We start from the raw sequence: 85,546 nt of genomic DNA on the forward strand, positions 1-85,546 counted from the left end.
AATATAAAATTCCGGCATTATTTACCAGAATGTTGATTTCACCGGCCCAGGCTGAAAACTCCGCCAAAGCTGTTTCCCAGGAAGCATAGTCTGCCACATCCAGAAAGCCTGCTTTGGCATGTTCGCCCAGTTGCTGGGCCAGCTGTTCGGCCTGTACCACATTGATATCATAAATACCGACTTTATAGCCGTGCTGGTAAAATAGCATGGCTGTCGCTGCGCCAATTCCTTGTGCTGCCCCACTAATCAATATACTGTGCATGTGCTTGATCTCCTTATTGTCTTTTTTTCTTGAGCATAACAAGAAACAGGCAGCTTGACGCGACTATTTGGTAAAGAAGAGGTTTTAAAAGTGGAACAATTGCTTAATATCATGCGTGAATTACGTGAAAAATGTCCATGGGATCAGCAGCAGACTCCCGAATCTCTGACCCAATATGCGATTGAAGAAGCTTATGAAGTAGAAGCTGCGGTACGTTCTGGAAATGTTGACGAGATTCGCGATGAACTGGGCGATCTGCTGTTACAGGTGGTGTTCCAGTCGCAAATGTACAGCGAGCAGGGCGCTTTTGATTTTCAGGATGTGGTGCAGGCCATTAGCGACAAGCTTATCCGCCGTCATCCGCATGTATTTCAGGCTGAACAGTTTGTAAAATTGAGCCCGGAAGATGTCTCTCAGCTCTGGCAAGAAATTAAACAGCAAGAAAAGCAGGGCAAGCCACGTTCCCGTTTAGATGAAATCAAGCATGCACCGGCCTTGGTACAGGCAGATGAAATCCAGAAAAATGTCGCAAAAATCGGCTTTGATTTTCCCGATGTCACTGGGGCATATGACAAAGTAGAAGAAGAGCTGGCCGAGTTAAAAGAAGCTTTGGCAAGCCAGAATTCCGATGAAATACAGGAAGAATTTGGTGACTGCTTATTTTCTCTGGTCAATGTTGGCCGTAAACTTGGAATCTCGAGTGAAATGGCATTATTAGGCACGATCCATAAGTTTCGTACTCGATTTGCCTTGATGGAACATCAGGCGGAAAAACAACAACTCAATATAGACCGCTTGTCACTGGCTGAATTGGATCAGCTCTGGGAACAGGCCAAATTAGAATTAAAACAAAGAGCGGCGCATGAACAAACAACAACATCGAACAAGTCCGGCGTGGATTAATCTTCTTCTGGGTTTATGGCTAGGCTATATTGCTATTGGAACTGCACATGCAACTGCGACCGATTATATGGAATGGAAGACCAGACAACAGCAACATGATGCGCGGCTCAAACAACAGAATGCATCGACTAAAGCAGATCACTATCTGGTAAAACCGGCACTTTCGGTACAAGCGACAGGTGATAGAATTAGTTTAAATAGTGCAAATATTGAACAATTGCAACAGTTGCATGGCGTGGGACAAAAGAAAGCCCAAGCCATTGTTGAGTATCGGCAGAAAAATGGGAAATTTAAAAGCATTGAAGATATTCAGCTGGTCAAAGGCATTGGGCCGGCATTATTTGCCAAAAACAAGGCCAGACTCGCGTTGTGAATAGACGGAATTGATGCTGAATACAGAATCAATCTGAGCTGCAGGATTGACATAATCAAATTGCCCTTTAGTCGTGTAAGCGATATGATTAGCGTCATCTTAGAATTTTACGTTCAGACGTAGGAGACAGCGTCTTTTGCAAACTTTGCGCGCGTCAAAATGTGGTTTATCAACCGCTCAATTACCTTCTTATATTCTCGATGTGATTGATGCCTTAAACAAGGCAGGCTATGAAGCTTATATCGTGGGTGGTGGTGTTCGAGATCTGATGTTAGGTTTGAATCCTAAAGATTTCGATGCAGTTACCAATGCAACCCCGGCTCAGGTCAAGGAAGTATTCGGACGACGTTGTCGAATTATCGGACGGCGTTTTGAACTGGCGCATGTCTATTCAGGGCGGGAACTGGTTGAAGTGGCCACTTTCCGGGCACCTCCAAAAAAAGCAGTCACCTCGGCCGCGGGGATGATTCTGCGTGATAATAACTGGGGCAGCATCGAGCAGGATTTTGCCCGTCGCGACTTCTCGATCAATGCAATGTATTACCAGCCGCGTAAAGCGATTGTGCTGGATTTCTGCAATGCTGTAGATGATATTCACAGCAAAACTTTACGTTTGCTCGGTGATCCGGCCTTAAGATTTGAAGAAGATCCGGTGCGGATGTTACGTACTTTACGTTTTGCTGCCAAGCTGAATTTCAGTATTGATGAAGCCATTCTGGATATTTTCACGCCGGAAATGACCCAGCTGCTGCGTGATGTCTCTCCGCATCGACTCTATGATGAATCACAAAAGTTATTCACCATGGGGCATCTGAATCGTGTGTTGCCCATGCTGATTGACTTCGGAATCTGGCATCAGCTGTTCGCCGATATCAAAGCTGAAATCACGCCGTTTATGGAGCGTGCTGCGAAAAATACCGATCAGCGTATTTCGATTGGCAAGACCATCAACCCGGCATTTTTCTACGCGGTACTATTATGGCAGCCATTCCTCGAGCGTTGTGAGTTTTATCTGAATAAAGGCGTGGTCGCAGCAGAAGCACGTGCCCAAGCGGGTCTGGATGTTTTGAAACGTCAGGCAACCCGGACCATTATTCCTCGCTTCGCCGAGACTTTCATTCGTGAAGTCTGGGAAATGCAGACCCGTTTACTGAATCCAAAACCGCAACAAATTGAGGCCTTGTCTAGTCATGCGCGTTTCCGTGCCGGATTTGACTTTTTGCTGTTGCGCGAAAAATCAGGCGATGCAATGGCGCAAGGCATGGGCAGCTGGTGGGATGCTTATCAGCAAATGAGCGGTGACGAGAAAGAGCGGGCGATTAGCCAGTACAACCGTCAACGTGCCAAGAGCCGTCGTAAGGCCACTCAAGAAGAACATCTGGAACAGAAACTGACGGCACAACAGGATCTCGCCGAGATTGAGCCTTTAGTCAATGAACCTGAACCACGTAACCGCCGGGTGCGTAAAGCCAAGTTTGAAGACAAGGCGAAAACCCTGTCACATGTGGCAGCCAGTGCCAGTGGTGAAATTGGCGCAGATCATCCGATTATGAAACGTAAGCGGGTGCAACGTGATTTAAGCCAGGTGGTGTTTGGGCCAACACAATGATCGTGACGTATATTGGCTTGGGCAGTAACCTGGGCGATTCACGCCAGATTTTGGCAGAAGCTGTACAGAAACTGGCGACATTGGGTCAGGTAAAAACCTCGCATCTGTATCAAAGTCCACCGATGGGGCCACAGGATCAGCCAAATTATCTGAATGCTGTGGTGCAGTTGAATACTAATCTGGCAGCTTTAAGCTTGCTGGATTATTTGCAAGCCTTCGAGCAGGAAGCCGGTCGGGTACGTTTGCGTCATTGGGGCGAGCGTACGCTGGATCTGGACTTGCTGATCTACGGAGATGAACAGATACAGAATCAACGCCTGACTGTACCGCATGTCGGCGTGTTAGAGCGTGATTTCGTACTCATTCCGTTGCTGGACATTGATGCTGAAATACAGGTTCATGCTACATCCTTAAAAGACCTGGACATCGTCAAGCAATCGACCTTAACGGTACTCGATGACACAAACTGGGCAAATATTTAATTTTTGAGTTATGGGTATGTTCGCGAGAACTTCAATCATAGAGGAACATCTTCATGGTCAGTCTGAGTGACTTAAGACGCTTCAAAGCAGATGGACGCAAATTTTCATGTCTGACTTGCTATGATGCCAGCATGGCCAAAGCCATGGAAATTGCAGAAGTAGACAGTATTCTGATTGGCGACTCTTTGGGAATGTCAATTCAGGGCCGCGATTCGACTTTACCAGTGACTGTTGCAGATATGGCCTATCATACCGCTGCGGTACGCCGTGGTAACCAGCATGCCTTTATCATGACTGACTTGCCGTTTATGAGTTATGCCACCTTAAATGATGCCTTGCAAAGTTCCAAAACCGTGATGCAGGCCGGTGCGCAAATGGTGAAAATGGAAGGCGGTGCATGGCTGGCAGAAACCGTGCAGGTGCTGACCCGTAACGGTATTCCAGTCTGTGTGCACTTGGGATTAACGCCACAATCGGTACATGTCTTTGGCGGTTATAAGCTGCAAGCCCGTACCCGTGCAGCAGCGGATCAACTGATTGCAGACTGTAAAGCAGTGGTTGAAGCAGGTGCTGCACTGTTATTGCTGGAATGTGTACCGGCACAATTGGGTCAGGAAATCACGGAACTGTTTCCACAAATTCCGGTGATTGGCATTGGTGCAGGCGCAGCCACTGATGGTCAGGTCTTGGTAGTACAAGACATGCTGGGTTTAACCTTTGGCCATACTGCAAAATTTGTCCGTAATTTTATGCAGGAACAATCGGGTGCTACTGCCATTCTGGATGCTTTTAAAGCTTATCATGCTGCAGTTTTAGATGGATCTTTCCCGGCACCCGCACAAACTTTTCAGGTTGAATTGTAAGATGAAAACAGAAACCACCATTCAGGGACTCGCGGCCTCACTTAATCCGGCACGTGCCAACCGCAAGATTATTGGTTTTGTACCCACCATGGGCAATCTGCATCAGGGTCATTTAAATCTGGTACGTGAAGCGCGTAAGCTGTGTGATGTGGTGGTGGTCAGTATCTTTGTCAATCCGATCCAGTTTGGACCCAATGAAGATTTTGATAACTACCCGCGTACGCTGGAGCAGGACCAGCAGCTTTTGGCAGACGTCGGTTGTGATATCGTCTTCGCGCCAACGGTTGAGCAAATGTATGGCAAAAAACCGCGTCTGACCAATATCAGTATCTCTGACATTACTGATGACTTGTGTGGTTTGCAGCGCCCCGGCCATTTTGATGGTGTAGCGGTGGTGGTGACCAAATTGTTTAACATTGTTCAGCCAAACTATGCTTTCTTTGGGCAAAAAGATTATCAGCAGTTGGCAGTGATTCGCCAGTTTGTACAAGACCTGAATATTCCATTAGAAGTGATTGGCGTGCCAATTGCCCGTGCAGAAGATGGTTTAGCCTTAAGTTCTCGAAATGGTTACCTAAGCCAAGAGCATCGTGCAATCGCACCGGTCATTTATCAAAGCTTACAAAAGGCTGAACAGCAGCTCCATGCTGCGATTGAACTGGATACGGTATTGGCCGAGCTTCGCCAGACTTTAACAGATGTCGGGTTTGTCGTAGACTATGTTGAAGCACGAACGCCAGAATTAAAAAAAATTCATACGTTTAATCAAGATGTTGTGTTATTTGTAGCTGCAAAGATAGGTAATACACGTCTGATCGATAACCTGCAGGTCAAATACACTGCCGGATAGGATGAAAGGGTAGCATGTATGAAGCGCATTTTAATTGTCACGGGACAATCTGGTTCAGGTAAATCATCTGCATTGCAGGTGCTTGAGGATCTGGGTTATTACTGTATTGATAATCTGCCTTTGGCATTGCTTCCCGAAATCGTGGCGAAACTGCACAGTGAGAACAATCTGGAACAGTTGGCTTTGGGGGTCGATGTACGCAGTACCCGTGCCGATTTGCAAGAATTTGATCATGTGTTCGAGCAGCTACAACAGCATGGCTCGGTTGATATTATCTATCTGACCACGCAGGATCAGGAACTGATTGCGCGCTTTAGTGCCTCGCGTCGGCCGCATCCTCTAGCTTCGCGCTTTAAGAGTCTGAACGAGTGCATTCAGGAAGAAAAAATCCTGCTAATGCCCATCCAGCTGCGTTCTACCGTGCACATCGATACTACAGATAAAAGCGTGCATGACCTGAAACATACCTTATTGACCAAGTTGGGACAGACCGATAACCTGATCCTAATTTTGCAGTCTTTTGGTTATAAGCATGGCATTCCACTGGATGCCGATTATGTCTTTGATGTCCGGCATTTGCCGAATCCGCATTGGGAACTGGAATTACGCAAATTTTCAGGACTCGATCAACCGGTGCAGGAGTTTTTGCAAAAGAGCGATCAGGTCGAAGATATGTTTAATGATATTTACCATTTTCTGGACAAATGGTTGCCAACCTTTTCTGAAGGGCATCGTCATTATATGACTGTGTCGATTGGCTGTACCGGTGGTCAGCATCGTTCTGTTTACATTGTGGATAGACTAAAAAAAGCCCTTGAGGCAAAATGGTCTATTCAAGTCCTCCATCGAGAAATGAAGCACTGGTCATGATTGATACCACTGTTGACGTAATTAATAAACTGGGTTTACATGCACGCGCATCTGGTAAACTTATAGAAGTGACTACCAAATTTCGTTCCAGTATCCAGATTGGAAAAACGGACAAACTGGTAGATGCAAAAAATATCATGTCCTTGCTGATGCTCGGTGCGGGCAAAGGAACAACTTTACGCTTGGTGATTGAAGGAGCGGATGAGGACAAAGCCTTATCTGAAATTCAGGCACTATTTGCAGCAAAATTTTATGAGGCAGATTAATCGTGGCACGTCGACCGAACAGTTTAACTGAAGAAGATTTTGATTCTTTAGAGGGACGCGCAAGTAAAACCGAACAGAAAAAAGCAGTCCAGCGTATGGCGGCTTTGGGTGCACAGCTGGCTGAGTTGAGTGCTAAACAAATTAAAAACTTGCCTGTTGAAGAGCGTTTGATTGAAGCATTGCTCGATGTACAGGAATTTACCTCACATGAAGCACGTCGCCGTCAATTTTCACGTATTGGTAAATTACTGCGCAATGAAAATGAAACGGTGATTTTATCTTATTTAACACCAAAACAAGGTCTTAAAAAGACAGCCCAATTACAGCGTTGGGTCGATCGAATTGTCAAAGATGGTGACCCGGCCATTAATGAATTTACCAAAACCTATAATGCCACAGAGCGTCATACCTTGCGTCAGCATTATCTTCGCGTACATCGTGATTTAAAGAATCAGGCACCTGAAGCAGAGGTCAATGCATCTAAGTTAAAGTTATTTAACTATGTACAGCAAGTGGCGTTAATTTCAGACAATTAATTCTTTGTTAAAAAAAAGCGGTCTTTTTAGGCTAATGCCAGTCAGTTAAGGAATTGACTGGCATTTTCTTTTTCAAATTCATGATTATATCTGATAGATAGAAAAGTCATCCGCAACTGTTTGAGGCATGAGGTGTATTGCACCGCAAGATGCCTTCCTTGCGAAGCTTCGCTTCTCATTTGGGCGAAACCAAAGTAACAAATTATTTTTAAGTATTTGATTTATAAATTTAAGACTCCGTCGTGAACGACTAAAAAGTTAAAGAGTCTATTTCTAAACTCCTTAACTGATCAGCATTAGTCTTTTTGGGCCGCTTTTTTTGTCTTTACCTTAAGTGCACTGTTTCTTGTGTAAAAAATACCCTGAATTGGATTCATTCGTCCTCAGCATGAAATTTCCATTTTTAATGTAAGCTTGAGTGATAAAAAATCACAAAATTTTCGCAATTAATTTGTTAAAGACTGTAATTTCTTTACAATTCAAAGGCTATCTTTCAGACAGTTTTTTTGAGACTTTAAGTTGAGACTCAAGATCATTGTTAAGTATTTTTTAAAAATAAAAAATGAATTTTGAGCGTTATTAGAGAGTGAAGCCAATCTAATTTATTTTTTTAAACGAAATTAAAATCTATATAGTTGAAAAACCATTAACTTTTATTTAAAAGGGGATAAAAATCGATGCTGAGTATTTTTTGGTCAAGAGTGTGTTAAAGTAAATACAAATAAACATGCTTCATTTTAGCTTAGATATTGAGTTTCAAATACTTAAGCAGACTTTTTTTGAAGATTAAATTTTCAAGTTATTCTTAATTAATTAAATATCAGTGCCTTGCGGTTATGAGTGTATTTGGATAGAAACAGATTAACAAATCCTTTAACCTATAGGTGAGTTTTCAGCGTTCAGTAAATATAGAATCTTTGTTATTGATTGTATAAATTTGGTCGGCAGTGTTTTCTATATTCCATACATATTCAGAGAGGCAGACATGGAACTAAAACTGCTAGAGGTCGGTCAGAATACGGAGCTTTTAAGCTCATGTCGTATATCTCTCATTTTAGGCGTCTATACCTCCAATAATTTACTAGACACCTTCTGTAAGGTTGCCCGTAAAGTCCTAGGCGTTAAAACCAGTATTATTGGATTCCATATGGAGCCGTATATCTGGTACAGCTGTCCGCACGGTTTTCGGGCCTTGCATGCTCGGCAGGAAATTGCCATCCCTACATATCTGCAACAGGCAGATGTCATCGACCAGACTCATCCTGCTTATGCAGAATTGTCGAATTATGTGAAAGAGCTGGGTGTGGCGCATCACCGACTGGTCGCATTTAATTTAAAAGCGAATGCTGGTCAGCCGCTAGGTCAGGTGATTTTTTTTGATGATCAAACTGACAGGTTTGATCAGGATGATATTGAGACCGTTAAGCAATTTGCTGAAAGTTTAGTAATTCGAATCCAACTCAATGAAGAACATACTGAGCTGAAAGAACTATACGAACAGCAATGTGCACAAAACTTTAGTACAACCAAATTTTTCCAGATCATCGCACATGATCTGCGTGCGCCATTTCATGGCCTGCTGGGCTTTTCCGAAGTTCTGGCGCAGGAACGTGATACCTTGGATGAGTCCAGTATTCAGAGTATCGCGGATTATTTATATGATAATGCACAATCGACTTATAACCTGCTGGAAAGCTTGCTGACCTGGGCCATGGCCGAGGGCGGACGCTTTGTATATCATCCGATTAATTATGAACTCAAGCAATCCAGTAAAATTGTCTGCAGTGTATTGCACAGTCTGGCGTTGAATAAAAAAATTGAATTAATCGACAATATTCCCGAAGACATTAAAGTCCATGCGGATATCAATATGATTACTTCAGTGTTGCAGAATCTGGTTTCCAATGCGCTGAAATTCACCCCGGTTAATCAAGGCGGTAAAGTCATTTTAGAGGCAGAAATGGACGGTGAGCAGGTTAAAATCACCATTCAGGATACCGGTCTGGGCATGACTGAAGAGCAGATACAGAATCTGTTCAAGCCGACGTTGATGGTGAGTGTTCGAGGTACTGCTGAAGAGAAAGGTGCTGGTTTAGGTTTGGTATTGTGCAAGCGCTTTATTGATCTGAATCATGGTCAAATCGCGGTGGATTCTAAAGAAGGTCGAGGTACGACCTTTACGGTGCGTTTGCCAATGGTCACCAATGATCATCAGGCACTGGTGCTTGAAGATCTGCATGCTGAGAAATCCTAAAAGTTGACATCCTCACCTCCCTGAAACGGAGGTGATTCCTACTGCTAGACGCTTATGCCCAAGCGCAAGTATGTTCTTCGCTGCATTTTCATCCCTGTTATTGGAACTTCCGCATTCACATTCCCATACTCTTATTCGCAAATCTGCTCTACCTTTCGGACTGCTAGAAGTGATCTCACCACAGCACGAACCTTGCGAAACAATGTTTCTCAGGTTGTGAATCTCTCACTTACTTCTCCAAAAATTGCCCCTGCGTTCTCGCATTTATACTTGAGCATTGTTTTGAATGCTGAAAAACCTGTATCTAAAACAGATTTTGCCATTTTAGTTTTTACAAGTTTACCCGCACTCAGATCGCCAATAACAATCAGTGCATTTTCTCTCACAAGCATGGTGCTTGCCTTATGCAAATGATCTTTACGACAATTAGCAATTTTAGCGTGTAATGCACGTACACGTTTTTTATTCTTGGCTCGTTGAGCAATACCTAATTTCTGTTCATATTTCCGATAGAACTTAGGATTTGAAATTACAGTACCATCAGAACAGGTGGCAACGTCTTTTAAACCTAGATCAATACCAATCGCTTTAGTTGCAGTAGGTTTATTTTGCTTAGATGAATCCACTACAAGGCATACATACCACCGTCCACGACTATCCTCAACGAATGAGCCTGTTCTCACGCTGTATTTACTTAATCCGTAACTATCCCATAACTTGAATTGATGCTTGCCGTACTGAACATATCCATCAGCGTATTTGATTGCTACTTTCTTGAAAGGAATCCAACCAAGTGATCTTCTCGCTGACTTCTTATTGCTCACACGCCATTTCAGCTTTGCTTTCTTGAACTGTTTTCTTCGAGTGATTAATTCTTCTGTAACAGCCTGAATGGTTTGGCTATGTAGATTGCATTCTTTCGATGCGCCTTTGGTGTATTTGGCAACATCATAGGCTGATAGAAATTCACCTTTTCTTTTTAGATGTTTAAACCCTAAATCATTGACATAATTCCAGACAAAGTTCACCTCAGATGCTAATTGGTCTAGCACCTTGCAATGTTTGTCTTTTATGCGTAATTTAAGTGTTTTCATGTGGTTATATTAACAATTTTTTCTCTATACCCTATGTTGGGCAATTCTTAAAACGACATTTTATGTCGTGTCGCTTATATCTCTGCTCTGAAGGACAGAGTTTGACGCTTCATTTGATAAATTTCAAACTAAAACCCTCCCCCTGAGACAAAACTCCTGCTATAACTAGGCAGAACGTTTCGGGGGAAGAGTTGAGTGATGAATGCGGCACAATTGCAAAAAACCTTAAGAGCAAGCCAATATGCTGAACAGGTATTGGCCAATCACCAGAGCCTCCTGGAACAGGATTATGCAATTGACCAGTTTCAGGCTGCACTCAGTCGGGAATATATTGATCAGCTGGTGCAGCACTGTATCCTGAATATTATAGACGAAGCCGCCTGGATGCGCGCCATGCGTATTCTGCGGGCCCGCCTGATGTTTCGCTGGATCTGGCAGGATGCCAATCAACTGACCGATGTCATCACCCTCACCCGAGAACTCTCCGATTTTGCCGATGCCTGTATTTGTGCAGCCAAAGATTTTGCCCGTATGCCGATTGCTGCCAAGTATGGCCAGCCGATTGCTTATAACGGTAAAGTTCAGGATCTTATTGTCATCGCTATGGGCAAACTCGGCGCGCAAGAACTTAATCTTTCCAGTGATATTGACCTGATTTTTGCCTTCGATGAACAGGGTGAAACCGATGGACGCAAATGTATCGATGTGCAGCAGTTTTGCATCCTGTGGGGACAAAAACTGATTCACCTGCTGGATCAGATCACGGCGGATGGTTTTGTGTTTCGGGTCGATATGCGTCTGCGTCCTTGGGGTGATGGTTCAGCCCTGGCCATTAGTCATGTGGCCTTAGAGAAATACTTAAGTCAGCATGGCCGGGAATGGGAGCGCTACGCTTGGATCAAGGCGCGTGTTGTCAATCCAAGTCCGGAAGGTGATGCTCTGCTTGACATGACCCGTCCTTTTGTCTTTCGTAAATACGTGGATTACAGTGCTTTTGAAGCCATGCGCGAAATGAAAACCATGATCGAGCGTGAAGTCCAGCGGCGTAATATTGAAGATGATATCAAGCTCGGTGCTGGCGGTATTCGCGAAGTTGAATTTATCGTGCAGGTCTTTCAGCTGATTTATGGTGGAGCCAAACTTGAATTGCAGGATCGCCAATGTCTGGTCAATCTGAACCATCTCGATGATGCTGAACTCTTGGATGAACAGGCAGTCCAAGATCTGGAAGATGCCTATTTGTTCCTGCGCCGGGTGGAACATGCGATTCAGGCCTTAAACGATCAACAAACCCAATCTTTACCGACTGAGCCTGATTTACGTCAGCGAATGGTGGAAACCTTAGGTTTTGCAGACTGGTCAGATTTTATGACTGTCCTGAACCAGAAGCGAGCCAAAGTCATTTATCAGTTTGAGCATCTGATTAAGGAAAATGAACCGGAAACCCAGGTCGAAAGTTTTGTCCAGCTGGAAAAGAAGCTCAACGATGTTCTGGATGATGCCGCCAAGAATCTGGTTCATGAATTCTGGCATGGTCATGCATTGAAAAAGTTGCCGGCCAAGGCGATTCAACGTTTAAAAACCTTTTGGCCTTATCTGATTGAAGCGATTCTGGAGTCTGCCAAGCCGCAAATGGCGTTGTTGCGTCTCATGCCCTTGGTTGAGTCGGTGATGCGCCGTACTGTCTATCTGGTCATGCTGATTGAAAGTAAAGGCGCACTGCAACGACTGGTCAAAATGGCCACGGTGAGTCCCTGGATTTGTGAAGAACTCTCGCAATATCCGGTATTGCTGGATGAGTTTCTGTCGATGGATTTTGAGTTGCCGAAACGACAGGATCTGGAAGATTCTTTACGCCAGCAATTACTCCGTATTGAGATTGATCAGGTTGAAGATCAGATGCGGGTATTGCGCCTGTTTAAAAAATCCAATGTCTTGGCCGTCGCAGCCAGTGATGTTCTGGCTGAAAGTCCTTTGATGAAAGTTTCTGATGCCTTAACCGATATTGCCGAAGTATCTGTCAATGCAGCTCTGCATTTGGCCTATCAGATGGTGGCCAAAAGGCATGGTTTTCCCCTCGATGCCGAAGGCAAGCGCTGTTCAATCGAGCATACTGCCTTTGCGGTCATTGGTTATGGCAAGGTCGGTGGCATTGAACTGGGTTATGGCTCGGACTTGGATTTAGTGTTTATTCATTTTATGGGAGAACAGGCCGATACGGATGGACTCAAGCCGATTAGTGGTTTTGAGTTTGCCATGCGCGTGGCACAAAAATTCATGTCATTGATGACCACGCAAACCCTGGATGGGCGGGTCTATGAAGTCGATACCCGTTTACGTCCTTCAGGTGAAGCAGGACTCTTGGTCACCAGTCTGAAAGCCTTTGAACAATATCAGCTTAAGAGTGCCTGGTTATGGGAGCATCAAGCCTTGGTGCGCGCGCGTCCAATTGCGGGTGAGCTAAGCCTAAGACAAAAATTTGAAATCTTACGCCGTAATATTTTGATTCAGCCTCGTGATGAAAATTATGTGCGGGCAGAAGTGCTGAAAATGCGTCAGAAAATGAAGGATCATCTGGGCTCCTCCAAAGCGCAGAAAAAAGATGGAATTTTTCATTTAAAACAAGATACAGGTGGTATCGTAGACATCGAATTTATGGCACAGTATGCGGTGTTGGCCTGGAGTGGGACGAATAAAGATCTCGCCCATTTCTCCGACAATGTAAGAATTCTTGAGGATACCGCAAAATCAGGTTGCTTATCCAGCGACGATGCGACTGCTCTGATTCAAGCTTATCTCAGTGAACGCGCCGAGAGCCACCGCTTAGCCCTTGCAAATCAATCCATGCAAGTGTCTGCAAGCGACTGGCACGATACCCGAATGACCGTTTGCAAGTTATGGCAAAGACTAATTGATCCAAGTGCAAGCTTTGTGCTGGATAGTGAATAATTGTGAAAAATTGGAGTTTGTGGCATGAATTTGGCTGATCGTGATGGTTTTATTTGGCAAGATGGACAACTGGTTGACTGGCGTGAGGCGAAAACTCACGTATTAACTCATACTTTGCATTACAGCATGGGTGTGTTTGAAGGCGTCCGAGCTTATGAAACTCCGAATGGAACGGCTATTTTCCGTCTAAAAGAACATACCAAGCGTTTGTTGAATTCTGCAAAAATTTATCAAATGAAAGTTCCATTTGATCATGCAACATTAGAACAAGCGCAAATTGATGTGGTGCGTGAAAATAAACTGGCATCTTGCTATTTACGTCCAATCCTTTTTATTGGTTCTGAAAAACTGGGTATTGCTGCAACTGATAACACGATTCATGCTGTGGTTGCGGCATGGAGCTGGGGTGCTTACTTGGGTGAAGAAGCCATGGCGAAGGGTATTCGCGTGAAAACTTCATCATTTACCCACCATCATCCAAACGTGACCATGTGTAAAGCCAAAGCATCTGGGAACTACACGCTGTCGATTCTGGCGCATCAGGAAGTCGCGCATTCGGGTTATGATGAAGCCATGTTACTTGATCCACAAGGCTATGTATGTCAGGGTTCAGGCGAAAACGTATTCCTGGTGACTGACGGTGTAATTCATACCCCTGATATTGCCGGTGGTGCGCTGGATGGTATTACCCGTCAAACCATTATTACCATTGCCAAAGACCTGGGGTATGACGTGGTTGAACGCCGTATTACCCGTGATGAATTCTATATTGCCGATGAAGCGTTCTTTACCGGTACTGCTGCGGAAGTGACACCAATCCGTGAATATGATGACCGTCAAATTGGTGAAGGTGTCCGTGGCCCAATCACGACGCAAATCCAAAAAGCTTATTTTGATGCAGTTCAGGGTAAAGATCCTAAATATGCACATTGGCTAACTTACGTGAAATAAGTAATAATTTACTGATTGAAAAAACCTCTCATTTGAGAGGTTTTTTTTAAGGGATATACTTATTCTGCCGAACTTATGTCATCATATTCGGTATCCAGAAGATTTTAAGATGAGCTTAGGCATACGCAATGAGTAACATCGTTATTTGTATGAAATGGGGAACCAAATACGGTTCTGAATATGTCAATCGTTTATACAACATGGTTAAACGACATACGACAGTCGATTTCAAAATGGTCTGTCTGACGGATCGTACGGAAGGAATTAATCCTGAAGTACAATGTTTCCCAATTCCACCTTTGGCATTGCCTGAAGGTGCGCCTGAACGTGGCTGGAATAAGCTGTCCACTTTTGAACCGGATTTATATGGTTTAGAAGGCAATGCGCTATTTCTCGATCTTGATGTGGTGATTGTCGATAATATCGATGAGTTCTTTAGCTATCCGGGTGATTTTCTGATTATCCATGACTGGAAACGTCCTTGGCGGATTACCGGCAACAGTTCGGTGTATCGTTTTAAACTGGGTGCATTTCCGGGACTTTTACCGTATTTCCGTGAAAATTTTGATGAAATCCGTCAGAAATTCCGGAATGAGCAAGCCTATTTGTCTTGGTATGTAGACCGTGAAGGTAAACAGACGTATTGGCCAGAAAGCTGGTGCAAGAGCTATAAATATCATTGCCTGCAAAAAATTCCGATGGCTTACTTTAAACCGCCTGTGAAGCCTGAAGGTGCCAAGATTATTGTGTTTCATGGGGAAATTAATCCGCCAGATGCAGTCAATGGTGGTGGTGGGAAATGGTACCGTTATGTGTTGCCATCGCAGTGGATTAAGGATGCTTGGCAGTAAGCGTATTTGGTGAGTATTAAATTGAATATGCAGCAGCCCTTAGATATTGTCATTGCATGGGTCGATGGCAATGATGCTGAGCTTCAGAAAAATCGTCAACGTTACCTCGGTCAAACGAAAGCACAGACTGAAGCGACACGCTATGCCAGTAATAATGAAATTTATTACAACATTGCCTCTATTTTAAAATATGTGCCTTATGTGCGACATATTTATGTAGTGACGGATCAGCAAAAACCCACGTGGTTAGATGAGTTTGAGCAACAAGGGTTAGCTGCTAAAGATCAGATCAAAATCATTGATCATAAAGTTTTATTTGCTGGCTATCAGCAGTATTTACCAACATTTAATTCATTATCTATTGAAATGATGTTGTGGAATATTCCTGATATTTCACCGTATTTCCTTTATTTGAATGATGATTTTTTCTTTAATGCATCATCAGTGGCTGAAGATTTTGTCGAAGATAGTAAAGTCAAAATTTACGGTCATTGGCAATCAAGTAAAAGCTTGAAGATGAAGTTCAAATGGCGAGATTGGTTAAATCGTCAGTTGAAAAAAATGCCTAAAGCCAAATATACAATGGCGCAAATGCTGAGTGCAGATGTGCTTGGGCTTGATCGTTATTTTGAAATTCACCATCGACCGCATGTGATTGTGCAGCAAGAGCTTGCTACGTTTTTTAAAGCGAATCCTGAGCTTCTTATTGAACAAATTTCGCCACGCTTCCGCAGTTTTTATCAATTACTACCTGTAGGTTTAAGTAATCATCTGTGTATCCAAAATCAGCAAGCAACGTTACTGCCTGATGTTCAAATTGCATATTTAAAAAATGCAGATGGTATTGAAGCATTCAAGCAAGCCCTCAAGCAACCTGATATTCCATATGGTTGTGTGCAAAGTTTGGATCAGTTTGTACCTGAGCAAAGACAGCAAGTAATAGCTGCTATGAATGAAAAATTTATGGGTTTCTTACCGCAGTCACTCCTAGACCAAGAGTAAATTATGAAAGTTATTACTTATTTAATTAATCTAGATGGTAGTGATCAACGTCTAGAACAGGCGACGACGCAACTTAATGCAGTAAACTGGCCTTTTGAGCGTTTCTCTGCAGTCGATGGTCGTGGTAAAGCTTTAACTGAATTTGCCAACTATGATGATCAAGGTGCGCAACAGATTTTAGGTCGTAGCCTGATGAACTCGGAACTTGGTTGTTATCTAAGTCATTATGGCTGTGCCGAGAAGTTTTTAACTACCGATGCAAATTATTTGGTTGTGCTTGAAGATGATATGAAGATCAATTCAGATTTCAAGTTAAAACTGGATGGTCTGTTTGCATATCTTGAACAACATAAGGATTTAGACTGGTATTTAGCCAATATTGCGGCCAAAAAGAAAAAATTGGCAAAAGATATTACTCAAATTGAAAATATGAGTGTATGGCATGCATTCTATTTCCCGATCCGTGGTTTGGGTCTTATTTGGTCACGTAAAGGTGCTCAAGCATTTATAGAGGCAGGTAAGAACATGAATATGCCTGTCGATATTTTCTTTCAGACTTGGCTTAGTAAAAATGGTAAAGGTTTAGGGGTATGGCCAGCCTTGGTTCGACCTGCGGGTCTGGATAGTGATATTTTGGGAACAGTCGCTTCTCAGGGTGTATCACGTAAACAAAAAGAAAATCGTGGGTTGTCCCATGGTTTGAAAAAGCAGAAGCGGATGTGGCGTGACCGCTATTATGCGCTTAAGCACTTGATGATGGCTTTAAAGTAAGTACAGCTATATGAAAAATATTGTAATTAGCCTTAAAACAGCAAATGCCCGTCGTGAGCATATTCAAAAAGAATTTGGTAAACAGAATATTGGTTTTGAATTCTTTGATGCATTGACACCGGATTTGGCAAAGCCACTTGCAGAGAAAATGCAATTAAATGTTGAGGATGAATACTTAACAGGTGGAGAGTTAGCTTGTTTTATGAGCCATGTTTCGATCTGGAAAAAAATGGTTGATGAGCAGATTCCATATGTTGCAATATTTGAAGACGATATTTATTTAGGTAAGAAGTCTTGTGACTATTTAAACTGTGATAGTTGGCTAAATCAAGAATGGCTTTTGGTAAAACTTGAGTTATTTAATAAAAGAGTAGTTCTTGAAAATGAAAAAATATTAATTAAACAAGGTGAAGTCTCTAGATCTTTAATTAGATTAAAGAATAAGCATTATGGATGTGCTGGATATATTCTGACACAGAATGGAGCTAGAAGTTTTTTGAAAAAAATAAAAGAACATAAACTTTTAATACCACTTGATCATTTTATATTTGATTTATTAATAAAAGAAATGGATGGAATTTATCAGCTACAACCAGCTTTGTGCATACAAGACTGTATATTTTATGGGTCACATGAAAATATGCCCAGTGATCTTGAATTATTAAGACGTAAAAGAATGAAATTTTTCAAAAAAAATGGTCTCAATAAGCTTAAATTAGAAGTTTTAAGGTTAATTAATCAAATAAAATTAAAGTTCTTTGGTACCAATATTGAGTTTAAGTAGTTAATGATGAATAATTTTGTAATTAGTCTTAAGTCTACGCAAGATCGTAGAAACCATATATTAGAACAATTTGGAAAAGAGGGTATCCCTTTTCAGTTTTTTGATGCCATCACGCCCGATTTAAATCAAGTTATTTCGAAGGAATTAAAAATAAATATTCTACAAGCAGACTTAACACAAGGTGAAATTGCTTGTTTTTTAAGTCACGCTAGTATTTGGAAGATGATGATTGAAAAAAAATTATCTTATGTGGTCATTTTTGAGGATGATATTTATTTAGGAAAAGAAGTACTAGATTTTTTAAGTAGTATTGATGTGTTAGATCTAAATTTTGACATAATTAAGTTGGAAAGTTTTTTTAATAGAATTGAAGTAGATCCAAACTTTAAGTTGAAGTTAGCTAACAGAAATATTTATAAGTTACAGAGTATGAATTTAGGTGCAGCTGGCTATATAATTAGTCTAGAAGCAGCAAAAAAAATATTTTTAGATTTAAATGTCTTGGATAAAATAGTTGCAGTAGACCATTATTTATTTGAAAACTTACTTAATTTTAATTTTTTTAATATATATATGGTTGAGCCGAGTATATGTAAGCAAGATTTTTTATTAAATAATGCCAATCAAAACTTCAAAAGTTCACTAGAGAAAGCTAGAGCAAATCGACTGGGATTTAATCCGAATAAAATAGAAACAATAAAGAAAAAAATATGTTTTTATGAAAAAATATGGAGAGAATTATCAAGGCCATTTAGGAAGTTAAAAAACTCTAGGTCGAAGAACATTCTCTTTAGTAATTTTAAGTAAGATAAAATTTAGAGTATTATGAAAGTATGAGTATTTATGTGCATTCAGAAAATATAATTGTTGATAATTTGGATGTGGAAAAACCAGATTTAAACATAGCCTTTACCTTTGATGAGGCTTATATTCGAGCAAGTGGGGTTTTGTTATTTTCAATTTTAGAAAATAACACTATGAACTTACATGTACATATTTTTACTACAGTTAAAGATTTATCACTATTTGATAAGTTTTTAAATTTTAAATCCAAAATAACAATTTATTCCTTAAATGAGGAATATTTTTTAAGTTTACAAACACCAGGGCATTTTTCTTCAGCAATTTATTATCGAATAGCTATACCTAATATACTTCAGGGAAGATTAAAAAATATTTTATATTTAGATGCTGATATCTTATGTGTTGGAGATATAAGTTTTTTTAAAAATTTAGATATAGGAGATAACTATATTGCTGCTGTTGAAGATACAGGTCATACCAAAATTAAGAGTATGCTGCTGAATGAGAATAAAGGAAGCTATTTTAATTCAGGTGTAATGTATATTAATATTGATAAATGGATTGATAATAAAATATTCGATAAATTTATGTTATTAATAAATGAGCGAGATTATGATTGTCCTGATCAAGATGTATTAAATATCATGTTTTGGGGGGAGGTCTACTTTATTTCAGAAAAGTATAATCATTTTACAGAAATTAAAAGTGATCATGCTATTTTAATTCATTATATAGGAATGATAAAGCCATGGTCTTTAGTCTCCGAGTTAAATCATAAGTATATTGAGTATTATAATCAGTCTCCTTTTATGAATATACCTTTAGATCAACCAAAAAGTTATAAACTTGCAAAAAAATATGCAAAAAAACTATGGAGATATAAAAATTACTTATTATCTGTAAAATGGTGGTTTTTATATATTTTTATGAAATTTAAATGATTTTTTTAGTTTTAAGTAAATACTTCTTAAAAAAAGTTTTTTATTTAAGAAGTATTTTTTTTAATTGTAAAAGGAATTTGAATTTTTAATCTTCCTAAACCTTTTATATCCCCACAAATACTGTTCTGGAGCGACATTAATCATGCGCTCCATTTCTTTATTTAAGGTGTCAACAGAAAGCTGCAAATCTCTAGATAAAATATCATTTGATAATTTAGTCACAATAATATCATAGCCGGATAAATCATTACGTCTGAGACAGCTTAAACCTACGACTGAACATTGTGTTTTGGCTGCCAGTTTGGAAAGTAAGGTAGAAGATAGCGCATTTTGATTGTAGAAAAGTGAGTAGATACCACCACTTTCTTTAGGTACATGATCCGGCAATATTGCAGAAAAACCACCCTGTTTTAAATGCTTAAACAAAGCACGTACACCAGAATCATCTGTAGGGACCAGTGTGGCATTCAGGCGTTGCCGAGCTTCCAGCATAAAGCGGTCAACATCCTGATTCTTGCTGGGCTTATACATAATCACAGGAGAGGTATGTTGATTGACCCAGACATTCAACAGCTCCCAAGTACCAAAATGGGGAACCACCGCCAAGCAGCCATGCGGGTTTTTTAAAGCCTGAATAAATAAATCTGCACCATGCACATCTCGAATTAAAGACAGCGCATAATCTGGTGATGAACCCCAAATCTTGACCGATTCCGCATAGGTCATACACTGACTTTTCAGGCTGCGTTTACTTAAATCAGCGCGTTCAGATTCCGAAAGTTCAGGATAGGCAGAGGCCAGATTAATCTCAGTTACTCGGCGTGCAGAAGAATGGCTGAGATACAAAAGAGATCCAGCCAGTTGCGCAAGATTTTGAATAAATCTTAATGGAAATTTGGAGAAATTTTTCAGTAAGGTGTACATGCTATCCAGAGCGTCAGATTATAGGTCTTTATCTGGATTGCCCTTCAGCACCATATAAATCAAACCGACGAAAATCAGTAAGGCACCTAAAATACTGCTCAGGCAAAAATACACAATACGTTCATTGGTATCGAGGTTGAACAGGTTGTTGGCAAGGATATAACGCATGAACAGCCATTGAACCACTGAAAATACAATAAGCATAATGCTGCGATTACGAACTGCAGGACGCATAGCCATTGCGAATTACCTTAGATTAAAAACTATCGCTATTATGCCACTGTTCCAGAGTCGACTCAATCACACAAAAAAAGCCCCGCGCAAGGCAGGGCTTTTCACTTAAATCTTCAAGAATTATTCTTGAGATTCAGCTTTTGGTTTTTCACGTAAGCGAATACCAAGGTCACGCAGTTGGTTTGATTCAACTGGTGCCGGTGCTTGCGTCAATGGACATTCCGCAGTTTTGGTTTTCGGGAATGCGATCACGTCACGGATTGAAGATGCACCAGTCATCAACATTACCAGACGGTCAAGACCGAATGCCAAGCCACCATGTGGAGGCGCGCCATAACGTAAAGCATTGAGCAAGAAGCTGAATTTCTCTTCCGCTTCTTCTTCATCAATGCCTAAAGCTTCAAAAATCGCTTTTTGCATTTCAAGGTTATGAATACGCAGCGAACCACCACCCACTTCAGTACCGTTCAATACCATATCGTAAGCAACAGAAAGTGCAGCACCTGGATTGTTCTTCACCTCTTCAACGCTTGATTTCGGTAGCGTGAATGGGTGATGCACAGAGGTCCATTTGCCATCGTCAGTTTCTTCGAACATCGGGAAGTCAACGACCCAAAGCGGCGCCCACTCACATGTTGCCAATTTCATGTCATGGCCGACTTTAATACGTAAAGCACCCATCGCATCGTTTACGATTTTGGCTTTGTCCGCACCGAAGAATACGATGTCGCCATTTTCAGCACCCACACGTTTCAACAGATCCAGCACGATTGGCTCGATGAATTTCACGATTGGAGACTGAAGACCTTCGATACCTTTTTCAAGTTCGTTGACTTTGATATAAGCCAAACCTTTTGCACCGTAGATGCCGACAAATTTGGTGTATTCATCAATCTGGCTACGTGGCAATGAACCTGCGCCCGGTACGCGAAGCGCAACGATACGACCTTTCGGGTCTTTAGCAGGACCTGCGAATACTTTGAACTCAACGTCTTGCATCATATCTGCAACGTCAACCAGTTTCAAAGGAATACGCATATCCGGTTTATCAGATGCATAGTCACGCATTGCATCGGCATAAGTCATACGTGGGAATTTGTCGAATTCAACATTTAAAAGTTCTTTGAACATTTTAACCGTCAAGGTTTCCATCAAATCCATAATGTCATCGTCACTCATGAACGATGTTTCAACGTCAATCTGGGTAAATTCTGGCTGACGATCTGCACGCAGGTCTTCGTCACGGAAACATTTTGCGATTTGGTAGTAACGATCGATACCGCCGACCATCAACAACTGTTTGAACAGCTGTGGAGATTGTGGCAGTGCGTAGAAGCTACCGTTTGATACACGGCTTGGTACCAAATAGTCACGCGCACCTTCTGGGGTTGCACGGGTCAAAATAGGCGTTTCAACGTCTAGGAAACCATTGTCTTCGAAGTAGTTACGAATCAGGTTGGTCAATTTAGAACGGAAACGTAGGCGATCTAACATTTCTGGACGACGGATGTCCAAGAAACGGTATTTCAAACGAATTTCTTCAGAAATATTGGTGTTTTCGTCATTCAAAGGGAATGGCGGAGTGTCTGACTGAGCAAGAACTTCAATTTCTTTACCCAAGACTTCGATCTGACCGCTCACCATATTGGCATTTTCTGTGCCTTCATAACGGCGACGTACACGGCCTGTAATTTTTAATACGAATTCTGAACGTACTTTGTCCGCAGTTGCGAATGCTTCAGGGGTATCCGGGTCAATAACCACTTGAACAAGACCGTCACGGTCACGCATATCAAGGAAAATCACACCACCGTGGTCACGGCGACGGTGAACCCAACCGCATAATGTTACAGTCTGGTCAATTTGAGTTTCGGTTAAAGAACCGCAGTAATGAGTTCGCATCATAGCGTTAGAAATCCAACTATATGGGTTAAGGTCAGCGAATACGTAAACAGCGTACCGCTTTGAGTAGAGGTAGGATTATGCCTCTTTGGGCATGTTGTCACAAGAACTTGGGTCAAAAACAATATCATTTTAAAGTGAATGAGATAAAAGCCAGCACTTTGCTTAGCCCATCCGGCGATCGCGATCTAAAAATAAAAACAGCAAACAGCCCAGACTAAAGGTGATCAGAAAACCCTGACTGAATTGATTGATGGAACGGCCGGTAAAATAGTACAGATCGGATTGCCAGACTTCTGTAGAGATATAACGTGCATAATCCCAGACTGAAAATAGGCCAGTGAATATCGAAAACAGCAATAATCCGCAGGCATAAGCTTTGATTTTCAGGTTCACTGCCAGATATTGCTGATGCTTTTTATAGTAATGCACGCTCATCCACAGCATAAACGGTAAGGCCAGAAAAGAAGTGCCGATTTGTAAAATTCGATGCAGCGGATAACTGTGTCCAAAAAGCTGAAATGGTTGTGCTAGAAAATCATGAAAAGCAAAAGTACGAAAGTCTACATGAGTCAAACCATCCCAGATTAAATGCGTGGCAGTACCAATGATCACAGCCAGACAAACTGCCAGAAAAAACTTGAATGCTGAAATGAGAGTGTGAATATTTAGATCATGCTGAATTCCGACAAAGCGGTAAATGGCTGGCCGATATAGAGCATACCAGATTGCACAAAAGCCCAACCCGATCCACAGGTCTGGATGAATCAGCGAGGACCATAAATGCGTAACATTCGAATTGCTGGAACTAAACAGACGATGTAAATCGGGCACCATACAGCCAATCGCCAATGCAGCAATCGGAAGCCAGTTTCCGCTTAAACGTGAAAGAGGTGGCGCAAGTACAGCATGAGACAGGGTAAAGGGCATAAAAGTTTTTTTAAAGATGAAAATAACCAGAAAACACATTTTAATAAAATATGCGAAGGATTATCGTAAAGGATTGCAAAAACAATGAAATGTTATATTATAACATTTATCCAAAATGGTGAATTTGAGCTTCAGTCATGTCCTTCCCTAAGAATCTAATAACACTTTCAATTTTTGCTGTAGCTGCCCCTACAGTTTTTGCAGAACAGACCTCATCTTCCATTCCCGTGCAGACCATGGACACCATTCAGGTGCAAGCTCATCCACTGGTGCAGACTGCAGCGGACTTTGCGGTAGCGGATCATGTTGTAGATCAGAAAGCCTTGTCTGAACGTGCAACCACCATTGGAGATGCATTGGCAGATGAACTGGGCGTATATTCTAACCAGTTTGGTACGGGGGCCAGCCGTCCGGTGATTCGTGGGCAAGATGGGCCACGTGTCAAAGTCTTGCAGCATGCTTCAGAGACAGCCGATGTTTCGACGTTATCTCCAGATCACGCCGTCACCGTCGATCCGATTTTGGCAAAACAGGTCGAAGTGATTCGTGGGCCATCGACGTTACTCTATGCAGCAGGAACAGTGGGTGGTCTGGTCAATGTCACCGATCAGAAAATTCCAACGCAAATGCCTGAAGATGGTCTGGAAGGTACAGTCGGTCTGCGCTATAACACCGGTAGTGATGAGAAACTGGCCAGTGCAGGAATTACGGCTGGAATTGGTGAAAATTTTGCTTTGCGTGTAGAAGGCTCAAAACGTAAAGCCAATGATTATATTGCACCGGATTATTTTCATGAGCATGATGACGAATTAGAAAAAGAACGTCGTGTGGGCAATACTTTTGCTGAAGGGCAAACAGTCAATATTGGCGGATCATGGATTCATGATCGTGGTTTTGTCGGTCTGTCTTATAGCAACCGTCAAGATCAATATGGTTTACCAGGGCATAGTCATGGCGATGAAGAACATGGACATGATGAACATGAAGAAGCAGGTGCTTGGATTGATTTGAAGTCTGAACGCTACGATGTTCGAACAGAGTTATATAACCCAATGGCTGGTTTTGAAAAACTCCGTGCACATGCTAGTTTTACAGATTATAAACATGCTGAATTAGAAGGGGCAGAGGCACTAAGCTACTTTAAAAGTGAAGCTTATGATGCTCGCTTAGAGTTGGTTCATGTTCCTGTCTTGGATTGGGAAGGTGTGATTGGTCTACAGTTAAGTCAGCAAAAAGTTAAAATTTCTGGTACAGGTCATGAGCCTGAAGCTGAAGAAGAGGATCATGGACATGATCACGAGCATGATCTTTTAATGGCAGATAACAAGACTCAAAAATATAGTTTATTTGCCTTAGAGCATAAGCAAATGGGTGATGTGCATATTGAATTGGGTGCACGTGCTGATCATCAAGAAATTAAAATTGATTCGAATCAGAAAAATCATTCAGATACGGCTTTTTCAGGTTCTGCTGCAGCCAATTGGGAATTTGCACCGAACTATAAGCTTTCAATTGTTGGTTCACATCAGCAGCGATTACCGATTGCGCAAGAGCTTTATGCGCAAGGTAAGCACTATGCGAGTGAAACGATTGAACATGGTAATGATCAACTCGATGTCGAAAAGTCAAATAATCTTGAATTAGGTCTGCACTATGCAGGGGATAAACTGGATTACCATGTGCATGTCTATCACAATTGGTTTGATAACTACATTTATGGGGATGTGGTCGGTGAAGATCACGGTTTCTTAGAACTAGATTACACGCAAGACAAAGCCAAGTTTTATGGTGCAGAAGCACAAGCCGGTTATCAGATCAATGATATGTACAAGCTGAGTATCTTTGGCGATTACGTGCGTGGCAAAATTGAAGCTGAGAATGCACCACGTATTCCTGCCGGTCGCTTAGGCAGCAAAGTGGAAGCAGATTTTGCCGATGGCTGGTCAGGTCTGGCTGAATATTATCATGTCTTCAATCAGGACAAGATTGCCAGCTATGAAGAGGAAACCCAAGGCTACAACATGGTCAATGTGGGCTTAAGCTATACCAATACCCTTGCAGATAACAATGCTTATCGGGTGTATTTCAAGGCCAATAACCTGCTCGATGATCAGGTCTATTCCCATACTTCATTCCTGTCGAATATTCCGCAAGTCGGTCGTAACTTTAGCGTCGGTGTGCAGTATGATTTCTAAAGTAGTGATGAAATAACTGACCAAATCAAAGAGATGTCACTGAAATTGACTTGAAAAATCATCTGATAAAACCTAGCCTGAGCATATTGGGTTAGGTTTTTTCTTATGCGTATCTTTCAACGAATTCACAATAAACTGAACTGGTCAAATCGCCGTTATGCGGCATTGATTATCAGTCTACTGGCGGTCAGTTATCTGGCATCTGCTGTTTATCATACTTATAAGCCTTTACCAGAAGGTCTGAATTACACCGGCAAGCTGCGCCATGCCGAAGTCAAGTTTCTGGCCGATCGGACTTATCTGGATGCACAAGGAAAACAGCACTTAGATCATCGTATTTTTAATGAAATGCTGAAGATGATTGAAGAGGCCAAATCACTGATTGTGCTGGATCTGTTTTTATTTAATCAGCAAACCGGTGCCTCGACACAGGAACATCAGGCATTGAGTCAACAGTTGAGCGATGCCTTAATCAGTAAACGTCTGCTGCAACCGCAAGTTGAAATCAAGTTCATTACCGATCCGATCAATTCAGTCTATGGCGGAATTCAGTCCGAGCAGTATCGCAAGTTACGTCAGCATGGTATCGATGTAATTGAAACCAATCTGATCCCTTTGCGGGCGTCCAATCCGAGCTGGTCGGGGTTCTGGTATTTATGTTGCCAGGGCATTGGTAATAATCCGGAAAAAGGCTGGTTGCCGAATCCATTTGGCCCAGAAAAAATTACTCTGCGCAGTTATTTTGATTTATTTAACTTTAAAGCCAATCATCGTAAAACCTTGGTGGTAGACACCGATCAGGGCTGGAAAGCGCTGGTCACCTCCATGAATCCGCATGATGGGAGTTCGCGGCATTCCAATATCGGTTTATTGGTCTGGGGAACCACAGCCGTGGATATTCTGAGAACAGAACAATCGGTCGGCATCATGTCACAGGCCAATATGCCAGCCATTATCGCGGGCGATTTTCAGGCAGAAAATACCCAGCCACAAGTTCAGGTACTGACGGAAAAAGCCATTTATGATGCGACTTTAAATCTGATTCAGACGGCGAAAGAAAATGAACAGATTGATCTGGCCATGTTTTATCTGTCCGAGCGTAAGATTATTAAAAGTCTGATTGCGGCGCATGAACGCGGGGTTAAGGTTCGGGTTTTACTCGATCCCAATAAAGATGCCTTTGGCCGTGAGAAAAACGGGATTCCAAACCGACAGGTGGCTTCGGAACTGCACAAGGCAGGCATTGATGTACGCTGGTGCAATACCCAGGGTGAGCAATGTCATAGCAAAATATTGATGAAGCGTAATGCTCAGCAGGCTGAAATGATTTTAGGCTCGGCCAATTTCACCGCACGCAATCTGAAAAACTATAATCTGGAAACCAATATGCGCGTGCTGGGTCAGCATCAGGCAGAAGTGTTTAAAGATGCCCAACAATATTTTGATGGTGCATGGTCAAATCTGAATGGCCGTGTGATGAGTGTGGACTATAGACAATATGAAGACAATTCATGGTCTAAATATTGGCTGTACCGCTTTATGGAATGGAGCGGCTGGTCGACGTTTTAGCATCTCTAATAATCTCCCTAAATCCCTCTTTTGAAAAGAGGGACTTTACCTCCCTTTTTTAAAGGGAGGGTAGGAGGGATTTTTTAAGGCTCCGGATTCGGTGGAACCAGTTCATCCAGTTCTTTATCGGACAATGCTTCAAGTTCAGCAAGATCCGTTTTAATTTTCCATTGCTCTTCATGGTCGACCGGATTGGGTAAACGCGCTTCTAGCCAGTCACAGACTACATCTGGCGGGAAATTGGCATGATTACATTGAATCACCCAAGACAAGAAATCTTTGGCGACACCATTCATATACGGTGGTGGCGATACTGGCAGGAACTGAGTCGGAAGACGTTCATTTTTAGAAATATAATTCAGGACATGACCTAGTTCCTGTACGGTCTGCCAAGCCAACGGATGATCTACATTGATCTGAAATTTAAACCACCATGCCTGTTTGCCATCTGAACCATAGCTATCAATCCGTTCTTTTTGAACACTCGGCACTTTAGAAAAATATTCATGTAAACGATCGAAATTTAAATCAGACACAGTATTCAACTCGAAACATTAAAAAAGTGATTTTAGCATAAAGCAGTCGCCTGCCGATGGGCCTGCTAGATTGAAAATACGCAGGCACATTACAAAAAATTGCAGGGTCAGTAAGCGTATTCATATTTTCTGCATTTATTTTGTTTAAAATATAAACGAGTGATTGAGAGGAAGCTCAAATGAAAATAGTGTTATTGAGTGCAATATTTGCTGCATTGCTATTGGGGGCTTCTGCACAGACGATGGCCGGAAACGCTTGGGGCGGATATACAGGGGTTGAACGTTCTAAGCCGAATTACCGCGCTGCACCATCACGCTCTTATGATCCACCACGGCACTCTTATCCGCAGCGTCCGATGCCACCTAGACCACATTACCCGCAACGACCGACCCATTGGGGTTATCCGCCTGCTCAAAGTCAAAGTGGTCTCAATATCCAGTATCAGGCACCGACCACGATTTATCAAAATTCCAATAGCTATAGCTGGGTGAATGGCGATCCGAATGTGGCTCGAATTGAAAGTTCAAGATATAGCGTTATCAGTGACTGGCAGCGTCTGGGCTTACCTGCACCACCGCGTGGCAGTTACTGGATTTATGAAAATGGACGTTATGTGCTGGTGCCGAATCGTTAAGTTAAAAATCCCCCTTTATTCAAGGGGGGTTTTTTATATCAAGCCAACTCATCATCTTCCGGACGAGGCGTTTTGCCTTGTGGCACTGGTTTCTCGCTGTGTTTGTCACGAATTACCGATGGATAGGTCCATGACGCATAGCGCACCACTAAAATGGCAAATGCCATAATCAGGATCGAACCGGTAATAATCACCAGATCCATACTGGCTTTATGCGTGTGCTGAATGTCCGCAATGAGCAAGCGGGTCAGTGCGGTAATGGCAATATAAATCAGGAAGCGTACCGGCATATGATTGGTTTTAAAATAGATCCCCACCATGGCACCGAGTTCGAGATAGATGAACAGTAAAAGAATATCGTCAATGGTGGCGAACTGTTTCACGGTCAGAATATCGATGACGGTATGGCCAGCAGACCAGATCACCATACAGCCAATAATAAACAGCGCAATATAATGAAAACTTTCTACAGCAAGATTACCAAAACGGTCGAGGAGGGCTTCAAGTTTTTCAACTTTGGGATGGGGTTTCGGCATAAGATCCTCCTGATTTTTATGTGATATAAACAATACTTATAGAATAACCTGCAAAAATTATGCACAGAATGATTGGATGAAAAATAAAGATTAAATTATTTGAACTTTTGCGCTTTTTTTAGACTAAATTGCTATATTGTATGGGTGGTACATTGAATAAATAGGAGAAAAAAGTGTTAGATAAAATTCAAACAAAAATTGACCAATTAGAAGCCGGAAAAAAATTAATCCTCGGCGTAGGCATTAAGGCTGAAGATATGCAAAAGGTGGTGGAACTCTGCGAGTCTTTAGAGTCAGAGGGGAATATCAAAATTGTGAATAAACATCTGAATCCGAAAAGCAATAATCAACCGGATTCTTTAATGATTCAGAAAGTTTAAGTTTCGAATTGCAATCAAAAACGCCTGCATCAAGCAGGCGTTTTTGATTATGGCTGTTTCAGCTTAAGCTTGAGTCGTGAAGTAATCTTCAGAGAAGTTCATGATCAGGTCAGAACCTGATTTTACTTTGGTGATGCGTAGAGCCAGCTCAGGCAGAATGCGTTGCACAAAATAATTCGCCAAAGCCAGTTTGTTTTGATAGAACTCGCCCTCTTTATTTTTCGCAGCATTGGCAATACGCGCGAACATATACGAGAAGCTGAGCAGACCGACAGCGTGCAGATAGTCGACCGCGGTCGAGTTCGGGAAATCATGACTTTCTCTTGCTGCTTCCAGAATAAACTGAGTCACCGATTCGACTTCAGTCGCTGCATCCAAAGTGGCGTCTTTAATGAAGTTTAGGTCTGCATCCAGACTGTTGGCAAAGTCACGGATTTCAGAGATATATTCAGAGATATATTCACCGCCACATTTAATGGTTTTACGACCGATTAAATCTTGTGACTGTACGCCGTTGGTGCCTTCATAGATCTGAGAAATACGCAGGTCACGGATACATTGTTCCACGCCCCATTCACGGATATAGCCATGACCACCAAACACCATTTGCGCATCTAATGTTGCCTGGAAGGCAGTATCGGTTAAATAGGCTTTTGCGATTGGCGTGAGTAGTGCCACGCGGTCATTGGCTTTTTTCACCGCTTCAGGATCAGTAGAGAACTTGGTAATGTCCAGTTGCTGACCGACATAGACTGCAAAGGCACGAGACGCTTCATTGTTGGCACGTACATTCAGCAGCATACGGCGTACATCACCATGCACCAGAATACTGTCCGCCGGTTTGCTTGGTGATTGAACACCAGCCGCACTGCGACCCTGTAAACGATCGGTCGCGTATTGTGCAGCATTTTGATAAGCAAATTCAGAAGCACCTAAGCCCTGAATTCCCATGGACAGGCGTTCGTAGTTCATCATCACGAACATCGCAGCCAGACCTTCGTTTTCTTTACCCACCAGATAACCTTTAGCGCCATCAAAATTCATGACACAGGTCGCAGAAGCTTTAATGCCCATTTTGTGTTCGATAGAACCTGGCCCTACAGGATTGCGTTCGCCAACAGAACCATCTTCATTGACCAGGAATTTCGGTACGATGAACAGGGAAATACCACGTGAACCCGCAGGTGCATCTGGTGTTTTGGCCAGAACTAAATGAATGATGTTTTCCGCCAGGTCGTGGTCACCACCAGTGATGAAAATCTTGGTGCCGGTGATGCTATAGCTACCATCCTCATTGCGTTCAGCTTTAGTCTTGATAATCCCCAGATCAGTACCGGCATGTGGTTCAGTTAAGCACATGGTGCCCGACCATTCACCCGAATAAATTTTAGGTAAATAGGTTTCTTTTTGCGCTTGTGAAGCATAGCTGTTTAAGGCCATACCTGCACCGACAGACAGCAGCGGATACAGCATGAAAGACGGGTTGGTGGCAAACAGCATTTCATCAGAAAGTACCGTTAGCATTTTCGGCATTTCCTGGCCGCCCCATTCGGTATCTGCGCCCAACCCGATCCAGCCGCCTTCGGCATATTGTTTAAAGGCTTCTTTAAAGCCAGCAGGGGTAGTCACATTGCCATTTTCATATTTTGCGCCTTCTTCATCACCGCTACGGTTGAGTGGCAGGGTCACGTTTTGCGCAAATTTCGCCATTTCTTCCAGAATAGCTTCTGCTGTTGCAGCATCGAGGTGCGCTAAATTTTCATTGGCTTGCCAGAATTGTTCTGCATTAAAGACATCGTTGAGGATGAATTTCATATCGGCAAGTGGCGCGTTATAAATTGGCATGGTGTGTCACCTGTTTATTGTTTGATTAAATAAGTTTTAATCAGTCTAAAACACTCAAAATCTGAATGTTAGACGACTAAAGGTTAATTCTGTAACTCGTTATAAAGAAAAAGGACTGTCTGTTCATTGACCGTCCTTTTTCTGTGATGCGATTAGTCTGATTCTAACTTAGAATGCGAAATGTTCTGCATCCAGGTTCATCAATGGCTCTACACCTGTTGCGATCACGTCAACATGTGAACGAACGCGTGGCAGGATTTTCTTGAAGTAGAAGCGTGCAGTGGTCACTTTGGCATTGTAGAAGTCAACTTCAGTGGTGCCAGCAGCCAGTTGCTCTTGAGCAACCAGTGCCATACGTGCCCATAGGTAAGCCAGGGTGACATAACCAGAGAAGTACAGGTAATCGACCGCAGCTGCACCGACTTCTTCAGGGTTTTGCATCGCACGCATACCAATTTGCATGGTCAGGTCGCCCCATTCCTTGTTCAAGGCAGCCAATGGCTCAACGAATTCTTTCATTGCAGCATTGTCTTTGTGCGCTTCAGCAAATTTGTGGATCATCTTGGTGAAGTCTTTCAACATCGCACCTTGAGTACCCAACACTTTACGACCTAACAAGTCCAGCGCCTGAATTTCAGTGGTACCTTCGTACAAACAGGCAATACGTGTATCACGTACGATTTGCTCCATGCCATGCTCAGAAATGAAGCCATGACCACCGAAGACCTGCACACCGTGTTTCGCAGCTTCAGAACCGGTTTCAGTCAGGAATGCTTTTGCGATTGGGGTAAGTAGAGACAGGATATTGTCTGCAAATTTACGATCGGCTTCTTCTACAGCATGTTCAACCACGTCCGCATATTGCGCCAACAGGTAAACCAGTGCACGACCTGCTTCTGCATATGCTTTTTGGGTTAGCAGCATGTTACGTACAGCTGGATGCACAATGATTGGATCTGCTTCTTTTTCCGGGTTTTTAGGGCCAGACAGTGAACGCATCGCCAGACGGTCTTTTGCGTAGGCAAGTGCACCCTGGAAAGAACCTTCAGACGCTGCCAGACCTTGTACTGCCGTACCGATACGTGCGGTGTTCATGAAGGTGAACATGCAGTTCAGACCACGGTTTTCAGGGCCAATCAGGAAGCCTTTCGCGTTATCGAAGTTGATCACACAGGTTGCGTTACCGTGGATCCCCATTTTATGTTCGATTGAACCACAACGTACGCCATTGCGATCGGCAATAGAGCCATCGGCATTCAGGTTGAACTTCGGTACGATGAATAATGAAATACCTTTGGTGCCTTTCGGTGCGCCCGGTAAACGTGCCAGTACGATATGGATGATGTTTTCAGCCATGTCGTGTTCACCCGCAGAGATGAAGATTTTCTCGCCAGAAATGGCGTAGCTGCCATCTGCTTGAGGCTCGGCTTTGGTACGGATAATACCCAGGTCAGAACCTGCATGCGACTCGGTCAGGCACATGGTACCCGTCCACTCACCTGAAACCAGTTTAGGCAGGTAAGCATCTTTTTGTTCAGCTGAACCGTGGTGTTCTAAAGTACGAACCGCACCGTGAGACAGGCCAGGGTACATGCCCCATGCCCAGTTCGCAGTACCGACCATTTCAGAGATGGTAATCCCTAAAGAGTTCGGTAAGCCTTGACCGCCATACTGTTCTTCAGCAGAAAGTGAAGGGAAGCCCAGCTCGATGTATTTTTGATACGCTTCTTTAAAGCCTGTTGGTGTAGTCACCACGCCGTCATTCCAGGTACAACCTTCACGGTCGCCCGCCTGGTTAATCGGAGAGAGTTCATTTTCACAGAAATCAGCCGCAGCTTCTAAATACTGATCTACCAGTTCACGGCTTACGTTTTCTTGGAATGCAGGGAGATTTGCATAGTGTTGTTCAGCATTTAATAATTCATGCAACACAAATTGCATATCACGTAAAGGCGCTTTGTATTGTGGCATATCGGTTTCCTCAATACTGGTTTAACCAGCGTTATAATCTTAGATGAACTAAAAACGTATCTTCACTGACACGGTTTGGAATGATTCTAATCCTGCAACATCTTCCCCTGCGGTACAAGCTTTTCAGGGGGATTTCTTGGTGACTGTAAAGTCAAAGATTAATATGCATGACGTATTAAACATATTGAGTATAAAGGCTTTAGTCATATTTTGTATGATACGAATAGTCAACTATCCAGGGTAAATAGCACGCAATAAAAAAGCACCCGAAGGTGCTTGTCGTGAATCATTGATTCCTATGCATTAATAGGCAGATGTTTTGGGCTGGAAACGAACATGACATTGACCATTTACTGTTTGTTCACCTGCTTTGATCTGTGCAGCAGTACCATCTTTCTTGCCTTGACAGGCTTGCAGCATCACTTGTTGTTGTGCCTGACGCTGAGCCAGACGTTGATCAAACTGTTTGGTCAATTCTGCACGTTTTGCATCAGTTAATGCTTCACCGCGCATCATGCCGCCACGGACATCAGCACGCATCGGGCGATGTTCACCTTTCATGCCGCGGTGTTCGCCTTGCATGTTTTTACGATCGGCTTTAAAAACGATAGTGCAATTGCCATCAATGGTTTTATCACCGGCCTTGATTTGAACCGCTGAACCTACGGCTTTATTGTCACAGGCCTGTTGCAGCTGTTTAGCAAATTGCAGACGTTCCGCACGCTTTTCCTTAAACTGCTCGCGCTGTTCAGGCGAAAGATGATGCTGTTTTTTACCCTCATGATGATGTTTCATCATTTGGCGATGCTCATTGTTCGGTACATTACTGGTAGATTGACAGGCAGTCAAAGCACCCATAGAAAGAACACTGGCACTGATTAAGGCTATTTTTGTCATGGCTTGCATTGTATTTATTCCCGTCAAGAACCTGATTTTATGTCAGGTAAAGATTAAACAATAAAGATGAAGAAACAATGAAGAGTTTTTTGATGCCATGTTCGCTACAATAATGAATATAGAAGAAAAATTGAGATTTCTGTTTTGAACATTCGCCGTATTCCGATTGCATTACGTCTATTTTTGACCGTACTGTTGACCACGCTGGTTATTACCACAGTGAGTCTGGGTGTACTGCATCTGAATATGCAGCGTAATTTCGCCCGCTATGTGGCTGATGTCGAAATGCAGAAACTGGATTATGTGATTAAAAATCTGGCGGATGTCTATGCGGTGTATCAGGACTGGGGCAATGCGATTCAGGCCCAGATTCTACAAATGGAAGGGGAGGCTGCGCCAGATGATTATGATCGTTTATCACGCTGGTGGCTGCGCCGTCAGTATGATATTGCCTTGCAGCAGCGCTATTTTCAGGAACAGACCCTGGTTCAAGTCGCACCCAGTATGGTCGATCCGGCTTTGCCACCGCGTCAGGTCAATGAAGAAGAGTTACGCCTCCTGGCTTCCAATCTACCCTCGCAGTTTCAGCCCTTTGAAGGCCTAAAATTCCCGCTGAGTTCCAATCAGAATCTGTTTAGAACTGACCGTAAGAATGGCGAACAAGCAGCACAGCAGCCGACCGGCAAGAAGCAGTTTATCCAGATGCCGGACCGTCTTGGTCTCAGTTCACGTCTTTCATTGTATGATGCAAAACGGCGTTTTGTGGTAGGTGAGGCTTCAGATGAGCAGATTTCCTATCGTCCGATTATGGTGAATAATCAGATTGTTGGCTATCTGGGCTTAAAGCCGGTTCTGGATCAGGATGATGCCTTAAGTATTAATTTTTTTAGTAATCAAAAGCGTTATTTATTTTTGGTCTATGCGCTCAGTATTTTGGCCAGTCTGATTGCCTCCTTGTTATTGGCGACTTATTTCAAGAAACCAATTCAACGTTTGCTGAATGGTACGCGTGCTCTGACCCAAGGCAATTATCAGTATCAGGTCAAAGTCAACCGCAATGATGAATTGGGTGATTTATCCAATGAATTAAATGCCTTGGCTGTGATTCTGGATCAGCATGAAACCTCACGCCGTCAATGGGTGGCAGATACTTCACATGAATTGAAAACGCCATTGGCGGTATTGCAGGCACAGATTGAAGCAATGCAGGATGGGATTCGTAAACCCACCCCTGAACATTTTGCTTCCATGCTGGCGCAGGTCACCAGCCTGAAAAAACTGACACAGGATCTGGCCGCATTGGCACAGGCCGATGCGCAGCAATTGCAATTTTACTTCTCGACGGTGAATCCGTGGGAGGTGGTACAGCAGGAACTGATCAACTTCCAGCCAAACTTTGAACAGGCTAAATTGACGGTCACCGCAAATGGCGAAGATACTGAGTTAAATCTGGATCTGGATCGTTTTAAACAGATTGTGGCCAACTTGCTTAGTAATAGTATTCGCTATACTGAAGCGGGCGGGCAGGTGCATATTCATAGCATGCAGGATGAGAAAGAATGGAGCTTATATGTCGATGACAGCCCATTTGGTTTGAGCGATGAGCAACTGGCGCGGATTGGCGAGCGTTTCTACCGTGTCGATGATTCGCGTACCCGGGCGACTGGCGGAACTGGGCTTGGTTTGGCATTATCATGTAAAATTACGCAGGCGCTGGGTGGCAGCTTAAGCTTTGCGCATTCACCACTCGGTGGTTTACGCTGCAAACTGAGTTTTCCTAAACAAATGAAACCCTAAAGGAAATATATTGATGAAACATGTCATGCTGGTTGAAGATGAAATCGAACTTGCACAATTGGTGCGAGACTATCTGGAAGCTGCTGGTTTTGAGGTCAGTATGTTTCATGATGGGCAGGAAGCATATAACAGTTTTACCCAGCGTAAACCGAGTCTGATGATTTTGGACTTGATGGTGCCGCGTATGGACGGTCTGACCATTTGCCGTAAAGTGCGTGAACAGTCAGATTTGCCGATTATTATGGTGACCGCGCGTACCGAAGAAATTGACCGTGTGCTGGGTCTGAATATGGGCGCAGATGATTATCTGTGTAAACCATTTAGTCCGAAGGAACTGGTGGCACGGGTACAGGCAGTCTTACGTCGTCTGGACCGTAAATCAGAACCGGAAAGTAATGATCTGTTCCGTATGGATAAATCCCAGCAGCGTATCTGGTATCAGCAAAAGGCCTTGAATCTGACGCCGACCGAATTCCGTTTACTGGAGTTATTCCTGGAACATGTCGGGCAGGTCTATTCACGTGCGCAATTGCTGGATCATATCAATCCAGACAGTTTTGATGTCGCGGATCGCGTGATTGACAGTCATATCAAAAACCTGCGCCGTAAAATTTCGGATGCTGCTGAAACCGGTAACCGTCATGAGTGGATTCAGGCGGTGTATGGTGTTGGCTACCGTTTTGAATATCCTGAGGACTGATTGAAAAAATAAATGTGGATGTCATTATTAACCATCCACATTTATTTAAACTTGTACTTTCAGAAAATATAAATCGTTAATCTGGTCCCATAAAAACTCATAGTCTTGCATGAGTGTAATATCGGTTCCGTAAGGCTTAGGAGTTCTATAGCTTAATATCGTTCCTTCTCTATACGTACTTTTATGCCTGAAATCAAAATCACGGGTATCATCTGAATATTTTATTTGGTTGTAATAGTGGGGATGATCAGTTGCAAGAATAAAATAACAAATGTCGATTCCATTTTTCTTGTAAAGTTCTAAATTTGAAAGATCTTTAAAGACATCGTAACGGTTATTAGGTTCCCGATGGTTACTTTTCTTAAAGAATTTTAGTTCTATAGCAGCACAAGTTTGATGATCACCATCTTGATAACGAATTAAAATATCGACTCTTGCTCGCTCAGATTGACTCTTAATACTTGTTGTTTTTAAAGGTAAAAATGCTTCAAACTCTAAATGGAATTTGTCGCTTAACCTAAACTCATATAACTGCCCAAGTGTTTTTAAAATATGTCCTAATTCTAATTGGAAAGCACTTTCATTATGTGTAATTAATCCTCCAAATGCGAGTTTGTGAGTAAGCAGCTTATATGCTGTTTCAATAATTTCATGCGTCAGTTTAGTTTGATCAATTTTTTGCATGTTTTTTGATTCTATTTATTAAGACGAACAACTCACCATCACTTCCGGCACATCACTTGGCAATGGTGCTAAATCTTCAGCATGTTCAAGATCTGGCTGTTTCAGATAAGGCTGGCTGAGCAATTTAAACAAACGATCGACTTCGGAAAAATCATCACGCTCTGCCCGTTCAATGGCTTTCTGTGCCATGTGATTGCGCAGAATGTAATGCGGATTGGCTTGCTTCATGGCGGCATCCAGTTCTTCAATATCCTGATGTGCACGAATAGTTTCATATTGTGTCAGGAAAGCTTCAAACTGACGGCGATCCAGACAATCATCTTTAATAGCGTCATAGTCTTTATTTTGCAGGCGGATAAAACTCTGGGTGTAATCCAGTTGCTCACTTTGCAAGATTCGCAAAAATGCCATCGCACAGTCAAAACTGTCTTTATGGAAACCTGGCAAGCCCATTTTCTGGTTTAAACCGTGTTTGTAATGTTCCAAGAATGTCGGCTCATAATGTTCCAGACAGCCGGCCAGATCCTGTTTCCATTGTTCTTTGTCATAATCCGCAGGGCAGAGGGGAACCAGATTGTTTAACCATTGCCACAAGTTCCAGTGCCCGATACTTGGTTGTTGCTGATAGGTATAACGCCCTTGATAATCCGAGTGGTTATTGATCCAGTTCGGACGGAAGCGTTCCATAAAGCCATAAGGACCAAAGTCCAAAGTCGAGCCGGTAATATTCAGATTGTCAGTATTCATCACGCCATGTGCAAAACCAACCAATTGCCATTTGGCAATCATGACGGCAGTGCGCTGAATAACTTTGGTGGCAAAGCTCAGAATCGGCTGTTCGGCTTGCAGGCATTCCGGATAATGCCATTCAATACATTTCTGGGTAAATTCAGCCAGCAGATCCGGCTGATATTGATTGATCCATTCAAAATGCCCGAAACGAATATGACAGTCTGAGGTACGTAACATCATCGCACCCGGCTCCAGCCTTTCGCGCTGAATACCTTGCATTGAGGAAGTAAAACCTACTGCATTACTGGATGCTACACCCAAAGCATTTAATGCATGACCCGCCAGATATTCACGAATCACTGAACGCAGCACTGCACGCCCATCACCCATACGCGAATAGGGCGTTGCACCCGCACCTTTTAAATGCAGGTCAATAGTCTGACCTTCCTGATCAAGGATCTGTGCAATTAACAGGCCGCGACCATCTCCCAATTGTCCAGCCCATTGACCAAACTGATGACCTGCGTAGACCATGGCCAAGGGTTGAAACTCAGCAAAGACTTTCTGACCACTACACATCTCGACCCATTGCGCTTTGTCTTCATCTGACCATTGCAGTTGTTCTGCCAAAGCTACGTTAAAATGCCCGGCTTTTGCGCCTTTCAACGGTAGCGGAACTTGATGGTGGTAAAGGGCAGCAGGAAGGGTTTGATAACGAGAGTTAAAATACATGGCACTCAGTACAGGCTTGGAATACCTTGACTATAACAAAGTTGCCTGTAGAAAACTGTTGTATAAACGAGAGTTCAAGTTATCTTTCAGACATAAAAAAAGCCCCGATTGGGGCTTTTTTGTGAGCAGTTTTATTAAGATACTGCTGATTTTTTCAAATTACGAACCAGTAAATTCAAGGTTGCCCGGTGATGGGATAAACGCTGTTCAACCAGCTGGAATTCAACTTTCAGTTTGTCATCCATCTGGTGAATTTTTTCTGCCATAGAAGCCTTTTTCACCTGAATTTCTTGCTCTTTTAGTTTGGCCCAGTCATTTAAGGTTTGGGTAAAGGCATCATATTCCTGTGCAATCTTGGTTTTCACAGTAATGATGTCTTCAGAGACATCATGGCCATAGACCGCAAGATCCTGTTCAGCATATTTAAACTTCATTGCCAGTTCTGCTTTTTTGATATTAAAGCTAGGAATACGACGTAAGTTTTTGGCTAAACCCAGTTTAGAACAGGTCCAGATCAACCATTTGGTTGGATCGTATTGCCACCATTTCACGCCATTACGGTAATCGTACTGGAAAATGTGGTGGTAATTATGATAACCCTCACCCCAGGTGGCAATCGCAAGTACGAAGTTGTCACGTGCAGTGTTTTCGTCGGTATAAGGACGATTACCCCACATGTGACACAGCGAGTTGATGAAGAAAGTCACATGATGGCTCAGGATTAAACGCACTAATCCACCCAGCAGCAAGACTCCCCAGACATCGCCGACTGCCCAGCCAATTGGAAGCAAAATAGCAGCATGAACGGCAATCACTAATGGAATATAGTATTTGTCCTGAAACATGACGACTTTGTCTTTTAACAGATCTGGCGCATTTTTATAGTTTGCCACACCTGATGGATAATCACGTAACATCCAGCCGATATGTGCATACCAGAAACCTTTGTTGATCGAGTACGGATCTTGATCCACATCATCGACATGACGATGATGAGTACGGTGACCAGATGCCCAGAACAAGATACTATTCTGTACAGCAAATGTACCCATAATCATTAAGATGATTTTTAATGGTAGAGTGGCTTCATAAGCACGATGTGCCCACAGGCGATGGTATCCTGCTGTAATGCCAAGGCTGCTTACGCCCAGTAAAACAAACATGCTGATCCAAGCGGCGGCGCTAAAATCATGGTGATACGCATATAACGGAATTGCAATCAGGGCGACAATGGGTAATAACACCAATGCAAACACCGCAATCCAGTTAATGGGGGCTTTGGGTAAGGGAGCATTCATCTCCAACAGCACTCCTAGAACCTCGGAAGGTTTAACAAAAAGCAGAAACCACTGTTGATTTTAACAGCAGCCTATCTTGTTTATATTAGCATGTGGCCTATAGCATCACTAGCATTATTGTACGGTTGTATTGTACTTGTCAGTAACAGGATAAGTAGGGCAAAAACGACCATTTTGCCAGTCTAGACGGGGCTTGATTTCCGACTAAGTGACTGAGGATTATCGGTCTTTTAGACTATTTAATTGGGCTAATATTAAGCGATTTAACTGTTCATAATTTCTACAATATTGCCAGAAAATTTGCAGAATATATCTCATAGAAAATTAATTTAACATTCAAGTCGAATCAATCTAAAAGTCAGACACGCTTTAATAGCTTGACATGAAATCGAGCTGTCTTAAATAAAACGATTTGAACTGATCAATAATCAGGCTGTTTTTTAGAGTTGCTGCAGCATCAGTTTTGGGTAATCGGTAATCAGCCCTTGAATTCCCCAATCACGCAGCTCTTTGGCTCGGCTCACATCATTGACCGTCCAGACACTGATATTCAATTCAGCAGCCTGGGTGGCCTGAATCAGGTCTTTGCTGGCCAGCTCATTCATCCAGCCAATATGACAGCAATCCAGTTCTAGCGCCTGATCAATCGCTTGATATTTTAGGTCGGTTTCGATGAGTAAACCGCGTTTTAGCCGGGAATTTTGCTGTTTGAAGGCTTGCAGGACTTTGGCATCAAAACTGGTAATGATGGCTGCCTGCTCATAGCCTTGCAGTTGCTGTGCAACGTCCAGTGCAATTTTCTCAGCCGCAGCTTCGGAATCGACACTTTTGATTTCGACTTCAATATGCTCAAAGTCTCGAATGACATTTAAGGTCTGATTTAAAAGGGGAGTGGCTTCGACTTTATTCCAGTCTGACCAGGTCACAGCATGATTATAGTGTGCAAGATCTTGACGATTGCATTCATATAAATGCTTTTGCAAACCTGTGGTTCGCACAAAATCATCATCATGCATGATGATTAAGGCATTGTCTTTGAGCTGACGCACATCAAACTCAACGGCGCGAATACCGATGTCTTGAATATATTGAAAACCGCCTAGGGTATTTTCAGGGGCTTCGCCACGTGCACCACGATGACCAATTATGCGCATAGACTGCCCATAAATTGAGAAGTTGATTTCATTGTATGCGTGCTATGTGACAAAAAGATGATAAGGCTTATTGTCGTCAGATGCACTGTAAAATCAAGATACATCTGACGCGTATTTTTAGATTTAGAATCAAGAAATAATTCTAGTTTTCGATGCTGTCATTGATATTTTTTTGCCACAGCACTTCTGAACCGCCCTCGCTGCGTTGCAAGGTGCGCGATGCTACAAATAGCCAGTCTGATAAACGGTTCAGCAGTTGTAGCGACGCTGCCTGAATATTCTGGTCGCGAGAGTGGACTGACATCACGCTACGTTCTGCCCGGCGGCAGACTGCGCGCGCCTGATGGGCAAAGCTGCAGACTAAAGTGCCAGCAGGCAGAATAAAGTCTTTGAGCATTGGCAAGGCTTCATTCATACGGTCGATATCATTTTCTAGAAAATCAATCGACACAGGTTGTACCAGATTAAAACCCGGAATACACACTTCACCACCGAGATCAAATAACCAGTGTTGAATCAGGCTTAAAGATTTGTCCCAAGTGGCTTTATCTTCAATCGTGCTTGCTGAAATCTGTGCACGTAATACACCAATCACGGCATTCAGTTCATCCACATCACCAAGCGCATCAATACGTAAGTCATCTTTTGGTACACGTGAACCATCACCGAGTCCTGTTGTACCTGAATCGCCTGTACGGGTATAAATTTTACTTAAACGGTGACCCATGAGAGTTCCTTAAATTTTAGTATGCTGAATATAAAAAGAATCATGCCATAGCGATGACATGATTCTCAAAGTAATTTATTTAAAAAGTAATGAACTTAGTATTTGAGAGTCACACCTGCGGAAGCCAGACGACCACCATTGATGTAAAATTCATCTCCACCGTATGAAGCTGCTTTAAATTTCACATCACCCACATTTTTAATGTTAGTAAATAGTTTGATATTTGGATTGAGATTCCAATAGCCATTTAAGTCTACAGTGGCATAGCCTGGGAGCTCTTTAGAGTCTTTAGTTGCCGAAAATTTTGAGGTTGATTTGGCAATTAATGTCGCACTTAAACCATACACATTATTTTCTAATCCAACAGTCGTAGAAAGAGATTGGCGAGGACGACGAGCTAATTCATAGCCCTTATCTTCATCTTTAGTTTTAACATAAGCATATTCACCACTTACAAACAGTTCATTATTCTGCCATTTAAGCCCCAATTCACCGCCCATCATTTTCGCTTTACTTGTGTTCACATAGGTAGATGAAGATGTTTGAGTCTCCTCATTCCAATCGGATACATAATCAATGAGATTTTTGACTTTGGTCTCGTATACTGAGGCAGATGTTGAGAAACCATAGGCTAAGTCTTGATCAATGCCAATCTCGAACGAAATGCTTTCTTCAGGTTCCAAGTTTGGATTGCCAGTAGTGATATAGGTAACAGGTGTTGGCTTAGTATATGTATCAATAAATGTACTTGCATAAAAAAGCTGATTGCCAGTCGGTGCTTTAAAACCAGTCCCGACATTGGTGTAAACACTGGTTTTGGCATTTAGGTTATATCGCCCTGCGAGTTGACCGACGACATGACTTCCAAACTTGTCATGATCTTCTAAACGTAAACCTGCTTGAGTATGCACTTTATCTGAATCGTAATTATGTTGTGCATAGTATCCAGTACTGTCTAAGTCCTGTTTTTGTCCCAAAATTGCATAACTTTCAATATTTGCTTTCTTTAAACTGGCACCCAAAAGAAAATGCTGTGTATTAGATAATTTCCATTTAGCAGTTAAATCAGCTTCATCACGTTCAGTGTTAAATAGATAGCTATTTCCGGCTCCTAATAATTCATCTTTGAAGTTTGAGTATTGTCCATTCAGTAAAAGGTTCGGTGAAACTTGAGCACTTGCTTTAGCAATAAGGACTTGGTTTAAAAAATCTTGTGAGCCGCCATAGTAAATATTAGTTCCTTCATTCTCACTAAAACTAAGACTTGCACTATATTTTTCTTTATTGAGGCCTAATTTAGCACTATAGCCTTTCTGATCGTATCCCGCGTTTACTTTAGCTTTGTTCGTTACAGGCGTACCATCACTTTCAAGGCGCTGACCTTTAATTTGAGCATATAAACCTGACTGATCTACAAAATCTGCACCAATAATAGATTTATAGGTATGATTTTCACCAATTTCATTGGTTAATGATATCCCTGTTTTTTTAGGTGTAGCAGAAATCACATTGATGACACCACCAATCGCATCTGTACCATACTGAACGGATGCAGGACCTCTTAAGACTTCAATACGTTCAATATCGCTTAAATCTATATAAGGAATATTAGAGCCACCATCTAGAGCGGTATTTAAACTGACGCCATCTTTTAAAAATAGAAGGTGCTTTGGATCTGTACCACGAAGGAACGCAGATGTCGTTTGACCAATACCACCTGATTGCACAATGTTAATAGATGCTTCTCTATTCAGTAGAGAACCTAAATCTGCAATAGGAGATTGTTGAATTTGCTGTTCGCCGATGACTGAAATCCGCGCAGGCACATTTTCAATCTTTTCTTCTGAACGTGTAGCTGTAATAACGATGGTTTCTAAAGATACTTTTGCAGTCGCTTGTTCTTGCGCAAAAACAGATGAAGTAGAACCCAACGCAAGTGCGATTGCACCGACCAAAGCAGTCGGTTGAAATTGAATAGACATAATGTGCTCCATACATTCACTTCCCCGTGAATGATTGAGTGAGAGAACACAACAAGCAGGTTTCCGGACTTAAATGTGCAAAGCAGCGACTTTGCTGTATATCCACCTTCCCACATCAAGATGCAGTGGTGTAAACCGAAGAGTTTAAATTGATAGACGTTTCATTTTTTACCGTTGCGGGGGCAGTGCTGGATTTACACCAGCTTCCCTAAAGCCTGAAGGCTTGGACTTGCTGCAAAGTGAGCGCAGTATAAAGTCAGTATGAGTTATATACAATCTGCATAGAGAATAATCCGGATGAACTTTACGCAAGTCAGAAAAATTGCATTACAATGATTTGCCCCAATCTTATAGATTGTTCAATACATTGGTAGATCTAGAGCCAACATAATATGCGAACCCGTGCCAAAATTTGTGGAATCACCCGAGTCGAAGATGTTCATGCTGTGGTGAACGCAGGTGCAGATGCGATAGGATTCGTATTTTATCCACCGAGTCCCCGAGCTGTTACAGCAGAGCAAGCTGCTCAACTGGTTCAAGCCATTGCACCTTATGTGCAAGTGGTTGGACTGTTCGTGAATCATTCAGCTAATGAGATTCAGGATATCTTGCAAACGGTTCATCTTGATATTGTGCAATTCCATGGTGATGAAACGCCGGAACAATGTCAGACAATCGCTCAACAGGTCGGACGCCGCTGGTACAAGGCCATTCAGGTCAAACCTGATCTTGACGTAGTTACAGAAATTCAACGTTATCAAGATGCTGGTGCGAGTGCAGTGCTGTTAGACGCATGGCATCCTGATCTGAAAGGTGGTACGGGCCACAGCTTCGATTGGGAGACATTTCCCAAACTTGATATTCCCTTGATCTTGGCAGGCGGTTTAAATCCTGACAATATCGAACAGGCAATTCTCACCACACAGGCCTATGCCGTAGATGTGAGTGGCGGTGTCGAGTCCGCAAAAGGTATTAAAGACCAACAACTCATAGAACGCTTTATGCAAGGAGTCCATCGTGGATCAGCAAAATACTAGCCAGAACAGTCAGGCAGTTGACTATACCCAATTCCCGGATGAACGCGGGCATTTCGGTATTCATGGCGGACGTTTTGTGTCAGAAACACTCATGGCGGCTTTAGAAGACTTGGAAAAGCTCTACTTCCGTATGAAAGATGATGCACAGTTTTTGGCAGAATTTGACCGTGATCTGGCGTTTTACGTCGGTCGTCCGAGTCCTTTATATCATGCTGAACGATGGTCGAAAGAGTTGGGTGGTGCGCAAATTTATCTGAAACGTGAAGACCTGAACCATACCGGTTCGCATAAGGTCAACAACACTATTGGTCAGGCCTTGCTTGCAAAATTGTCAGGCAAAAAACGTATTATTGCCGAAACAGGTGCCGGTCAGCATGGTGTAGCAACTGCCACAATTGCAGCACGTTTAGGTCTTGAGTGCGTGGTATTTATGGGCGCTGAAGATGTTAAACGTCAGGCCATGAACGTGTACCGTATGCGTTTGCTTGGTGCGACAGTTGTGCCTGTACAAAGTGGCTCTAAAACCTTGAAAGATGCCATGAACGAAGCCATGCGTGACTGGGTAACCAATGTCGATTCAACTTACTATGTGATTGGTACCGTGGCAGGCCCACATCCATATCCGCAGCTGGTACGTGATTTCCAGTCGATTATTGGCCGTGAAGCACGCCGTCAGATTCAGGAGCAAGCTGGTCGTCTGCCTGATGCCTTGGTAGCCTGTGTTGGTGGTGGTTCCAATGCAATGGGCTTGTTCTACCCATTCCTGAACGATCAAGATGTGCAAATGTACGGTGTAGAAGCCGCGGGTTTGGGTATTGAAAGCGGTAAACATTCAGCGCCATTGAATGCCGGTCATGTCGGTGTACTGCATGGAAACCGAACTTACCTGATGTCTGATAAAGAAGGTCAGATCATTGAAACGCATTCAATTTCTGCCGGTCTGGATTATCCGGGTGTGGGGCCAGAACATAGCTTCCTGAAAGATATGGAACGTGTGAACTATGTACCGATCACGGACAATGAAGCCCTACAGGGTTTCCGTGATTTAACCAAGATTGAAGGCATTATTCCGGCGCTGGAAAGCGCACATGCCATGGCTTATGTGTCTAAACTTGCACCGACCATGGACAAGGATCAAATCATTATTGCGACGGTTTCAGGTCGTGGTGATAAAGACTTGATGACTGTGGCACGTATTGATGGCGTGGAAATGGTTGAGATGTAACTGTTCTGATCAGCCTCTTCCTATGGGATAGGTTTGGAGAAGGTAAGTTAAAAAAAATCGTGCTAAGAAAACTTGGCACGATTTTTTATTGAGTAGATTTTGAAAAAACACACTGGTATGGAATTAAGAAAACTCACCTTCAGCGCGTTCTTTGGCCCATTCGCGTAAAACAAATTTCTGCAATTTTCCGGTCGAGGTTTTTGGAATTTCGGTAATCACAACATCTTTAGGCACTTTAAAACGCGCCAGATGCTGTTTGCAAAATTCTATAATCTCTTCCGCTGTTGCAGTTTGTCCTGCTTTGAGTTCTACAAAGGCACATGGTACTTCCTGCCAGCGTGGATCCGGCTTGGCCACAACAGCTGCCGTTAAAATGGCAGGATGCTGATACAGCACTTCTTCGACTTCTAGCGAGGAAATATTTTCCCCTCCGGAAATAATCACGTCTTTAGATCGGTCAGTAATTTTGGCATAGCCATCAGGCTGACACACGGCCAGATCGCCGGTATGGAACCAGCCACCGGCAAAGGCTTCTGCGGTCGCTTCCGGATTTTTCAGATAACCTTTCATCACGATATTGCCACGGAACATGATCTCGCCCATGGTCTGACCATCATGCGGAACTTCCTGCATGGTGTCAGGATCAAGCACTTTCATACCATCTTGTAGCGGATATGGCACGCCCTGACGTGAATGCAATTGCGCCTGTTCCTGAATAGACAAATCACTCCAGCCAGCCTGTGATGCACAGAGCGCAGAAGGGCCGTAGGTTTCAGTCAAACCGTAAACATGCGTCACATTAATTCCGATATTACGCATGCCTTCAATAATTGCAGCCGGCGGGGCAGCACCCGCCACCATGACTTCGACACGATGGTCAATTTTGGTCTTTTTCTCTTCAGGCGTATTGATCAGCATTGACAGGACAATCGGTGCGCCACAGAAGTAATCGACTTTATGTTCAGCAATTAGTTTGAAAATCAGTTCGGCATCGACTTTACGCAGGCAGACGTTGGTTCCGCCGTTGGCCGCCATAGTCCATGCAAAGCACCAGCCATTACAGTGGAACAGTGGCAGTGTCCATAAATAGGTGGCACGCGGCATCATGCCACAAGCAATGATATTACTGGCGGCATTAATGTAGGCACCGCGGTGATGATAGACCACACCTTTCGGATTACCCGTGGTGCCAGAGGTGTAACTTAAGCTGATCGCATCCCATTCATCTTGAGGCAAATGCCAGTCAAAATTTGCATCGCCTTGGGCAATCCAGTCTTCATATTCGATTTGACCAATACGGCTGTCTTCACCTTCAAACTCTGCATCGGCCACATCAATCACATAGATCTCTTGTGAAACCAGCGCCAGTGCTTCGGTCGCAAGCGCTGTAAATTCAGGGTCGACCAGTAAGACTTTGCTTTCAGCATGCTCCAGCATAAAGGCAAGGGTTTTGGCATCCAGACGGGTATTTAAGGTATTGAGTACCGCACCTGCCATTGGCACAGCAAAGTGCGCTTCAATCATGGCAGGGACGTTAGGCAGCAGGACAGACACGGTATCATTTTTACCGATGCCTAATTTTTGGAGTTGGTTGGCAAACTGACGGCAGCGATTGTATTTTTCACGCCAGGTAATGCGGCGCTGACCATGAATAATCGCATTTTGATTCGGATAGATATAAGCTGCACGATCTAGATAGCGTAAAGGTGACAAGGCTACAAAATTTGCGGGGGTACGCGGTAATTCATCGTATGCGCTAACCATGGTAAAACTCCGTTGTATCGTTATTTTCATATCCTTTTGAAAAGATATGCACTTCTTCGAAATCTTGCATTTATGCTTTAGTCGAGTAAATTAATATAAATTTTAAGTCATTGAATATTAATTAAAATATTTAGCCCTATTTGATTTTTTTGAACCCGTGGGTTCCCATATTTGATTTTTTAGGTATTTTACTCTAATTGAGTCAGTAAAATAATATGAGCCAGAGAATAATAATGAAAATACAACAGGCGAATGCAGTCTGGCGAAACTGGTCAGGGAGTCAGCACAGCGCTCCTCAAGTTTTTCAGCCCAGAGAAATAAGCGAATTACAAGGTTTGGTGAAGTCACAGGCAAAGATTCGTGCAGTAGGTGCGGGGCATTCATTTAGTGCTTTGGCTAAAACCAATGATGTGCTGCTTCATCTCGATCATTTAAAAGGTGTGGTGGCTTTGGATGAGGCAAAAGTTCAATGTACCGTGCACGCTGGTACGCGTTTATATGATTTAGGTGAATATATTGCCCCGATCAATCAAGCTTTACCCAATCAGGGTGATATTGATCAGCAAAGTCTGGCGGGAGCGATTTCCACGGGAACGCATGGCACCGGCATCGATTTACCCTGTTTATCTGCTTTTGTGGACGGTTTTGAATTGCTGACTGCAGATGGAGAGCTGTTGCAATGTGATCGTCAGCAAAATGCGGACATCTTCCAAGCGGGGCGTGTGGCGTTAGGTAGTCTGGGGATATTGACCAAAATTACCCTGCAAAATCGTCCGCGCTATAAATTAAAAGAACAGATTCGGCTGTGTCCATTAAAAGAAGTATTTGCGCATATCGATCAATGGAAACATCAGCACCGGCATATTGAATTTTGGGCATTTCTGCATGCCGATCAGGTCATGCTAAAAACCCTGGATGAAACGGATGATGAAATTCAGCCAAGGCAGGAGAACTGGCCATCTGAAGATGCGTTATTGAGCTTGTGTTCTGAATTGACCCGATTTATTCCTGCATCTAATCCTTATCTGCAAAAACTGCTCAGTGTTTTTGTTAAACCGAGTTGTTATGTAGATTGGTCATCCCGGATTTTTCCGACTCCGCGTCAGACCAGATTTAATGAAATGGAATATCAGCTTCCGGTCGATTCCGGCTTGCAATGTCTGCAGGAGGTTTTAGCCACCTTAAGGAAGCAGAATGTGCCGATGTTTTTCCCGATCGAATTCCGTTATGTCAAAGGCGATGAGATCTGGCTGAGTCCTTTTTATCAGCGTGATTCGGTTTCGATTTCGATTCATCAATTTTATAAACAGGATTGCCGAGCTATTTTCGATCTGGTCGAGCCGATTTTTCAGAAGTATCAGGGACGGCCACATTGGGGAAAGTTGCACAGCATGACAGCCGCTTCGCTGTGTGATCTTTACCCAAAATGGGATGATTTTATGAGATTGCGCCAGCAACTGGATCCGCAGCAAAAATGGCTGAATCCGCATTTACAGCAGTTATTTTTGTCTGAATAGCAGGAGCGAATTATGCAATCGAAGTATTTTCAGCAACTGACCCAAGATTTGCAGCAGCAGGGAACTGGTACACCGCAACTGATTCTGGATCTGGCTCAATATCAGCAGAATCTGGAGATTGTACAGGCAAAAATCCCTGCGCAGCTCAAGCCGCGTCTGGTGGTGAAGTCTCTAGCCAGTATCCCGCTACTCAAACTGGCCAGTGAAAAGCTGAATACCCGACGATTTATGGTATTTCATTTACCCCATCTTTTAGAAATGATGAGAGCATTTGAACAGGCCGATATCTTGCTGGGTAAACCGATGCCAATTCATGCGGTACAAGGTTTTTATCAAAACGTTCCTGAACAAAATAAAGCAAATGATCAAAGCAATATTCAATGGCTGATCGATGACATAAAGCGCTTGAAGCAATATCTGCAATTCGCTCAAGAATCTAATCTTCAGTTAAATATCAATATTGAAATTGATGTCGGCTTACATCGTGGTGGGGTGAGTAGTCAGCAACAGTTAATAGCCTTACTCAAACTCATTCAGCAATATCCCGACGCTCTCAGGCTTTCGGGGTTGATGGGCTATGATGCACATGTCGCCAAATTGCCGAATATTTTGAAAAGCCCCGAAAAAAGTTATCAGCAATCGCAGCAGATTTATCAACAATATAAAAATACTATTCAGCAGCAATTCCCAGATTTATGGCGGGCAGATTTGTGTTTTAACGGTGGTGGCAGTCCGACCTTTATGCAGCATTGCCAGCAGAGTGTCTGTAATGATCTGGCTTTTGGCTCGATGCTGCTCAAACCCAGTGACTTCGATCTGGACAATTTATCCGCTTTAAAATGTGCGCTCTGGATTGCCACACCGATTTTAAAGGTATTGTCTTATAGCCAGATTCCGGGTCTGGAAATGCTGAATCATTTGCCGCATCGGCATAAAGCACTATTTATCTATGGTGGCTATTGGCAGGCAGATTATATTTATCCTGAAAAAAGCCGGCCGCATCTGTTGTATGGTCGCAGTAGTAATCAGGAAATGCTTCAGGTACCTAGGCAATGCAATATTCATGTCGATGATTATGTGTTTTTAAGGCCGACACAAAGTGAAGCCATCATTCCGCAATTTGCCCAGCTCTATGTTTATCGTGAGAGAACATTTATTGAGTGGCAGACTTTCCGGGAATAACCACATTTTGAATTAAGAGATGAGCCTAAGTCTTTAAAGATCAGGGAAAGATTTGGGGGTAAATCTGATTTTTATTGGGGAAAAGGTTTAATCATGCGGCCAAGCCGTGTAAAATTCGAATCGATTTTATTTATCCACCGTTTTTATCTTTTGAGGTTTTCCTCGATCATAATCTCGCGGTGACATGCTCCATGGTACGGGGCATCACTCCTTAAGGATTTCTTATGCCAATTATCACTTTGCCAAATGGCGATCAAAAACAGTTTGATCAAGCCGTATCTGTGATGGACGTTGCACTCAGCATTGGTCCTGGTCTTGCAAAAAATACCGTTGCTGGTCGTGTAAATGACCGTTTAGTGGATGCGTCTGATCTCATCACTGAAGATGCAACCTTACAAATTATTACGCCTAAAGACGAAGCCGGTGTCGAAATTATTCGTCACTCTTGCGCGCATTTGGTGGGTCATGCGGTTAAGCAACTGTTCCCAGAAGCAAAGATGGTCATTGGTCCGGTCATTGAAGAAGGTTTCTACTATGACATCTGGATGCCACGTCCATTCACATTAGACGACATGGCAGCCATCGAAGAGCGTATGAAAAAGCTCATCGATCAAGACTATGATGTTGTGAAAAAAATGACCCCGCGTGACGAAGTGATTGCAGAATTCACAGCGCGTGGCGAAGAATACAAATTACGCTTGATCAACGACATGCCTGAAGAAACACAAATGGGCTTGTACTACCATCAAGATTACTTGGATATGTGCCGTGGTCCGCACGTTCCAAATACCAAATTCTTAAAATCGTTCAAGCTGACTAAAATCTCGGGCGCTTACTGGCGCGGTGATGCGAAAAACGAACAATTACAACGTATTTATGGTACAGCGTGGGCAGACAAGAAACAGCTTGCAGCTTATGTAAAACGTATTGAAGAAGCAGAAAAACGCGATCACCGTAAAATTGGTAAAGCGCTAGACTTGTTCCATATGCAAGAAGAAGCACCGGGTATGGTGTTCTGGCATCCGAACGGCTGGACCATTTACCAGGTACTTGAACAATACATGCGTAAAGTTCAGCAAGACAACGGCTATGAAGAAATCCGTACCCCGCAAGTGGTTGATTTCACGCTGTGGGAAAAATCAGGACATGCTGCCAACTATGCAGACAACATGTTCACCACGCATTCTGAAAACCGTAACTACGCGGTTAAACCAATGAACTGTCCTTGTCACGTACAAGTGTTCAACCAGGGTTTAAAATCATACCGTGATCTTCCGGTACGTCTGGCAGAATTTGGTTCATGTCACCGTAACGAGCCATCAGGTTCTTTACACGGCATTATGCGTGTACGTGGCTTTACCCAAGATGATGCGCATATCTTCTGTACCAAAGAACAGATTGGGCCTGAAGTTGCAGACTTTATCAAATTGACACTCGACGTATACAAAGATTTTGGCTTCGAAGAAGTACAAATGAAATTATCAACACGTCCTGAAAAACGTGTCGGTGATGACAAACTTTGGGATATGGCTGAAAAATCTTTAGCAGATGCTTTAGATGCTGCGGGTCTTGAATGGGAGCTTCAGCCGGGCGAGGGTGCATTCTATGGTCCAAAGATTGAATTCTCTCTGAAAGACTGTCTGGGGCGTGTCTGGCAGTGTGGTACCATTCAGTGTGACTTTAACTTGCCAGAACGTTTAGATGCGTCTTATGTCACAGAAGATAACGACCGCGATCAGCCAGTAATGTTACATCGTGCAATTCTTGGCAGTTTTGAACGTTTTATTGGTATACTGATTGAACACTACGCAGGTTTCATGCCACCTTGGTTGGCGCCGATGCAAGCGTGTGTGATGAATATTACCGATTCTCAGGCAGAAGCATGTGAGTCAGTTGTCGCAAAACTTAAAGAAAACGGTATTCGTGCAATTTCTGACTTGAGAAATGAGAAAATCGGCTTTAAGATTCGTGAACGTACTTTAGAGCGTATTCCTTACTTACTGGTACTTGGGGACCGTGAAGTTGAAGAAGGTACAGTAAACGTCCGTACCCGCTCAGGAAAAAATTTGGGTACTATGTCAATCGATGCTTTCGTTGACCTAGTAAAAGCAGCCGTTGCCGAACGCGGCCGGTACATTGTGGAGTAACAGCGATTAAACAGCCTGACCGTAATCAACAGGGCGGTAACAAATCAAACCGTCCTGCCTTGAATGATGAAATTCGTGCGAAAGAAGTCCGTCTTGTAGACGAAAATGGTGAGCAAAAAGGGATTGTAAGCTTAGCTGAAGCCCTGCGCGCAGCAGAAAGTGTGGAACTTGATCTTGTCGAGATCGTAGCCAATGCTGAGCCACCAGTATGTAAGATCATGGACTTCAACAAGCATTTGTTTGATCTTAAGCAAAAGCAGAAAGAAGCGAAGAAAAAACAACATCAAGTCCAGGTGAAAGAAATCAAGCTACGCCCGGGTACTGATGTTGGTGATTACAACGTAAAACTACGTGCAATCATCAAGTTCCTTGAAGAAGGTAACAAGGTGAAAATCACCCTTCGTTTCCGTGGCCGTGAAATGGCGCACCAACAGTTGGGTCTGGCTCAATTGCAAAAAATTGAAGCTGACGTGGCTGAATTCGGTACTGTTGAACAGATGCCGAAAATGGAAGGCCGTCAAATGGGTATGCTGCTTGGTCCTAAAAAGAAAAAGTAAGCACTCATGAAGCGAACAAAGCCCTGCAGATGCAGGGCTTTTTTTATGCCCTAAAATTCCAGGCAGTTTGTATGGCCTGCATAATCTGTTGAGCCTGTTGCCGGGAAAACATTGACAATTGAATCCGGAAAAACCCGAGACAGATTTGGTTGATCAGACCAGGCTGGCATAATCTAAAATCTAGCGTGCCATCGCGTTGACTGATGACATGCGCTGGAGTTCTACTCAGCCAGCGCTTGAGATGGGCTTTGAGAGAATCGTATCGCGGATTCAGAAAGCTATAGTGTACCGAGTGCCGTTTTAAGCAGAGGCTGATCCGGAAACCGGCCAAAGTATAATAAATTGCCTGAGACGTTATTTTTAGTTTGGTTCCCAGCATGAGCAACGAAAAACCAAGAAAGCCGCCGATATAAACATAAAAGCCAGGCGATTCCTGCCATAAAAATAACAATCCTTGCAGAAAGCTGGAATTGCTACGCAGACTGCTTAAATAAAAAATGCTGAATATGCCAACCGGATAACAGAGTAGTAAATATCCGATAGCGCGCATGATCGGACTACTCTGATGAAACAGGATTTTTTCTGACGCGTTCATAGCTTATTTTTATGATCATAAAGCGTATTATTTTAATGAGCTTAGAGAATCTGGAGTCAAAAAGAAAGGCCCTTTTGGGCCCTTCTTTTAAGTCAAATCCAGCTTATTCAACTGATTTTTCATCATTTTCGATCAGCAGTTTATTGCCAATCGGAATTTGGCGCGGCAATTTCTCTTCTGGAATGATACGTTGCAAGTCAATGATCAATAGACCATTTTCATAATCTGCCTGTTGTACTTCAATATATTCATCCAGACGCAAAGACAATTTAAATGTACGTCGTGCAATGCCTTTGTGCAAGAATTCGGTATGGTCATTGCTCTGGTTTTCAGGCTTACCTAAAATGGTCAGTAACTTATTTTCCAGACGAATGTCGAGTTCTTCTTGACGGAAACCCGCAGTTGCGACCACAATCCGATAATTATTTTCGCCATGCTTTTCGATATTATACGGGGGATAATTCGGCGCATCACTTTGCATGGCATAGTCAATAAAGTCATTCAAGCGATCAAAACCGATACTACGACGAAACAGAGGATGAAGATTTAAGTTGCTCATGATTAGAACCTTCTCGATTAAGCAAAGTTATAAAAACAAGAAAATAAGATCTGTCATGTCAGACATCGACAGTACATAAGATTGACGCAATCCTTATGCACAAATAAATATGTGTCTGCTGTAAAAATTTTCAAGATAAAAAATAAAAAAATACATGAATTTTTATTAAGATAATGATATTTATATAAAAATATTTTTAAAATACAGACTTGTTGTTTCTGGCTGAATCCTCTATGTTGAATGCATCATGGCATAGATAAAGTGCAGGGAGTATTAAAAAAATGATCGATTTATATTATTGGGGCACCCCCAATGGCCATAAAATTAGCATTGCTTTGGAAGAAATGGGGCTGAAGTATCAAATTTTTCCGATTAATATTCTGGAAAATGACCAGTTCCAGTCTGACTTTCTGGCTATTTCTCCTAACAATAAAATTCCGGCGATGGTCGATCAGGAAGGGCCAGATGGCCAGCCGATTTCAATCTTTGAATCGGGTGCGATTTTGCAGTATTTAGGTCGTAAAACCGGCATGTTCTATCCGACAGATGAAATCAAACGTATTCAGGTAGAACAATGGCTGATGTGGCAAATGGGTGGACTAGGCCCGATGCTTGGGCAAAATCATCACTTTAGCCGTTTTGCGCCTGAGCGTATCGCCTATGCCACCGAGCGTTATGTCAATGAAAGCAAACGTCTGTATGGCGTGCTAAACAAGCAGCTGGTCGGGCAGGATTATGTGGCTGGTGAATACTCGATTGCCGATATGGCGATATTCCCGTGGTTGTTGCGACACGACTGGCAGCAGATTAACCTGGCAGATTATCCTGAAGTGGCTAAATATATCGATCGCTTGAATGCACGTCCTGCAGTTCAGAAAGCGCTTGCTATACAGGTCAGTTAAGCTGCAGCCTTTATGCTAAAATAGCCTTAAATAAATAAAGCCACCCTTAAGGTGGTTTTTTATTGGATGGATATATGAACGATTTTCTTCTGAATTTTACCAAGATTGTTGAAAGCAATACCCGAATTTACTGGAGTATTCTCTTCGGTATTGCTGCATGTTTAGTACTTTATATTGCTGAAATTGTACATATTGATCAGGTAATTGCTGCTCTCAATACCAAAGATCAGCAGATTTTGCGTGCAGCGATTGAACCCATTACCCAGCAGTATAAATGGGGACGGATCATGGCAATGGTGGCAGCAGTACTGTGGTCCAGCTGGGAATATAGCAAAGCCAAGAAAAAACTGCGTTTAAGCCGTTAATACTGGCATGAGCCTGTTTCTGCTCTTTCTATCAGCCTTCGGTGCAGCGACATTACTGCCTTTACAGTCTGAAGCTGTGCTGCTTGGTCTTTTGGTACAGGCAAGCCATAGTGTGGCACTGTTAATTGCGGTGGCCAGTCTGGGGAATATTCTGGGTTCCTGTGTCAACTGGTATCTGGGGCTCAAAATCGAGCATTATAAAAATAAAAAATGGTTTCCGGTGTCAGAAGACAAGATGCTCAAGGCACAAATGATATATCAGAAATATGGCTATTGGTCTTTGCTGCTGAGCTGGGTGCCTATTATTGGAGATCCAATTACTTTAATTGCAGGACTACTGAAAGAAAACTTTGCCCGATTTTTGCTCATTGTCAGCCTGGCGAAAATTGGACGTTATCTGTTTATTTATGCGGCTTTTGCCCTGTTCTAAACCTGAAGCGATTTTTCTGATTCTGTTTTGCGCACTATTTTTAAAGTGAAATCATAAAACCATCCTGTTTAAATTCGCTTATTGGATGAAGATGCTTTTGTTTTAAACAAAGATGCTTTAGAATACTCGCTCCCTTACCTGCAGGTCGTTTTGTAATGGTGCAAACGAGCCGAACAGGTGTTCAAAAGAGGTTGTTATGCCTAAGATGAAAACTCGCCGTGGTGCAGCTAAACGCTTTAAAGCGACTGCTAACGGTTTTAAGCGTAAACAAGCGTTCAAACGCCACATTTTGACCAAAAAATCTGCTAAGCGTATTCGTCAATTGCGCGGCTGTGTAATGGTTCACGTAAGTGACGTTGCTTCAGTTCGTCGTATGTGCCCGTACATCTAAGGAGATTATAAATGGCTCGTGTAAAACGTGGTGTACAGGCTCATCGCCGTCACAAAAAAATTCTTGCTCGCGCTAAAGGTTACTATGGTGCTCGTTCACGCGTTTACCGCGTAGCGTTCCAGGCGGTAATCAAAGCTGGTCAATATGCATACCGTGACCGTCGTCAGAAGAAACGTCAATTCCGCGCTTTGTGGATTGCACGTATCAATGCTGGTGCACGTCAAAACGGTTTGTCATACAGCCGCATGATTTCTGGCTTGAAAAAAGCTCAAGTAATCATTGACCGTCGCGTTCTTGCTGACATCGCTATGCATGACGCAGTTGCGTTTGCTGCGATTGCTCAAAAAGCAAAAGATGCGTTGGCTGCATAAGTCTTTATGACTTGAAAAAAGACCGCCATTTGGCGGTCTTTTTTTATGCTTAAATAAAAGTAGTCATTCTAAATATTATTTAAAAATCAGTATTGTAAATCCTATATTTTTTAGTCATTGTTAAACTGCATAATTAAAAATAAGGCTTAAAAATAATGATTCGACTTGCCACTCAACAGGATGTTCTGCCGATTGCCCAAGTGCACGTACAAAGCTGGCGTGAAAGCTATAAAAATATCATTAAACCAGAAATTCTCGATAAGTTGAGTGTAGAACAAAGAGCCGCCTTGTGGCGTTCTGTGCTTGAACAGGAAAATCGACGGGTATTTGTCTATGAAGAAGATGCTCAGGTGCTGGGCTTTGCTGCTTTCAATTTTCCGGTGGATGCACCAATTAGTGAATTGAGAGCACTTTATTTGCTTCAAAATATTCAAGGTCGCGGCATTGGACGTGATTTGGTTCAATTGGGTCTGGGTTTAAGTCGAGAAAAATCCTACCAGCATATGCAATGCAGCGTATTAAACCTGAATTCCAGTCGTTATTTTTATGAAAAGACCGGCGCCTATTTTGTCAGTGAAGGAGATGCCAGTGATCTGGGCGAGAATCTTAAAGATTTATATTATCAGTGGGACATTTAATTTTTAAATACTCTGGCCAAGCTAGCTCAACGTAGAAAAATCTAAAACCTGGGAAAAAACGATAGAAAATAAATCAGCCTTTACACTGTAGGGCTGATTTATCCTTTTATCTCACTATATGCACCGATCAATTAAAAGAGCATTTCCGGGCGATCAGCAAATAACAGCTTCGGCTCATTCAAATAATGCTGAAATTTTCAGACAGCTGCTTGTCCTTAATTCCCTCATAGATTGGATGATCAAAATCTATTATAAAAGCGCCAGCATTATTTCAAGCTGATGTCTGCTCCTGAGTATCAACATCTCCATTGAATTCTGCCCGGGATATTCAAGCTTTTCTGGCAAAATGTTAAAGGCCGAAATAGTAGCCAATCAGACAGATAATCACGGTAATCACAATTAAGGTCAGCACATTTGCAGATGAACTGGATTTGCCTGGGTCCTGAGGTTTTTCTGCTTTAGAAATTTTTGGTGAGCGGTCTTCGGTACTCATACCCACAAATGGATCAGGCGCAACTTTAGGTGTTAGCTGTGCCGTTTTATAGTGGTTGGCGACTTTGCTGATGAATTTAGCACTTAAATCATCAATTTTTTGCGAAAAATGTCGCAGGTTAAGTTGTTGCTCCGGACTGAGTACTTCGCCATCTGCACGATAGGGATGCTGGATTTTCGTTTGAATAAAGTCATTCAATGCATCTAGCCGGTATAAAGTCTGATGGGCATAATCAGCTGAATAGTCGGTTGGAATCAGGGCCAAATGACTTTCTGTATCTGCCTGAATTGCCGGTATCGTGCCGTAGTATGGAAGATTGGTATACGCCGGTTCTATAAAATCTTGAGCTAGGCTGCTTTCAAATAACTCATAATTGGTATAAGCCTGAATATCATCCCAGTTCGGTGCTTCCAGATCTGTGTCAATACGCTTGGCCAGTTTGGGATTCAGCTCATAACACCAGAATGTTTCATGACGTAAAGGGGATTGCTGCGATTTAGGCGCTTCGTAATCATTGTCTGCGCTATACCATTCCGGCAATTCTTTGCCAATAATCCAGGCAGTTTTGGCTTTGGCACCATGGCTGACGATAAAATGCGCCAGAGGTAGCAGCTCGACATTGGCATTCGGATTTTTTTCATCAACCAGTAAATCCGAGCGATGCAAGCTTAGTCGGCGAACCCCTTGTTTTTTAAGTCCTTCCAGCCAAATCTGAAAATGCTGGGCCAATAGGTGCTGTGACATCAGATCCCGGAAGGCAAACTGATGCTGATTAAAAATGGAATGTTGAATCCAACGATTGAAACTCAGGTCCTGAGTCAGATACTCATTGCCATAAGTGACCAAGGTCAGCTGCTGTTTCCAAATTTGATCGAGTGCCATAGTGATTTGATCTGATTGATATTGTGTTTATCTTATACTTTTTATATTTAATCATGCCAATCTAATTTTCCTTAAAACGTATCTTCATCAAAGTGTCTAAAAACTGTTAGAATGTGGGGTTTTAAAATATTTTTTAACCTGTTGCTTTGAGAGTTACTATGTCACTGGAAGCCCTGACCACTGAAGCGCTCGCTGCGATTGCAGCAGCAGAAGACCTTGCTGCACTTGATCAAGTACGAGTGCAATTTACGGGGAAAAAAAGCCAGCTCGCGGAACAATCTAAGTCGCTTGGTAAAATGGATCCTGAACAACGTAAAGTCTTCGGTGCACAAATCCATGCTGTACGCGAAGCCATTACCGCTGCATTAACATCACGTCAAGCTGAACTGCATAAAGCGGCTTTAGAACAAAAATTGGCAAGCGAAACCATTGATATTACCTTGCCCGGTCGTGGTCAACAGGTGGGCAGTATCCACCCTGTGACCCAGGTACAAGAGCGTATTTGTCAGTTCTTTACCAAAGCCGGTTTTACGGTGGCCACTGGTCCTGAAGTTGAAGATGACTATCATAACTTTGAAGCGCTGAATATTCCGGGGCATCACCCGGCGCGTGCCATGCATGACACCTTTTACTTCGATGTAAATCATTTGCTACGTACGCATACGTCTGGTGTACAGATCCGTACGATGGAAACACAACAGCCACCGATCCAGATCGTGTGTCCGGGCCGTGTCTATCGTTGTGACTCGGATCAAACCCATTCGCCAATGTTCCATCAGATCGAAGGTTTGTATGTGGCTGAAAATACCAGCTTCGCAGAACTGAAAGGTTTGTTGATTAACCTGCTGAATGAATTCTTCGAAAAAGATTTGAAAGTACGCTTCCGTCCATCTTATTTCCCGTTCACTGAGCCGAGTGCTGAAGTGGATATCATGGATGAACGCGGTCGCTGGTTAGAAGTTTTGGGCTGCGGTATGGTGCATCCAAATGTGCTACAAGCTGCCGGCATTGACCCTGAGAAATACAAAGGTTTTGCTTTCGGACTGGGCGTAGAACGTTTTGCGATGTTGCGCTACGGTGTGAACGACTTACGTATGTTCTTCCAAAATGATGTGCGTTTCTTACGCCAGTTTGCTTAAAACTTTTTATTTAATCCTCTCCTAACCTCTCCTTTAAGAAAGGAGAGGGACTCCACGAAATAAATGGGGTTCTCCCCCTTAGAAAAGGGGGAGTCAGAGGGGGATTCTAGAGATTTGAATTACAGGTTTTATATCAATGAAAATTAGCGAAAATTGGCTACGCACATGGGTCAACCCAGCCATCGATAGCGACAAACTTTCTGATCAATTGACCATGTTGGGTCTTGAAGTCGATGAACTTGCACCTGCAGCAAAAGCATTTACAGGCGTAGTGGTTGGTGAAGTTCTGACAGTAGAACAACATCCAGATGCAGACCGTTTACGTGTGACCACTGTGAATATCGGTACAGCTGAGCCATTACAAATCGTCTGTGGCGCGCCAAACGTACGTGTAGGCATGAAAGCGCCTGTAGCAACCATTGGTGCGGTATTGCCGGGTGATTTCAAAATCAAGAAAGGCAAGCTACGTGGTATTGAGTCTCAAGGGATGCTGTGCGGCGCTTCTGAGATTGATCTCGAAGATAAAATTGACGGTCTGTTAGAGCTACCAGACGACGCAGCTGTGGGTGTCAACATTCGTGAATATCTGGATCTTGATGACAATGTGATTGACATCAGTATCACGCCGAACCGTGGTGACTGTTTCAGCATTCGCGGGATCGCACGTGAAATTGGTGTGATTAACCAATTGCCAGTGACTGCGCCTGAAATTAAAGAAGTGACTGCAACCATTGCTGATGAAAAGCAGGTTGTAGTCAGCACTGAAGGCTGTCCACGTTACTTAGGTCGTGTGATCAAAAACGTCAATACCAAGGCAGCGACTCCTGTATGGATGGAACGCGCATTAGCACGTTCAGGTATTCGTCAGCACAGTATTCTGGTCGATATTACCAACTATGTCTTGATGGAGCTGGGTCAACCGCTACATGCATTTGATGCTGCTAAAGTGCAAGGCGCAGTCCATGTACGTCAAGCCACTGCGGACGAAAAACTTGTGCTTTTAAACGAGCAAGACGTTGAGCTTTCTGACAACGTGATGGTGATTGCGGATGACGAAAAAGCATTGGCGATTGCCGGTATCATGGGTGGCCTGTCTTCAGCAGTCAGTGATGCAACCACTGAAATTTTCCTGGAATCTGCTTTCTTCGCACCATTACATATTGCCGGTCGTGCCCGTAGCTTTGGTTTACATACGGATGCCTCACAACGTTATGAACGTGGTGTGGACTTTGAATTGCCATTAATTGCAATGCACCGTGCATCTCAGCTTATTTCTGAGCTGGCTGGCGGTGAATTTGGACCAATCACCGTGGCGGAAAAAGCTGAACTTTTGCCAAAACGTGATGCGATTGAATTAAACCATGCTCAAGTCGATCAGTTATTAGGTTATAAAGTTGAAAGCGATTTTATTACTGATGCCTTGACACGCCTTGGTTGCACGGTGATGGTAAAAGCAGAAGGCGAATGGTCTGTAGTTCCGCCATCACATCGTTATGATATGGTGATTTATCAGGATTTGATTGAAGAAGTTGCACGTATTCATGGCTATGACAACATTCAAATCAGTCTGCCTGTGATTGATGTGAAGTTGGCCAAATACCAGGATCAGTTTGAACTGGGTCAATTACGTCAAACGGCGGTGACTTTAGGCTATCAAGAGGCGATCAGTTTTAGCTTCGCTGACTTGAAGCTTGAAAAGCAACTTAATTCCGGTGTGAATCCATTAGCATTAGCAAATCCAATTTCAAGTGATTTGGCGGTGATGCGTTCAACCTTGCTGTCTAGCCTGATCCCTTGTGTTCAGTACAATGTTAACCGTCAGCAAAGCCGTGTACGCTTCTTTGAACTGGGTTTACGTTTTGACTATCAGGAAGCCAGCAGCATTCATGATTTAAAACAGATTCCAACCTTTGCGCTGATTGCAACCGGTTCACGTCATGTTGAATCTTGGCATGCTAAACCTGCTGCAATGGACTTCTTTGACTTTAAAGGTGATGTAGAAGAAATTCTGGCTGCCGGCCGTGTCAAAGTGGAATATGTACGTTCAGAGCGTAGCTGGTTACACCCAGGTCAATCCGCAGAAATTCTCGTGAATGGTCAATCAATTGGTTACCTAGGGCGTCTACATCCTTCTCTGGAAGACGAGCTTGATCTGGCAACGACTTGGGTGGCAGAATTGGATCAAACGGCTGTTTTGCAAACTTATGTATCTAATTTTACAGAATTATCACGTTTTCCATCGGTTCGACGTGATATTGCGCTTTTAATTAGTGATAAGATTAATGTTAGCGAAATTCAGGGACTTATCGAAAAAACAGGTGGGGAGCTTTTAGACTCGACGTGGTTATTCGATGTGTACACTGGACAAGGAGTAGAAGAAGGGAAACGCTCACTGGCATTTGCACTTCTCTGGCAGCATCCAAGCCGTACACTGGAAGATGCTGAAATTAAATCAGGTATGGATAATATCCTTCAAGTGTTAGAAAACACTTACCAAGCGACATTGAGGGCTTCATGACAGCACTAACTAAAGCAGAAATGGCTGATCATTTAAGTGAGCTCACGAGTTTAAACCGTCGTGAAGCAAAACAAATGGTTGAGTTGTTTTTCGATGAGATCAGCCAAGCGCTGATCTCAGGCGAACAAGTAAAACTTTCGGGTTTTGGTAACTTCGAGTTGCGTGATAAGCGTCAACGTCCAGGCCGTAATCCTAAAACGGGTGAAGAAATTCCGATTTCTGCACGCCGTGTGGTGACCTTCCGTGCGGGACAGAAGTTCCGTCAACGTGTGGGAAATGAGCAGATCAACTGATCTGCTTTTTTTTAAATTCTGTTATTTTTCTAAATTTCAGTTTTTAAAATAAGAAAAAGAGAGCTCAAGGCTCTCTTTTTTTGTACTGAATAATCTAAAAGATTATTGAGCAGCAGCTTCAGAAGCAGCAGTAGCGTCAGCAGCAGCGTCAACAGCAACAGCAGCAGCAGCGTCAGCTTCAGCAACAGCAGCGTCAGCTTCAGCAGCAGTTTCAGAAGTAGCTTCTACAGCAGCAGCGTCAGCAGCAGCTTCAGCTTCAGAAGCAGCTTCTACAGCTTCAGATGCAGCTTGGTTAGCGTCAGCAGCAGCGTCGTCAGCTTTTTTAGCACAACCAACGAAAGCTAGAGTAGTAGCAACTGCAGCAGCAATAGCGATTTTTTTGAATAACATGGCATCACTCTCTAAAAATTGAGATTAAAAAAAACCTAAGTTAGTCTGTTAAGTGCTTTTATTGTTCCTAATTGTGTTAGGGACTAACAACGCAGGAGCAGTCTAACTGGTCTGCAAATATGCTATCACTGCGCCTTTTTAATTGCTACTAGCAAGACTCAAAAAAGTACTGAAAAATGCTAAAAAATCATAAGTTTTTAACAGAAAATAACAATGGAATGAAACATTTAGATTGGAGAAAGGCTTGTTAAGTTTTTAAAAGTTATACAATTTTTAATTTGATTATTTTATTAATCAAAAACTTAAAAATAAGTTTACATAAATGAGGCTCGATTGTTTCATTGTGTAATTTATGTCAACCTAAAAAAAGGCCACCGCTTAGGTGACCTTTCATTTGAAATTTTAATTCGAGGCTTTACGTTTCATCTGATCAAAGAAGTCATCATTGGTCTTGGTTTCTTTCATGCGATCCAGTAAGAATTCCATCGCTGCCAATTCATCTTGAGTATGCAGCAGCTTACGCAGAATCCAGACTTTGCGCAGATTGTCTTCTGACATCAGGCGTTCTTCACGGCGAGTACCAGATTTCTTGATATTCATCGCAGGGAAGACACGTTTTTCAGCAATACGGCGATCCAGAGTAATTTCCTGGTTGCCTGTACCTTTGAATTCTTCGTAGATCACTTCATCCATCTTGCTGCCTGTTTCAATCAGGGCAGTAGAGATAATGGTGAGTGAACCACCTTCTTCAATATTACGTGCAGCACCGAAGAAACGTTTAGGACGTTCTAATGCATGCGCATCTACACCACCGGTCAAAACCTTGCCTGATGAAGGAATCACCGTGTTATACGCACGTGCCAGACGGGTAATCGAATCCAGCAGAATCACCACATCTTTTTTGTGCTCAACCAGACGTTTGGCTTTTTCAATCACCATTTCAGCGACTTGAACATGACGTGCAGGTGATTCATCAAAGGTCGACGCAACCACTTCACCGCGAACGGTACGTTCCATCTCGGTGACTTCTTCTGGACGTTCATCAATGAGAAGAACAATCAGAATAGCTTCTGGGTTATTACGAACAATCGATTGCGCAATACTTTGCAGCAACATGGTTTTACCGGCTTTTGGCGGTGCCACAATGATTGAACGTTGACCTTTACCAATCGGTGCCACCAAGTCGATCACACGTGTGGTTAAATCTTCAGTGGTACCATTACCGAGTTCCATCACCAGCTGTTCAGTCGGGAACAATGGGGTCAAGTTTTCGAATAAGATTTTATTACGTGAATTTTCAGGGGTGTCGTAGTTAATCTGATTAACTTTAAGTAAGGCAAAATAACGTTCGCCTTCTTTTGGTGGACGAATAGTGCCAGTAATGGTGTCGCCAGTACGTAGGTTAAAACGACGAATTTGAGAAGGACTGACATAGATATCGTCAGGGCCTGCTAAATAAGAACCTGCGGCTGAGCGTAAAAAGCCAAAACCATCTGACAAAATTTCTAGAACGCCATCACCAAAAATCTCTTCGCCATTCATTGCATGACGTTTTAAGATGGCAAAAATAATGTCTTGCTTACGGTTACGAGCCATACCTTCAAGGCCCATAAACTCGGCAATCTTGATGAGTTCGCCAATCGGTTTTTTCTTGAGTTCGGTTAAATTCATAGGTGGTCAGATAGAATCAAAGTTCTGAGGTACAGGTTAGAAAGGGAGTAACATTCGGCCGCATACAAGCATTCAAACGAAAGCAATTGAATTTGCAAAAGAACAATTCAGAGATCTGTTTGAGTGTTTCAAAGAAAAATGTGAAAAACAATTTCTATTGCCGAGCGGCATCTTATGTAATGTGTCTTGTAAGAAATTGGCAGGATTTAAGATCCTTTATCTCTTGAGTAGCAAATATAAGAGAAAATGTCGGCTTTGTCAATTTATAGCCGAAAAAAATACGCGATTGTCAGTCGCGTATTTTTTACTGAAAATGCTGGGCTTAGATATTGTCATCAATAAACGCAGTCAGTTTAGATTTTGGCGCAGCACCCACTTGAGTTGCAACAACTTCACCATTTTTGAACATCAACAAAGCCGGGATATTACGGATGTTGAAATTTACGGCAGTTTGTTCGCAAGAAGTTACGTCAACTTTCACGATTTTAACTTTGCCCTGGTATTCATCAGCAAGCACTTCTAGTACGGGTGCAATTGCTTTACATGGTGCACACCAGCCCGCCCAGAAGTCGACCAGTACAGGTACGTCTGATTGAAGAACGTCTGCTTCGAAGTTTGCGTCAGTAGTGTTTACGATGTTGCCAGACATGGAATGTGCTCCAGATTAATATTTTAAAGATAACTAATTATTAGTATTACATAGCCATCTTTAACAATGTAGGGGAATCTGTAAATTTTCAATGCTTAATGTTATTTTGTCTAATGGATGATCACGATAGTGATGATCGTGTCTCACTATTGTTCTCCATATAAAAAAGAATCATGCATCAAATTGTCGCTACAAATGGCTTTTAAATTGCATGCATGTGAATTACTCTAAGCACAATTCGTTAAAGGTTTATTTCCGGAATGTCTGACTTTTTGATTGATGAAGAATTACTTGCCGCCATCGATATGGGATCAAATAGCTTTCATTTGGCCATCGCACGTGTAGATCATGGCGAAGTTAAAAAAGTGGCATCAATGTCAGAAAAAGTTCAGCTTGCCGCCGGACTCGATGAAAATAAAAATTTAACCGAAGCTGCACAGCAACGGGGTTTGGCCTGTCTGGCACGTTTTGTCGGACGTTTAGGTGCAGTTCAGCCAAATCGTTTACGGATTGTGGCGACCAATGCCTTGCGTCAAGCCAAAAATGGGCATGAATTTATTCAAAAAGCTGCAGAAATTCTACCCAAACCAATCGAAATTATTGCCGGCCGTGAAGAAGCCCGTCTGATTTATCTCGGGGTTTCGCATACCATGGCCAACAGTGGTCGTCGTCTGGTGGTTGACATCGGTGGCGGTTCGACTGAACTGATTATTGGTGAAGAGTTCGAGCCGATTCATACTGAATCGGTGCAGATGGGCTGTGTCGCCTTTACCAAGGCTTATTTTCAGGATGGTGAGATCAGTGCCAAAGCTTTTGATAAAGCGGTTACTGCGGCGCGTAAAGAAATCTCCGGAATTGCCAATACCTATAAAGAAGCCGGCTGGGATGCGGTGGTCGGTTCCAGTGGCACGATCAAGGCCTGTCGTCAGATTTGTATCAATATGGGCTGGAGCAATGACAAAGAACAGCTCACCCGTGAAGGCCTGGAAAAGCTCAAAGACAAACTGCTCAAATATAAATATGTCTCGGATATGGAATTCGAAGGTCTCAAAGAAGACCGCCGCGCGGTATTGCCGGCTGGGATTGCCATTCTCTATGCTGTGTTTGATGTGCTCGGAATTAATCATCTGGTTTATTCGGATGGTGCGCTGCGTGAAGGCGTGATGTATGACTTGCTTGGCCGTTTCAAGCATGAAGATATCCGTGATCGTTCCGTACATGCCCTGATTGGTCGTTATAATGCCGATGCCAAACAGGCCGAGCGTGTGGTCCAGACTGCACAAAAACTGTTTAATGACGTGGAACATGAACTGGGCCTGACGATAGAGGATAGCGATCTGTTACGTCGTGCTGCCTATCTGCATGAGATTGGTTTGGCGATCAGCCATAGTGGTTATCATCGTCATGGTGCCTATTTATTACAACACTCGGATATTGCCGGTTTCTCACAAGTCGACCAAAATCATTTGTCACATTTGGTCGCACACCATCGCCGCAAATTGCGCGTTGATGCCAAGCATGATGTGATGAAAGTCGGTGGATCGAAACTTTTATGGTTATGTTTGCTGCTTCGTCTGTCGGTTTTGGTCAATCACAGTCGTAGTGATGAGATGCTTCCTGCCATTGAACTCAAGGTTGAAAATGCGCAACAATGGCAGCTCAGCGTGTCTGGTGATGCCCGACAATGGCCATTGCTGGTGGCTGAACTGCATGATGAACAGCAGCAATTTAAAAATTGGGAGATTGAACTCTCGATTCAATCCGAACAGTTTGTTAATTAATACCTTTATAGGGATGAAAACGGTTAACCTATGAAAAATAAAGCGACTCCATCAAAAGCATGGGCGACAGTGCAGATTGCACGTCATCCGGAACGTCCACAATTTCTGGACTATGTGGGTGAAATATTCACTGAATTTGATGCTTTACATGGTGACCGCCTATATGGTGATGATGGTGCGATGATTGGTGGTCTGGCGCGTTTTGATGGTCAACCTGTGATGATCGTCGGTCAGCATCGTGGTCGTAGTACCCGTGAAAAATTACAGCACAATTTTGGCATGAGTAATCCTGAGGGTTATCGTAAGGCGCAGCGTCTGTTAGACATGGCTGAACGTTTTAATCTGCCAGTCTTCACTTTTATTGATACCATGGGTGCTTATCCTGGTGTTGGTGCAGAAGAACGTGGTCAGGCTGAAGCCATTGCCACCAGTCTGGCGCAGCTTTCTAATTTGAAAGTACCGGTGATTGCAACTGTACTCGGTGAAGGCGGTTCAGGTGGCGCACTGGGTATTGGTGTGGCAGACCGTGTGGTGATGCTGTCTCACAGTATCTATTCAGTGATTTCACCTGAAGGCTGTGCATCGATTCTTTGGAAAACTGCCGAAAAAGCCGAACAGGCCAGTGAAGCCTTGGCGCTGACTGCAGAAAAATTGCAGAAAATGGGCATTGTAGAATATGTGGTGGATGAAGGTGAGGGCGCTCATTTAAATCCGGATCATGTCATGAACAGCTTGAAAGCAGTGTTGAAAGAAGCTTTGAATGAACTGCAACCAATGGAAGCGCAAGCACGATGCGAAGCACGTTACCAACGTTTAATGAAGTTTGGCAGCGACAATTTAGGTCTGGTTTCTTAAAACAGCTGCAGGGCTTTCCTGCAGAGACAAAATTTCTCATCGGGTGCAGTGGCGGCGTAGATTCTATGCTGCTACTGCATCTGATGTTTTTTTTATGCCCGGAAAAAGTTCGGGCGATTTATATCGATCATCAATTACAAGCTTTTAGTGCAGATTGGGGCAAGTTCGTGGCAGATCGATGCCAGCAACTGAGTATTCCCTGCATCATCCAGCCGGTTCAGGTCAAAAATGGCAATCTGGAACAGCAAGCGCGTCATTGCCGTTATCAGGCTTATTTACAACATTTGCAAACGGATGAAATTCTGGTGCTGGCGCATCATCAACAGGATCAGGCAGAAACCTTAATGCTGCGCCTATTATCTGGTGCTGGCGTGGATGGTTTGGCGGCCATGAAACAGGTTGATGTACGTGAAAATCTCACCATTTGGCGGCCACTGCTGGATATTTCCCGTGAACAGATTTGCCAATGGGCAAAACACTTAAATATTCAAAATATTGAAGATCCGAGCAATGCTGATACCCATTATGACCGGGCCTGGGCACGCCAGACCTTGTGGCCAGTTTTGAGTGAACGTTATCCGAAAATGCAGTCTGCGCTGGTACGCACCAGTGAACTGATGCAAGATGCCCAGCAAATTTTGCAAGAAGTGCTACAACAAGATTTACAGGCGTGTGGAACCGATACGCAACTTGATTTGTCTAAACTTCTACAACTTTCAAGATCACGGCAACGCCAGTTACTCTCCGCCTGGATGAAAGGCGAAGCGCAGTATCGCCCCTCTTTAGATATGGTCGAGCGTCTGCAACGCGAGGTAATTCATGCCAAACCCGATGCGCAGGCGGCCTTACACTGGAAAGATTATTACTATGTACGCTATCAGCAGCAACTATATCGTTTGACAGAAGAGGTTTATTTGGCCGAGCAGCAACAGCTTCAAACTGGCCTAAAAACCTTGAAAATTGCGTTAAAAGATCATGTGCAGGTCTTGTCCGGAAAATATGTCATTGAATCTGCAAAGGTGGGTTTATCCACAGCATTATTGCAGCAGCCCTTATACTTGCAGCAGCGTCAGGGGGGTGAAAAGATCCATCTCTATGGTCGTGTTGGCGCCTGGCCGCTGAAAAAAGCCATTCAGGAAGCGCAAATATTTCCTTGGGTTCGGCATACTATTCAAATATTAAGCACAGATAATGTTATGCTAGGCGTGTTTACCCCTAAAGGATTTTGGTTGGCCCAATCTGCATATTGTGAAGCAGGGGGATGGCTGCCGATTTCGGTTTCTTCAACTTTAGAACTCAACAACGAGCATTAAACATGAGTGCAGCTTTAAATTGTAATATTAGTTTTATTGGTGGCGGTAATATGGCCCAAGCCTTAATTGGCGGCCTGATTTCGCGTGGTTTGCCAACAACACGTATTACAGTTTCTGATCCGGTCGAACAAGTCCGTGCCTTACTGGCGGAAAAAGAAATCAACGTGACCGATGATAATAGCGCTGCAATTCAGGATGCAGATATTGTGGTGTTTGCGGTAAAGCCTCAAGTTTTGGCACAAGTGTTACAGCCTTTAAAAGGTCTGGTCAATGATAAGCTGATTATTTCCATTGTTGCCGGTGCGGAAATAGCGACATTGGCAAGCTTATTGGGGACAGCGCGTATTGTACGGGTCATGCCGAATACGCCAGCCTTGGTACAAACCGGGGCGCATGGTCTATACGCCCATGAAGATGTAGAAAATAGTGACCGTGATTTGGCCAGTCAGGTTTTAGCCTCTACGGGCTTGACCATTTGGGTGAATTCAGAAGCGCAAATTGATGCGGTGACTGCTGTATCGGGTTCGGGGCCGGCTTACTTTTTCTATATGATGGAAAGTATGATTCGTGCGGGCAAAAATTTAGGGCTGGATGAAAAAGTGGCTACGGCGCTGACCTTGCAAACGGCTTTAGGTGCGGCACAAATGGCGATCACCAGTTCGAACACCCCAGCCGAGCTGCGTAAAAATGTGACCTCTCCAAATGGAACGACACAGGCAGCCCTTGAAGTCTTCGATCGCGCCCAGATTTCTCAAAATATTCAGGCCGCACTTGCCGCTGCACAAAAACGCAGTCAAGAACTGGCACAAGAGCTCAGTGAAAGCAGCAAATCTTCAGTTTAATTTTTAGGAACGTTCAAGTATGGGTGCAAATTCTGCGCTAATTTTTGGCATTATCATTAACGTCGCGATTTTGCTCGTATTCTTCCGATTTTTAATGCAATTGGCTGCTGTCAGCCCCTACAATCCCGTGGTTCTTTCGACTGTAAAAGCCACTAAAATTGTAGATGTGTTTGGTCGAATTTTCCCAACTTTGGCCAAAGGCCGTGTCAATACTGCCGCTTTGGCATTATTGGTGGTACTGTATTTGCTGAAAATTTTCGGCATGATGTATCTCTCTGGTGGCATGCCGAATGGTCCTGTGCATTTACTGATTTTGACCTTTGTCACCATGATGCAGGACTTGATCCGTTTCTGTCGTTATTTGATTTTCGCTACGATTATCTTAAGTTGGGTGGTGATGTTTACTCAGTCTCGTTCACCGTATATTGAAGTGGTTCAGGAGTTGGCTGAACCATTGCTGGCACCTTTCCGTAAGATTATGCCAAATATGGGGATGATTGATCTCTCTCCAATTTTTGCTATTTTAACCTTGATCATCATTGAAATGATCATGAACCAGGTGGCAATTGTATTGTTGACCGGTCTTTAATTGGATTCAAATAAAAAGGACGCTGAGGCGTCCTTTTTATTTGCGCCTCCTTTTTCTAAAGGGAGGTTGGGAAGGATTTAAATCTCCCCAAACCCCTCTTTTTCAAAGAGGGGCTTTACCTTACATCTTCCAACTCAAAATTATGGACTTCAAGAAAGGCATAGGAATAAGTAAATGAAAGTTCCTCTTCCTTTGGGATGGGGAGCATTGCTTCGTAAGGGAAGAGGGGATTAAAACTAACCTGCATCCCTTTGCCGAATATATGCCTCATCTCCTATAGGGAGGAAGGGGCTTAGAGACACATTAATGCGCCTCATCCCAGTTTTTACCTTTACCGACTTCAACCACCAACGGTACAGAAATCTGCAATACCGATTGCATGACTTCAGCCAGTTTCGGTGCCAATTCATCGGCAATAGCTTCATCGACTTCAAACACCAGTTCATCGTGGACTTGCAACAGCATTTTGGCCTGATCTTTTGGCAACATCTTGTCGACTTCAATCATTGCCATTTTAATGATATCTGCAGCCGAACCCTGTAGCGGGGCATTAATTGCAGCACGTTCTGCTGCTTTACGCACCATCATATTACGAGCATCAATATCCGGTGTATATAAACGACGACCAGAAACGGTTTCGACAAAACCTTGATCGAGTGCCACCTGACGGGTGCGTTGCATATATTCATAAATCCCCGGATAACGATGGAAATACTGTTTAATGTATTCTTGTGACTCTTGACGAGTAAAGCCCAACTGACGGGTTAGACCGAATTCAGACATGCCATAGAGCAGACCAAAATTCACGGCTTTGGCTTGGCGACGTTGATCATTTGTCACCTCTTCAAAAGCGATGCCCAAAACTTCTGCTGCAGTACGACGATGCACGTCCTGACCGTGATTAAAGGCATGTACCAAGGCTTCGTCTTGGGAAAAATGCGCCATGAGGCGTAATTCAATTTGTGAATAATCGGCAGCGAGCAGCACACGACCTTTCGGTGCTACAAAAGCTTTACGAATTTGACGGCCAATTTTCTCGCGAATGGGAATATTTTGTAAATTTGGATCTGTTGAAGATAGACGACCCGTTGCAGTCAGCGCTTGATGATAACTGGTGTGTACGCGGCCACTGTCATTATTGGCCTGTTTGCATAAACCATCGGTATAGGTGCTTTTCAGTTTAGACAGGCCACGATATTCCAAAATCAATGCGGCAATCGGATGATCCAGTTTTTCTAAAATACTTTCACTGGTGCTGTATTGGCCAGTCGAGGTTTTTTTGCCGCCTTTGAGGCCGAGCTTATCAAACAAAATTTCACCGACTTGTTTTGGTGAGCTGACATTAAAACTTTGGCCTGCTAATTCAATAATCTGGTTTTCCAGATTCTGAATGGTTTGTGCAAATTCTTCACTGAGCTGGTCAAGGAAATGCACGTCTAACTGAATGCCATTTTCTTCCATTTTCGTTAATACACGTGCCACCGGCATTTCAATGCGATGCAAAAGCTGACTTAATTCAGGATGGACTTTGAGTTTTTCATCCAAAACTTCATAAAGACGATAAGTGACATGAGCATCTTCAGCAGCATAATGTGCAGCGGTTTCCAGCGGAATCTGGTTAAAGGTTTTCTGTTTGGCTCCTTTACCGGCAACTTGTTCATAGGTCGTGGTCAGATGGCTCAAATACAGACGCGCCACATCATCCATACCATGACGGGTTGCCACAGAATTCAGCACATACGATGCCAGCATGGTATCAAAATACCAGCCTGCCAAATGAATGCCATGATTTTCCAGTACATGCGCATCGTATTTCAGATGATGACCAATTTTCTGTACGCTGTCATCTTCCAGAATCGGCTTGATCTGTGCCAAGATGACTTCACGATTGAGCTGTTCCGGTGCGCCTTCATAATCATGGGCCAAAGGAACATAGTAAGCATCGTTGGCATCAAAGGCGACCGAGAAGCCGACAATCTGCGCGATACGATAATCCAGACTGGTGGTTTCAGTATCAAAGGCAAAACGTTTTTCGCTACTTAAGCGCGCAAACAGCTTGTCCCAGTCCTGCTGGTTTAACACACTATGATAGGTTGCTTGACCTAGCTGATCATCGCCACTGGTCACAGAAGCATGATCTTCTGTGGTGTCTGGCAGAGTTGCCGGTTTGGCGGTAATGGATCTTGCCGCCTGTTTATAATTTGAATGATTCGGGTTGTTTGGGTGATCTAAGGATTGTAGCTGATTACGAAATTCCAGCTCGGTGTACAAATGACGTAAGGTCTCGACATTCGGCTCACCCAGTTTTAAATCGTCATAACCAAAGTTAAGATCCAGATCGATCACAATACTGGCCAGTTGATGGTCCAGTGCAATGCCCTCCACATGCTCTTTAATATTTTGACCGACTTTGCCTTTGATCTTGTCGACATTTTCTAAAATGCCGCCAATCGAACCATATTCGGTTAGCAGTTTTGCCGCGGTTTTGGCACCGACACCCGGCACGCCCATGATGCCATCAGAAGCATCGCCCATCAGGGTCAGGTAATCAATAATCTGATTTGGCCATACGCCAAACTTTTCAAACACGCCATCGACATCCAGCGGCTTTTCTTTAAAGCTGTCTTCCAGGGTCACTTTGTCTGTGACCAATTGCGCCATATCTTTATCACCAGTCGAAATCAGCACCTGATGTCCCAAGGCTTCGGCACGTTTGGCCAATGTTCCGATAATGTCATCGGCTTCGGCACCCGGCAAGGTATGCAGGGGAATACCCAGTGCACGAATCAAGGCATGCAAATAAGGAATCTGTTCGGATAATTCCGTCGGCATGCTCGGGCGGTCACCTTTATAAATCGGTGAAAGCTCATGCCGGAACGTCGGTTCTGGCGTATCGAAAATCACCGCCATATGGGTCGGTTGGATCCGACGCATCAGTTTTTGAATAGCAGAAATCGCACCACGAATTGCATTGGTATGTAAACCGGTTGACGTGGTTAATGGTGGCAGTGCATGAAAGGCACGAAATAAAAAGTAAGAGCCATCGACCAAGACAAATGGTGGCATGTAATCAATTCCTTATTCAAAATACAGCGCTATTGTACGTGATTTTTACCGCGCTCGCTGAGACGAGTCTGAGTTTACAGCTTAGCGAATATCGGCCGAAGATGAAATAAGCAGCACAAGCTGTTGTATGATGGAGCGATTCAGGAAAGAGAAATATAAGAATGGCTGCAGGACGGAATGAGTTGCGCATGATCTGGCTGATTACCCTGCTGATTGCCGGGATCAGCGCTTGGTATCTGGGTTATCAGATTGTGACTTATCTGTGTGGTTTGGGGTTTATCTTTAGCGTGATGCAATATGTCACTGCGGTAGAAGCATCGATGAATCAATTGGCCGGACAGCAGCAGATGTCCTTGGAGCATAACTCTAAAGTTCCTTTATATATTTCCTCAATTACTGCCATTGTTGGTGGACTGGCTGAACTGGATTGGCTGATGGGCATCGGGATTACGGCCTGGGTATTCTTTTTGCTCAGGTGGCTGCAACGTCTGGAAGGGCGTTTGATACAGCTGCAATCGCAATCCCATTCTGCCGATCCCTTACAGCGATCACCGGATCGATCCGATTCTGTTCCATTGGTGAAAACTGAGCCTGCCCAAGAGGTAAATGACTCTCCTCATCTGGTAGATCAACTGCAGCGCTGGCTTTTCCAGGGAAATCCAGTCTTAAAAGTCGCGATTAGTATTTTGGTGATTGGGATTATTTTGCTGCTGCGTTTTGCCACCGAGCACTGGCAACTCAGTCTGGCTGCAAAATTGGGCCTGGTTGCACTGGCAAGTGGGTGTATAGCAGGGCTGGGTTATCGCCTGATGCAGAAAAATCGGAGTTTTGCTCTGGCACTGGAAGGGCTAGGTTTGGGGAGTCTGTTCCTGACCTTATTTTTTGCCTATTACAATCTGGTGATTCCCACGTTACCGTTGGCGACTTTGCTATTCCTTATCATTCTGGTTATTACCCTGTATTTAAGTCTGAAACAGGAAAGCATCGAACTGGCCTTGATGGCTTTGCTGATTGCTTATCTGGCGCCGTTTACCTTGCCGACCCGCGATGCTTCGGCTGTTGAGTTGATCAGCTATTATCTGCTGATCAATATCGGGGTAGCAGTACTGAGCAGTTTCCGGCCATGGAAGATTCTCAATCAAATTGCCTTTTTAGTGACTGCGGTCGTTGGTGGAATATATAGCCTGATTCATGGTTATACATATGAGCGTTATGCCATGACTGCGCTGATTCTGGCACATAGTGCACTGTTTATCTGGCTAGGTTTCCGTTTTAGCCAGTTGCTGGCACGACAGGATCTCTCACGTTTTCAGTTAAAACCGGTATTGGACTTAGCGCTGATTTTTGCTGCTCCTATTACCGCTTATATTTTTCTGTATCTGATTCATTTTAATCAGCCCAATCAAAAACTCTGGCAAGCCGGATTAAGCCTGTTCTTTGCACTGGTATTTGCGGCTTGCTGGACACTGCTGCGCCGTAAACAAACTATCCAGCTTATTTCACAAAGTTATCTGAGCCTGATGCTGATTTTCCTGGCCTTGGTGCCACCGATCTTATTGACAGAACAATGGAGTGTGATTGGCTGGGCAGTTGAAGGTGTGCTGATTTATTTATGGGCCTTGGAAAAAAATGTCCGGGTAGCACACTATCTGAGCATGGGCTTATTACTGATGGCCGGATTCAGCAGTCTGTATTATCTGGTCGAGATTAATCCAACACCGCGAATCATTTTCTGGATTTTGAGTCTGTGCTATGTGGCAGTCGTGGTCATCAGCCAGCTTAAAAAGCAATACCAGCAGCAGATGGATAGTCTGAGTGTCAGTTTTTTAAGCAGCGTGAGTGTCGCGGCCAGCCTGATGCTATTTGCCTTGCTGGAAGATGAGTTTTCGAGTCAGCATGCCTATGTGCTGAGTTTATTCATCATCACACTGGGCTATGTGCTGTTGAATGAAATGATTCTGCACAAAAATCAGCAATGGTCTTGGTTGCTACCGAAGTGGAGTGGTATCTCACCCTTGCTGGTCATTGCAGTGATTCTGACACTGGATCGTAGTCAAAATGCGGTGATTGTCTGGGATAGCGGTCTGGAGCGCGGGGTTTTTGCCCTTTCAGCTATATTACTGGCCATGCTGTGGCTCAGACCGCTGGCTGGTTTGCAGCTATCCAAAGAATGGATGAGTTTGGGCGTTTTTAGCAGTTTGGCTTTGGCCAGTCTGTGTCTGATCCCGAGCATGCCTTATTTCAGTATGGTGATCCTGCCTTTATTGTTTTGCCTGTGGTGCTATCGACAGGACCTGCAATCAGGCTGGCAGCAGCTTTGGCAAACCAAGTGTTGTTTATTGCTGATGGCCACTTGGCTGGTATGTTCACAGTTATTTAGTCAGCAAGCATTCCAGTATTACTGGTTGCCGATTCTGAATCCTTTTGACCTGATCAGTGTCGCCATGTTTGCCAGTTTTATCTGGATGCTGTTGCAACAGATTAAGGTTGGCCGTGATAAAGGCATGATCGCAGTCTTGATGGTGCTGAGCCTGTTATGGCTTTCCAGTTATATGGTTTTAAGAGCTTTACATGTGTATTTACACACGCCGTTTAATGATCTGGAGCTATGGAGTAATGCGACGGTGCAACTCAGCTTGACTGTACTTTGGGTATTACTGGCCTGGATTACCATGTGGACGGCGACACTCAAAAAACTGAAACCGATGTGGATTTTAGGCGGCAGTATTCTGGTGATTGTGACTTTAAAGCTCGTACTATTTGACCTGTCGCATATTGGCACCCTGACCCGGGTGATTTCCTTCTTGCTGGCGGGCGGGGTGATGCTGCTGATTGCGTATATTGCGCCGATGCCGGAGAAGGAGCATTGAATCCTCTCCCTAACCCTCTCTTTTAAAAAAGGAGAGGGAATCTAAGGATTATTTTAGACCAGGCTCTCTTTTCAATGTCTTGTCATTGGCGTATTGATCAATTTCTTCATTTTCTAGAGGACGGGAAAGTGGAGGATCGACAAAGCCCATTTTTGGCACCGGAATTTCAATCTGATTATCGACAAAGCCATTACGAATCCGTTCCTGCATTTCATCACGTACTTTCAGATAATTTTCCTGCTGGCACCAGATCGCAAACAGCAACTCGATGGATGATTCACGAAAGGCGGTAACGGTGACTGCAGGTTTCGGGTCAGCTAGAACCAGTGGATATTTATTGGCGACATCCAGCAGCACTTCTCGTACTTTAATAATATCTTCGTGGAAATTGATCGCCAGCGTAATCGGAATACGCCGTATCGGAAATTTTGACAGGTTCTGTACCGGCGCCCGAATCAGCTGTTCATTCGGCAAACGTACATAGATATTATCCTGCGTGAGGAGTTTGACTGAAAGCAGGTCAATCGAAATCACTTCACCTTCAATGGTATGCCCACGAATCAAGGTGATTTGAATAGTATCACCGACTTCAAATGAACCTTCACCAATTAGGAACAGACCACTGATCAGGTTGGATGCCGAGGTTTGTGACGCAAAACCCAAGGCTACGGTGAGAATCCCGGCGGCGCCAAGGAAGACACTCAGTTTAAAACCGGCTTCTTTCAGGCTGGCCATTACAAACAGCAGAAAAATAAAATAGAAAATCCCGCGGCGCCAGACCAGCTTCTGATGGGCATTAAAACGTACCCCAATGGTTCGAATAAAGGTATTGGAAATAAAGCGCGCAATCAGGAAACCAATAAAACATAACACCACCGCGACCAAAATTTCGGTTAAACGGTCGGTATTGATATTGGTAAATACTCCCTTCAGGCTGTTGGTGACTTCGGTCGGAATATTTGAACTTGGCATCAGACGCCCTTAGAAAAATGAATCAAACATATTAAATAAAGCGCCCGCCGGATCACGCGGTGGATGCAGATAGGCGACTTCACCGGCATTTGGCGGGGTACGGTTCTCCACCCGAATACGCGGTGGGCGGTCCGAACCTTCATGCAAGACCCGGATTTGCGAGGTCCATAAGCGCCCGGTACTTTCACTGTAAAATAACGGCAGGGCAGGCACCGGGACATTCATCCGGTCAAAGCGCAATTGCTGGTTACTGGTATTGTGAAATTCAATCGGTGTAACCGCACGAAAAGCGCGTGGATGCAATTGTTTCAGTTCAGTTCTGCCATCGACTGCAGTGGCATAGCAGATTTCACCTGAGCGATGATTCGGCCCAAACCAGGTGTCTTTTGGCAAGATCACCGGGAGATCAAAAATTGGTTCGCGCTGCCCCTCGACAAAACCAGCAATCCATAAGGGCGTGCTGATATAAAGCGTACCACGTTGTCCGGCAGGAATATAAATCGGATCAACCGGCTTGATCACCACCGAACGGTTTGCTAAACGTGGCATCAACTGTAATTTATTTTGGGTGGATTTGAACATATAACGTTCAATGTGCACCGGCGCTGGAAAGGCAAAGTTCGGATCATCAATCTGATGCCATTGCTGCTCATAATCATATTGCACCACAGGACGATAGTATTCCAGTCGCCATTCCTGAATGCCTCGAGTCAGACGAAACAGCAAGGAACCAAACTGCCAGGCTTTGGATTGATTTATTTCAAAAATCTGTTCTCCCCACCAGCGCATTTTCGCTGTATTCGGGATTAATTCATCTTTATCTTGCGGCAATGTTGGCACCCTTTCTTGCTAAATCTTTGAAAACATACTTCACGCTGTCATATGCTTAGAGTACACTCAATTTAAATTTTTTCATCATTATTATAATCCGCGATGCAAGTACTTAAACAATTACAAATCCCATATAGCTTCGCCAAGCGCCATGGTGTGCTGTTGCGTTATGAGGGAGATCAGGCCTTTATTCTGCGTCGTGACAATACCTCGATGCTTGCATTGCAGGAAGCGCGCCGTCTGCTCGGTTATCCGGCTCATTTTCAGCTGTGCAGCGAACAGGAATTTAACCAGTTACTCAGCTCCAGTTTTGCCGGAGATAGCGGCGAATCACAACAGGTGGCTGCGGGTCTGGAAGATCATCCGGATTTACTCAGTCTGGCCGATTCCGTACCTGAAGCTGAAGATCTGATGGATCAGGAAGATGATGCGCCGATTGTACGACTGATCAATGCATTATTGTCTGAAGCGATTCGGGTCGGGGCTTCCGATATTCATATTGAATCTTTTGAGAAAAAACTGTCGGTACGTTTACGGGTCGATGGCCAGCTCCGTGAAATTGTCCAGCCGCGCCGTGAACTTGCGCCGCTTTTGGTCTCGCGGATTAAAGTCATGGCCAAACTGGATATTGCGGAAAAGCGTATTCCACAAGATGGTCGTATTTCCTTGCGTCTGGCCGGACGTGAAGTCGATGTCCGTGTATCTACTTTGCCATCCTCTCATGGTGAGCGTGTGGTGATGCGTCTGCTGGACAAGCAGGCCGGTCGTTTAAATATGACCCATTTGGGCTTGATGAATAATGACTATGATCGACTGAAAACTCTGGTGCATCGTCCACACGGCATTATTTTAGTCACTGGCCCCACCGGTTCGGGTAAAACCACCACCTTATATGCCGCACTTTCTGACCTGAATGATGGTTCCAAAAACATCCTCACCGCTGAAGATCCGATTGAATATCAACTGGAAGGTATTGGTCAGACCCAGGTGAATACCAAAGTGGATATGACCTTTGCACGTGCCTTAAAAGCCATGCTGCGCCAAGATCCTGATGTGGTGATGGTGGGTGAAATTCGTGATCTGGAGACCGCAGAAATTGCGGTGCAGGCCTCCTTGACGGGGCATCTGGTGTTGTCGACCCTGCATACCAATACCGCGATTGGTGCTGTCACGCGTTTGAAGGATATGGGCATTGAGCCGTTCCTGCTTTCAAGTTCCCTGATTGGGGTAATTGCCCAGCGTCTGGTCAGAACGTTATGTCCGCATTGCGCGACCTGGCATGAAGCAGATGCTTTTGAAAAGAAACTGTTTGAAAATATTGAACATCCACAGGATTTAAGACTGCCGCAACCACAGGGTTGTGAACGCTGTGGCAATACTGGTTTTAGTGGGCGTACTGCGATTTATGAAATTGTGCCCGTCGATGATCATATGCGCCGTCTGGTTCATGGCAATGCGGCCGAATACGAAATAGAAAGTTATGCACGGCAGCAATCCGGTTCGATTCGGGATGATGGTCTACGCAAAGTTTTGGCAGGGAAAACTACCATTGAAGAAGTATTACGGGTCACCAATGAAGCAGCAGAATAATTTTTTAATCTGCTGCTTTTAATGACTTGTCCTCAGGATATCTGGATATTTACCAGAGGCTGACGATTTTTTTCATCAGTTGGGCCCGAAAAGGTGCAGTCGGATTGCCCGGATTCCGCTGAGTTTCATTTTCATAGAAGGTCTGCCAGGCCTGCGCCATTTCTAAAGTAACCCCATCCTGTTTCATTTTTTCAACATCGGCTGTGGTGACACGCTGGAAACGGACTTCGGCATCTTTGGGGCCAGCACCCCAACCAATGATACCTTTACCAAATTCAGGCAGAATCATATTGTTGGGTGTTGCAGGAATGGGCAGACGTTCAATCCCGGCATTAACTACAGATTTTACTTGGGGGCGAACTTTTTCTGAAATTTGCAGCTCTGCAAAAGAGGCAGTCGCAATGCTGAACAGGAGAGAACTAGAAATAAATAATTTGAACATGGTGACTTAAAATAAATCATTGCAAATAAGAATCATTATATATAAGTATTAAGATTTTTGCTTTTGTTTTGAAAAGAGAATTTGTTTTTAAGGGAAGATGCAGCGATTAAAATTTTATAATAGCGCTCTAGCTATCCTGAAGCATTTTTTCAGGATAGCGGTTGAATCGAAAAATTAAGTAATGACGTTTAAGTTCACATCAATATTATTGCGGGTTGCATTTGAATACGGACAGACAATATGCGCGGCATCTACCAGTTTTTGCGCTTCTTGCTGATCCATACCTTCAAGATGGATATTTAAAGTCACCTCAATACCAAACCCGGTCGGAATTGGACCAATTCCTACATCACCCTCGATATAAGCATCTTTACTCATATTCAGTTTGTCACGATTGGCAACAAATTTCATCGCACCCAAGAAACATGCCGAATAACCTGCGGCAAAGAGCTGTTCAGGGTTGGTTCCACCACCAGGTCCCCCCATTTCTTTGGGCACGGCCAATTGTACATCTAAAATCTGATCGTCAGAGGTGGCGCGGCCATCACGACCACCTGTGGCTTTGGCATGTGCGGTATAGACGGCTTTTTCTAATGACATGAGCTTAATCCCTATTTATTGTTCATGGAGCTTCTATGCTCGGCGATTTTGCCTGAAGAATAAGCAGGGATTTTGTTAATTTATGCAAGTATCCGGGCAGGTTTCTTAAGAAAGTTGTAGCAGTTTACGATGTTGCATTAAAGGCATGGATTCACGGATTTTTTGCTGTTCACTTAAATCAAAGTCCACCGTAATCAAATGTGCGCCATCAGCATGGATCATATTCAAAAGTTGGCCGCGGCTATTGGTGGCAGCTGCATGCCCCCAAGTCTGACGTTTTTCACCATGCCAGCCTTGTTGAGCGGCGCCAAGTACCGAACACTGGCTATCCATGGCACGGGTTTGCAGCAATAACTGCCAGTGCATTTCACCCGTGGTATAGGTAAATGCAGAAGGCGCAGTCAGCAGGTTTGCACCCTTAGCACGTAAGCTTAAAGCCAGTTCTGGAAAGCGCAGGTCATAACAGACCATCAAGCCGATATTGCCAAAAGGAGTCTTCGCGACGACCACCTCTGTACCAGGCTCAAAGAATTTGGACTCCTGATAACCACCGACAGCATCGCCGACTTGTACATCAAACAAATGAATTTTGTCATAACGCGCTTCGGTTCGTTCAGGACTGATACACAGACTGACAGTACGCACCCGGCCATCTTGAATGATTGAACCATCCGGACGATAAGGGCAGGGCAAAGTCCCGGCCACAATCCAGGTTTGATATTGATGGGCAAGTTGTTCCAGACGTTGTTGAATGACTTCAAATTGTGCAGCAGTTTCGCGTTGTTTGCCTGCTGCGAAACAGACGAAATTTTCCGGGAAAACAATTAACTCAGCACCATTGGCCTTACTTTGTTGAATTAAAGACTCAATCTCCACAAAATTGGCGTCAATTTCATTTTGAGAATTCATTTGTGCAACAGAAAGTAAAGTCATGCGGTCCTCTTATATAGTCGTTATACCTTTTGCTCGGAGATTTTATCTAAATTGTCTTGCTCTTTCTGTAACTGTTTGACTAAAGGTTCAAACATATTCTGGTTGCTTTGATTTAGCTTCATCAAGGTTTTATGCGCATCCAGAACGGTATTTAGCATATTTTGATGCGTGACATGTTCTTCCATCAGCGCACGGGTGCAGACATTCGGATCGCCACAATAATTCAGAATCACAAACACCTGGCTCAGTCCCATACTGTTGGCCAAAGTAGTAATGTCGGAATTGGTGGAAAGCATAACAGCCTGAATATTATGTACTTGCTTGAGTTTCAGTCCTAACTTGGCCAAAACACCCAGTACGGTACTGTCAATAAAACTGGTTTCGGTGAGATCAACGATAGCGCCAACTACGTTGTCCTGCTGTTCAATTTTGTTCAGTAATTTGTCTAGACTAATACAAGATTGGGCACGCACTTCGCCGATAAGCTTAAAAATATGCGTTCCATTCAGACTTGCATATTCAACATGACCTGTTGACATATAAATGCCATTTGCAGAGAAGGATATTAAATTATCCCATAGGGTGTATTGATACTCAAGTAGCTGAAAGTGGTAATCAAATTAAGTGCTTATAAAGTCTGTAAATATACTGCTAATTTACGCGGATAAAGCTTAAAAAGGCGATATCGTCGGCCACATGTTCTGGAGCCTGAAATGACTCATTCTGCAAGTGATGTAATAATTGCGAAAATTGCTCATTTAATCCACCATCAAAGGGTTCCAGTGCACCATCTGAACAGATGATAAAACGGGCATTAGGGCTTAATACCCATTCGTTTTCTTCAACCTCAAGCTCTTCGGTCAGGCCTAAAGGGAAGCTGCTGGTAGAGAAAATCTTAGGTTCTTGATGAGGTTCAAATATAATCGGTGGGGGATAATGTCCGGCACTGGACCATTTTAATACATGGGTTTCCAGATTTAAAATCCCGGCAATCATGGTGATGTGCTTTTCAATATTTTCCTGCATTAGCATGCCGTTAAGCTTTTTAATCAGCTCGCGCGGCGTTTTGGAGCGACCGTGAAAAGCAGCCATCCAGGACGTGAGTAAACTACTGGTGACGCCATGTCCAGATACATCGGCCAAATAGAAAATCACTTCTTTGTCGCTAATTTTCCAGTAATCATACCAATCTCCTGAAAGATAGGCTGAAGGCTGAAAATAAGTTTCGACCTCATAATTGGTCAGTTTAATCGGGTTGGGTAACAATCTTTTTTGTAGTTCTGCCGCAGAAGGCAGATCACGGCTATCCTGGTTACGTTTATATTGCGCATCAATTTTTTGCAGCGCCAGGTCAGGATTTTCAGGAAGTTTATTCCAGATCCAGCCTGCCAGCGCCCCTTGCTCCCAAGCCTGAGCCAACGCTGTGCCTTCATGCTCTAAGGCCAGCACAATGGTAGGCAGATTCCACTTATATTTCAGATAGTCATGTACATCTGCAATTGCGATAATCGTAGAATCATACAGCTCATGATCATCCAGATAGATCATCTGAATATGCGGAAGCGTATCAAGTACCTGATCTAAATAGGGAATATCACGAGTCGGTTGAATGAAATACATAAAAAAGTGATTCGATCTCAGGGTTGGTTATACGATGTACTATAACAAGCAAGGTATTGCTAGCGAACAGATTTCACTAGCAATCATACATCAAGCATGAACTTAAAGATCTTCTTCTGAAGATTCAATATTGTTCTCATCAAAAGGTATATCTTCAGAACTATCTTCTTCGAAGTCATCTTCTAGGAATAGGGTATCTTGTTCTGTACCTTTCTTTTCAGCAATCGCGTAATTGGTGCGTTGCAAGTAAATATCCCGAATCTGGGCATAACGATCACCGGTCAGCACCCCTTCAACATCCAGTATTTCCGAGCGGTTATCAATGGCACGCCAGAACTGGTCGGTCCAGTAAAGCCCATCTTCATCTTCGAGAAGATATTTTTGTGGGCGGGTTTGACTATCTACAGCAGTACCAATCACCCCACGCACTGAACTTGGGCCTAAAAATGGCAACATAATATAAGGACCAGACGCAACACCATAATAACCCAAAGTAGTTCCAAATCTCTCGTCTTCATGACTTAAACCAAGGCGACGTGCCGGATCAGCCAAACCTAAGGTCGTTAAAGTATTAATGGTAAAACGTCCCAAGGATTTTGCTGCGCGGGTCGGACGACCCTGAATCAGCTGATTGACTACATTCCAGGGTTCACCCAGGTTATTACGGAAATTGGTGTAGCTACCGCGGACATCCTGTGGAACTTTCTCAACATACTGAACAGCTATAGGACGTACCACAGTACGGTCAATCGCATCATTAAACTGATAAATCTTTCTATTTAACGGTTGGAAAGGATCTTTGACTTCTTCAGCCTGTGCTGCACTGGCATCGACTTTTAGCTGTGTCTGTAATTGTTGTGCCTTGGCCGATATTTTGGTTCTGAGTGGCGTTTTCAAAGATTCATTTTCCACAGCCGTATTGACCTCTGCGAAAACATGTACGCTTGATACTAGAGAAAATAAGCATATAGATAAGTAAATAGAACGATGCATAAGGAAACCCGAGGCCTTGTCTGAGTAAGGAGCACTACTTATTAGTATAAAAATAATAAACGTTATATTCACGAATAGACATCATTTAAGCAAATTTGTATAAAAAATGAATGAAAATACACAAAAAGAGTAAAAAATGTACATGCAAAATGATTTTCTTGAAAAAGGTGTTGCAAGCGCTCTGAAATCCTGTAGAATGCACATCCATCGGCAGTGATGAAGATTAAAACTTCTGATAAAACAGTAACTTAGCACAAAGTGTTAAGATTGGGTTTTGTTGGATAAGTTTAAATTAATTTGAATTACGGATTGACACTTTAGAAATTCAGTGTAATATAGCCGACCTAGCTTGCTGGTGACGAATCAGCAAGAAGATCATTAAGAGATTATGAAGAACAACTTGTGTGGATTTTTACTGGTTGATCGATCGAAATTATTTTCATTGATTGATGGTAAGAATGACTCGAAGTTTATTTGAGAAATATTTGTCAGAAAATTGATGAGCCAAGATTGGTGTCCTTTAGGCACTACTGATTTTAAACTGAAGAGTTTGATCATGGCTCAGATTGAACGCTGGCGGCAGGCTTAACACATGCAAGTCGAGCGGGGGAAGTTGCTTCGGTAACTGACCTAGCGGCGGACGGGTGAGTAATGCTTAGGAATCTGCCTATTAGTGGGGGACAACATCTCGAAAGGGATGCTAATACCGCATACGTCCTACGGGAGAAAGCAGGGGATCTTCGGACCTTGCGCTAATAG

Annotated in this window: 78 protein-coding genes, 1 rRNA gene, 1 pseudogene and 1 riboswitch (1 of these 81 running past the window's edge); of the genes and pseudogenes, 47 read left to right on the forward strand and 33 right to left on the reverse strand. The window is 43.4% G+C overall.

What is annotated here, in order from left to right; genetic code table 11:
• On the reverse strand, window positions 1–262 hold the beginning of the coding sequence (locus FTU87_RS05120) for an SDR family oxidoreductase (protein ID WP_159516238.1). The gene continues 509 nt to the left of window position 1, outside the view; only the first 262 of its 771 coding nucleotides appear in the window; the start codon lies at window positions 260–262; the stop codon falls past the left edge of the window.
• A gap of 90 nt (window positions 263–352) precedes the next feature.
• On the opposite strand from FTU87_RS05120, the gene mazG reads away from it, so the two are divergent.
• The 10 genes from mazG (at window position 353) to FTU87_RS05170 (ending at window position 9,268) form a co-directional block, all read left to right on the forward strand.
• On the forward strand, window positions 353–1,165 hold the full coding sequence (gene mazG, locus FTU87_RS05125) for a nucleoside triphosphate pyrophosphohydrolase (RefSeq protein WP_074384035.1): 813 nt from the start codon (window positions 353–355) through the stop codon (window positions 1,163–1,165).
• Entirely contained in the window at window positions 1,125–1,538 is a 414-nt protein-coding gene (locus tag FTU87_RS05130) for a ComEA family DNA-binding protein (RefSeq protein WP_180001785.1), read from the forward strand. Before mazG ends, FTU87_RS05130 begins: the two co-directional genes overlap by 41 nt.
• Window positions 1,539–1,674: 136 nt before the next feature.
• Window positions 1,675–3,147 carry a polynucleotide adenylyltransferase PcnB gene (gene pcnB / locus FTU87_RS05135; protein WP_180001786.1) on the forward strand — a complete coding sequence of 491 codons (1,473 nt, stop codon included), beginning with the start codon at window positions 1,675–1,677 and terminating at the stop codon, window positions 3,145–3,147.
• Complete coding sequence (gene folK, locus FTU87_RS05140; RefSeq protein ID WP_005172653.1) at window positions 3,144–3,629, forward strand: 2-amino-4-hydroxy-6-hydroxymethyldihydropteridine diphosphokinase; 486 nt, start codon at window positions 3,144–3,146, stop codon at window positions 3,627–3,629. The genes pcnB and folK overlap by 4 nt, the downstream gene beginning before the upstream one ends.
• A 53-nt stretch (window positions 3,630–3,682) precedes the next feature.
• On the forward strand, window positions 3,683–4,492 hold the full coding sequence (panB, locus tag FTU87_RS05145) for a 3-methyl-2-oxobutanoate hydroxymethyltransferase (protein WP_005172651.1): 810 nt from the start codon (window positions 3,683–3,685) through the stop codon (window positions 4,490–4,492).
• A gap of 1 nt (window position 4,493) precedes the next feature.
• Complete coding sequence (gene panC / locus FTU87_RS05150; RefSeq protein WP_005095700.1) at window positions 4,494–5,342, forward strand: pantoate--beta-alanine ligase; 849 nt, start codon at window positions 4,494–4,496, stop codon at window positions 5,340–5,342.
• Window positions 5,343–5,360: 18 nt separating this feature from the next.
• Window positions 5,361–6,212, forward strand: a complete 852-nt coding sequence (gene rapZ, locus FTU87_RS05155; protein WP_005172647.1) for an RNase adapter RapZ — start codon at window positions 5,361–5,363, stop codon at window positions 6,210–6,212.
• The gene (locus tag FTU87_RS05160) at window positions 6,209–6,478 is read left to right on the forward strand and encodes an HPr family phosphocarrier protein (RefSeq protein ID WP_034608740.1); all 270 of its coding nucleotides are present in this window, start codon (window positions 6,209–6,211) and stop codon (window positions 6,476–6,478) included. Before rapZ ends, FTU87_RS05160 begins: the two co-directional genes overlap by 4 nt.
• A 2-nt stretch (window positions 6,479–6,480) precedes the next feature.
• Window positions 6,481–7,014: a ribosome biogenesis factor YjgA gene (gene yjgA, locus FTU87_RS05165; protein WP_005172645.1), complete on the forward strand. Its 534-nt coding sequence runs from the start codon at window positions 6,481–6,483 to the stop codon at window positions 7,012–7,014.
• A 985-nt stretch (window positions 7,015–7,999) separates the two neighbouring features.
• Entirely contained in the window at window positions 8,000–9,268 is a 1,269-nt protein-coding gene (locus FTU87_RS05170) for a HAMP domain-containing sensor histidine kinase (RefSeq protein WP_180096756.1), read from the forward strand.
• A gap of 12 nt (window positions 9,269–9,280) precedes the next feature.
• Here the strand turns inward: FTU87_RS05170 and FTU87_RS05175 are convergent.
• Window positions 9,281–10,362, reverse strand: a pseudogene (locus tag FTU87_RS05175) (RNA-guided endonuclease InsQ/TnpB family protein).
• A gap of 198 nt (window positions 10,363–10,560) precedes the next feature.
• Here FTU87_RS05175 and glnE point away from each other — a divergent pair.
• The 8 genes from glnE to FTU87_RS05215 all read left to right on the forward strand — a co-directional run bounded on the left by glnE (window position 10,561) and on the right by FTU87_RS05215 (window position 19,415).
• Entirely contained in the window at window positions 10,561–13,311 is a 2,751-nt protein-coding gene (gene glnE, locus FTU87_RS05180; protein ID WP_180096757.1) for a bifunctional [glutamate--ammonia ligase]-adenylyl-L-tyrosine phosphorylase/[glutamate--ammonia-ligase] adenylyltransferase, read from the forward strand.
• Between the two features lie 24 nt (window positions 13,312–13,335).
• On the forward strand, window positions 13,336–14,262 hold the full coding sequence (locus FTU87_RS05185; protein WP_074384043.1) for a branched-chain amino acid transaminase: 927 nt from the start codon (window positions 13,336–13,338) through the stop codon (window positions 14,260–14,262).
• 128 nt (window positions 14,263–14,390) lie between these two features.
• Window positions 14,391–15,113 (forward strand): glycosyltransferase, encoded by a 723-nt coding sequence (locus FTU87_RS05190; RefSeq protein ID WP_100357506.1) that lies wholly within the window; start codon window positions 14,391–14,393, stop codon window positions 15,111–15,113.
• Window positions 15,114–15,140: 27 nt separating this feature from the next.
• Window positions 15,141–16,115 (forward strand): Stealth CR1 domain-containing protein, encoded by a 975-nt coding sequence (locus tag FTU87_RS05195; RefSeq protein ID WP_100357505.1) that lies wholly within the window; start codon window positions 15,141–15,143, stop codon window positions 16,113–16,115.
• A 3-nt stretch (window positions 16,116–16,118) separates the two neighbouring features.
• Window positions 16,119–16,886: a glycosyltransferase family 25 protein gene (locus tag FTU87_RS05200; RefSeq protein WP_180096758.1), complete on the forward strand. Its 768-nt coding sequence runs from the start codon at window positions 16,119–16,121 to the stop codon at window positions 16,884–16,886.
• A 10-nt stretch (window positions 16,887–16,896) separates the two neighbouring features.
• The gene (locus tag FTU87_RS05205) at window positions 16,897–17,670 is read left to right on the forward strand and encodes a glycosyltransferase family 25 protein (protein ID WP_100357503.1); all 774 of its coding nucleotides are present in this window, start codon (window positions 16,897–16,899) and stop codon (window positions 17,668–17,670) included.
• 6 nt (window positions 17,671–17,676) lie between these two features.
• Window positions 17,677–18,477 carry a glycosyltransferase family 25 protein gene (locus FTU87_RS05210; protein ID WP_157799947.1) on the forward strand — a complete coding sequence of 267 codons (801 nt, stop codon included), beginning with the start codon at window positions 17,677–17,679 and terminating at the stop codon, window positions 18,475–18,477.
• A 38-nt stretch (window positions 18,478–18,515) separates the two neighbouring features.
• A complete protein-coding gene (locus FTU87_RS05215) occupies window positions 18,516–19,415 on the forward strand; it encodes a glycosyltransferase family 8 protein (RefSeq protein ID WP_180096759.1) in 900 nt (299 codons plus the stop codon).
• 60 nt (window positions 19,416–19,475) lie between these two features.
• Here FTU87_RS05215 and FTU87_RS05220 read toward each other — a convergent pair whose 3' ends face one another.
• From FTU87_RS05220 to FTU87_RS05235, 4 genes are all read right to left on the reverse strand, one after another.
• Entirely contained in the window at window positions 19,476–20,339 is an 864-nt protein-coding gene (locus FTU87_RS05220) for a lysophospholipid acyltransferase family protein (RefSeq protein WP_180096760.1), read from the reverse strand.
• 18 nt (window positions 20,340–20,357) lie between these two features.
• Window positions 20,358–20,579, reverse strand: coding sequence for a hypothetical protein (locus FTU87_RS05225; protein WP_004733007.1), 222 nt, complete (start codon window positions 20,577–20,579; stop codon window positions 20,358–20,360).
• Between the two features lie 114 nt (window positions 20,580–20,693).
• Entirely contained in the window at window positions 20,694–22,478 is a 1,785-nt protein-coding gene (aspS, locus tag FTU87_RS05230) for an aspartate--tRNA ligase (protein WP_100357499.1), read from the reverse strand.
• Between the two features lie 162 nt (window positions 22,479–22,640).
• Complete coding sequence (locus tag FTU87_RS05235; protein WP_180096761.1) at window positions 22,641–23,405, reverse strand: DUF4184 family protein; 765 nt, start codon at window positions 23,403–23,405, stop codon at window positions 22,641–22,643.
• 137 nt (window positions 23,406–23,542) lie between these two features.
• Here FTU87_RS05235 and znuD point away from each other — a divergent pair, with 137 nt between their 5' ends.
• Together znuD and FTU87_RS05245 are read left to right on the forward strand one after the other, a co-directional pair.
• A complete protein-coding gene (gene znuD / locus FTU87_RS05240; protein WP_180096762.1) occupies window positions 23,543–25,600 on the forward strand; it encodes a zinc piracy TonB-dependent receptor ZnuD in 2,058 nt (685 codons plus the stop codon).
• A 105-nt stretch (window positions 25,601–25,705) separates the two neighbouring features.
• A complete protein-coding gene (locus FTU87_RS05245; RefSeq protein WP_100329215.1) occupies window positions 25,706–27,169 on the forward strand; it encodes a phospholipase D-like domain-containing protein in 1,464 nt (487 codons plus the stop codon).
• Between the two features lie 83 nt (window positions 27,170–27,252).
• Here FTU87_RS05245 and FTU87_RS05250 read toward each other — a convergent pair whose 3' ends face one another.
• Window positions 27,253–27,705, reverse strand: a complete 453-nt coding sequence (locus FTU87_RS05250) for a hypothetical protein (RefSeq protein WP_005095738.1) — start codon at window positions 27,703–27,705, stop codon at window positions 27,253–27,255.
• A 179-nt stretch (window positions 27,706–27,884) separates the two neighbouring features.
• Here FTU87_RS05250 and FTU87_RS05255 point away from each other — a divergent pair, with 179 nt between their 5' ends.
• Window positions 27,885–28,340, forward strand: coding sequence for an RcnB family protein (locus tag FTU87_RS05255; RefSeq protein WP_005095740.1), 456 nt, complete (start codon window positions 27,885–27,887; stop codon window positions 28,338–28,340).
• Between the two features lie 38 nt (window positions 28,341–28,378).
• Here the strand turns inward: FTU87_RS05255 and FTU87_RS05260 are convergent, their stop codons facing one another.
• Window positions 28,379–28,876, reverse strand: coding sequence for a phosphate-starvation-inducible protein PsiE (locus FTU87_RS05260; RefSeq protein ID WP_005095743.1), 498 nt, complete (start codon window positions 28,874–28,876; stop codon window positions 28,379–28,381).
• 173 nt (window positions 28,877–29,049) lie between these two features.
• On the opposite strand from FTU87_RS05260, the gene FTU87_RS05265 reads away from it, so the two are divergent.
• Window positions 29,050–29,256: a hypothetical protein gene (locus FTU87_RS05265; RefSeq protein ID WP_005095746.1), complete on the forward strand. Its 207-nt coding sequence runs from the start codon at window positions 29,050–29,052 to the stop codon at window positions 29,254–29,256.
• A gap of 63 nt (window positions 29,257–29,319) precedes the next feature.
• On the opposite strand, the gene FTU87_RS05270 is transcribed toward FTU87_RS05265, so the two are convergent.
• The 3 genes from FTU87_RS05270 to FTU87_RS05280 all read right to left on the reverse strand — a co-directional run bounded on the left by FTU87_RS05270 (window position 29,320) and on the right by FTU87_RS05280 (window position 33,978).
• Window positions 29,320–31,101, reverse strand: a complete 1,782-nt coding sequence (locus FTU87_RS05270) for an acyl-CoA dehydrogenase C-terminal domain-containing protein (protein WP_100534592.1) — start codon at window positions 31,099–31,101, stop codon at window positions 29,320–29,322.
• Between the two features lie 168 nt (window positions 31,102–31,269).
• Window positions 31,270–33,072, reverse strand: a complete 1,803-nt coding sequence (locus tag FTU87_RS05275) for an acyl-CoA dehydrogenase C-terminal domain-containing protein (protein WP_005095752.1) — start codon at window positions 33,070–33,072, stop codon at window positions 31,270–31,272.
• Between the two features lie 303 nt (window positions 33,073–33,375).
• Window positions 33,376–33,978: a hypothetical protein gene (locus FTU87_RS05280; protein ID WP_180096763.1), complete on the reverse strand. Its 603-nt coding sequence runs from the start codon at window positions 33,976–33,978 to the stop codon at window positions 33,376–33,378.
• 135 nt (window positions 33,979–34,113) lie between these two features.
• Between FTU87_RS05280 and baeS the strand changes: the two genes are divergently transcribed.
• Together baeS and FTU87_RS05290 are read left to right on the forward strand one after the other, a co-directional pair.
• Entirely contained in the window at window positions 34,114–35,766 is a 1,653-nt protein-coding gene (gene baeS / locus FTU87_RS05285; RefSeq protein WP_005095758.1) for a sensor histidine kinase efflux regulator BaeS, read from the forward strand.
• Window positions 35,767–35,779: 13 nt separating this feature from the next.
• Window positions 35,780–36,466 (forward strand): response regulator, encoded by a 687-nt coding sequence (locus FTU87_RS05290; RefSeq protein WP_004278304.1) that lies wholly within the window; start codon window positions 35,780–35,782, stop codon window positions 36,464–36,466.
• A gap of 45 nt (window positions 36,467–36,511) precedes the next feature.
• On the opposite strand, the gene FTU87_RS05295 is transcribed toward FTU87_RS05290, so the two are convergent.
• The 6 genes from FTU87_RS05295 to FTU87_RS05320 form a co-directional block, all read right to left on the reverse strand.
• Entirely contained in the window at window positions 36,512–37,150 is a 639-nt protein-coding gene (locus FTU87_RS05295) for a hypothetical protein (protein WP_180096764.1), read from the reverse strand.
• Window positions 37,151–37,168: 18 nt separating this feature from the next.
• On the reverse strand, window positions 37,169–38,614 hold the full coding sequence (locus tag FTU87_RS05300) for a YdiU family protein (RefSeq protein ID WP_180096765.1): 1,446 nt from the start codon (window positions 38,612–38,614) through the stop codon (window positions 37,169–37,171).
• 134 nt (window positions 38,615–38,748) lie between these two features.
• Window positions 38,749–39,912 (reverse strand): acyl-CoA desaturase, encoded by a 1,164-nt coding sequence (locus FTU87_RS05305; protein ID WP_005095770.1) that lies wholly within the window; start codon window positions 39,910–39,912, stop codon window positions 38,749–38,751.
• A 440-nt stretch (window positions 39,913–40,352) separates the two neighbouring features.
• Window positions 40,353–41,066, reverse strand: coding sequence for a glycerophosphodiester phosphodiesterase (locus FTU87_RS05310; RefSeq protein WP_100329210.1), 714 nt, complete (start codon window positions 41,064–41,066; stop codon window positions 40,353–40,355).
• Between the two features lie 142 nt (window positions 41,067–41,208).
• Window positions 41,209–41,793: a cob(I)yrinic acid a,c-diamide adenosyltransferase gene (locus FTU87_RS05315; RefSeq protein ID WP_180096766.1), complete on the reverse strand. Its 585-nt coding sequence runs from the start codon at window positions 41,791–41,793 to the stop codon at window positions 41,209–41,211.
• 95 nt (window positions 41,794–41,888) lie between these two features.
• Window positions 41,889–43,775: a TonB-dependent siderophore receptor gene (locus tag FTU87_RS05320; RefSeq protein ID WP_180096767.1), complete on the reverse strand. Its 1,887-nt coding sequence runs from the start codon at window positions 43,773–43,775 to the stop codon at window positions 41,889–41,891.
• A 36-nt stretch (window positions 43,776–43,811) separates the two neighbouring features.
• A riboswitch (cobalamin riboswitch) is annotated at window positions 43,812–44,023 on the reverse strand.
• 144 nt (window positions 44,024–44,167) lie between these two features.
• On the opposite strand from FTU87_RS05320, the gene FTU87_RS05325 reads away from it, so the two are divergent.
• Window positions 44,168–44,812, forward strand: coding sequence for a phosphoribosylanthranilate isomerase (locus FTU87_RS05325; RefSeq protein WP_100329207.1), 645 nt, complete (start codon window positions 44,168–44,170; stop codon window positions 44,810–44,812).
• Window positions 44,793–46,037 (forward strand): tryptophan synthase subunit beta, encoded by a 1,245-nt coding sequence (gene trpB / locus FTU87_RS05330; RefSeq protein ID WP_180040504.1) that lies wholly within the window; start codon window positions 44,793–44,795, stop codon window positions 46,035–46,037. The genes FTU87_RS05325 and trpB overlap by 20 nt, the downstream gene beginning before the upstream one ends.
• Window positions 46,038–46,160: 123 nt before the next feature.
• Here the strand turns inward: trpB and FTU87_RS05335 are convergent, their stop codons facing one another.
• Window positions 46,161–47,801 (reverse strand): acyl-CoA synthetase, encoded by a 1,641-nt coding sequence (locus FTU87_RS05335; RefSeq protein WP_180040502.1) that lies wholly within the window; start codon window positions 47,799–47,801, stop codon window positions 46,161–46,163.
• A gap of 233 nt (window positions 47,802–48,034) precedes the next feature.
• On the opposite strand from FTU87_RS05335, the gene FTU87_RS05340 reads away from it, so the two are divergent.
• The 4 genes from FTU87_RS05340 to infC all read left to right on the forward strand — a co-directional run bounded on the left by FTU87_RS05340 (window position 48,035) and on the right by infC (window position 53,204).
• Window positions 48,035–49,318, forward strand: a complete 1,284-nt coding sequence (locus FTU87_RS05340; protein WP_180096768.1) for a D-arabinono-1,4-lactone oxidase — start codon at window positions 48,035–48,037, stop codon at window positions 49,316–49,318.
• Window positions 49,319–49,330: 12 nt separating this feature from the next.
• Window positions 49,331–50,500, forward strand: coding sequence for an alanine racemase (locus tag FTU87_RS05345; RefSeq protein ID WP_180096769.1), 1,170 nt, complete (start codon window positions 49,331–49,333; stop codon window positions 50,498–50,500).
• Window positions 50,501–50,724: 224 nt separating this feature from the next.
• Window positions 50,725–52,647 (forward strand): threonine--tRNA ligase, encoded by a 1,923-nt coding sequence (gene thrS / locus FTU87_RS05350; protein ID WP_005095787.1) that lies wholly within the window; start codon window positions 50,725–50,727, stop codon window positions 52,645–52,647.
• Between the two features lie 59 nt (window positions 52,648–52,706).
• Complete coding sequence (infC, locus tag FTU87_RS05355) at window positions 52,707–53,204, forward strand: translation initiation factor IF-3 (protein WP_004647518.1); 498 nt, start codon at window positions 52,707–52,709, stop codon at window positions 53,202–53,204.
• A gap of 43 nt (window positions 53,205–53,247) precedes the next feature.
• Here infC and FTU87_RS05360 read toward each other — a convergent pair whose 3' ends face one another.
• Window positions 53,248–53,799, reverse strand: coding sequence for a hypothetical protein (locus FTU87_RS05360; RefSeq protein WP_180001465.1), 552 nt, complete (start codon window positions 53,797–53,799; stop codon window positions 53,248–53,250).
• Between the two features lie 103 nt (window positions 53,800–53,902).
• The gene (locus FTU87_RS05365; protein ID WP_005095791.1) at window positions 53,903–54,358 is read right to left on the reverse strand and encodes an Hsp20 family protein; all 456 of its coding nucleotides are present in this window, start codon (window positions 54,356–54,358) and stop codon (window positions 53,903–53,905) included.
• 281 nt (window positions 54,359–54,639) lie between these two features.
• Here FTU87_RS05365 and FTU87_RS05370 point away from each other — a divergent pair, with 281 nt between their 5' ends.
• The 6 genes from FTU87_RS05370 (at window position 54,640) to FTU87_RS05395 (ending at window position 57,455) form a co-directional block, all read left to right on the forward strand.
• Entirely contained in the window at window positions 54,640–55,260 is a 621-nt protein-coding gene (locus FTU87_RS05370; protein WP_100355717.1) for a glutathione binding-like protein, read from the forward strand.
• A 74-nt stretch (window positions 55,261–55,334) separates the two neighbouring features.
• Window positions 55,335–55,625 (forward strand): hypothetical protein, encoded by a 291-nt coding sequence (locus FTU87_RS05375; protein WP_100329202.1) that lies wholly within the window; start codon window positions 55,335–55,337, stop codon window positions 55,623–55,625.
• A gap of 7 nt (window positions 55,626–55,632) precedes the next feature.
• Window positions 55,633–56,055 (forward strand): YqaA family protein, encoded by a 423-nt coding sequence (locus FTU87_RS05380; RefSeq protein WP_005095796.1) that lies wholly within the window; start codon window positions 55,633–55,635, stop codon window positions 56,053–56,055.
• A 196-nt stretch (window positions 56,056–56,251) separates the two neighbouring features.
• Window positions 56,252–56,446, forward strand: coding sequence for a 50S ribosomal protein L35 (rpmI, locus tag FTU87_RS05385; RefSeq protein ID WP_004278281.1), 195 nt, complete (start codon window positions 56,252–56,254; stop codon window positions 56,444–56,446).
• 11 nt (window positions 56,447–56,457) lie between these two features.
• Window positions 56,458–56,817 (forward strand): 50S ribosomal protein L20, encoded by a 360-nt coding sequence (rplT, locus tag FTU87_RS05390; protein ID WP_005095799.1) that lies wholly within the window; start codon window positions 56,458–56,460, stop codon window positions 56,815–56,817.
• 155 nt (window positions 56,818–56,972) lie between these two features.
• Window positions 56,973–57,455, forward strand: coding sequence for a GNAT family N-acetyltransferase (locus tag FTU87_RS05395; RefSeq protein WP_180096770.1), 483 nt, complete (start codon window positions 56,973–56,975; stop codon window positions 57,453–57,455).
• 349 nt (window positions 57,456–57,804) lie between these two features.
• On the opposite strand, the gene FTU87_RS05400 is transcribed toward FTU87_RS05395, so the two are convergent.
• A complete protein-coding gene (locus tag FTU87_RS05400) occupies window positions 57,805–58,830 on the reverse strand; it encodes a hypothetical protein (RefSeq protein WP_180096771.1) in 1,026 nt (341 codons plus the stop codon).
• 158 nt (window positions 58,831–58,988) lie between these two features.
• On the opposite strand from FTU87_RS05400, the gene pheS reads away from it, so the two are divergent.
• The 3 genes from pheS to FTU87_RS05415 all read left to right on the forward strand — a co-directional run bounded on the left by pheS (window position 58,989) and on the right by FTU87_RS05415 (window position 62,780).
• A complete protein-coding gene (gene pheS / locus FTU87_RS05405; RefSeq protein ID WP_005095803.1) occupies window positions 58,989–59,969 on the forward strand; it encodes a phenylalanine--tRNA ligase subunit alpha in 981 nt (326 codons plus the stop codon).
• 136 nt (window positions 59,970–60,105) lie between these two features.
• The gene (pheT, locus tag FTU87_RS05410) at window positions 60,106–62,487 is read left to right on the forward strand and encodes a phenylalanine--tRNA ligase subunit beta (RefSeq protein ID WP_180096772.1); all 2,382 of its coding nucleotides are present in this window, start codon (window positions 60,106–60,108) and stop codon (window positions 62,485–62,487) included.
• Window positions 62,484–62,780 carry an integration host factor subunit alpha gene (locus tag FTU87_RS05415; RefSeq protein ID WP_004783565.1) on the forward strand — a complete coding sequence of 99 codons (297 nt, stop codon included), beginning with the start codon at window positions 62,484–62,486 and terminating at the stop codon, window positions 62,778–62,780. Before pheT ends, FTU87_RS05415 begins: the two co-directional genes overlap by 4 nt.
• A 102-nt stretch (window positions 62,781–62,882) precedes the next feature.
• Here FTU87_RS05415 and FTU87_RS05420 read toward each other — a convergent pair whose 3' ends face one another.
• The 3 genes from FTU87_RS05420 to trxA all read right to left on the reverse strand — a co-directional run bounded on the left by FTU87_RS05420 (window position 62,883) and on the right by trxA (window position 65,490).
• Window positions 62,883–63,170: a hypothetical protein gene (locus FTU87_RS05420; RefSeq protein ID WP_180096773.1), complete on the reverse strand. Its 288-nt coding sequence runs from the start codon at window positions 63,168–63,170 to the stop codon at window positions 62,883–62,885.
• Window positions 63,171–63,572: 402 nt separating this feature from the next.
• A complete protein-coding gene (gene rho / locus FTU87_RS05425; protein WP_005095808.1) occupies window positions 63,573–64,841 on the reverse strand; it encodes a transcription termination factor Rho in 1,269 nt (422 codons plus the stop codon).
• Between the two features lie 322 nt (window positions 64,842–65,163).
• Window positions 65,164–65,490, reverse strand: coding sequence for a thioredoxin (gene trxA, locus FTU87_RS05430; RefSeq protein ID WP_004278266.1), 327 nt, complete (start codon window positions 65,488–65,490; stop codon window positions 65,164–65,166).
• A gap of 260 nt (window positions 65,491–65,750) precedes the next feature.
• Here trxA and ppx point away from each other — a divergent pair, with 260 nt between their 5' ends.
• The 5 genes from ppx to FTU87_RS05455 are packed head-to-tail and all read left to right on the forward strand — an operon-like array spanning window position 65,751 to window position 70,870.
• Window positions 65,751–67,271 (forward strand): exopolyphosphatase, encoded by a 1,521-nt coding sequence (gene ppx / locus FTU87_RS05435; protein ID WP_074384073.1) that lies wholly within the window; start codon window positions 65,751–65,753, stop codon window positions 67,269–67,271.
• Window positions 67,272–67,301: 30 nt separating this feature from the next.
• A complete protein-coding gene (locus tag FTU87_RS05440) occupies window positions 67,302–68,126 on the forward strand; it encodes an acetyl-CoA carboxylase carboxyltransferase subunit alpha (RefSeq protein WP_005095813.1) in 825 nt (274 codons plus the stop codon).
• Window positions 68,063–69,439 (forward strand): tRNA lysidine(34) synthetase TilS, encoded by a 1,377-nt coding sequence (tilS, locus tag FTU87_RS05445; RefSeq protein ID WP_180096774.1) that lies wholly within the window; start codon window positions 68,063–68,065, stop codon window positions 69,437–69,439. The genes FTU87_RS05440 and tilS overlap by 64 nt, the downstream gene beginning before the upstream one ends.
• A gap of 2 nt (window positions 69,440–69,441) precedes the next feature.
• Complete coding sequence (gene proC / locus FTU87_RS05450) at window positions 69,442–70,281, forward strand: pyrroline-5-carboxylate reductase (protein WP_005095818.1); 840 nt, start codon at window positions 69,442–69,444, stop codon at window positions 70,279–70,281.
• Between the two features lie 19 nt (window positions 70,282–70,300).
• Window positions 70,301–70,870 (forward strand): YggT family protein, encoded by a 570-nt coding sequence (locus tag FTU87_RS05455; protein ID WP_005095820.1) that lies wholly within the window; start codon window positions 70,301–70,303, stop codon window positions 70,868–70,870.
• Between the two features lie 303 nt (window positions 70,871–71,173).
• Here FTU87_RS05455 and polA read toward each other — a convergent pair whose 3' ends face one another.
• Entirely contained in the window at window positions 71,174–73,936 is a 2,763-nt protein-coding gene (gene polA, locus FTU87_RS05460) for a DNA polymerase I (protein ID WP_180096775.1), read from the reverse strand.
• Window positions 73,937–74,097: 161 nt separating this feature from the next.
• On the opposite strand from polA, the gene FTU87_RS05465 reads away from it, so the two are divergent.
• Complete coding sequence (locus FTU87_RS05465) at window positions 74,098–76,806, forward strand: DUF2339 domain-containing protein (RefSeq protein ID WP_180096776.1); 2,709 nt, start codon at window positions 74,098–74,100, stop codon at window positions 76,804–76,806.
• Between the two features lie 48 nt (window positions 76,807–76,854).
• Here the strand turns inward: FTU87_RS05465 and FTU87_RS05470 are convergent, their stop codons facing one another.
• Together FTU87_RS05470 and FTU87_RS05475 are read right to left on the reverse strand one after the other, a co-directional pair.
• Complete coding sequence (locus FTU87_RS05470; RefSeq protein WP_180096777.1) at window positions 76,855–77,778, reverse strand: mechanosensitive ion channel family protein; 924 nt, start codon at window positions 77,776–77,778, stop codon at window positions 76,855–76,857.
• A gap of 9 nt (window positions 77,779–77,787) precedes the next feature.
• Window positions 77,788–78,567, reverse strand: coding sequence for a hypothetical protein (locus FTU87_RS05475; RefSeq protein ID WP_167381259.1), 780 nt, complete (start codon window positions 78,565–78,567; stop codon window positions 77,788–77,790).
• Between the two features lie 144 nt (window positions 78,568–78,711).
• Here FTU87_RS05475 and gspE point away from each other — a divergent pair, with 144 nt between their 5' ends.
• Window positions 78,712–80,199: a type II secretion system ATPase GspE gene (gspE, locus tag FTU87_RS05480; RefSeq protein WP_005172539.1), complete on the forward strand. Its 1,488-nt coding sequence runs from the start codon at window positions 78,712–78,714 to the stop codon at window positions 80,197–80,199.
• Window positions 80,200–80,248: 49 nt separating this feature from the next.
• On the opposite strand, the gene FTU87_RS05485 is transcribed toward gspE, so the two are convergent.
• From FTU87_RS05485 to FTU87_RS05510, 6 genes are all read right to left on the reverse strand, one after another.
• Window positions 80,249–80,641 carry a DUF4951 domain-containing protein gene (locus tag FTU87_RS05485; protein WP_100355709.1) on the reverse strand — a complete coding sequence of 131 codons (393 nt, stop codon included), beginning with the start codon at window positions 80,639–80,641 and terminating at the stop codon, window positions 80,249–80,251.
• A 174-nt stretch (window positions 80,642–80,815) separates the two neighbouring features.
• Window positions 80,816–81,241 (reverse strand): organic hydroperoxide resistance protein, encoded by a 426-nt coding sequence (locus FTU87_RS05490; RefSeq protein WP_005095836.1) that lies wholly within the window; start codon window positions 81,239–81,241, stop codon window positions 80,816–80,818.
• Window positions 81,242–81,346: 105 nt separating this feature from the next.
• Complete coding sequence (locus FTU87_RS05495) at window positions 81,347–82,174, reverse strand: carbon-nitrogen hydrolase family protein (RefSeq protein WP_074384078.1); 828 nt, start codon at window positions 82,172–82,174, stop codon at window positions 81,347–81,349.
• Window positions 82,175–82,194: 20 nt separating this feature from the next.
• A complete protein-coding gene (gigB, locus tag FTU87_RS05500) occupies window positions 82,195–82,713 on the reverse strand; it encodes an anti-anti-sigma factor GigB (RefSeq protein WP_004647542.1) in 519 nt (172 codons plus the stop codon).
• A gap of 112 nt (window positions 82,714–82,825) precedes the next feature.
• The gene (gigA, locus tag FTU87_RS05505) at window positions 82,826–83,794 is read right to left on the reverse strand and encodes an RsbU family protein phosphatase GigA (RefSeq protein WP_005172534.1); all 969 of its coding nucleotides are present in this window, start codon (window positions 83,792–83,794) and stop codon (window positions 82,826–82,828) included.
• A gap of 102 nt (window positions 83,795–83,896) precedes the next feature.
• Window positions 83,897–84,787 (reverse strand): VacJ family lipoprotein, encoded by an 891-nt coding sequence (locus FTU87_RS05510; RefSeq protein ID WP_180051049.1) that lies wholly within the window; start codon window positions 84,785–84,787, stop codon window positions 83,897–83,899.
• A gap of 538 nt (window positions 84,788–85,325) precedes the next feature.
• Between FTU87_RS05510 and FTU87_RS05515 the strand changes: the two genes are divergently transcribed.
• Window positions 85,326–85,546 (forward strand): 16S ribosomal RNA (locus FTU87_RS05515); the annotation flags it as partial.

The organism is Acinetobacter sp. YH12156, from assembly GCF_013418235.1.
GTDB lineage: Bacteria > Pseudomonadota > Gammaproteobacteria > Pseudomonadales > Moraxellaceae > Acinetobacter > Acinetobacter pseudolwoffii.

Excerpts from the sequence above, each read along its gene's own strand:
- FTU87_RS05455 (WP_005095820.1), top strand. The coding sequence starts at position 70,301 with ATGGGTGCAAATTCTGCGCTAATTTTTGGCATTATCATTAACGTCGCG.
- FTU87_RS05200 (WP_180096758.1), top strand. The coding sequence starts at position 16,119 with ATGAAAGTTATTACTTATTTAATTAATCTAGATGGTAGTGATCAACGT.
- ppx (WP_074384073.1), top strand. The coding sequence starts at position 65,751 with ATGTCTGACTTTTTGATTGATGAAGAATTACTTGCCGCCATCGATATG.
- FTU87_RS05190 (WP_100357506.1), top strand. The coding sequence starts at position 14,391 with ATGAGTAACATCGTTATTTGTATGAAATGGGGAACCAAATACGGTTCT.
- znuD (WP_180096762.1), top strand. The coding sequence starts at position 23,543 with ATGTCCTTCCCTAAGAATCTAATAACACTTTCAATTTTTGCTGTAGCT.
- FTU87_RS05320 (WP_180096767.1), bottom strand. The coding sequence starts at position 43,775 with ATGTCTATTCAATTTCAACCGACTGCTTTGGTCGGTGCAATCGCACTT.
- panB (WP_005172651.1), top strand. The coding sequence starts at position 3,683 with ATGGTCAGTCTGAGTGACTTAAGACGCTTCAAAGCAGATGGACGCAAA.
- FTU87_RS05490 (WP_005095836.1), bottom strand. The coding sequence starts at position 81,241 with ATGTCATTAGAAAAAGCCGTCTATACCGCACATGCCAAAGCCACAGGT.
- FTU87_RS05225 (WP_004733007.1), bottom strand. The coding sequence starts at position 20,579 with ATGGCTATGCGTCCTGCAGTTCGTAATCGCAGCATTATGCTTATTGTA.
- trxA (WP_004278266.1), bottom strand. The coding sequence starts at position 65,490 with ATGTCTGGCAACATCGTAAACACTACTGACGCAAACTTCGAAGCAGAC.
- FTU87_RS05440 (WP_005095813.1), top strand. The coding sequence starts at position 67,302 with ATGAAAAATAAAGCGACTCCATCAAAAGCATGGGCGACAGTGCAGATT.
- FTU87_RS05300 (WP_180096765.1), bottom strand. The coding sequence starts at position 38,614 with ATGTATTTTAACTCTCGTTATCAAACCCTTCCTGCTGCCCTTTACCAC.
- rho (WP_005095808.1), bottom strand. The coding sequence starts at position 64,841 with ATGAATTTAACCGAACTCAAGAAAAAACCGATTGGCGAACTCATCAAG.
- FTU87_RS05380 (WP_005095796.1), top strand. The coding sequence starts at position 55,633 with ATGAGCCTGTTTCTGCTCTTTCTATCAGCCTTCGGTGCAGCGACATTA.
- gspE (WP_005172539.1), top strand. The coding sequence starts at position 78,712 with ATGCAAGTACTTAAACAATTACAAATCCCATATAGCTTCGCCAAGCGC.
- FTU87_RS05170 (WP_180096756.1), top strand. The coding sequence starts at position 8,000 with ATGGAACTAAAACTGCTAGAGGTCGGTCAGAATACGGAGCTTTTAAGC.
- FTU87_RS05255 (WP_005095740.1), top strand. The coding sequence starts at position 27,885 with ATGAAAATAGTGTTATTGAGTGCAATATTTGCTGCATTGCTATTGGGG.
- FTU87_RS05205 (WP_100357503.1), top strand. The coding sequence starts at position 16,897 with ATGAAAAATATTGTAATTAGCCTTAAAACAGCAAATGCCCGTCGTGAG.
- FTU87_RS05270 (WP_100534592.1), bottom strand. The coding sequence starts at position 31,101 with ATGCCAATTTATAACGCGCCACTTGCCGATATGAAATTCATCCTCAAC.
- FTU87_RS05290 (WP_004278304.1), top strand. The coding sequence starts at position 35,780 with ATGAAACATGTCATGCTGGTTGAAGATGAAATCGAACTTGCACAATTG.
- FTU87_RS05305 (WP_005095770.1), bottom strand. The coding sequence starts at position 39,912 with ATGAATGCTCCCTTACCCAAAGCCCCCATTAACTGGATTGCGGTGTTT.
- pheT (WP_180096772.1), top strand. The coding sequence starts at position 60,106 with ATGAAAATTAGCGAAAATTGGCTACGCACATGGGTCAACCCAGCCATC.
- FTU87_RS05235 (WP_180096761.1), bottom strand. The coding sequence starts at position 23,405 with ATGCCCTTTACCCTGTCTCATGCTGTACTTGCGCCACCTCTTTCACGT.
- folK (WP_005172653.1), top strand. The coding sequence starts at position 3,144 with ATGATCGTGACGTATATTGGCTTGGGCAGTAACCTGGGCGATTCACGC.
- FTU87_RS05345 (WP_180096769.1), top strand. The coding sequence starts at position 49,331 with ATGCAATCGAAGTATTTTCAGCAACTGACCCAAGATTTGCAGCAGCAG.
- rapZ (WP_005172647.1), top strand. The coding sequence starts at position 5,361 with ATGAAGCGCATTTTAATTGTCACGGGACAATCTGGTTCAGGTAAATCA.
- FTU87_RS05465 (WP_180096776.1), top strand. The coding sequence starts at position 74,098 with ATGGCTGCAGGACGGAATGAGTTGCGCATGATCTGGCTGATTACCCTG.
- FTU87_RS05360 (WP_180001465.1), bottom strand. The coding sequence starts at position 53,799 with ATGAACGCGTCAGAAAAAATCCTGTTTCATCAGAGTAGTCCGATCATG.
- FTU87_RS05295 (WP_180096764.1), bottom strand. The coding sequence starts at position 37,150 with ATGCAAAAAATTGATCAAACTAAACTGACGCATGAAATTATTGAAACA.
- FTU87_RS05130 (WP_180001785.1), top strand. The coding sequence starts at position 1,125 with ATGAACAAACAACAACATCGAACAAGTCCGGCGTGGATTAATCTTCTT.
- FTU87_RS05185 (WP_074384043.1), top strand. The coding sequence starts at position 13,336 with ATGAATTTGGCTGATCGTGATGGTTTTATTTGGCAAGATGGACAACTG.
- FTU87_RS05335 (WP_180040502.1), bottom strand. The coding sequence starts at position 47,801 with ATGGTTAGCGCATACGATGAATTACCGCGTACCCCCGCAAATTTTGTA.
- glnE (WP_180096757.1), top strand. The coding sequence starts at position 10,561 with ATGAATGCGGCACAATTGCAAAAAACCTTAAGAGCAAGCCAATATGCT.
- FTU87_RS05160 (WP_034608740.1), top strand. The coding sequence starts at position 6,209 with ATGATTGATACCACTGTTGACGTAATTAATAAACTGGGTTTACATGCA.
- FTU87_RS05210 (WP_157799947.1), top strand. The coding sequence starts at position 17,677 with ATGAATAATTTTGTAATTAGTCTTAAGTCTACGCAAGATCGTAGAAAC.
- rplT (WP_005095799.1), top strand. The coding sequence starts at position 56,458 with ATGGCTCGTGTAAAACGTGGTGTACAGGCTCATCGCCGTCACAAAAAA.
- rpmI (WP_004278281.1), top strand. The coding sequence starts at position 56,252 with ATGCCTAAGATGAAAACTCGCCGTGGTGCAGCTAAACGCTTTAAAGCG.
- pheS (WP_005095803.1), top strand. The coding sequence starts at position 58,989 with ATGTCACTGGAAGCCCTGACCACTGAAGCGCTCGCTGCGATTGCAGCA.
- FTU87_RS05280 (WP_180096763.1), bottom strand. The coding sequence starts at position 33,978 with ATGCAAGCCATGACAAAAATAGCCTTAATCAGTGCCAGTGTTCTTTCT.
- FTU87_RS05340 (WP_180096768.1), top strand. The coding sequence starts at position 48,035 with ATGAAAATACAACAGGCGAATGCAGTCTGGCGAAACTGGTCAGGGAGT.
- FTU87_RS05485 (WP_100355709.1), bottom strand. The coding sequence starts at position 80,641 with ATGTTCAAATTATTTATTTCTAGTTCTCTCCTGTTCAGCATTGCGACT.
- FTU87_RS05195 (WP_100357505.1), top strand. The coding sequence starts at position 15,141 with ATGCAGCAGCCCTTAGATATTGTCATTGCATGGGTCGATGGCAATGAT.
- FTU87_RS05510 (WP_180051049.1), bottom strand. The coding sequence starts at position 84,787 with ATGCATCGTTCTATTTACTTATCTATATGCTTATTTTCTCTAGTATCA.
- FTU87_RS05395 (WP_180096770.1), top strand. The coding sequence starts at position 56,973 with ATGATTCGACTTGCCACTCAACAGGATGTTCTGCCGATTGCCCAAGTG.
- panC (WP_005095700.1), top strand. The coding sequence starts at position 4,494 with ATGAAAACAGAAACCACCATTCAGGGACTCGCGGCCTCACTTAATCCG.
- FTU87_RS05495 (WP_074384078.1), bottom strand. The coding sequence starts at position 82,174 with ATGACTTTACTTTCTGTTGCACAAATGAATTCTCAAAATGAAATTGAC.
- FTU87_RS05260 (WP_005095743.1), bottom strand. The coding sequence starts at position 28,876 with ATGCCGAAACCCCATCCCAAAGTTGAAAAACTTGAAGCCCTCCTCGAC.
- gigA (WP_005172534.1), bottom strand. The coding sequence starts at position 83,794 with ATGTATTTCATTCAACCGACTCGTGATATTCCCTATTTAGATCAGGTA.
- polA (WP_180096775.1), bottom strand. The coding sequence starts at position 73,936 with ATGCCACCATTTGTCTTGGTCGATGGCTCTTACTTTTTATTTCGTGCC.
- FTU87_RS05310 (WP_100329210.1), bottom strand. The coding sequence starts at position 41,066 with ATGCGCATAATTGGTCATCGTGGTGCACGTGGCGAAGCCCCTGAAAAT.
- FTU87_RS05245 (WP_100329215.1), top strand. The coding sequence starts at position 25,706 with ATGCGTATCTTTCAACGAATTCACAATAAACTGAACTGGTCAAATCGC.
- FTU87_RS05415 (WP_004783565.1), top strand. The coding sequence starts at position 62,484 with ATGACAGCACTAACTAAAGCAGAAATGGCTGATCATTTAAGTGAGCTC.
- FTU87_RS05325 (WP_100329207.1), top strand. The coding sequence starts at position 44,168 with ATGCGAACCCGTGCCAAAATTTGTGGAATCACCCGAGTCGAAGATGTT.
- FTU87_RS05375 (WP_100329202.1), top strand. The coding sequence starts at position 55,335 with ATGAACGATTTTCTTCTGAATTTTACCAAGATTGTTGAAAGCAATACC.
- aspS (WP_100357499.1), bottom strand. The coding sequence starts at position 22,478 with ATGATGCGAACTCATTACTGCGGTTCTTTAACCGAAACTCAAATTGAC.
- FTU87_RS05475 (WP_167381259.1), bottom strand. The coding sequence starts at position 78,567 with ATGCGCTGGTGGGGAGAACAGATTTTTGAAATAAATCAATCCAAAGCC.
- FTU87_RS05470 (WP_180096777.1), bottom strand. The coding sequence starts at position 77,778 with ATGCCAAGTTCAAATATTCCGACCGAAGTCACCAACAGCCTGAAGGGA.
- FTU87_RS05220 (WP_180096760.1), bottom strand. The coding sequence starts at position 20,339 with ATGTACACCTTACTGAAAAATTTCTCCAAATTTCCATTAAGATTTATT.
- FTU87_RS05370 (WP_100355717.1), top strand. The coding sequence starts at position 54,640 with ATGATCGATTTATATTATTGGGGCACCCCCAATGGCCATAAAATTAGC.
- tilS (WP_180096774.1), top strand. The coding sequence starts at position 68,063 with ATGCGAAGCACGTTACCAACGTTTAATGAAGTTTGGCAGCGACAATTT.
- FTU87_RS05420 (WP_180096773.1), bottom strand. The coding sequence starts at position 63,170 with ATGTTATTCAAAAAAATCGCTATTGCTGCTGCAGTTGCTACTACTCTA.
- gigB (WP_004647542.1), bottom strand. The coding sequence starts at position 82,713 with ATGTCAACAGGTCATGTTGAATATGCAAGTCTGAATGGAACGCATATT.
- thrS (WP_005095787.1), top strand. The coding sequence starts at position 50,725 with ATGCCAATTATCACTTTGCCAAATGGCGATCAAAAACAGTTTGATCAA.
- FTU87_RS05365 (WP_005095791.1), bottom strand. The coding sequence starts at position 54,358 with ATGAGCAACTTAAATCTTCATCCTCTGTTTCGTCGTAGTATCGGTTTT.
- proC (WP_005095818.1), top strand. The coding sequence starts at position 69,442 with ATGAGTGCAGCTTTAAATTGTAATATTAGTTTTATTGGTGGCGGTAAT.
- FTU87_RS05400 (WP_180096771.1), bottom strand. The coding sequence starts at position 58,830 with ATGGCACTCGATCAAATTTGGAAACAGCAGCTGACCTTGGTCACTTAT.
- FTU87_RS05315 (WP_180096766.1), bottom strand. The coding sequence starts at position 41,793 with ATGGGTCACCGTTTAAGTAAAATTTATACCCGTACAGGCGATTCAGGT.
- FTU87_RS05275 (WP_005095752.1), bottom strand. The coding sequence starts at position 33,072 with ATGCCACAATACAAAGCGCCTTTACGTGATATGCAATTTGTGTTGCAT.